The 115,026-nt window shown below is 66.6% G+C and carries 96 protein-coding genes, 3 tRNA genes and 1 riboswitch (2 of these 100 running past the window's edge); of the genes, 31 read left to right on the top strand and 68 right to left on the bottom strand.

Annotated elements, in window-relative coordinates:
* Nucleotides 1-1,644: the 5' portion of an acetyl/propionyl/methylcrotonyl-CoA carboxylase subunit alpha gene (locus AC5RUM_RS06085; protein WP_494034097.1), read on the bottom strand. The gene continues 573 nt to the left of window position 1, outside the view; 1,644 of the gene's 2,217 nt are visible here — the first part of the coding sequence; the start codon lies at nt 1,642-1,644; its stop codon lies beyond the left edge, outside the window.
* Nucleotides 1,645-1,651: 7 nt separating this feature from the next.
* Nucleotides 1,652-3,259: a carboxyl transferase domain-containing protein gene (locus tag AC5RUM_RS06080; protein WP_494034096.1), complete on the bottom strand. Its 1,608-nt coding sequence runs from the start codon at nt 3,257-3,259 to the stop codon at nt 1,652-1,654.
* Nucleotides 3,260-3,459: 200 nt separating this feature from the next.
* Here AC5RUM_RS06080 and AC5RUM_RS06075 point away from each other — a divergent pair, with 200 nt between their 5' ends.
* Nucleotides 3,460-4,098, top strand: coding sequence for an SACE_7040 family transcriptional regulator (locus AC5RUM_RS06075; protein ID WP_494034218.1), 639 nt, complete (start codon nt 3,460-3,462; stop codon nt 4,096-4,098).
* Nucleotides 4,099-4,249: 151 nt separating this feature from the next.
* Here the strand turns inward: AC5RUM_RS06075 and AC5RUM_RS06070 are convergent, their stop codons facing one another.
* The 3 genes from AC5RUM_RS06070 to pdhA are packed head-to-tail and all read right to left on the bottom strand — an operon-like array spanning nt 4,250 to nt 7,859.
* The gene (locus AC5RUM_RS06070; RefSeq protein WP_494034095.1) at nt 4,250-5,674 is read right to left on the bottom strand and encodes a dihydrolipoamide acetyltransferase family protein; all 1,425 of its coding nucleotides are present in this window, start codon (nt 5,672-5,674) and stop codon (nt 4,250-4,252) included.
* Nucleotides 5,671-6,681: an alpha-ketoacid dehydrogenase subunit beta gene (locus tag AC5RUM_RS06065; protein ID WP_494034094.1), complete on the bottom strand. Its 1,011-nt coding sequence runs from the start codon at nt 6,679-6,681 to the stop codon at nt 5,671-5,673. Before AC5RUM_RS06065 ends, AC5RUM_RS06070 begins: the two co-directional genes overlap by 4 nt.
* Entirely contained in the window at nt 6,681-7,859 is a 1,179-nt protein-coding gene (gene pdhA / locus AC5RUM_RS06060; protein ID WP_494034093.1) for a pyruvate dehydrogenase (acetyl-transferring) E1 component subunit alpha, read from the bottom strand. Before pdhA ends, AC5RUM_RS06065 begins: the two co-directional genes overlap by 1 nt.
* Nucleotides 7,860-8,055: 196 nt before the next feature.
* Here pdhA and AC5RUM_RS06055 point away from each other — a divergent pair, with 196 nt between their 5' ends.
* Nucleotides 8,056-8,529, top strand: a complete 474-nt coding sequence (locus AC5RUM_RS06055; protein ID WP_400577882.1) for an Lrp/AsnC family transcriptional regulator — start codon at nt 8,056-8,058, stop codon at nt 8,527-8,529.
* Between the two features lie 69 nt (nt 8,530-8,598).
* Complete coding sequence (locus AC5RUM_RS06050) at nt 8,599-9,093, top strand: hypothetical protein (RefSeq protein WP_494034092.1); 495 nt, start codon at nt 8,599-8,601, stop codon at nt 9,091-9,093.
* Between the two features lie 114 nt (nt 9,094-9,207).
* Here the strand turns inward: AC5RUM_RS06050 and AC5RUM_RS06045 are convergent, their stop codons facing one another.
* Nucleotides 9,208-10,824 carry a monocarboxylic acid transporter gene (locus AC5RUM_RS06045; protein ID WP_494034091.1) on the bottom strand — a complete coding sequence of 539 codons (1,617 nt, stop codon included), beginning with the start codon at nt 10,822-10,824 and terminating at the stop codon, nt 9,208-9,210.
* Nucleotides 10,821-11,234, bottom strand: coding sequence for a DUF485 domain-containing protein (locus tag AC5RUM_RS06040; protein WP_494034090.1), 414 nt, complete (start codon nt 11,232-11,234; stop codon nt 10,821-10,823). Before AC5RUM_RS06040 ends, AC5RUM_RS06045 begins: the two co-directional genes overlap by 4 nt.
* A 169-nt stretch (nt 11,235-11,403) precedes the next feature.
* On the opposite strand from AC5RUM_RS06040, the gene AC5RUM_RS06035 reads away from it, so the two are divergent.
* The 4 genes from AC5RUM_RS06035 (at nt 11,404) to AC5RUM_RS06020 (ending at nt 15,219) form a co-directional block, all read left to right on the top strand.
* Nucleotides 11,404-12,594: a sensor histidine kinase gene (locus tag AC5RUM_RS06035; RefSeq protein WP_494034089.1), complete on the top strand. Its 1,191-nt coding sequence runs from the start codon at nt 11,404-11,406 to the stop codon at nt 12,592-12,594.
* A gap of 75 nt (nt 12,595-12,669) precedes the next feature.
* The gene (locus AC5RUM_RS06030; RefSeq protein WP_494034088.1) at nt 12,670-13,389 is read left to right on the top strand and encodes a LytR/AlgR family response regulator transcription factor; all 720 of its coding nucleotides are present in this window, start codon (nt 12,670-12,672) and stop codon (nt 13,387-13,389) included.
* Nucleotides 13,386-13,733, top strand: a complete 348-nt coding sequence (locus AC5RUM_RS06025; RefSeq protein WP_494034087.1) for a DUF485 domain-containing protein — start codon at nt 13,386-13,388, stop codon at nt 13,731-13,733. Before AC5RUM_RS06030 ends, AC5RUM_RS06025 begins: the two co-directional genes overlap by 4 nt.
* A gap of 7 nt (nt 13,734-13,740) precedes the next feature.
* A complete protein-coding gene (locus tag AC5RUM_RS06020; RefSeq protein ID WP_494034086.1) occupies nt 13,741-15,219 on the top strand; it encodes a sodium/solute symporter in 1,479 nt (492 codons plus the stop codon).
* Between the two features lie 86 nt (nt 15,220-15,305).
* Here AC5RUM_RS06020 and AC5RUM_RS06015 read toward each other — a convergent pair whose 3' ends face one another.
* The 6 genes from AC5RUM_RS06015 to rpsB form a co-directional block, all read right to left on the bottom strand.
* The gene (locus tag AC5RUM_RS06015; RefSeq protein WP_494034217.1) at nt 15,306-15,893 is read right to left on the bottom strand and encodes a DivIVA domain-containing protein; all 588 of its coding nucleotides are present in this window, start codon (nt 15,891-15,893) and stop codon (nt 15,306-15,308) included.
* 58 nt (nt 15,894-15,951) lie between these two features.
* Entirely contained in the window at nt 15,952-16,875 is a 924-nt protein-coding gene (locus tag AC5RUM_RS06010) for a phosphatidate cytidylyltransferase (RefSeq protein WP_494034085.1), read from the bottom strand.
* The gene (gene frr / locus AC5RUM_RS06005; RefSeq protein ID WP_205654474.1) at nt 16,875-17,432 is read right to left on the bottom strand and encodes a ribosome recycling factor; all 558 of its coding nucleotides are present in this window, start codon (nt 17,430-17,432) and stop codon (nt 16,875-16,877) included. Before frr ends, AC5RUM_RS06010 begins: the two co-directional genes overlap by 1 nt.
* Before the next feature lie 99 nt (nt 17,433-17,531).
* Nucleotides 17,532-18,269 carry a UMP kinase gene (pyrH, locus tag AC5RUM_RS06000; protein ID WP_494034084.1) on the bottom strand — a complete coding sequence of 246 codons (738 nt, stop codon included), beginning with the start codon at nt 18,267-18,269 and terminating at the stop codon, nt 17,532-17,534.
* Nucleotides 18,270-18,394: 125 nt separating this feature from the next.
* Entirely contained in the window at nt 18,395-19,231 is an 837-nt protein-coding gene (tsf, locus tag AC5RUM_RS05995; RefSeq protein WP_400577898.1) for a translation elongation factor Ts, read from the bottom strand.
* 126 nt (nt 19,232-19,357) lie between these two features.
* Entirely contained in the window at nt 19,358-20,236 is an 879-nt protein-coding gene (gene rpsB / locus AC5RUM_RS05990) for a 30S ribosomal protein S2 (RefSeq protein WP_400577900.1), read from the bottom strand.
* 416 nt (nt 20,237-20,652) lie between these two features.
* On the opposite strand from rpsB, the gene AC5RUM_RS05985 reads away from it, so the two are divergent.
* Nucleotides 20,653-21,234: a M23 family metallopeptidase gene (locus AC5RUM_RS05985; protein WP_494034083.1), complete on the top strand. Its 582-nt coding sequence runs from the start codon at nt 20,653-20,655 to the stop codon at nt 21,232-21,234.
* 2 nt (nt 21,235-21,236) lie between these two features.
* Here AC5RUM_RS05985 and AC5RUM_RS05980 read toward each other — a convergent pair whose 3' ends face one another.
* The 6 genes from AC5RUM_RS05980 to AC5RUM_RS05955 form a co-directional block, all read right to left on the bottom strand.
* Nucleotides 21,237-22,427 (bottom strand): acyl-CoA dehydrogenase family protein, encoded by a 1,191-nt coding sequence (locus tag AC5RUM_RS05980; RefSeq protein ID WP_494034082.1) that lies wholly within the window; start codon nt 22,425-22,427, stop codon nt 21,237-21,239.
* 262 nt (nt 22,428-22,689) lie between these two features.
* A tRNA-Ile gene (locus AC5RUM_RS05975) sits at nt 22,690-22,763 on the bottom strand.
* A 157-nt stretch (nt 22,764-22,920) separates the two neighbouring features.
* Complete coding sequence (locus AC5RUM_RS05970) at nt 22,921-24,117, bottom strand: glycosyltransferase (protein ID WP_494034081.1); 1,197 nt, start codon at nt 24,115-24,117, stop codon at nt 22,921-22,923.
* Nucleotides 24,118-24,228: 111 nt separating this feature from the next.
* Nucleotides 24,229-25,137 carry a DMT family transporter gene (locus AC5RUM_RS05965; protein WP_494034080.1) on the bottom strand — a complete coding sequence of 303 codons (909 nt, stop codon included), beginning with the start codon at nt 25,135-25,137 and terminating at the stop codon, nt 24,229-24,231.
* Nucleotides 25,137-25,760, bottom strand: coding sequence for a CDP-alcohol phosphatidyltransferase family protein (locus AC5RUM_RS05960; protein WP_494034079.1), 624 nt, complete (start codon nt 25,758-25,760; stop codon nt 25,137-25,139). Before AC5RUM_RS05960 ends, AC5RUM_RS05965 begins: the two co-directional genes overlap by 1 nt.
* Before the next feature lie 55 nt (nt 25,761-25,815).
* Complete coding sequence (locus AC5RUM_RS05955; protein ID WP_494034078.1) at nt 25,816-26,697, bottom strand: phage holin family protein; 882 nt, start codon at nt 26,695-26,697, stop codon at nt 25,816-25,818.
* A 181-nt stretch (nt 26,698-26,878) separates the two neighbouring features.
* On the opposite strand from AC5RUM_RS05955, the gene AC5RUM_RS05950 reads away from it, so the two are divergent.
* The 3 genes from AC5RUM_RS05950 (at nt 26,879) to AC5RUM_RS05940 (ending at nt 28,787) form a co-directional block, all read left to right on the top strand.
* Nucleotides 26,879-28,099, top strand: a complete 1,221-nt coding sequence (locus tag AC5RUM_RS05950) for a multidrug effflux MFS transporter (RefSeq protein WP_494034077.1) — start codon at nt 26,879-26,881, stop codon at nt 28,097-28,099.
* A gap of 12 nt (nt 28,100-28,111) precedes the next feature.
* Nucleotides 28,112-28,291, top strand: coding sequence for a hypothetical protein (locus tag AC5RUM_RS05945; RefSeq protein WP_494034076.1), 180 nt, complete (start codon nt 28,112-28,114; stop codon nt 28,289-28,291).
* 88 nt (nt 28,292-28,379) lie between these two features.
* Entirely contained in the window at nt 28,380-28,787 is a 408-nt protein-coding gene (locus AC5RUM_RS05940) for a hypothetical protein (RefSeq protein WP_400577915.1), read from the top strand.
* A 105-nt stretch (nt 28,788-28,892) separates the two neighbouring features.
* Here AC5RUM_RS05940 and AC5RUM_RS05935 read toward each other — a convergent pair.
* The 6 genes from AC5RUM_RS05935 to AC5RUM_RS05910 all read right to left on the bottom strand — a co-directional run bounded on the left by AC5RUM_RS05935 (nt 28,893) and on the right by AC5RUM_RS05910 (nt 35,260).
* Nucleotides 28,893-28,965 (bottom strand) — tRNA-Asn (locus AC5RUM_RS05935).
* Between the two features lie 124 nt (nt 28,966-29,089).
* Nucleotides 29,090-29,162, bottom strand: a tRNA-Asn gene (locus tag AC5RUM_RS05930).
* Between the two features lie 112 nt (nt 29,163-29,274).
* The gene (gene dnaG / locus AC5RUM_RS05925) at nt 29,275-31,152 is read right to left on the bottom strand and encodes a DNA primase (RefSeq protein WP_494034075.1); all 1,878 of its coding nucleotides are present in this window, start codon (nt 31,150-31,152) and stop codon (nt 29,275-29,277) included.
* A gap of 52 nt (nt 31,153-31,204) precedes the next feature.
* Nucleotides 31,205-32,509: a deoxyguanosinetriphosphate triphosphohydrolase gene (locus tag AC5RUM_RS05920; protein WP_494034074.1), complete on the bottom strand. Its 1,305-nt coding sequence runs from the start codon at nt 32,507-32,509 to the stop codon at nt 31,205-31,207.
* Nucleotides 32,502-33,683, bottom strand: a complete 1,182-nt coding sequence (gene dusB, locus AC5RUM_RS05915; protein ID WP_494034073.1) for a tRNA dihydrouridine synthase DusB — start codon at nt 33,681-33,683, stop codon at nt 32,502-32,504. The genes AC5RUM_RS05920 and dusB overlap by 8 nt, the downstream gene beginning before the upstream one ends.
* Before the next feature lie 86 nt (nt 33,684-33,769).
* Nucleotides 33,770-35,260 (bottom strand): YibE/F family protein, encoded by a 1,491-nt coding sequence (locus AC5RUM_RS05910; protein ID WP_494034216.1) that lies wholly within the window; start codon nt 35,258-35,260, stop codon nt 33,770-33,772.
* Nucleotides 35,261-35,396: 136 nt separating this feature from the next.
* Between AC5RUM_RS05910 and AC5RUM_RS05905 the strand changes: the two genes are divergently transcribed.
* Genes AC5RUM_RS05905 through AC5RUM_RS05895 form a run of 3 tightly spaced genes read left to right on the top strand, consistent with a single transcriptional unit; the run spans nt 35,397 to nt 37,446 of the window.
* Entirely contained in the window at nt 35,397-36,098 is a 702-nt protein-coding gene (locus AC5RUM_RS05905) for an alpha/beta hydrolase (RefSeq protein WP_494034215.1), read from the top strand.
* On the top strand, nt 36,095-36,571 hold the full coding sequence (locus AC5RUM_RS05900) for a DUF1295 domain-containing protein (RefSeq protein ID WP_494034072.1): 477 nt from the start codon (nt 36,095-36,097) through the stop codon (nt 36,569-36,571). Before AC5RUM_RS05905 ends, AC5RUM_RS05900 begins: the two co-directional genes overlap by 4 nt.
* A gap of 2 nt (nt 36,572-36,573) precedes the next feature.
* A complete protein-coding gene (locus AC5RUM_RS05895; RefSeq protein ID WP_494034071.1) occupies nt 36,574-37,446 on the top strand; it encodes a lysophospholipid acyltransferase family protein in 873 nt (290 codons plus the stop codon).
* 26 nt (nt 37,447-37,472) lie between these two features.
* Here AC5RUM_RS05895 and AC5RUM_RS05890 read toward each other — a convergent pair whose 3' ends face one another.
* From AC5RUM_RS05890 to AC5RUM_RS05880, 3 genes are all read right to left on the bottom strand, one after another.
* The gene (locus tag AC5RUM_RS05890) at nt 37,473-38,450 is read right to left on the bottom strand and encodes a GNAT family N-acetyltransferase (RefSeq protein WP_494034070.1); all 978 of its coding nucleotides are present in this window, start codon (nt 38,448-38,450) and stop codon (nt 37,473-37,475) included.
* Between the two features lie 2 nt (nt 38,451-38,452).
* Entirely contained in the window at nt 38,453-39,838 is a 1,386-nt protein-coding gene (locus AC5RUM_RS05885; RefSeq protein WP_494034069.1) for a glycine--tRNA ligase, read from the bottom strand.
* Between the two features lie 133 nt (nt 39,839-39,971).
* A complete protein-coding gene (locus AC5RUM_RS05880; protein ID WP_494034068.1) occupies nt 39,972-40,973 on the bottom strand; it encodes a DMT family transporter in 1,002 nt (333 codons plus the stop codon).
* Nucleotides 40,974-41,006: 33 nt separating this feature from the next.
* Between AC5RUM_RS05880 and AC5RUM_RS05875 the strand changes: the two genes are divergently transcribed.
* Complete coding sequence (locus AC5RUM_RS05875) at nt 41,007-41,240, top strand: RNA-binding S4 domain-containing protein (protein ID WP_205654439.1); 234 nt, start codon at nt 41,007-41,009, stop codon at nt 41,238-41,240.
* 35 nt (nt 41,241-41,275) lie between these two features.
* On the opposite strand, the gene AC5RUM_RS05870 is transcribed toward AC5RUM_RS05875, so the two are convergent.
* On the bottom strand, nt 41,276-41,926 hold the full coding sequence (locus AC5RUM_RS05870) for an alpha/beta hydrolase (RefSeq protein ID WP_494034067.1): 651 nt from the start codon (nt 41,924-41,926) through the stop codon (nt 41,276-41,278).
* 75 nt (nt 41,927-42,001) lie between these two features.
* On the opposite strand from AC5RUM_RS05870, the gene AC5RUM_RS05865 reads away from it, so the two are divergent.
* Together AC5RUM_RS05865 and AC5RUM_RS05860 are read left to right on the top strand one after the other, a co-directional pair.
* A complete protein-coding gene (locus AC5RUM_RS05865; protein WP_494034066.1) occupies nt 42,002-43,138 on the top strand; it encodes a winged helix DNA-binding domain-containing protein in 1,137 nt (378 codons plus the stop codon).
* 62 nt (nt 43,139-43,200) lie between these two features.
* Nucleotides 43,201-43,767, top strand: a complete 567-nt coding sequence (locus tag AC5RUM_RS05860) for a hypothetical protein (protein ID WP_494034065.1) — start codon at nt 43,201-43,203, stop codon at nt 43,765-43,767.
* A gap of 13 nt (nt 43,768-43,780) precedes the next feature.
* Here AC5RUM_RS05860 and AC5RUM_RS05855 read toward each other — a convergent pair whose 3' ends face one another.
* The 3 genes from AC5RUM_RS05855 to mmsB all read right to left on the bottom strand — a co-directional run bounded on the left by AC5RUM_RS05855 (nt 43,781) and on the right by mmsB (nt 47,842).
* On the bottom strand, nt 43,781-45,235 hold the full coding sequence (locus AC5RUM_RS05855; protein ID WP_494034064.1) for an HNH endonuclease: 1,455 nt from the start codon (nt 45,233-45,235) through the stop codon (nt 43,781-43,783).
* Nucleotides 45,236-45,378: 143 nt separating this feature from the next.
* Nucleotides 45,379-46,863: a CoA-acylating methylmalonate-semialdehyde dehydrogenase gene (locus tag AC5RUM_RS05850; protein WP_494034063.1), complete on the bottom strand. Its 1,485-nt coding sequence runs from the start codon at nt 46,861-46,863 to the stop codon at nt 45,379-45,381.
* 76 nt (nt 46,864-46,939) lie between these two features.
* Complete coding sequence (gene mmsB, locus AC5RUM_RS05845) at nt 46,940-47,842, bottom strand: 3-hydroxyisobutyrate dehydrogenase (RefSeq protein WP_494034062.1); 903 nt, start codon at nt 47,840-47,842, stop codon at nt 46,940-46,942.
* A gap of 139 nt (nt 47,843-47,981) precedes the next feature.
* On the opposite strand from mmsB, the gene AC5RUM_RS05840 reads away from it, so the two are divergent.
* Nucleotides 47,982-48,881 carry a LysR family transcriptional regulator gene (locus AC5RUM_RS05840; RefSeq protein ID WP_494034061.1) on the top strand — a complete coding sequence of 300 codons (900 nt, stop codon included), beginning with the start codon at nt 47,982-47,984 and terminating at the stop codon, nt 48,879-48,881.
* A 55-nt stretch (nt 48,882-48,936) separates the two neighbouring features.
* On the opposite strand, the gene AC5RUM_RS05835 is transcribed toward AC5RUM_RS05840, so the two are convergent.
* From AC5RUM_RS05835 to metX, 3 genes are all read right to left on the bottom strand, one after another.
* Complete coding sequence (locus AC5RUM_RS05835) at nt 48,937-50,055, bottom strand: zinc-binding dehydrogenase (RefSeq protein WP_494034060.1); 1,119 nt, start codon at nt 50,053-50,055, stop codon at nt 48,937-48,939.
* Between the two features lie 102 nt (nt 50,056-50,157).
* Nucleotides 50,158-51,540: an MFS transporter gene (locus AC5RUM_RS05830; RefSeq protein ID WP_494034059.1), complete on the bottom strand. Its 1,383-nt coding sequence runs from the start codon at nt 51,538-51,540 to the stop codon at nt 50,158-50,160.
* Between the two features lie 227 nt (nt 51,541-51,767).
* The gene (gene metX, locus AC5RUM_RS05825) at nt 51,768-52,940 is read right to left on the bottom strand and encodes a homoserine O-acetyltransferase MetX (protein WP_494034058.1); all 1,173 of its coding nucleotides are present in this window, start codon (nt 52,938-52,940) and stop codon (nt 51,768-51,770) included.
* A 12-nt stretch (nt 52,941-52,952) separates the two neighbouring features.
* Nucleotides 52,953-53,068: riboswitch (SAM riboswitch) on the bottom strand.
* Between the two features lie 187 nt (nt 53,069-53,255).
* On the opposite strand from metX, the gene AC5RUM_RS05820 reads away from it, so the two are divergent.
* Nucleotides 53,256-53,894, top strand: a complete 639-nt coding sequence (locus AC5RUM_RS05820; protein ID WP_215050555.1) for a VOC family protein — start codon at nt 53,256-53,258, stop codon at nt 53,892-53,894.
* Nucleotides 53,895-53,995: 101 nt separating this feature from the next.
* Here AC5RUM_RS05820 and AC5RUM_RS05815 read toward each other — a convergent pair whose 3' ends face one another.
* Entirely contained in the window at nt 53,996-54,775 is a 780-nt protein-coding gene (locus tag AC5RUM_RS05815) for a CPBP family intramembrane glutamic endopeptidase (protein WP_494034057.1), read from the bottom strand.
* 120 nt (nt 54,776-54,895) lie between these two features.
* Between AC5RUM_RS05815 and AC5RUM_RS05810 the strand changes: the two genes are divergently transcribed.
* Complete coding sequence (locus AC5RUM_RS05810) at nt 54,896-55,552, top strand: histidine phosphatase family protein (protein ID WP_494034056.1); 657 nt, start codon at nt 54,896-54,898, stop codon at nt 55,550-55,552.
* A 43-nt stretch (nt 55,553-55,595) separates the two neighbouring features.
* On the opposite strand, the gene AC5RUM_RS05805 is transcribed toward AC5RUM_RS05810, so the two are convergent.
* From AC5RUM_RS05805 to tdh, 5 genes are all read right to left on the bottom strand, one after another.
* Nucleotides 55,596-56,405 (bottom strand): DeoR/GlpR family DNA-binding transcription regulator, encoded by an 810-nt coding sequence (locus AC5RUM_RS05805; RefSeq protein ID WP_400577951.1) that lies wholly within the window; start codon nt 56,403-56,405, stop codon nt 55,596-55,598.
* A gap of 103 nt (nt 56,406-56,508) precedes the next feature.
* Nucleotides 56,509-57,738, bottom strand: coding sequence for an amidohydrolase family protein (locus tag AC5RUM_RS05800; RefSeq protein WP_494034055.1), 1,230 nt, complete (start codon nt 57,736-57,738; stop codon nt 56,509-56,511).
* 11 nt (nt 57,739-57,749) lie between these two features.
* Nucleotides 57,750-58,853 carry an NAD(P)/FAD-dependent oxidoreductase gene (locus tag AC5RUM_RS05795; RefSeq protein ID WP_494034054.1) on the bottom strand — a complete coding sequence of 368 codons (1,104 nt, stop codon included), beginning with the start codon at nt 58,851-58,853 and terminating at the stop codon, nt 57,750-57,752.
* A gap of 27 nt (nt 58,854-58,880) precedes the next feature.
* Entirely contained in the window at nt 58,881-60,077 is a 1,197-nt protein-coding gene (locus AC5RUM_RS05790) for a glycine C-acetyltransferase (RefSeq protein WP_494034053.1), read from the bottom strand.
* A 57-nt stretch (nt 60,078-60,134) separates the two neighbouring features.
* Complete coding sequence (tdh, locus tag AC5RUM_RS05785) at nt 60,135-61,181, bottom strand: L-threonine 3-dehydrogenase (RefSeq protein WP_494034052.1); 1,047 nt, start codon at nt 61,179-61,181, stop codon at nt 60,135-60,137.
* A gap of 138 nt (nt 61,182-61,319) precedes the next feature.
* Between tdh and AC5RUM_RS05780 the strand changes: the two genes are divergently transcribed.
* The gene (locus AC5RUM_RS05780) at nt 61,320-62,228 is read left to right on the top strand and encodes a LysR family transcriptional regulator (RefSeq protein WP_494034051.1); all 909 of its coding nucleotides are present in this window, start codon (nt 61,320-61,322) and stop codon (nt 62,226-62,228) included.
* Here the strand turns inward: AC5RUM_RS05780 and AC5RUM_RS05775 are convergent.
* The 5 genes from AC5RUM_RS05775 to AC5RUM_RS05755 all read right to left on the bottom strand — a co-directional run bounded on the left by AC5RUM_RS05775 (nt 62,225) and on the right by AC5RUM_RS05755 (nt 68,033).
* Nucleotides 62,225-62,875 carry a hypothetical protein gene (locus AC5RUM_RS05775; RefSeq protein ID WP_494034050.1) on the bottom strand — a complete coding sequence of 217 codons (651 nt, stop codon included), beginning with the start codon at nt 62,873-62,875 and terminating at the stop codon, nt 62,225-62,227. The two genes, AC5RUM_RS05780 and AC5RUM_RS05775, sit on opposite strands and share 4 nt — an antisense overlap.
* A 173-nt stretch (nt 62,876-63,048) precedes the next feature.
* Nucleotides 63,049-64,557, bottom strand: coding sequence for an Asp-tRNA(Asn)/Glu-tRNA(Gln) amidotransferase subunit GatB (gatB, locus tag AC5RUM_RS05770; protein ID WP_400578311.1), 1,509 nt, complete (start codon nt 64,555-64,557; stop codon nt 63,049-63,051).
* Nucleotides 64,554-66,134, bottom strand: a complete 1,581-nt coding sequence (gene gatA, locus AC5RUM_RS05765) for an Asp-tRNA(Asn)/Glu-tRNA(Gln) amidotransferase subunit GatA (RefSeq protein WP_494034049.1) — start codon at nt 66,132-66,134, stop codon at nt 64,554-64,556. The genes gatB and gatA overlap by 4 nt, the downstream gene beginning before the upstream one ends.
* 6 nt (nt 66,135-66,140) lie before the next feature.
* Nucleotides 66,141-66,437 carry an Asp-tRNA(Asn)/Glu-tRNA(Gln) amidotransferase subunit GatC gene (gene gatC / locus AC5RUM_RS05760; protein ID WP_494034048.1) on the bottom strand — a complete coding sequence of 99 codons (297 nt, stop codon included), beginning with the start codon at nt 66,435-66,437 and terminating at the stop codon, nt 66,141-66,143.
* 132 nt (nt 66,438-66,569) lie between these two features.
* Complete coding sequence (locus AC5RUM_RS05755) at nt 66,570-68,033, bottom strand: CitMHS family transporter (protein WP_494034047.1); 1,464 nt, start codon at nt 68,031-68,033, stop codon at nt 66,570-66,572.
* 233 nt (nt 68,034-68,266) lie between these two features.
* Between AC5RUM_RS05755 and AC5RUM_RS05750 the strand changes: the two genes are divergently transcribed.
* On the top strand, nt 68,267-70,039 hold the full coding sequence (locus AC5RUM_RS05750) for a sensor histidine kinase (RefSeq protein WP_494034046.1): 1,773 nt from the start codon (nt 68,267-68,269) through the stop codon (nt 70,037-70,039).
* Nucleotides 70,040-70,092: 53 nt separating this feature from the next.
* Complete coding sequence (locus AC5RUM_RS05745) at nt 70,093-70,755, top strand: response regulator (protein ID WP_494034214.1); 663 nt, start codon at nt 70,093-70,095, stop codon at nt 70,753-70,755.
* A gap of 24 nt (nt 70,756-70,779) precedes the next feature.
* Here the strand turns inward: AC5RUM_RS05745 and AC5RUM_RS05740 are convergent, their stop codons facing one another.
* The 19 genes from AC5RUM_RS05740 to AC5RUM_RS05650 all read right to left on the bottom strand — a co-directional run bounded on the left by AC5RUM_RS05740 (nt 70,780) and on the right by AC5RUM_RS05650 (nt 101,639).
* Nucleotides 70,780-71,163: a RidA family protein gene (locus tag AC5RUM_RS05740; RefSeq protein ID WP_494034045.1), complete on the bottom strand. Its 384-nt coding sequence runs from the start codon at nt 71,161-71,163 to the stop codon at nt 70,780-70,782.
* 84 nt (nt 71,164-71,247) lie between these two features.
* Nucleotides 71,248-71,760, bottom strand: coding sequence for a GNAT family N-acetyltransferase (locus AC5RUM_RS05735; protein WP_494034044.1), 513 nt, complete (start codon nt 71,758-71,760; stop codon nt 71,248-71,250).
* Nucleotides 71,761-71,844: 84 nt separating this feature from the next.
* The gene (locus AC5RUM_RS05730; protein WP_494034043.1) at nt 71,845-72,660 is read right to left on the bottom strand and encodes an inositol monophosphatase family protein; all 816 of its coding nucleotides are present in this window, start codon (nt 72,658-72,660) and stop codon (nt 71,845-71,847) included.
* On the bottom strand, nt 72,657-74,924 hold the full coding sequence (ligA, locus tag AC5RUM_RS05725; protein ID WP_494034213.1) for an NAD-dependent DNA ligase LigA: 2,268 nt from the start codon (nt 74,922-74,924) through the stop codon (nt 72,657-72,659). Before ligA ends, AC5RUM_RS05730 begins: the two co-directional genes overlap by 4 nt.
* 108 nt (nt 74,925-75,032) lie before the next feature.
* On the bottom strand, nt 75,033-75,629 hold the full coding sequence (locus tag AC5RUM_RS05720; RefSeq protein ID WP_494034042.1) for a hypothetical protein: 597 nt from the start codon (nt 75,627-75,629) through the stop codon (nt 75,033-75,035).
* An 89-nt stretch (nt 75,630-75,718) separates the two neighbouring features.
* Nucleotides 75,719-80,179: a type VII secretion EssC family protein gene (locus AC5RUM_RS05715; protein ID WP_494034041.1), complete on the bottom strand. Its 4,461-nt coding sequence runs from the start codon at nt 80,177-80,179 to the stop codon at nt 75,719-75,721.
* On the bottom strand, nt 80,176-80,880 hold the full coding sequence (locus AC5RUM_RS05710) for an FHA domain-containing protein (protein WP_494034040.1): 705 nt from the start codon (nt 80,878-80,880) through the stop codon (nt 80,176-80,178). Before AC5RUM_RS05710 ends, AC5RUM_RS05715 begins: the two co-directional genes overlap by 4 nt.
* A gap of 72 nt (nt 80,881-80,952) precedes the next feature.
* A complete protein-coding gene (locus AC5RUM_RS05705) occupies nt 80,953-82,563 on the bottom strand; it encodes a serine/threonine-protein kinase (protein ID WP_494034039.1) in 1,611 nt (536 codons plus the stop codon).
* On the bottom strand, nt 82,560-84,410 hold the full coding sequence (locus tag AC5RUM_RS05700; RefSeq protein ID WP_494034038.1) for an FHA domain-containing protein: 1,851 nt from the start codon (nt 84,408-84,410) through the stop codon (nt 82,560-82,562). The genes AC5RUM_RS05705 and AC5RUM_RS05700 overlap by 4 nt, the downstream gene beginning before the upstream one ends.
* Complete coding sequence (locus tag AC5RUM_RS05695; protein ID WP_494034037.1) at nt 84,407-85,276, bottom strand: PP2C family protein-serine/threonine phosphatase; 870 nt, start codon at nt 85,274-85,276, stop codon at nt 84,407-84,409. Before AC5RUM_RS05695 ends, AC5RUM_RS05700 begins: the two co-directional genes overlap by 4 nt.
* Entirely contained in the window at nt 85,273-86,382 is a 1,110-nt protein-coding gene (locus tag AC5RUM_RS05690; RefSeq protein WP_494034036.1) for an RDD family protein, read from the bottom strand. The genes AC5RUM_RS05695 and AC5RUM_RS05690 overlap by 4 nt, the downstream gene beginning before the upstream one ends.
* A 187-nt stretch (nt 86,383-86,569) precedes the next feature.
* Nucleotides 86,570-89,089 carry a transglutaminase TgpA family protein gene (locus AC5RUM_RS05685; protein WP_494034035.1) on the bottom strand — a complete coding sequence of 840 codons (2,520 nt, stop codon included), beginning with the start codon at nt 89,087-89,089 and terminating at the stop codon, nt 86,570-86,572.
* On the bottom strand, nt 89,086-90,447 hold the full coding sequence (locus AC5RUM_RS05680) for a DUF58 domain-containing protein (RefSeq protein ID WP_494034034.1): 1,362 nt from the start codon (nt 90,445-90,447) through the stop codon (nt 89,086-89,088). Before AC5RUM_RS05680 ends, AC5RUM_RS05685 begins: the two co-directional genes overlap by 4 nt.
* Before the next feature lie 56 nt (nt 90,448-90,503).
* Nucleotides 90,504-91,475, bottom strand: coding sequence for an AAA family ATPase (locus AC5RUM_RS05675; RefSeq protein WP_494034033.1), 972 nt, complete (start codon nt 91,473-91,475; stop codon nt 90,504-90,506).
* A gap of 108 nt (nt 91,476-91,583) precedes the next feature.
* Nucleotides 91,584-97,706 carry an Ig-like domain-containing protein gene (locus tag AC5RUM_RS05670; protein ID WP_494034032.1) on the bottom strand — a complete coding sequence of 2,041 codons (6,123 nt, stop codon included), beginning with the start codon at nt 97,704-97,706 and terminating at the stop codon, nt 91,584-91,586.
* A gap of 302 nt (nt 97,707-98,008) precedes the next feature.
* The gene (locus AC5RUM_RS05665; RefSeq protein ID WP_494034031.1) at nt 98,009-99,139 is read right to left on the bottom strand and encodes an adenylate/guanylate cyclase domain-containing protein; all 1,131 of its coding nucleotides are present in this window, start codon (nt 99,137-99,139) and stop codon (nt 98,009-98,011) included.
* On the bottom strand, nt 99,129-99,728 hold the full coding sequence (locus tag AC5RUM_RS05660) for a PH domain-containing protein (protein WP_494034030.1): 600 nt from the start codon (nt 99,726-99,728) through the stop codon (nt 99,129-99,131). The genes AC5RUM_RS05665 and AC5RUM_RS05660 overlap by 11 nt, the downstream gene beginning before the upstream one ends.
* Entirely contained in the window at nt 99,721-100,692 is a 972-nt protein-coding gene (locus tag AC5RUM_RS05655; protein WP_494034029.1) for a biotin--[acetyl-CoA-carboxylase] ligase, read from the bottom strand. The genes AC5RUM_RS05660 and AC5RUM_RS05655 overlap by 8 nt, the downstream gene beginning before the upstream one ends.
* A 59-nt stretch (nt 100,693-100,751) precedes the next feature.
* Nucleotides 100,752-101,639 (bottom strand): SDR family oxidoreductase, encoded by an 888-nt coding sequence (locus tag AC5RUM_RS05650; protein WP_494034028.1) that lies wholly within the window; start codon nt 101,637-101,639, stop codon nt 100,752-100,754.
* 245 nt (nt 101,640-101,884) lie between these two features.
* Here AC5RUM_RS05650 and AC5RUM_RS05645 point away from each other — a divergent pair, with 245 nt between their 5' ends.
* The 5 genes from AC5RUM_RS05645 to AC5RUM_RS05625 all read left to right on the top strand — a co-directional run bounded on the left by AC5RUM_RS05645 (nt 101,885) and on the right by AC5RUM_RS05625 (nt 107,970).
* Entirely contained in the window at nt 101,885-103,468 is a 1,584-nt protein-coding gene (locus AC5RUM_RS05645) for an acyl-CoA carboxylase subunit beta (RefSeq protein ID WP_494034027.1), read from the top strand.
* Nucleotides 103,469-103,482: 14 nt separating this feature from the next.
* Nucleotides 103,483-103,722 (top strand): acyl-CoA carboxylase subunit epsilon, encoded by a 240-nt coding sequence (locus AC5RUM_RS05640; protein WP_494034212.1) that lies wholly within the window; start codon nt 103,483-103,485, stop codon nt 103,720-103,722.
* 129 nt (nt 103,723-103,851) lie between these two features.
* Complete coding sequence (locus tag AC5RUM_RS05635) at nt 103,852-105,537, top strand: DUF885 domain-containing protein (protein WP_494034026.1); 1,686 nt, start codon at nt 103,852-103,854, stop codon at nt 105,535-105,537.
* Between the two features lie 252 nt (nt 105,538-105,789).
* Nucleotides 105,790-107,232, top strand: coding sequence for a dicarboxylate/amino acid:cation symporter (locus AC5RUM_RS05630; RefSeq protein WP_494034025.1), 1,443 nt, complete (start codon nt 105,790-105,792; stop codon nt 107,230-107,232).
* A 33-nt stretch (nt 107,233-107,265) separates the two neighbouring features.
* Nucleotides 107,266-107,970, top strand: coding sequence for an alpha/beta fold hydrolase (locus tag AC5RUM_RS05625; RefSeq protein ID WP_494034024.1), 705 nt, complete (start codon nt 107,266-107,268; stop codon nt 107,968-107,970).
* Between the two features lie 21 nt (nt 107,971-107,991).
* On the opposite strand, the gene AC5RUM_RS05620 is transcribed toward AC5RUM_RS05625, so the two are convergent.
* A complete protein-coding gene (locus AC5RUM_RS05620) occupies nt 107,992-108,567 on the bottom strand; it encodes a hypothetical protein (RefSeq protein ID WP_494034023.1) in 576 nt (191 codons plus the stop codon).
* A gap of 228 nt (nt 108,568-108,795) precedes the next feature.
* Between AC5RUM_RS05620 and AC5RUM_RS05615 the strand changes: the two genes are divergently transcribed.
* Complete coding sequence (locus tag AC5RUM_RS05615) at nt 108,796-109,500, top strand: TetR/AcrR family transcriptional regulator (protein WP_494034211.1); 705 nt, start codon at nt 108,796-108,798, stop codon at nt 109,498-109,500.
* Between the two features lies 1 nt (nt 109,501).
* Entirely contained in the window at nt 109,502-112,045 is a 2,544-nt protein-coding gene (locus tag AC5RUM_RS05610; RefSeq protein WP_494034022.1) for an MMPL family transporter, read from the top strand.
* 143 nt (nt 112,046-112,188) lie between these two features.
* Here AC5RUM_RS05610 and AC5RUM_RS05605 read toward each other — a convergent pair whose 3' ends face one another.
* The gene (locus AC5RUM_RS05605; protein ID WP_494034021.1) at nt 112,189-113,193 is read right to left on the bottom strand and encodes an alcohol dehydrogenase catalytic domain-containing protein; all 1,005 of its coding nucleotides are present in this window, start codon (nt 113,191-113,193) and stop codon (nt 112,189-112,191) included.
* Nucleotides 113,190-114,653: an MFS transporter gene (locus tag AC5RUM_RS05600; RefSeq protein WP_494034020.1), complete on the bottom strand. Its 1,464-nt coding sequence runs from the start codon at nt 114,651-114,653 to the stop codon at nt 113,190-113,192. The genes AC5RUM_RS05605 and AC5RUM_RS05600 overlap by 4 nt, the downstream gene beginning before the upstream one ends.
* Before the next feature lie 111 nt (nt 114,654-114,764).
* On the opposite strand from AC5RUM_RS05600, the gene soxR reads away from it, so the two are divergent.
* Nucleotides 114,765-115,026: the 5' portion of a redox-sensitive transcriptional activator SoxR gene (soxR, locus tag AC5RUM_RS05595; RefSeq protein ID WP_494034019.1), read on the top strand. The gene runs 194 nt beyond the window's last position; 262 of the gene's 456 nt are visible here — the first part of the coding sequence; the start codon lies at nt 114,765-114,767; the stop codon falls past the right edge of the window.

The raw sequence follows: 115,026 nt of genomic DNA, 5'->3' as shown, positions 1-115,026 counted from the left end.
CGTGACGGCAGTGGTGGCAATGGCCCCGCCGGGGAGGCCGAAGCTGATCCTCCTGGGGGCGGGACGGCCCAGCCGCCATCCGCGGACACTGTCCCAGGGGGAGGCGATGCCGCGCGGGCCCTCATCGCGGACCCAGAACTGCATGGCTGCTGCAATGAGCTCCGCATCGCCGGCGGTCCGAAACGACATCCCTGGCATTTTTCTGTCGATCAGCGTGGTGTCCAGATGGCCGGCGCGGACGTCCTCGTCGTTGATCAGGAGCCTGAGGTATTCCACGTTCGTTCCAACCCCGAGGACGGTGTACCGGGCCAACGCCGCGTCCAGCCTGTCGAGCGCCGACTGGCGGTCCTGGCCCCAGGCGATGACCTTGGACAGCATGGGGTCATAGTCACTGGAGATATCCAGGCCCTGCAGCAGCGAGGAGTCGATGCGGACGTGCCGGTCCGCCGGAGCCCCGGCCTCTGCATCGGCGCCGGCGTCGGCACCGGCGTCGGCCAGCGCTGCAAAGACTGTGCCGTGTTCGTCGAGCAGGACCACTTCGCCGGACGACGGCAGGAAGTTCCGCTCCGGAACTTCGGCGTACACGCGCGCCTCAACAGCGTGGCCGTCAAGCACGACGGCGTCCTGTGCCACCGTGAGCTCCTCACCGGCGGCGATGCGCACCTGCCACTCCACGAGGTCCACTCCCGTGACCATTTCGGTGACGGGGTGCTCCACCTGCAGGCGGGTGTTCATCTCCATGAAGAAAAACTCGTCCGGGGCGTTGTCCGAGACGAGGAACTCGACCGTTCCCGCCCCGGTGTAGTGCACGCTGCGGGCCGCCTGGCAGGCGGCTTCACCGATGCGCGCACGCGTCGCGCCGCCGTCGTTCAGGGATTCCAGCAGCGGCGACGGTGCTTCCTCGATCACCTTCTGGTGCCGGCGCTGCAGGGAGCATTCGCGCTCGCCCAGATGGATGACGTTGCCGTGGGTGTCCGCCAGGACCTGGACCTCTATGTGTCGGGGAGCAGCGACCAGGCGTTCCAGGAAGAGCGTGTCGTCGCCAAATGCGCCGGCCGCAACGCGCCGGGCCGTGGCCAGGGTGGCGGGGAGGTCTTCCGGGCGCTCCACGATGTGCATCCCCTTGCCGCCGCCGCCGGCGGACGGCTTGATCAGCAGCGGAAAGCCGACGCCGGCGGCAGCTTCGATCAGTTGGCTGTCCGTCAGGCCGGGCTCGGCGATGCCGGGAACAACCGGGACCCCGTAGCCTGCAACGTGGTTCTTGGAGCGGATCTTGTCCCCCATGACATCCAGGGATTCGACGCCCGGGCCGATGAAGGCGATGCCGGCCGAGGCCAGCGCGCGGGCGAACTCGACGTTCTCGCTCAGGAATCCGTAGCCGGGGTGCACTGCCTCGGCTCCGCTGTCTTTGCAGGCACGGATGATCGCCTCGATGTTGAGGTAGCTCTCCGCCGCGGCTGCCGGCCCGATCCGCACGGCGGCATCTGCTTCCCGCACGTGCCGGGCACCGGCGTCGGCATCGCTGTACACGGCGACCGACCGGATACCCATGGCGCGCAGGGTTCCGATCACCCGGCAGGCGATCTCGCCGCGGTTGGCCACCAGCACGGTGTGGAACAGATTGGCATTAACTGGATTGGTCACGGCTGGCTCACATCCGGAAGAGGCCGAAGGAAGTCTCCGGCAGCGGGGCGCGGGAGACGACGTCGAGGGCCAGGCCCAGCACGGTGCGCGTGTCCGCGGGGTCGATCACGCCGTCGTCCCAGATGCGGGCGGTGGAGTAGTAAGGGCTGCCCTGGTCCTCGTACTGCTGCCTGATGGGGGCCTTGAACGCTTCCTCATCCTCGGCGGACCATTCCTGGCCGGCAGCCTCGTACTGGTCCCGTTTGACCGTGGCCAGGACGCTCGAGGCCTGGTTGCCGCCCATCACGGAGATGCGGCTCGCCGGCCACATCCACAGGAAACGCGGGGAGTAGGCACGGCCGCACATGGAGTAGTTGCCCGCGCCGAACGATCCGCCGATCACCACGGTCAGCTTGGGCACGCGTGCCGTGGCCACGGCGGTGACCATCTTCGCACCGTTCTTGGCGATGCCTCCCTGTTCCGAGTCCTTGCCCACCATGAACCCGGAGATGTTCTGCAGGAAGACCAAAGGGATGCCGCGCTGGTCGCACAACTCGATGAAGTGCGCGCCCTTGAGCGAGGATTCGCTGAAGAGCACGCCGTTGTTGGCCACGATGCCCACGGGGTGGCCGTGCAGCCTGGCGAAACCGGTGACGAGCGTGGTGCCATAGTTCTTCTTGAACTCGTGGAACCTGCTGCCGTCCACGAGCCGGGCGATGACCTCGCGGACGTCGTACTGCGCGTTGACATCGGTGGGGACGGCCCCGTAGAGCTCCCCCGGATCAACCACGGGTTCGACGGCGGTGTCCACGTCCCAGGCGGGGGCAGCTGGCCGGGGCAGCGTGGCGACGATGTCCCGGACAATCTGCAGGGCATGCTCGTCGTTTTCGGCGAGGTGGTCGGATACACCGGAGATTCTTGAGTGGACGTCCCCGCCGCCCAGTTCCTCCGCAGTGACGATCTCGCCAATGGCGGCCTTCACCAGCGGCGGCCCGCCCAGGAAGATGGTTCCCTGGTTCCGGACAATGACGGTTTCATCGCTCATGGCAGGCACATAGGCGCCTCCGGCTGTGCAGGAGCCCATGACGGAGGCAATCTGCGGAATCTTGGCCGCGGACATGCGGGCCTGGTTGAAGAAGATCCGGCCGAAGTGCTCCCTGTCCGGGAACACCTCGTCCTGCCTGGGGAGGAACGCTCCGCCGGAGTCCACGAGGTAGATGCACGGCAGCCGGTTTTCGAGGGCGATTTCCTGGGCCCGGAGGTGCTTCTTTACCGTCATGGGATAGTACGTGCCGCCCTTGACGGTGGCGTCGTTCGAGATGACCAGGACCTGGCGTCCGTGCACGAGCCCGATGCCCGCGATCACTCCGGCGCCCGGTGAGTCGTCGTTGTACATCCCGTTGGCGGCGAGCGGCGCGATCTCCAGGAAGGGGCTGCCGTTGTCCAGGAGCTGGTCGATGCGTTCGCGCGGAAGCAGCTTGCCGCGGGCCATGTGGCGCTCGCGGGACTTTGCCGGTCCGCCCAGCGCGGCCTCGGCGAGCCGCTTGCGCAGGTCACCTGCGAGCGCCTGCTGCGCAAGACTGTTGGCCTCGAAGGCCTCACTGGTGGGATCCAGCCTGCTGGCGAGTGTCTCCATTGACTGCTTTCCGTTCCCTGGCCTGCCCAAAGGACCGGGCCGCCTACTTTCGGTTAGTGCCATGTAACTGAAATTGAGGTTAGTCTCTATTAACTGTGATGTCCAACACACCGGAGGCTTGTTAGAGTTTGCTGGTTCGAGGAGGAAATGTGCCGATCACAGAGCAGGGCAGGCTTGCCGGGGGCGACCCGGCCGCACCACTGGAAGCCTTGGGCGACGACGCCCGTCCCATCGCCGCTACGCAGCGCAGCCGCGCCAAGGAAACCCGGCGTCAGGCGTTGCTGTCCGCCGCCGCATCCCTCTTTGCCGTCAACGGTTTCAACAAGGTGTCCCTTGAGGATCTGGGCGCCGCGGCCGGGGTCAGCGGACCCGCCGTGTACCGCCATTTCCCCGGCAAGCAGGCTGTGCTGGGCGCCCTGCTGCTGAGCGTCAGCCAGGACCTGCTGGACGGCGGGCAGAGCGTGGTGGCGGAGGCCCGCGACCCGGCTTCAGCCCTTGCGCGGCTGGTGCAGTTCCACGTGGACTTTGCCCTAAGCAACCCGGACGTCATCCTTGTCCAGGACAGGGATTTCAGCAACCTCTCCGCCGAAGACCAGGCGCAGGTCCGGGCGCTCCAGCGCAGTTATGTGGAGCTCTGGGTCGATGTGCTTGCCGGCATCCACAGCGGAACGGACATGGCTGATCTCCGGATGCGGGCCCATGCAACCTTCGGCCTGATCAACTCCACGCCCCACTCCGTTCGGAACCATGGCCGCCGGATGGCCATCAAGTCGGCCCGCCCGCTGCTGGAGAACATGGCGCTGGCGGCATTGACGGCACCGGACACGCCCCCGGAGTAGCCGCGGGCCGGGCAGGCCGCTCCCCCGTTCCGCCCCCGGCCGAACCCCGCCATAAGCGGCACCAGCCTGCAGGGGCGGCCCTGGCCCTCATAACCTTGCTGGGCAACAGCGGCTATGAGGGCCGGGGCCGCTTTTGTGCGGGGAATGCTGCTCAGGCCATTGCCAGCGCCATGCCGGGATCCGCCAGGAGTGCACCGACATCCGCAAGGAACCTCGAGCCCTGTTCCCCGTCAACCAGCCGGTGGTCGAAGGACAGGCTGAGGGTCATGACCTGCCTGAGAGCGATCTGGTCCTGGTATTCCCATGGCATCTTCCGCACGGCACCCATGGCCAGGATGGCTGCCTCGCCCGGGTTCAGGATGGGCGTGCCGGCGTCGATGCCGAAAACACCGATGTTGGTAATCGAGATGGTGCCTCCGGCAAGATCCGCCGGGCCCGTCTTTCCGGCCCGGGCGGTTTCGGTCAGCGCCGTCAGCGCAGTCGAGAGTTGGGCCAGGGTCATCCGGTCCGCGTCCTTGATGTTAGGGACCGTGAGGCCGCGCGGTGTGGCGGCCGCGATCCCGAGGTTGACGTAGTTGAACTGCACGATTTCCTGGTTGTCCTCGTCCCACCTGGAGTTCAGCGTCGGATTGCGGCGCAGGGCAAGCAGCGCCGCCTTGGCCACCAGCGTGAGGGGCGTGAGCTTGAGTCCGGCGAAGGCCTTGCCGGCCTTGAGCCGGGCCAGCAGTTCCATGGCCGCGGTGACGTCGACTGTGAGGAATTCCGTGACATGCGGTGCGGTGAAAGCACTTGAGACCATGGCTGCCGCCGTGAGTTTCCGGACGCCCTTGATGGGCGTGCGCACTTCGCGTTCGCCCTGTCCGGTCGCGGGAAATTCCTGTGCCGCCGGTTCCTGCGCTGCGGCTGGCACATCCCCGCCGCCCACGAAATTCCGCACATCATCCCGCGTTATCAGTCCGCCGGGACCAGTGCCCCTGACCTCCTCGAGGGACACACCCAGGTCTTTCGCCAGCTTCCGCACGGGCGGTGTGGAGCGGGGGCGCTCGTCCAGCATGGTTACGGCAGGCGCGGTTTCTGCAGGCGTCGTTTCGGCAGCGTCCACCAGCCGCCGTGCGGCAGACTCCCGCGGTGGCTCTGCGGCAGCGAAAGTGCGCTGCCTGCGTACCGGATGCCCGGAGCTTTCGACGACGGCGCCGTACCCCACGAGGTTCGGTTCCCTTTTGGCAGCGGGAGCCACCGCCTCTGCGGGAGCCACCGTCTCTGCTGGAACCGCCGCCTCTGCTGGCCCCGCCGCCTCTGCGGCATCGGGCTGTCCGCCGGCGTCGTTCTCCACCTCAAAGGAGACGATCGGTTTGCCGACCTCCACGACGGTGCCCGGCTGTTCATGCAGGGCGGTGATCACGCCTGCGAACGGGGAGGGAAGCTCCACCACGGCTTTCGCAGTCTCCACCTCGGCAATGATCTGGTTCAGGCTTACGGTGTCCCCAACGTTCACCTTCCAGCTGACGATTTCGGATTCGGTCAGGCCTTCGCCGAGATCGGGCAGCCGGAATTCCTTGATCATGGTGGCGGTCATCCTTCCAGCCCGCTCAGCGAATTCGGCCGGCCGAGCACCCGATCCACGCCGTCGAGAATGCGGTCCAGATTGGGGAGGTGGTGCATCTCCAACTTGGAAGACGGGTACGGCACGTCAAAACCTGTGATGCGGACGGGAGCCGCCTCCAGGTGGTAGAAACAGCGTTCGGTGATGCTGGCCGCCAACTCGGCGCCGAGCCCACCTGACTGCCCGGCCTCGTGCGTGATCACGAGCCTGCCGGTCTTGCGCACCGATGCCTCCACGGCGGCAAAATCCACCGGAGCAAGTGAGCGCAGATCAATGACTTCCACTGACAGGCCTTCATCGGCGGCGGCCAGCGCGGCGTCACGGGCTGTCTTCACGAGCGGCCCGTAGGCCACGAGCGTGACGTCGCGGCCATCCGCGACCACGCGGGCCTTTTCCATTGACAGCGCACCGGCGACGTCGGTGGACTCATCCACTTCGGCTTTGTCGTGATAGCGCCGTTTGGGCTCGAAGAAAAGCACCGGATCATCGCACAGGATGGCCTGCTGGATCATGACGTGGGCGTCCTGCGGGTTGGACGGGCTGATGACCCGCAGGCCGGAGGTGTGCGTGAAATATGCCTCCGGAGATTCGGAGTGGAATTCCGGGGAACCAATCCCGCCACCAAATGGGATGCGGACGGTGATGGGCATCTTGACCGCGCCTTGGGTGCGGTAATGCATCTTGGCCACCTGGCACACGATCTGGTCGAAGGCCGGGTACACGAACCCGTCGAACTGTATCTCCACCACGGGACGGTAGCCGCGGTAGGCAAGCCCCACCGCGGTGCCCATGATGCCGGACTCAGCCAGCGGGGTGTCAATGACGCGGTGGGTGCCGAAGTCTTTCTGCAGCCCGTCCGTTACCCGGAAAACGCCGCCAAGCGCTCCGATGTCCTCTCCCATGAGGATGACCTTCGGATCGTTCTCAAGGGATTTGCGCAGCCCGGAGTTTATGGCCCGGGCAAAGGTCAACTGGGTCATCAGCGTGCACCTTCTTCAGAGGCGGCTCCTGCGGGATCACCGAAGGATGCCAGATAGCGGGAGTAATGGTCCTGCTGGCGGTCCAGCCACGAGTTCGGCGTGTTGTAGACGTGCTTGAAGACGTCAAGCGGCGCCGGGTCCGGCATGTTGATGCAGCCGGAACGCAACTCGCGGGCCACGGCGTCAGCCTTTTGCTGTACCGCGGCTTCCAGCTCCTGCGTGAGCAGGCCCTTGCGGTCCAGCAGCGCCTTGACCCGGCGGATCGGATCCTTCGCGGCCCAGTCCTCAAGTTCATTGGCATCCCGGTACCTGGTGGGATCGTCCGCGGTCGTGTGCGGACCCATCCTGTACGTGACGGCTTCGATGAAAGTGGGTCCCCCGCCGCGGCGGGCGCGGTCCAGGGCAATCCGGGTGGCGGCCATTACGGCGAGGACGTCGTTGCCGTCCACGCGCATGCTTGGAATGCCGAAGCCCGCAGCACGGTCCGCAATGTGAATGTGGGACTGCAGCCTGACGGGTTCGGAAATGGCCCAGTGGTTGTTCTGGCAAAAGAATACGACCGGCGCCTGGAAGCTGGCCGCGAAGACCATGGCCTCGTTGACGTCGCCTTCGCTGGTTGCGCCATCGCCGAAGTACGTGATGGCCACCGAATCAGCGCCGTCGTTCTGGATGCCCATCGCGTAGCCCGTGGCGTGCAGCGTCTGCGAGCCAATGACGATCTGGGTGGTCGCCATGTTGACCGTGTAGGGATCCCACCCGCCGGCGGCATTGCCGCGCCAGACGCGGACGATGTCCGTCAGCTTGACTCCCCGGCAGTAGGCAACTCCGTTGTCGCGGTAGCTGGGGAAGACAAAATCGTCGTCACGGAGCGTCCTCGCCGAGCCGATCTGGGATGCTTCCTGGCCGAGCAGCGGCGGCCACAGTGCCAGCTCACCCTGCCTTTGGAGTGCCGTGGCCTCAGTGTCGATCCGCCGAATGATCACCAGGTCCTCGTACAGCGAACAGAGCTGCTCGTCTGTCACATCCTGGACCCAGGGATCGTACTCGGGGTGGCTGACGCGTTCCCCTGCGGGGGTGATCAGCTGGACCAGGTTCCGGCCAGTCCCGCTTTGATGTTCTGCCCTGTTGCCCGGACCTCCGGCGGGTGTACCGCCCTGGCCCGACTCGTCTGTCAACACAGTTGTGCAACCTTCTGACGTCGTGTGACCGCGCCGCGAAATGGACTCGTGATCCTTCCGCTTTACGGCCTTCCGGGCGCCGTTGCTCCGGATAATTGTGACCATACTCACAATGCTCAGGGGGTACAACCACCGCCGGGGAAACTGAGCATAATGCACCATCTGGCGGGCTCAGACCGTGCTAGCCTTGCGCATTATGCAAGCTTTGGATGGCACTGACACCCGCCTGCTTTCGGCATTGGCGAAGGACCCCCGCCGGACAGTCGTTGCCTTGGCCCAGAAGCTGGGCCTGTCCCGAAATACGGTCCAGGCCCGGATGGCGCAGCTTGAAAAGAAACATGTCTTCCTTTCCTTTGAGCGCCGGATTAATCCGGTCTCCTTGGGGTATCCGCTGATGGCCTTCATCTCCGTCCATGTCCAGCAGCGGAAGCTCGGCAGCCTGGCCGACGAGCTGGCCAGCGTCCCGGAGATCCTCGAAGGCTACGGGCTCACCGGGCCGGCTGACCTGCTGCTGCGGGTAGTGGCGCTGGACGCCGAGGACCTGTTCCGGATCAACGGAAAAATACTTGCCTGCGACGGTGTGGAGAGAACTGACACCGCGCTGGCTATGGGAGAGCTGATTCCGTTCCGGATCCAGCCGCTCCTGGACCGTGGTTCGGCAGAAGAATGACGGGTTCGGCAGAAGAGTGATCGTTCGGCAGATGAATGACCGGCTCCGCAGAAGAATGAAAGGCTCACCGTGAGCAACACCGAGAACCCTTTCCAGCAGCGTCGGCGCCTGCGGCCGCCAAGCCGGCTACCGGCAGAGAACCGCAAGGGACTCTGGATAGTCCTTGGCATCGTGGGTGGCGTCCTGTTGCTGGTGGCCGTGGGAGTCGCGCTCCTGATGAACCTGGTGGGCGGGGCAACCCGCCAGGCCTCGGATCTGGCGGACAGTTTCACCAGGCTTGTCATCTCGGGTGATACGGACAAGGCCTACGACGACTTCCTGGATCCGGCGCTGAAAGAGCAACTGCCGCGGGAGGACTTCACCTCCGGCGTTCAGAATCTGCATCTCGACCCGTCCTGCACCACAGCCTTCGACGACGTCAAGGCCAGCGGTGAGGGCGGCTCCAACATCGCGGACGTTTCCGGCGTCATCCAATGCAACGGCAGGGACGTGGAGCTCGTCTACCGCTTTTCCGGAGAAGACGAGCTGAAGATGGTCACCATCCGGCTCAAACCAAAAGGCTGAGCCCCCCGCCGCAGACGGGAGCCCCCGTCCTTCACGCTGAAGTGCGACTTCACGCTGAAGTGCGGGGGCTCCTGCCGTGCCTGCCGTAGTCGGCGGGTCAGTGCTCCGACGCGGTCAGTGGTCGACGGCCTTTTCCGCGCCCACGCCGGTCAGCGAGCGGACTTCCATCTCGGCCTGCTTGGCGGGGTCTTCCCCCCTCTTGTCCAGGACCGTACCGAGCCAGCCAAGGAAGAAGGCCAGCGGGATGGACACGATACCGGGGTTGCTGAGCGGGAAGACCGCAAAGTTGACGCCCGGCATCATGGACGTCGCGGCTCCGGAAACCACCGGGGAGAATGCGATCAGGAGGATGGCTGAGGCCAGACCGCCGTACATGCTCCAGATGGCGCCCTGCGTGGTGAACCTGCGCCAGAACAGCGAGTAGATGATCGTCGGGAGGTTGGCGGAGGCCGCCACGGCGAACGCGAGCGCCACGAGGAAGGCCACGTTCTGCCCGTTGGCGAAGATGCCGCCCACAATCGCCAAGACTCCGATGACTACAACGGTGCGGCGGGCCACCTTGACCTCGGTGTCGGCGTCGGCCTTGCCCTTGGCGATGACGCTGGCGTAGATGTCGTGGGCGAAGGACGCTGCTGCAGTGATGGTGAGTCCGGCCACGACGGCGAGGATGGTGGCGAAGGCCACCGCGGAGATGAAGCCCAGCAGCAGCGGACCGCCCAGGTGGAACGCCAGCAGCGGAGCGGCCGAGTTGACGCCGCCGGGAGCGGCCTTGATGGTGTCCGCCCCCACGAGGGCAGCGGCGCCGTAGCCGAGGACCAGGGTGAAGAGGTAGAACAGGCCGATCAGCCAGATGGACCAGACCACGGATTTCCGGGCTTCCTTGGCGGTGGGGACCGTGTAGAAACGCATGAGCACGTGCGGCAGGGCGGCCGTGCCGAGCACGAGGGCCAGGCCGAGGGACATGAAGTCCAGCTTGGAGGTTTCCGTCTTGCCGTACTGCAGGCCCGGGTTGAGCACCGCAGGATTGTTGGCGGTGTCCACCGCCGCGCCCAGCAGGCTGGAGAGATTGAAGCCGTAGATGGCCAGGACCCAGAGTGTCATGACGGCCGCACCGGCAATGAGCAGGATGGCCTTGATGATCTGCACCCAGGTGGTGCCCTTCATGCCGCCGATGAGGACGTACATGATCATGAGTGCGCCCACGACGATGATGACGAGCGCCTGGCCTCCCCAGTCGCTGATGCCCAGCAGCAGCGAGATGAGGCTGCCGGCGCCTGCCATCTGGGCCAGCAGGTAGAAGAAGCACACCGCCAGCGTGGAGATGGCGGCGGCGATGCGGACCGGACGCTGCCTGAGGCGGAAGGACAGGACATCGGCCATGGTGAACTTGCCGGTGTTCCGCAGCAGCTCGGCCACCAGGAGGAGTGCCACGAGCCACGCGACGAGGAATCCGATGGAGTACATGAACCCGTCGTAGCCGTTGATGGCGATGGCTCCGGTGATCCCCAGGAAGGAGGCTGCGGACAGGTAGTCCCCGGCGATGGCCGTGCCGTTCTGCGATCCGGTGAATGAACGGCCGGCGGCGTAGTAGTCAGCCGCGGTCTTGTTGTTCCGGCTTGCCCGCAGGACGATCACCATGGTGACCGCGACGAACAGGCCGAAGATGCCCATGTTGAGGAGGGTTGTTTCCTTGAGTGCGGCGACGTCCACCGCTGTTGGAATGCTGATCATTTACTTGCTCCGCCCGGTGTGCTGCCGGACATTCCCGTGTCCGCCCCGTCAAACCTGTCCGCCCTGTCGAAGTCGTGGCCTTCAATGCCTTGCCGGATGTCGGCGGCGATGGGGTCCAGCTTCCGGTTGCAGTAGCTGACGTACCAGCCGGTGATCGCAAACGTGGTGACGAACTGGAGCAGCCCCATGATCAGCCCGATGTTGATGTTGCCCCACACTTTGGTGGACATGAAGCCGACCGCATAGTCGGCCAGCAGGACATAAGCGAAGTACCACAGCAGGAACGCAACGGCCATGGGAAACACAAAGCTGCGGTGGCGCTTGCGCAGTTCCTTGAACTGCCCGGTGGTTTGGACTTCCTCGAAGTCCGCGGACGCCGCTGCGTCCGGAGTTCGGGCATCATTACCCATCTTTCCTCCTCGTTGAGAGTGTTTTCCACACCGGCTTTTGCACGCTTCCACGGCCAGTGTGACCCCCATCACTGTGCTCCACCCCGGGGCACGGTTCCAGTATTTGCGGGCCCCCGGGCGCCTAGCGGTGGCGATGCTGCGCCAAACGGCACGCGATACGCTGGGCAGCATGCCCGATTCTCCGCTCTACGCCGCAGCCGCCGTTGCGGTGATCGCCTTGGCGATTGCCGTCGTCGTGGGCGTTGGGCTCAAGGTTCTCCGGTCCTTCCGTGAGCTGGGCACCGATGCCGAGCGCGCCACCTACAACACCCTGCATGCGGCATCGAAAGCCGGCCAGCACCTGCGGACGGGGCTCAATCCCGCAGGCGCCGCCAAGGCAAGCCGGCAGCTGCGGGGACTTCTGGGATGCGACGCCCTGGCCATTACCGACATCTCGGGGGTGCTGGCGTGGGACGGCGCCGCCGAGGAGCTCAAACCACAGCTGATGCCGCTGGCCGCCGATGTCCTCGCCGGCGGGCGGACGCAGGTGATAAACGCCGGGGAGTTTCCGGAGCTGACCGCCGGGCGCGTCAGTTCCGCGGTCATCGCACCGATCCGCGCCGGGTCCCGGGTGGTGGGCGTGGTGGCGGCCTTTGCGCCGTCGGCCGGTGCCGGGCTGGTGCGGGCCACGAGCGAGGTGGCCGACTGGGTGGCGGCCCAGGTGGACCTTGCCGAACTTGATGCGTCGCGGACGCTGCTGATGGAGGCGGAGGTGCGGGCACTGCGTGCCCAGATCAGCCCCCACTTTATTTACAACTCCTTGAATGCGATCGCCTCCTTCATCAACACTGACCCGGCCCGGGCGCGTGAACTCGTCGTGGAGTTTGCGGACTTCACGCGCTACTCGTTCCGGCGGCACGGCGACTTCACCACGCTCGCTGAGGAATTGCGGTGCATCGACCGCTACCTCCTGCTCGAGCGCGCCCGCTTCGGTGAACGGGTCCAGGTCAGCCTGCGGATCGCTCCCGAGGTGCTGAGCACCGTCATTCCGTTCCTGAGCCTGCAGCCCCTGGTCGAGAATGCCGTCCGGCACGGCCTCGAAGCGAAGGAGGGACCCGGGCATATCACCATCACCGCTAATGATTCGGGCGCGTTCGCGGAGGTCACCATCGAGGACGACGGCGTGGGGATGGATCCGGTGCAGCTCCAGTCCATGCTCGCCGGACACACGGACGGGGAACACGTTGGCCTGCGGAACGTGGATGCACGCCTGCGCCAGGTCTACGGTGACGATCACGGCCTGGTGATTGAGACGGCGCCCGGCGAGGGGACGCTGATCACCATGCGGGTCCCGAAGTCCCAGCCCGGACACGACGCCTAAGGCGCCGGCATGACGTTGAGAAGGCACGACGGCGAGAAGCCCCGGCGGGCAGACTCCTGCAGATAACCTTGAATCATGATTAACGTCCTCGTCGCCGACGACGAGTTGCCAGCCATCGACGAACTCGCCTTCCTGCTGGGCAAGGATGACCGCATCGGCACTATCCTCCGCGCTTCGTCAGGCGCGGAAGCGCTGCGGGCGCTGGAAACCCAGGCGGTGGACGCCGTCTTCCTCGACATCCACATGCCGGCTGTCTCCGGGCTGGAGGTCGCGGCGGTGATTTCCCGCAGCAGCCGCCCGCCCGCCGTCGTTTTTGTCACCGCCGACGACGACTGCGCGCTTGAGGCGTTTGAGCTGGCGGCGGTGGACTACCTCCTGAAACCGGTCCGCGCCGAGCGTCTGGCCCGCTCCGTGGGGCGGATCAGCGAGCTGATCGGCGACGGCGGCCCCGCACCGGAGATGATCACCGTGGACCAGGGCGGCACCACGAAAATGATCAGGCGCGACGACGTCACCTACGTCCAGGCGCAGGGCGACTATGCGAGGCTCCACACCGCCGACGCCAGTTACCTGATCCGGGTTCCGCTGGCAGACCTGGAACAGCAGTGGGCGGACGCCGGGTTCATCCGCACGCACCGTTCCTATCTCATCTCCCTGTCCCACGTCTCGCACCTGAAGCTGGCAGCCGTGCGTCCCAGCGTCACGGTGGAAGCGGCCGAACTGCCGATCAGCCGCCGGCACCTGCCGTCCGTGCGGGAGAAACTGGAGGCCACCCGGATCAGGCCGCAGGCATGACACGGGTGAGGGTTACCGCTCCGCGCTCCGCGGCGCGGCCTGCCATGGAGTCCCGGGAAGCGGCAGAGGAATCCGCAGTGGGGCAGGTCTTCGTCCGGTCCCTGATCCGCTCCCAGCTCCGGCTTGCCATCGTGGTGGCAGGCGGTTTCCTGCTGGTCCTGGGGGCGTTTCCGCTCCTGGCTGCCATCCCGGGGCTGGCGGAGTCGCGGATCGCCGGCATTCCCCTCGACTGGCTGCTGCTCGGCGCCGGCATCTACCCCGTGATGGGGATCAGTGCCTGGCTGTACATCCGAAGTGCCGCGCGGAACGAGGCCCGCTACCGCGACCTCGCAGGGGACAGGTGAGGGGCCGGTGAACCCGGCCGTCGGGATCGCGGCTTTTGCGGCGGTAACGGTCGCCACCGCGGTCATCGGCTTCTACGGACTGAGGATTTCCCGAACCACCGGCGACTTCTATGTGGCCTCGCGCACGGTCCCGCCGTGGTGGAATGCATCGGCAATCGGCGGAGAGTACCTGTCCGCTGCGAGCTTCCTGGGCGTGGCCGGACTCATCCTGCTGTCCGGCACCGATGCGCTGTGGTTCCCTGTGGGCTACACCGCCGGATACCTGATGCTCCTGCTGTTCGTGGCCGCCCCGCTCCGCCGCTCGGGGGCCTACACCATTCCCGATTTCACCGAGTCCCGGCTGGATTCCCGTGCCGTCCGGCGGGTGACCAGCCTCGCGGTGGTCATTGTGGGCTGGTTGTACATCGTCCCCCAGCTGCACGGCGCGGCCCTCACAATCCGGACCACAACGGGCCTGCCCTCATGGGTGGGGTCCACCGCCGTCGTGGTGGTGGTGAGCCTGACCGTCGTGGCAGGCGGGATGCGCTCCATCACGTTCGTTCAGGCCTTCCAGTACTGGCTCAAGCTCACCGCACTGGCCGTGCCTTTCATTTTCATCGTCCTTGTCCTGGCGGAGAACAATTCCCCCGCCGTGGCCGCGGCTGCTGCGAACCCCACCGGGCTGGCACCCGCCGGCCCGTACCAGAACATCTCGCTGCTGGTTGCCCTGCTGTTCGGAACGCTCGGGCTGCCGCACGTGCTGGTCCGCTTCTACACGAATCCGGACGGGCAGTCGGCCCGGAGAACCACGCTCATAGTGCTGGGCCTGCTGTCCGTCTTCTACCTTTTCCCCACTGCCTACGGTCTCGCCGGGCGTATGTTTGCGCCGGGCCTTGCCCAGGCCGGGCAGGCCGACGCTCTCGTCCTGCTGCTGCCGGGACGGCTCATCGGCGGACCGGGCGGCGAACTGCTCTCCGCACTCGTGGTGGCCGGCGCCTTTGCTGCGTTCCTGTCCACGACCTCGGGGCTCGTGGTGTCGCTCGCCGGCGTGATCAGCCAGGATGTGCTGGGAGGCAGCGTCCGCGGCTTCCGGCTCGCTGCGCTCGTTTCCGCGGCGGTCCCGCTGGGCCTGGCGTTCATGACGGACTCACTGGCCCTGGCCGGCAGCGTCGGCCTGGTCTTCGCTTTTACAGCCTCCACCATCTGTCCGGTACTGCTGCTGGGCATCTGGTGGCGGGGACTGACCGACGCCGGCGCTATCGCGGGCATGACGACCGGCGGCCTGCTGTGCGGCGGCGCCATGGTGGCGGGCACCGTGCTCGGTGCCGGCACGCCCTTCTGGCTGGCCCAGCCGGCTGCTTGGACGGTGCCGGCCGCATTCGCCGTCATGGTGCTGACGTCACGGGCCACGAAGTCACGGGTCCCCCGCACGATCACGAAGGTGATGACCAGGCTCCACACGCCCGAAAGACCGCTGGCCACAGGCGCTGACATGACGCGGCGCTGAGGCGGCCGGCGGCCCTATCGGTGGTCCGCGTAGCCAGCCTGCGTGTGCGTGTCAGGCGAAGCCGTGCGCTTAGTCAGTCTGCGTGGTCAGTCGATGGCGGCCATCAGCTCGATCACGCGGTCCAGGAAGGCATCCACCTGGGTTTCCTCGTACCCGGCCTGGCCCACCGCCGGACGGAACACGGCGCGCCGGACGTTGTCCACGCTAAGCGGCTTGTCCTCCTCAAGGTAGCCAATGAGGTCCACGCACAGCCTGTCCACGTCCTTGGTGTTGTAGCTGCGGGTCTTCTTCCCGGCCGGGCGGCGGAACCGCTCCCCGTCGGGCCGGTGCAGGCGTCCCCGCAGGGTGGCCGACAGCTGCCCGATCTGCCGCAGCCACGCCTCCTCCCCCTGCTCGGCGATGAGTTCGTCCCGCTCACGGCGGGCAAAGGCATCTTCGAGACGGTCCAGTGCCGCGTCCACCGTCGTGGCGGAATAGCCGCCTTTAACCGGGTCAAAGGACACCGCGCGGACGTCGAAGCTTTTGATGGGGTGGGCGGCGGTGTCGGGTGATTCCAGGGAAACGCGCGCCCGTTGCAGGAACTGGTCCACCTGCTTGGCGTTGTAGCCGTATTCGTTGCGGGGCACGCGCTCGAAAGCGGCCGGAATGTGCCGCTGGTTGTCCACTCTCACTATGTATCCTTCGGTGCTTTTCAGCTGCGTTGTAACCGCAACATTCTATGGCGGGCGGTTGTCAGGCTCCGGAAACGAGGACGAAGAGGAGATAAGCCACCGGGGAGGCAAACACAATGGAGTCCAGCCGGTCCATGACCCCGCCATGCCCCGGAAGAATGCTGCTCATGTCCTTCACGCCGAGCTCGCGCTTGACCATGGATTCCGCGAGGTCACCCGCGGTGGCAGACGCCACCATCCCCACGGCAAGAACGACGCCCACCCACCACGGCTTTCCCAGCACGAACGTGCAGGCCAGGACGCCGATGAGCATCGCTCCGGCAATGGACCCCGCAAATCCCTCCCACGATTTCTTCGGGCTGATCTTTGGAGCCATGGGGTGCTTGCCCAATGAGGCCCCCACAATATAGCCGAAGGTATCGTTGGAAACCACGAGCAGCAGCAGGATGATCACCTGCCAGGCGCCCTCCGGCACCGTTCCTCCCGGCCACGGGCCGACAGGAGTCACACCGCCCGCGACATGGAGCGGCAGGGCCGAGAAGCTTATCAGGAAGGGCACCCAGGCGAGCGTGAAGACCCCCGCGAAGATGCTGCGGGCCGAGCCTGTGGCGCTTTCGATGGAACGCCACAGGAGAACGGCCACGCTGCTGGCCAGCATGGCGAACAGCAGGCTTTCCAGCCCGCCGAAGTAAGCCGCAAAGGGCATCGCCACGGTGCCCACCATGACCGGGACGATGGGCAGCCGTGTGCCGTTGCCTTCCAGGGCGCGGAAGATCTCCCACACGCCGAACACGGCGAAGGTTGTGGTGACGGCGACGAAGCCGAGCGGCAGGAACAGCAGTCCGCCCAGGACCGCGAACAGCATGGCAAGCCCGACGGCGATGGCCGCCGGAAGGTTGCGCCCCGCGCCGGGCGTGGGGTTAGGCCGCGGCTGGCGGGTCTGGGATCGGGCCCGCGCTCCGGGGGCCTGCTGTGCCTGACCCATCAGACTTCGAGCAGCTCTGCTTCCTTGCGCTTCAGCAGTTCATCGATGCCGTCGACGTGCTGCTTGGTGATGGCGTCCAGTTCCTTTTCACCACGGCTGCCTTCATCCTCGCCGGCCTCGCCGTCCTTGACCAGCCGGTCCAGGGTTTCCTTGGCCTTGCGGCGGATGTTGCGGATGGAGACCTTGGCGTCCTCACCTTTGGACTTCACGATCTTCACGTATTCCTTGCGGCGCTCCTGGGTGAGCTCCGGAATGGTGATGCGGATGACGTTTCCGTCGTTGGACGGGTTGGCGCCGACCTCGGAATCGCTCAGGGCACGTTCGATGTCACGCAGGGCGGTCTTGTCATACGGCGTGATGAGGATGGTGCGTGCATCGGGAACCGCGAAGGACGCCAGCTGCTGAAGGGGCGTCGGGGTGCCGTAGTACTCCACCATCACCTTGTTGTAGAGGCCCGGGGTTGCCCGGCCGGTCCGGATCGAGGCGAAGTCTTCCTTGGCTACCTCAACCGCCTTGTCCATCTTGTCCCCGGCTTCGAGCAAGGTTTCTTCGATCACGATCTCTCCTCAGCAATTGGTTCCCGGCAGAACCGGGGCATTTCACAATCCGGGTTCCGCCCGATGGACGGAACCTTCCTAGAAATATCCTAGCTGTAACTAGGGGGTGACCAGCGTTCCCAGCTGCTCGCCGAGGATGGCCCGGGTGACGTTGCCTTCGCCTTCCATGCCGAACACCACCATGGAAAGGTTGTTGTCCTTGCACATGGTCATGGCGGTCTGGTCCATGACCCTGATGTCCCGGCGGAGGGCTTCGTCGTAGCTGAGCTTTTCCAGCTTCTCGGCGGCCGGGTCCTTCTTCGGGTCGGCGGTGTACACGCCGTCGACGCCGCTCTTGGCCATCAGGACTACGTCTGCGTGGACTTCCAGGGCACGCTGGGCCGCAACCGTGTCTGTGGAGAAGTACGGCAGGCCGGCGCCGGCGCCGAAGATGACCACGCGGTTCTTCTCCATGTGGCGGATGGCGCGGCGGGGAATGTAGGCCTCGGCCACCTGCCCCATGGTGATGGCGCTCTGGACACGGGTCTCAACGCCCGCCTGCTCCAGGAAGTCCTGCAGGGCGAGGCAGTTCATGACAGTTCCGAGCATGCCCATGTAGTCAGCGCGTGAGCGGTCCATGCCGCTCTGGGACAGTTCGGCACCGCGGAAGAAGTTGCCTCCGCCCACCACAATGGCGACCTCGACCTCGGGTATGGCTGCGGCGATCTGCTTGGAGACTGCCCGGACGGTGTCCGGGTCGACTCCCAGCTTGCCGCCGCCGAAGACCTCACCGGACAGCTTAAGGAGGACCCGGCGCCTGCTCTTCTCTGACTGGACTGAAGTATTGTCGGCTTCCATGATGCCTTCCGGTTGGTGGTTCTGAGCAAAGATTATCGTGCTGAGCGGCCAAAGCTCATATTCCGCCCTGGCCGGTGCATGCAAAAGGGGCGGCCACCGAAGTGACCACCCCATTGCTTGTTTGACTAGGAACCGACGCGGAAACGCGTGAAAGCTGTTCCCTTGACGCCGGCCTCTTCGAGGACCTGGGCCACAGACTTCTTGGCATCCTTGGCGAAGGCCTGGTCAACGAGGACCTCACCCTTGTAGAAGCCCGTAACGCGGCCTTCCACGATCTTGGTCATGGCGGCTTCGGGCTTGCCCTCAGCCTTGGCGGTCTCCTCGGCGATGCGGCGCTCGGACTCGACCAGTTCAGCCGGAACGTCCTCGCGGGAGAGGTAGTTCGGGGCCATGGCGGCGATGTGCACAGCAACGTCGTGGGCTGCGGTGGCAGCAGCTTCGCCTTCGCCGTCAACAGCGAACAGGACACCGACCTGGGCCGGGAGGTCCTTGGAGGTCTTGTGCAGGTAGGCGTCGACCGTGGCGCCCTCGATGCGGGAGATGCGGCGGACCACTACCTTCTCGCCGAGGACCGCGCCCTCTTCGACAACAACCTCGGACAGCGGCTTGCCGTCCACGTCTGTGGCAAGCAGGGTCTCGAGGTCGGCGGCACCGGACTCGACTGCGACGGCCAGGACCTTGTCGGCGAGCTGGATGAACTTGTCAGCCTTGGCGACGAAGTCGGTCTCGCAGTTGACCTCGATCATTACGCCGACGTTGCCGTCGACCTTCGCAGCAACCAGGCCTTCGGCCGTGGAGCGGCCTTCACGCTTGGTGGCGCCCTTCAGGCCCTTGATGCGAATGATCTCGATCGCCTTCTCGGCGTCGCCGTTGGCTTCGTCGAGAGCCTTCTTGACATCCATCATGCCGGCGCCCGTGCGCTCGCGCAGAGCCTTGATATCAGCGGCAGTGTAGTTCGCCATGTGAACCCCTCTGTCTAGAAAATTTATGTGGTGTACGGACTGACAGGACGGCAGCCCACGTGGTGAGCCGCCATCCTGTCAGTTGCCCCGGCGCTCAAGAGCGCCGGGAAATCCCGGTGGAGTTGTTTACTTGTCGGCGTCGGTAGCCTCGGCAGCAGCCGGGGCTTCCTCTGCAGCCGGAGCAGCCTCAGCGGCGGGTGCCTCAGCAGCCGGAGCTTCAGCGGCAGCAGCCTCAGCCTTGCTGCCCTCGAGGAGTTCGCGCTCCCACTCGGCCAGCGGCTCTTCCGGAGTCTCGGTGGTACCGGTTGCGCGCTGGTTGCGGGCGATCAAACCCTCGGCAACGGCGTCGGCAACAACGCGGGTCAGGAGGTTCACGGAGCGGATGGCGTCGTCGTTGCCCGGGATCGGGAAGTCGACTTCGTCCGGGTCGCAGTTGGTGTCCAGGATGGCCACAACCGGGATGTTCAGCTTCTTGGCCTCGTCAACAGCCAGGTGCTCCTTCTTGGTGTCCACGATCCACAGCACGGACGGTGCCTTGGTGAGGTTGCGGATACCGCCGAGGTTGGACTCAAGCTTGGTGAGTTCGCGGCGGAGGAGCAGCAGTTCCTTCTTGGTGTAAGCGGAACCGGCGACGTCGTCGAAGTCGATCTCTTCGAGTTCCTTCATGCGCTGGATACGCTTGGCAACCGTCTGGAAGTTGGTCAGCATACCGCCGAGCCAACGCTGGTTGACGTACGGCTGGCCAACACGGGTTGCCTGCTCGGCAATTGCTTCCTGGGCCTGCTTCTTGGTGCCGACGAAGAGTACGGTGCCGCCGTGTGCAACAGTGGCCTTGACGAACTCGTAGGCGCGGTCGATGTAGGACAGCGACTGCTGGAGGTCAATGATGTAGATGCCGTTGCGCTCCGTGAAGATGAAGCGCTTCATCTTCGGGTTCCAACGGCGGGTCTGGTGTCCAAAGTGGACGCCGCTGTCAAGCAGCTGGCGCATGGTTACGACGGGCATGCCGACGCTCCTTCCGGCAGGTCATTCATGAGAGCACCCGGAGGCCACTCTTACCCTGCCAATAGTTGACGGTTATTAGCTTCGCCCACGGCGGGCGACGCTCCTGGCATCCATTGCACCTCTCATCCGGGCTGTTGGCCCGGACCGCAAGAGGCACAATCCTCCTCCGGGAACCTAAGGCTTCCGGTGGTGGAGGGCTGGATGCGCGTAGTCAGCTGCCGTTCCCCCGCACTCCTGAATGGGGCGTGCTGACGCTACCCAAGGGATTGGAATGCGTTGAGGGCACAGCAAACTGCTCCGTCAAGTGTACTACAGCGCTCCCCTGCTTCCGGACCATTCTTCCCGCCGATAACGGGTTTTCCACATAGCCACTGAGGCGGGTTCTCGTGGCACGGCCGCACCGCCAGGCTGGAGGGATGAAGACCCATGCGCTCCCGGCCGTTCTCTTGCTCGCCGCCATGGCCGCCGCCCCGTCGGCACCGCCGCCAGCAGTACCGACGGCGTCGTCATCAGCTGCGTCATCAGCTGCGCCATCAGCGCTGCAGGAAGAGCTGGGCGCGGCCTACGCTGCGCCTGCGGCGCCGTCGTGGAGCTGGCCGCTTGCCCCGAGACCGCCAGCCCTGCGGCCTTTCGACCCGCCGGACAAGCCGTGGATGAGCGGCCACCGCGGCGTGGACCTGAAGGCAGCGTCCGACGGCGCCCCGGTCACCTCGCCGGAGTCCGGCACCGTCAGCTTCGTCGGCGTGGTGGTGGACCGGCCGGTCATCACCATTGACCATGGCAATGGCCTGCGCAGCAGCTTCGAACCCGTGCGCAGCAGCCTGGCAAAAGGCGACGCCGTAGCCAAGGGAGACGTCCTGGGTGCAGTGGTCATGGGACACTGCGGAGCCACACCATGTGTTCACTGGGGCGTGCGCCGCGGTGACGAATACCTGAATCCGCTCGAATTTGTTCTGGATCTCAGGCCATCCGTCCTGCTGCCGCTGTACGGCGATTGAGCCTAGACGATGGCAGAGACGCCGGTGACTGCGCGTCCTGTGACCAGGGTGTTCACCTCGTGCGTGCCTTCGTAGGAGTAAATGGCCTCGGCATCGGCGAAGATCTTGGCCATCTCGAAGTCGGTCACGATCCCGTTTCCGCCCAGCAGGCTTCGGCCGATCGCCACGCTCTCGCGCATCCGCGCGGTGGTGAAGGCCTTGGCCAGCGCCGATTGTTCGTCCTTGGCGTCTCCGGCATCTTCCAGCTGGGAAAGGCGGACCATCATGCCCATTGAGCTCACGGCATTTCCCAGTATCTGTACTAGCTGGCTTTGGACCAGCTGGAAGGACGCGAGCGGGCGTCCGAACTGGTGGCGCTCAACGGCGTAGCGGCGGGCCACGTCGAACGCGGCCAACTGCTGGCCCACAGCCTGCCAGGCCACGGCGAGGCGCGTGACTTTGAGGACTTTGTTCGTGTCCCGGAAGCTATTGGCATGGGCCAGCTTGAAGAAGTCCGGAACGGCCACATCCTGGAGGGTGATGTCCGCGTTCTGGACCGTACGCAGTGAGATCTTGTTCTCAATCTTGGTGGCACTGAACCCGGGGAGGGTCGTGTCTACGAGGAACCCCTTCACCTGGTTGTCGGCGAGATCCCGTGCATAGATGACCACCCAATCCGAAAACGTGGCATTGCCAATCCAGCGCTTGGCGCCGTTGAGAATCCACTGGTCGCCCTCGCGCCTGGCCGTGGTGCGCGTGCCGCCGGCGACGTCAGAGCCGCCCAGCGGCTCCGTCAGGCCGAAGGCGCCGATCTTCCTAAGGGAGTAGATATCGGGCAGCCAGGCGTCCTGCTGCTCGCGCGATGCGAGTGCTTCGATGGACCCGGTGAACAGACCGTCGTGAACGCCCATGAAGGTGGCAATCGAGGTGTCGGCACGGGTGACTTCAGCATGGACAATGCCGGCGAAGAGGTTCGAATGGCCCTGGCGCCGCACCGGGCTGACGAGATCGATCTCAGCCAGCTTGGGAATCAGCTCCATCGGGAACTCGCCCCGGTTCCAGCAGTCCACGGCGATCGGCTTCACCTCGCGGGCGAGGAAGTGCCGGATCTCAGCCAGCCGGTCCTGTTCCTTGCTGCCGAGCAGCTCTTCGAAAGCGAAGAAGTCGCCGTCGGCGTAGGGAAGGTTGTTGATGTCGATTGCGGTTTTGGACATGGGATTCCTTCACGGTGATCGGCAGTGACCCGACAGGTTCAGGCCTTGCGCACAAGTATGTTACTGACGAGTAACATACTCCACTTGCCGCGCTAAATAAAGCCGTCGCCCTGACCGCCGTTTCGACGGTTCCCTGCAGGCTCGACGTCACGCACCATCGAGTGGTGCAGGAACCGTCTAAATGGCCACAAATTTCGTCCGAAAAACACAAGGAGCCGCGGCCGACGTCGAAACGTCGGCCGCGGCTCCTGTGCAGAACAGGTAGGGCTACTCGGACTTGAACCGAGGACCTTAGGATTATGAGTCCCGCGCTCTAACCAGCTGAGCTATAGCCCCTTGTACCTGGGAGGTGTCCCGCATGCCTGGCGCCGGGACACCGGGGCCATCTCTGCGGGGCAAAAACACTCTAGCAAACTGGCGAACGGCTTTTGGACCACCCCCGGTTGAGCGGCACTTTCCTAAACTGCCCTCTCCCCCAAAACGACCCCCTCCCCTAGACGACCTTGTCCTCGTAGTTCGCGCCGCGGTACAGATCCTCAAAGGTCTGCAGGGTTCCCTGGATGCTGTGCGGCTCCACCATGCAGCGGCTCGCCTCGCCCATGGCCTTCCGTTCCGCTTCCGGCAACCGCAGAATCCGGGTGATTTTCTGGGCGAGGTCGTTGCTGTCATTGGGTGTGAACAGGTAGCCATTCTCCCCGTCCCGCACCAGGTGCGGAAGCGCCATCGCGTCAGCCAGCAGCACCGGCGTCGACGCGGACATCGCCTCCAGCGTCACGAGAGACTGCAGCTCGGCCGTCCCCGGCATGCAGAAGATGTCTGCCCTGATGTACGCCTTGCGCAGATCCTCGTCGCTGGCGAGGCCCAGGAACTTCACGCGCTCCTGCAGCCCGAGCCGCTCCACGAGCGAATCCAGCTCCGGACGTACCTCCCCGCCGCCCACGATCTCCAGATGGACGTTCAGATCCGCCGGGGTGGCCGCCACCGCCTTGATCAGCACGTCCACGTGCTTCTCCTCAGCCAGGCGGCCGGCGAAGAGCACCGTAGGGTTGGCATGGGGCTCGATAACTTCGTCCGGCTGGACTTCATAGGCTGCAGAGTCAATGCCGTTGGACAGCGGCAGGACCTTCCGCAGGAAGGCGTGCTGGTGCATGGCCTTGGCAGCCAGCGGCGTGGGCGTCGTAACGACGTCGGCCTTGCCCATCACCTTGCCCATGTCCTTCCAGGAAATTTTCCCGATGATGTCCTTGAACCACTGCGGGAAGGGCAGGAACGGGTTGAGGTTTTCCGGCATGAAGTGGTTGGTGGCAACGATCCGGACACCACGCTTCAGTGCCTCGTACAGCACATGCTCGCCAATCATGTAGTGGCTTTGGATGTGCACCACGTCCGGCTGGACCTTGTCGAAGAGGAGGCTGATTTCCTTCTTGATCTCCCAGGGAAAGCAGATCCGGAAATACTCGTGCGTGAAGACGCCGTGTGAGCGAAGGCGGTGGACGGTGGCTTCCGCGCGGAACTCGGTGAAGCTCTTGCCTTTGTCCTGACGGCAGGCCAGGACGTGGACGTTGTGGCCGCGGCCGGTCATGCCCTTCGCCAGCCGGTAGCCGAACTGGGCGGCCCCGTTGACATGCGGCGGATAGGTGTCGGCGGCAATCAGGACGGTCAGTGGGCGCTGGGCATCGGGCATGGTCACGTGGAGAGCTCCTGGGGGTCACGGCGCGGTCAGCTGTAGCTGTCCACACCGGCTGGCACTGGCACATATAGCGCTGGCACGTTCGCGCCTGGCCCGCTTTGGAAAAGTCGGCTAGTGGGACGCCCTGCCCGCGGCTTTCCGAGCGTCTTTCTTCCGTTTGGTCACCTCGGGGTGGTGCCGGGAGAGGGCGATTACCCCCACGATAGCAAGCGTTGCGGCTGTACCCATGGCTATCGCCATCACGGCGTGGACGTCAGGCCGCAACTCACCGAGGATAGCGATGCCGATCGCAATGCCCACAATCGGGTCGATCACAGTCAGCCCTGCGATGACCAGATCCGGCGGCCCCGTGGAGTACGCACTCTGCACGAACCAGGATCCGAGCCCTCCGGCCGCCACAATGGCGACCACGGAATACCACGGGACATTCAGGAAGGCCAGGCCGTTGGGATCGAGCAGGTGCTTGCCGATGATGCGGGTCAGGACCGCCACGAAGCCGAACAGCACCCCGGCCCCAAGAATGTAGATGAAGGCACTCATGCGGTGCTTGAACATGGCCGCCAGCGTGCCGAAGAGACCCACCGCCAATCCAAGCAGCAGCACAATGGTGAGTTCGTCGTCGGAATTAACATGGTGGGTTTCCTGCGTGACAAAGACGGCGAGCAGGACGAACAGCGCAGAACCGGTGACGCAGGCTGAGATGGCCACCACCGTGGCCCGGTTGATGCTCAACCCCTGGTCCTTGGCATTGACCACGGTAGTGATCACCAGCGCGATGGCACCGATCGGCTGCACCACCGTCAGCGGGGCGGTCACGAGCGCAACAGCGTTCAGGCCCATACCCATGCACAGCAGCAGGAGCCCGAACACCCACCGGGGATTCCGCAGGAGGCGCAGGAATCCGTTGGAACTCAGGGCCAGCCCGCCTGTATCTGCCTTGACGGCGCTCCCCTGGCGCTGGGCGCCGAAGGCCAGGCAAAATGCGCCCAGGACGGCCAGGAAAACCGCAAGCCACACCATCAGCTGCCCCCGTCGTCGCCGGTGGCCAGCAGTTTGCCCTTGCGGCGGATGGCCCAGAAATAGTTGTAGGCCGCCACCCAATGGCCGATCAGCCCCAGCCCGAGCACGATCCACGCAGCAACGAAACAGGCACCGGCCAACGGAAAGTCCAGTTTCGAGAGCACCAGGAGCGGCGTGCCCAGCAGCAGCAGGCCGGTGCGTACCTTCCCGATCAGGCTGACCGGAAGACCCGGATGGCTGTGGAAGTAGAAGAGCGACATCGCAAGCAGCACGGCGTCCGGAATGACGAGCGCCGCAAGGTACCACCAGTGGACCACTCCCGCGATGACAAGCGTCACGGCAACGGCGAGCAGGGCGATCCTGTCGGCGATGGGGTCCATGACCCTGCCAAGCTTGGACGCCTGATTGAACCGGCGGGCAACGTAGCCGTCCACCCAGTCCGTACTTCCCATGATTGCCAGCACCAGCACGGCGTACCCATATTCTTTTTGCGCCAGCACCAGCCAGATGAAGATCGGCACGCCCATGAAGCGCAATACCGTGAGGAAATTGGGGACAGTGAAGATCAGGTCACGATCGACGTGCGGCTGGCCCGGGCGGGAACCAGCGCCGATGAACCTCATCCGGTCCCCCTCTCCTCCGCCGGGGGCGTCTTCCTGTCAGAGTTCAGGACAACGCTCAGCTCTTGAACAATTTCCGTAGTAAGGCAAGCAGCACCGCAGTGGACGCGGCGAACGCCAGAAGGGGCTTCCACCGGGCTTCCAGCAGTTCCGGCAGTGACCCCGTGCCGGCGTCCCCGGAGGATGAAGCGGACCGTGCCGCCAGCCTTTCACCGATCCGCTCCTTGCTGTCGTTGAGCTTGTCCTTGCCCTCGTCCAGCCGCTGCCTGGCCACGCCAAGCAGTGCCTGCGTCTGAGTCTTGACGTCGATTTCTTCGCCGAGGTCGTCACGCACGCTCGTGAGGTGTTCACGCCGCTGCTTCAGGCGGCGATGGACTTCGGGCTCCGACACAGGCGGGACCTCGACGGCTTCTGCCGCTTTCTTGGACTCTTTCTCAGCCTTGGCCCTGGCCTTGGCCGCTGCCTGGGCTTCCTTGGCGGCCTTGGCCTGCGGCGAGTTGGGGTCCAGCACCGCAGCGTCGAAGTCCGAACCTTCTTTGGCAATACCGAGGTCATGCTTCAGGCCCCGGATAGTGTCCTCCGGCATCAGTGGCATGGCTTGCTTGAACTTCCGGAGACCTATGAGCCCGCCGATCAGGGCGATCAGCAGGAAGACGGCGCAGACGAGCAGCGCCGCGAGCCATGCGGGCATGATGGTGGCGAGTCCCATGATGGCGGCGACGATCAGTCCGGTGACCAGGAAAGCCAGGAACACCGCGGCCACTCCGAAGAACGCTCCGGCCACGCCGAGCTGCTTGCCCTTGCGCTTGACCTCAAACTTGGCCAGGGCAATCTCGTCATTGAGCTGCCGCGGCGCCAGTTGGAAGATGAGCCTCAACGTTTTTGGCAGCGCAGTAAAGCGCAATCCCTGGTTGGCCCGCCCGCTGTGACGCCCGCTCATAGGTTCCGCCTAACTGGTTCCATAGTCGATTCTTCTTCGGTTGCGCAGGGCCTTATCCCGGCTCGGCGCGCCCACGCTGACAAAACTATCATTCAGGGTCGGCACCAACTTCTGGATATACGCCACGGCGTGCCCTCCAACGCTGTAAAAGTATGATCTTTGCCCCCTAGGATTGATCCCTGTGACCATCACCAACCCGGGCGATGCCCTGAGCCGACGCCAAAAATTCCTCTACATCCTCCTCCTTGGCGCCCTCACCGCCCTGGGCCCCTTCACCGTGGACCTCTACCTGCCGGCCTTCCCTGCATTGGAGACCAGCCTGAACGTGTCGGAGGCCGCGGTTCAGCTGACACTTACCGGCACTACTGTCGGCTTCGCCCTCGGGCAGCTGGTGGTTGGCCCGTTCAGCGACAAGTTCGGCCGGCGGGTGCCCCTCATCCTGGCCACCGCTGTGCATATCGGCGCCTCGGTGGGGGCCTCGCTGTCCACTGACATCGGCACCCTGGGCCTGTTCCGTGTCCTGATGGGCATCGGCGCCGCAGGCGGGGGCGTCGTGGCCATGGCCATGGTGCGTGATCTCTTCAGCGGCTATGCCATGGTGCGGATGTTCTCGCGCATGGCCCTCGTCAATGGACTGGCCCCCATTTTGGCGCCGGTGATTGGATCGCAACTGCTCCTGGTGATGGAGTGGCCGGGGATCTTCGTTTTCCTCGCCTGTTACGGGACCACCGTGATCGTCGCGGCCATGTTCCTCGTCCGGGAAACCTTGCCGCGCGGGCAGCGGGGGCAGTCCGGGATGACTGCCCGCCAGCGTTACAGGACGCTCTTCTCCGACCGGATCTTCGTTGGCCTTTTGCTGGTGGGCGGCATGAACTTCGGGGGCTTGTTCACTTACCTCTCGGCCTCCCCGTTCCTCTTCCAGGACATCTTCGGCTTCACGCCCCAGCAGTACGGCCTCCTTTTCGGCGTCAACTCACTGGGCATCGTGGCCGGCGTCCAGACGAGTTCGCGGCTGATCAAAAAGGTGCCGCCGCAGTGGATCCTGGCCTGTTCCACTGCCTGGATGTTCCTGATGGCACTGCTTATTGTCCTCTTCGACCAGCTGGGGTTCGGGCTCTGGGGCGTCCTGGTTCCCCTCTGGTTCTACATCCTCGGAACGGGCTTTACCTTCCCGTGCGTCCAGGTCCTGGCCCTGGCCAGCCACGGCGCCCAGGCCGGCACGGCCGCTTCACTGCTGGGAGCCTCCACGTTCCTGATGGCCGGCATCATCTCACCTGTGGTTGGCTGGGTCGGCGGGAGTTCCGCCACTCCGATGGGCGCCGTCCAGGCCTGCTGCATCTTCCTGGCGGCTGCTGCCCTCTGGCTCGTGGTCCGTCCCAAGACCGTGCCGTCCATCCACTAGTACGCTGGCCGCATGACGCGAAAACCGCACCGCAATGGCCGTGGGCTCTTCCTCGGCGCGATCCTTGGGGCCGTGGCCGGCTTCTTTGTCGGCCGGGCTGCCGGCAACGCAGCGGTGGGCATCATGCTGGGCGCCGTGGTGGGTTCGGCGCTGCTGTACCGGGTCAATCCGGGACCCTGGAACCGCGGTTGAAGACAGTAGACCGTGGTTGAAAACGCTGAAGCGCGGCCGCGAAAGCGGCATCTGTTCCGCACAGCCCGCTGAGAGTTAAAGTTGTTACGTGCCCCACTGGCAGGATCATCCTCCACTTCCGGCCACGTGGCAGCGGTGCGACACCGGCATACTGCCGTTGTGGTGGGACCGGCTGTGCACCCAGACCAGTGCGCAGTCGGCAGCTCTCTATGCCGCCGGACTCTTCACGGAGGACCGCCGGCGCCCGATAGCCCAGTGGTACAACCCGGCGTCCAACGCAGCCCTCCTGGTGGCCCCGGAGACCTCTCCGGAATGGCCTGTGCAGCGGTTCGGCATCTTCTACGCCCCGCCCGACGGCGGCTTCACCCGCGTGCACTCCTCACCCCATGAGTGGCATCCGCGCCAGCCGCGCACGTCTCCCACCGAAAGCGAGGCCTTCGCGGCGGCCGTCGCTGAGGCCGAGCGGTTCCTCCAGGTTGAGATGGACTTCGTCTGACGCGGACCGTCGCCCGGCAGAACGAACTGGGAAGTCGTTCCCGACACAAACACGACACAAAAAAGGTCCCGCAGCCGGCTGGAAGACGGCTGCGGGACCTGTGCGCTCCTCCTGCTGGACTTGAACCAGCAACCCTTCGATTAACAGTCGAATGCTCTGCCAATTGAGCTAAGGAGGAATGAAGCAGGTATGACATTAGCAAAGGTTTTGCCGGTATGGGAAATCGATGCGGCAGCAGCGGGAAATACCCCGGCTGGGTATAAAAAAGTCCCCGTTCCGGAGGCCGGAACGGGGACTGCGCGCTCCTCCTGCTGGACTTGAACCAGCAACCCTTCGATTAACAGTCGAATGCTCTGCCAATTGAGCTAAGGAGGAATGAAGCGGATATAAGCCTAGCAAACACACCGCCGGGAAACGAAATCGGGCGTTCCAACGGGCCTGCCTGCGGGACGCCGTCAGCCGTCCAACCCGTCAGCCCTCGGAACCGTCAGCTATCCGAACGCAGCGAGCGTCGTTCCATTTCCAGCATCATCAGTTCGCGGTTGAGCCGCTGGAACTCCTCCGGGTGGGCTGCCGCGTCCAGGCGCTGCAGCTGCCCCATCTTGTCTGCCTTCACGCGCGTGATCTGCAGTTCGAAAAGCCTGGCCAGGATATCCCGGCAGTACTTCTGTACGGCCTCCGCGGTGTGTGCCGGCAAGGGAACAACCGCGAGTTCCGAAACAAGCGGCTGCAGCGGTTCGGGCACCTCCTGGCGCAGCTTCTCGACCCACATCACGGGGTCAGCGGCATAGGCCAGCCCGGTGGCGCGGATCGCATCATGGATGGCCTGGTAGGCGGGGGTGGCGAACTGCACCGCGGCGAACCGTTCCCAGATGCCGCCGCCCAGCATCCCCGGCTCCTGCAATGCCACTTCCAGCGCTTGCCGCTCCATGGACGCCACAGGATCGCGGGGATCAGGGCGGTTATAGGACGGCATAACGCCCGACGCCGGCAGCGGGGCAACGCCGGGAGCCGAGTTCTGCGGGGGGCTCTGGGGGCCCCGTTTGGCAGCAGCGGCCACGGCGCGGCCCACCTCCTCAATGGGCATGCCCAGCCAGCCTGCGAGCTCGCGGGCGTAGCCGGGTCGGATGCCGGCGTCCTTGATCTGTGCCACCACGGGCGCCGACTCGCGCAGGGCTGCGATGCGGCCTTCCACGGTATCCAGGTTGTGTTTCCTCAGCGCCGCCCGGATCGCGAACTCGAACAGGGGACGCCGCGTGCTGATCAGCTCCCGGACAGCCGCGTCCCCCCTCGTCTGCCGCAGGTCGCAGGGGTCCGCGCCGGTGGGCTCCACGGCGACGTAGGTCTGGGCCACGAAGCGCTGGTCTTCCTCGAACGCCCGCAGCGCGGCCTTCTGGCCGGCAGCATCGCCGTCGAAGGTGAAGATGACTTCTCCCCCGGTGCCGTCGTCGGACAGCAGCCGGCGGGCGATCTTGATGTGGTCGGCGCCGAACGCGGTACCGCAGGTGGCTACCGCCGTCGGGATTCCCGCCAGGTGGCAGGCCATGACATCCGTGTAGCCCTCCACAACCACCAGCTGGCGGTCCTTGGCGATGTTCCGCTTGGCCAGGTCGATGCCGTACAGCACCTGGGACTTCTTGTAGAGCGTGGTTTCCGGGGTGTTGAGGTACTTCGGACCCTGGTCCTCCTCGTAGAGCTTGCGGGCCCCGAAGCCGATGGTGTCGCCGGCGATGTCGCGGATGGGCCAGATGAGACGGCCCCGGAAGCGGTCGTAGATGCCCCGGTTGCCTTCTGAAAACATCCCCGTGAGCTTCAGCTCAGCATCGGTAAACCCCCGGCCCCGCAGGTGCTTGAGGAGGGCGTCCCAGCCCTGCGGCGCGTACCCGACGCCGAAATGCTCGGCGGCGCCGCGGTCGAACCCCCGCAGCTGCAGGAACCGGCGGCCTTCGGCTGCGCCGGCGGTCAGCAACTGGGAGCGGAAGAACTCATCCGCCACCTTGTGGGCGTCCAGGAGCCGCTGGCGCTTGCCCACTTCCTCACGGTTGGGGCCCGTGCCGCCGTCCTCGTAGCGGAGTTCGTAACCGATCCGTCCTGCCAGCTTTTCCACGGCCTCATGGAATGACGTGTGATCCAGCTTCTGCACGAAGGAGATGACGTCGCCGTCTTCCCCGCAGCCAAAGCAGTGGTAGCGGCCCACCTGTGGGCGGACGGTGAACGACGGCGAGCGCTCGTCGTGAAAGGGGCACAGGCCTTTGAAGGAACCCAGGCCCGCGCCCTTGAGCGTGACGTAGCCGTCAACGACTTCCTTGATGTCCGTGCGCTGGCGGACTTCATCGATGTCTTCGCGTTTGATCAGGCCGGCCACGAAGCCATCCTAATGGCGCGCACCGACAGGAACGCGCGGCCTATGGCCCGCATCACCACAGGGACGGCAGGCTTCCCACGAGCCGTTCGTACATGGCCAGGGCCGAGCCGTCGGTCAGCGAAGCCACCTGGTCGATGACCACCCGCAGCCGGGCGCCGTCGTCGGCCGCATCCCGCCAGTCGGCCGCGAACATCGGTTCGAGGTGGCGGTCCCCCGAGGCGTTCAGCGACGTGACCAGGGCATGCAGGACTTCGCGCTGCCGCTCGTAGATGGGCTGCCGGTGGTCCGTGGTCATCACGAAGGTGGTGGCCAGGCCCTTCATCACTGCAATCTCCATGATGGTCTCATCCGGGACCATCAGCTCCGCGTTGTAGCGGGTCAGCTTTTCCGGCCCGTAAACAGCCCGGGTGGTCTCCAGCGCGCTCTGGCAGAACCTGCCGATCAGCTGGCTGGTCATGTTCTTCAGGGCGGCCATCGACTTGCGGCTGCCATCAGCCTCGCGGACCCACACGTCCGTCGCTTCGAGCCGGGCCAGGGCGGCGTCAATGGCCGCCGGGTCGTTGTGCGGCAGGTACCACTGCTTGGCGTAGCCCACCACCCGGGCACGGTGGTCAGGGTTGTCCATCCAGCGCAGCTGGAAATGGCCGGCCACGATGGCGTCCTCGACGTCGTGCACGGAATAGGAAATATCGTCCGCGAGGTCCATGACCTGGGCTTCGAGGCAGGACCGCCGCGCGGGCGCGCCCTGGCGGATCCAGTTGAAGATGGGCAGGTCGTCCTCGTAGGCGCCGAACTTGCTGGTCCGCTGCCCGTGGATCACCGGGGCGTCCAAGGCGGACCACGGGTACTTCGCCGCAGCGTCGAGGCTCGCCCGGGTCAGGTTCAGTCCGGCGGGACGGCCTTCAGGATCCAGGACCTTCGGCTCGAGCCGGGTCAGCAGCCGCAGCGTCTGCGCGTTGCCTTCGAAGCCGCCGATCGCGTGCGCCATCTCGTTCAGGGCGGACTCGCCGTTGTGGCCGAACGGCGGGTGCCCGAGATCGTGGCTGAGGCAGGCGGTGTCCACCACATCAGGGTCGCAGCCCAGGGCACGCCCGAGTTCGCGGCCCACCTGCGCCACCTCGAGGCTGTGCGTCAGCCGGGTACGGACAAAGTCGTCCGTATCCGGCGCCACCACCTGTGTCTTGGCGCCGAGCCGGCGGAGCGCCGAGGAGTGCAGGACCCGGGCACGGTCGCGCTCGAAGTCGGAGCGGTAGGTGCTTTTGGGGGGTTCCTCCACCCAGCGGGCGGAGTCGTGGGGTCCGTAGCCCGGCAGGCTGTGGGGCGTGGTGCGGGGCTCTGCGAGCCTGCTTTCACCCACCGGACACGTCCAGTTCCGCGGCGGAAATGTCCCGGGTCTGGTCCGCGTTCAGCTGCCGGCTGAGCAGCCAGTCCTTGGGCAGGGCTGGCTTCTTGGGCGAGCCTGCGCGGCCGCGGGGTCCTTCCGAATCGGTGCCCGGGTACGGCAGGTCCATGTCCAGCTGCTCCAGCAGTTCGCGGAGCACCTCAAGGGTGGGCACAGTGGCCAGTTTGGCGCGGAGTTCCCCGCCCACCACGTAGCCCTTGAAGTACCAGGCCATGTGCTTGCGGATTTCGCGCAGGGCCTTATATTCGTCGTTGCCGAAGGTCTCGACCATGAGCTCGGCATGGCGGTAGACGCCTTCGGCGACCTGGCGCAGGCCAGGCCGGTGCCGGTGGTCGCTTCCTTCGAAGGCGGCCTGCAGGTCGCCGAAAAGCCAGGGCCGTCCCTGGCAGCCGCGGCCCACCACGACGCCGTCCACGCCGGTTTCACGGACCATGCGCACGGCATCCTCCGCGGACCAGATGTCGCCGTTGCCAAGGACAGGGATGTCCGGGAGCGCCTCGCGGAGGCGGGCGATGGCTGACCAGTCTGCCTGGCCGGAGTAGAACTGCGCGGCCGTGCGGCCGTGGAGCGCGACGGCGGCGACGCCGGCATCCCGGGCGATCCGTCCGGCGTCGAGATACGTCAGGTGGTCATCATCGATGCCCTTGCGCATCTTGATGGTGAGCGGGATGCCGCCCTTCGAGGCCTCTTTCACCGCAGTCTGCACAATCGAGGTGAAGAGGTCGATCTTCCAAGGCAGGGCAGAGCCGCCGCCGCGCCGGGTGACCTTGGGCACCGGGCAGCCGAAGTTGAGATCGATGTGGTCGGCACGGTCTTCCTCCACCAGCATGCGGACAGCCTGGCCCACCGTGACCGGGTCCACGCCGTACAACTGGACGGACCGGACCTTTTCGTCCTCGTCGTGGGAGATGATCCGCAGCGACTCCGGGGTGCGTTCCACGAGGGCGCGGGAGGTGACCATCTCCGCCACGTACATGCCGCCGCCGTATTCACGGCAGAGCCTGCGGAAGGCGGTGTTGGTGATACCGGCCATGGGCGCCAGCACCACCGGGGTGTCCACGGTGATGGGGCCGAGCTTCAGCGGCGGAAGCTCCAGCTTGGGGGCAGGAGGCGTTGCTACAGCAGTCACCCGTCCATTGTCTCAAAGCCGGGCAAATCGGGCAGGAAGGGCCGAAGGCCGGGGGTTCAGCCGGGCGGCGTTCAGCCAGACGGCGCTCACTCGCGCTCGGCGGCGCGGCGGCCGCGCCGGGTGCCGGCTTGCGGGCCGGCGTTAGGACCGGCCGGTGATCGGCCTGCGGGCCGTTCCGTCGCCGTCGTCCGTTCCGCCGCCGTCGTCCGTTCCCCGGCGACGGCGGCTGCCGCCGCTAGCGCGCCGGTGTCCTCGACGTCGTCGGGCGTTATGGGGGTCTGGCGGCCGGCGCGGATCCCGGTGGCCTTCACCACGAGGACCGCGATCAGCGTAGTGACGGGGATCGCCAGCACCAGACCGATGGAGCCGACCAGGGTGCGGATGACTTCCTCGGACAGTTCGGCGCTGGTGAGCGCCTCCCCCAGCGGACGGTCGTAGAGCATCACGATGATGAGGATCGGCAGCGCGGCGCCGGCGTACGCGAAGGCAATCGTGTACACGGTCGAGGCGATGTGGTCCCGGCCGATCCTCATGGCGGATGTGAACAGCTTGCGGGCGCTCGTGGCGGGCGCCAGTTCGTACAGTTCCCACACCGCCGAGGACTGCGTGATGGTGACGTCGTTGAGAACGCCCAGCCCCGAGATGATGAGGCCGCACAGGATGATGCCCGAGATGGAGATGTTGCCCGAAATGTTTGCGAGCGTGGCAGCGTCGTGGCTTCCCACTCCGGCGAGGTTGGCGGAATCAGTGGCCCAGGCCGCCAGCAGTGCGGTGATGCCCAGGCCGAAGATTGTGCCGAGCAGCGCTGTTGAGGTCCGGGCCGAGAAGCCGTGGGCGAAGTACAGCACCCCGATCATGATCACCGTGGAACCCACCAAAGCCAGCAGCAGCGGCGGCTTTCCCTCCACAAGGCCGGGCAGCATGAAGCTCACCAGGACGAAATAGGCGCCGACAAGGCCGATCAGGGCGCGCAGCCCCCGCCAGCGCGCCACTGCCACCACGACGAAGGCGTACAGGACCGCCAACAGAATGATGGGCATGGTCCGGACGAAGTCCACGAAGATGTATGCCGGACCATTGGCGGCGGGGGCGTTCGGGCCCGCCTCCGCAGCACCCTGCGCGTTGGTGAGGTTGAGGTAGCGGATATTGTCCCCCACGTCCACGCCATGGGATTTGGCGATGTCCGGGTTGATCACCACTTTGACGGGGTTGCCGCCCTTGTCCGGCTCGGTGAAGGCGAAGGTGCACTGTGATCCGCCGTCGGACTGCCCGCCCGGCTGGGTTCCGGGGGTCCCCTGCTGCGGCGCCTGGCTGGCCGCCGCCGTGCAGCTCTCGGTGACCACCCGCTGGATCTTCCCCGTGTCGAATGTCACGCCGGGTGCGGCGTTGTAAGGGTTCGCCAGTGTGAGGCCTTCTCTGCTGCCCGAGGGCCAGAGCGCCGCCATGGCGGCCAGCGTCAGGAGGGTCAGCGGAATCAGCACGGCAGCCAGGATCCGGTTGGCCTTCCGCCGGGCAGCCATCGCTTGGGGCGTTGGCTCCGAATGACCCGTATGACCGTGGGAGTGACCGGCGCCCATCAGCAGCAAAACCTCATGCTTGAACTCTACGGCGGTCACCTTAATGTTGATAAATGAACGACAGGAAGTCGGAGGAACCGGAGTGAGCTACCGCAGGTCTGCCAAACGCGAGGCGTCAGGAGCCGCGCAGGAAGCCATGCTGACCGTCCTGGCCCCGGCAGGCGTGACGCGCGGTGTAGCCCTGGTCCTCCACGGCGGACGGTCACACTCGTTCGAACCCGTCCAGGCCCGCCATCTCAGCCCCGCCCGGATGGTGCCCTTTGCGCGGCACCTGCACCGGGCAGGCAAAGAGTACGGCCTGGAAGTCTGGATCCTGCGGAACCGGGTCCGCGGCTGGAACGGCGAGGAAATGTCCCCGCTGAAGGACGCCCGGTGGGCCCTGGCCAAGATCCGCGAACAGCATCCCGGCGTGCCGGTATACCTGCTGGGGCACTCTATGGGTGGCCTCACCGCCATCTGCGCGGCCGACGATCCGCAGGTGGACGCCGTGGTGGCACTTGCCCCGTGGCTCGATAATGCAACACCGGCCACCCCTCTCGCGGGGCGGAAGGTCCTGATCGTGCACGGCAACCAGGACCGCTGGACAAGCCCGACGGCGTCCCTGCGGTTTGCGCGGCGGGCGGCGCCTGCCGCCGAGGTGCTGCAGTACGTGTCGCTCAGGGGTACCGGCCACTTCATGTTCCGGCGGGTGGGCCTGTGGCACACCCTGGCCACCGGGTTCCTGCTGAAGGCCTTCGGCGAACGGGTTGGAATCCCCGATGGCCGCACTGTCCGGCCTGCGGTTGCCTTTGACCGGCTGGTTCCGCCGGCCGCCGGGACGATGCCGGCCGTGCTGTGACCCCCTTCCCCCTGGACCGCTTCCTGGCCTGCCTGCCGTGGACGGCGCTCGCCGTCCTCGTCGTGCTCGCCGTGACCTTTGCAATAGCGGTGGCCCAGCGCAGGCATTCGGTGATGGACGTGGCGTGGGGTCCGGGCTTCGTTGCCGTGGCGGCCGTCTCCTTTTGGCTGTCGTCCGGTGCCGGCGACGATGCGCGGCGCCTGTTGCTGCAGGCACTGGCCGGAATCTGGGGTCTGCGGCTCGCCGACTCCTGGCCGGGGGTGCTCACGGTCCTCCCCCCTGCGCTGATGATCTGGACGCTGGCGGGCAAGACCGGCAAGCCGCTGACGGAGAAGGCCATGTCCGGACGCCCGGGCTACCGTGAATATGTGGGGTCCACGAGCGGGTTCATCCCTTGGCCGCCGCGGAACGCGCGGAACGCGCCGCACGCGCTGGATCAGCGGAACCCGCGGGATCAGCGGAACGGGGACTAGCCGTGGCGCGAGGCTCAGTGGTGCGGGGTTCAGTGGCGCGGACGCGCCAATCGAACGACCGCCTCTACCGGCTGTTCGTCCGGACGGGACTGTTCCTGCGGTGCCTCTTCCGGATCCGTGTCATCGTCACAGGCGTCGAAAACCTGCCCGCGCCAGATCCGCGGCAGGGCGAGTCGCGGCAAGTGCGGCCCGGACGCGGGGCTGTCCTGGCGGTCACGCATTTCGGCTACCTGGACTTTGCCATCGCCGAACTCGTGGTCTGGAAGCATGCCCGCGCCCAGCTCCGGTTCCTCATCCACCAGGGCGCGGCCGAGCACCCGGTGGCGGGACCTGCCATCAGGGGCACCGGACACGTGGTGGTGGGGTACGGTTCCGGCCGGGCAGCCTATGATGCGGCCGTGGCGAAACTCCGTGCCGGGGAATACCTTGCCGTGTTCCCGGAGGCGGGTGTCAGCCGCAGCTTCAAGGTCCGCGAATGCAAAACCGGCGCAGTGCGGATGGCAGCCGAGGCCGGGGTGCCGGTGATTCCCGTGTCGATCTGGGGTGCACACCGCTTCCTGACGCGCGGCCACGGCTTCTCGCCGCGGCTGGCGTGGGGGGCACCTGTGCGCGTCCACATCGGCCCGCAGGTCAGGCCGCCGCCCCAGGCCAATGTGGATGCGGAAACGGCAGCCCTCCGGCAGGCGCTGCAATCCGGAATCGATGCGTGCATGGCCAGCTTCCCGCTCGTTCCCAAACCGGGAAGCTGGTGGATGCCGGCAGACCAGGGCGGCGGCGCCATGTCAGAGGCGGAACGCCAGAGGCTGGACGCCGAGGACCTGGCGAGGGGCCGCCGCCGGGGACCGGACCTGTCCGGTCCCCGGTACGGGAGCTAACCCAGCTGACGGGGACTGTCCGCCAGCTAGTCCGAGACGACGAACGTCTCGGCCCCCTGGCGGCGTGCCTTGCCTTCTTCCAGAAGGGGCTCGACGACGGCGCGCAGCGCCGTCATGGAGTCGTCCAGTTCCATGAGGACCGGGTGCTGGTACGCGATCAGGGCCAGGAGGTCACGGACGGCGGCCTGTGCCTCGTCGGCGGCGAGTTCCGGCTCATGGCCGAGGAACACATCGGACGGCTGGCTGTTCTGTCCCTGCTCCGCGCCGGGCTGTGCATAGCTGATGGCGAATGCCTGCAGCTTGCCCTTCTTCGACGCGGGCACGCCCTGGCCGAAAGCACTGGCCTTTGGCGCGCGCAGCACGATCGCCCCGTGGGCGCCGCTGAGCTCGTCCAGGAACAGCCGCTGGACTGTGGGAATGCCCAGTTCGCCCGGGCTATCCCAGTCGTGGACTGACGTGTAGTAGCGGCCCACCACATCGGACAGCTCAACGGAACCCGTGGCCAGGTCCTCGATGCGTTCCGAGGCCGCTTCCTCGGAGCCGTCGCCGAACACCGGAAGCTTCAGGGCACCGGGTTCCACCACCACCAGCTGGGAGCGCTGGATCGGTGTGAGGCCTGCAGCCTCGGCGAACGCCGCGCCGGGGGTGCCCGGCTCCACCTTGCAGCGCAGCCGGGTGATTCCCGACGGCGACCCTTCGGCTTCGCGGCGCAGCATCATGAGCAACGTGGAGCCTATGCCGGAGCGGCGGTGGTCCCGGGCCACCTCCACATACACCCACAGGCGTTCCGGATGCAGCGTCGCCTCGTGGACCACGCCGGCTGCCACCGGGATCCCGACGCCGTCAACGACGTCCTCGGCCACGATGCAGCGCCGCCAGGGTGTGTTGCTGGATGGCGCCAGAGTCCCGCGGAACTGTCCGGCCTGGACGGTTTCCGGATCTCCCCAGATTTGCAGGAGCGTGAGGTCATCGCCCTCGCGCCATTCGCGATATTCGATCGCCACGGTCAGGCGCCGATCAGCCGTGCGGCCAGGTAGCCCTCCACCTTGTCCAGGGAGACGCGCTCCTGGCTCATGGTGTCGCGCTCACGGATCGTGACAGCCTGGTCATCAAGCGTGTCGAAGTCCACGGTGATGCAGAACGGCGTGCCGATCTCGTCCTGGCGGCGGTAACGGCGGCCGATCGCGCCCGCGTCGTCGAAGTCGATGTTCCAGTTCTTGCGGAGCTGCGCGCCGAGGTCCTTGGCCTTCGGCGAGAGGTCCTCGTTACGGCTCAGCGGCAGCACGGCCGCCTTGACCGGCGCAAGGCGCGGATCGAGTTTGAGCACGGTGCGCACGTCCACGCCGCCCTTGGCGTTCGGCGCCTCGTCCTCGGTGTAGGCATCGATGAGGAAGGCCATGAACGAGCGGGTCAGGCCGGCGGCGGGCTCGATCACGTACGGCGTATAGCGCTCGTTGGTGGCCTGGTTGAAGTAGCTCAGGTCGGTGCCGGAGGCCTTGGCATGCGTGGAAAGGTCGAAGTCGGTGCGGTTGGCGATGCCTTCGAGCTCACCCCATTCGGAGCCCTGGAAACCGAAGCGGTACTCGATGTCCGTGGTGCCCTTGGAGTAGTGGCTGAGCTTGTCCAGCGGGTGCTCGAAGAAGCGCAGGTTCTCTTCGCGGATGCCCAGGTCCGTGTACCAGGACATGCGTTCCTTCATCCAGTACTGGTGCCATTCCTCGTCCGTCCCCGGCTCAACGAAGAATTCCATTTCCATCTGCTCGAACTCACGGGTGCGGAAGATGAAGTTGCCCGGCGTGATCTCGTTGCGGAAGGACTTGCCGATCTGGCCGATGCCGAACGGCGGCTTCTTCCGGGACGTGGTCAGCACGTTATTGAAGTTCACGAAGATGCCCTGGGCGGTTTCGGGGCGCAGGTAGTGCAGGCCCTCATCGCTGGCAACTGGGCCAAGGAAGGTCTTCAGCAGTCCGGAGAACTCCTGCGGCTCGGTCCACTCACCGCGGGTGCCGCAGTTGGCGCAGGCGATGTCCTTGAGGCCGTTTTCGGCCGGGCGGCCCTTCTTCTCCTCGTATTCTTCCTCGAGGTGGTCCGCACGGTAACGCTTGTGGCAGGAGAGGCACTCAACCAGGGGGTCGGAGAAGACCTCGACGTGGCCGGAGGCTTCCCAGACCTGGCGGGGCAGGATCACCGAGGAGTCCAGGCCCACAACGTCCTCGCGGCCACGCACTACGGACTGCCACCACTGGCGTTTGATGTTCTCCTTCAGCTCCGCACCCAGGGGTCCGTAATCCCAGGCGGAACGCGAACCACCGTAGATCTCGCCGGCCTGGAAAACGAAACCCCTCCGCTTGGAAAGGGAAATGACCTGGTCGAGGACGGATTTTGGTGCCATGGGAACTCCAATTTCTACAGGGCCGCTGGGTGCGGTCCGCGGTTTGTGGCCCCGAAACCCCGGCTGGTTGCCGGGCGGGGGTATGCGAAGGGGAAAACAGCGCAGGAAGCTGCGTGTCCTAGCCTACCGGGCACTACCTGCGGAACGCTCCCCGCGGCCACGGAAGGGTGGCGATTACGATGGCCGCAAGGGTAAGAACAGTGCCGAGGACCGTGGGTACCTCCACGACGCTGCCCGGCGCTGGCACCAGCAGGTCAAGCCCGAGCGAGCCAAGGAGCTGTCCCGCAATCATCCCCAGCCCGGTCACCAGCACACCCAGGCTGCGGACCAGCAGGGCTCCGAGACCGATGAACACGCAGCCCATGGGGCCGCCGAGGTAGTACCACCACTCGCCCGGCAGCGGATTGCCCGTACCGGCCACAGCCACCTTGACGAGCCAGGCCACCCACAGCACGCACGTGCCGGCGACGAAGTTCACCAGGGTTGCGGCGATCGGGGTGCCGTAGTGCATGGTGGCGGTACCGTTCATCGCCTGCTGGAAACTCATCAGGAAGCCGGCCAGGACAGGCAGCATGACCGGCAGGATGAGCTGGGCGGGGTCGCCTCCTGCGGTGGCCGCTCCGCCGTCGGACGCTCCGGAACCTCCACCGAAACGCGGCGACACCGCCCACGCGACGGCTGCGATGGTGAGGATGCAGCCGATGACGCGGATGCCGGTCACCGCTTTCTTGCCGCCCGGGCCTATGCCCAGCCGGTCCACCAGCAGCCCGCTGACCGTCTGTCCGGTGACTGTGGACACGGTGAACAGCGCAACCCCCAGCAGGCCGACGGTGAACGACTGGGCAAACACGAAGAAGGCGCCAATGCCGCCGGCCAGGACGTAGTAGGGCGGGAACCGCCGTTCGCGTACGGCGGGAAGGATCCGGGCCAGGCCGGCCCTGCCGCGCGGCAGGACGAGCGAGACGAGAATCATCAGCACCAGGCCGGTGCTGAAACTGACCACGGCGGCGGCAATTCCGTCTCCGAGGCGGGCGCCGAGCGCGCCGTTGATCCGCCCCTGGGCGGGGATGGCGAGGCCGGCGGCCACGGCCAACGGAAGACCTGCGGCAAGGGGCAGCCGCGGTGCGTGGGTCATTGCGTTTACCTAACGTCAGGCATCATTGCTTGTATGAGCAACCAGGAAATCGAAGACATCCCCATCCGCGACGACATGATCCGCCTCGGTCAGCTCCTGAAGCTCGCGAATCTGGTGGAGGACGGCGTCGAGGCCACCGAACTGATCAAGAACGGCCTGGTCAAGGTGAACGGAGAAATCGACGACAGGCGCGGGCGGCAGCTCCATCACGGGGACACGGTCACGCTCAACAACCGCACCGTCCGGATCAGCGCGCCCGGCGCCTGACCGCCGGGGACGTCGGAAACAGTTACCGCGAACGGCTACTTGTTCAGCACTTCGTGCGTCAGGAACTCTGACACATGGCCGATCTCCTGGGCATTGATCCCGTGCCACATTCCGGTGTACAGGACCTTCGTCAGCTTCACGTGGCTGCGGACCCAGCCCATCGTGTATTCGATCTTGTCCTCCGTGATCACCGGATCCTGCTGGTCACGGCCCCAGAAGAACGGCACCGTACCGTCGAGTTCGGCGTCGCGGAACTCGCCGTCGGACCCGGCATCGACGACAAAACCGGAAAGTCCGACGACGGCGGCAAAGTCAGCGGGACGCTTCCGCAGCAGCGTGGTGGCCATGGCCATGCCCATGGAAAACCCGAGGAGCGTGATGGACGGGTGGTTGGCTTTCACCGCGTCGAGCCAGTCGAGGACGTATCCTGCCGCGGACTTCACCGCCTCCAAGGAGTAATCGACGGCGCCGGTCAGCGGGAACCATGAAAAGCCGGATCCCATGGCGAGGGGCGCACGTACGGAGGCTACTGCAAAGTCGTCCGGGAGCATGTCCGCCAGGCTGAGCAGATCCTGCTCGTTGGCGCCGTAGCCGTGCAGCAGGACGAGCAGGGGCTTGCCGGCCCGATCTTCCTCAGGCTTGGACCACAGGACAACGGGAGCGGGAAATGAGTCGGCTAAAGTCATGGCTCCATTCTTACAGTTACCCGCTGGCAACTGCCTACGCTGGCGCGGCCGGCCCGGGAAAGGCAGGATGTGAACGTGGACTCGGAGGCCGTTGTACGCACCCGGTTGGCAAGCCAGCAGCTGCGCGACCCCGTGGCAGCCTCGGCGGAGGATGCCCTGAAGAACCTGCTGGCCGTCCAGGCCCAGGAGTTTCCCTATGCCCGCTGGTCGCTTGCCCAGCGAACCGCCGGCGCAACCGCGAACGACATCGAGCAGGCAGTCGCTGACGGACAGATCCTCCGGACGCACATCCTGCGGCCCACCTGGCATTTTGTACACCGCGATGACCTGCCGTGGCTTCGGGCGCTCTCCGCCCCGCGCCTGCACCAGGCCAATGCCGCCACCTACCGCCAGACAGGGATTGATGCCGCGGCAGCAGCCCGGAGCGCGGACGTGCTCGCTGCCGCAGTGGCGGGCGGCCGGCACCTGACACGTGAGCAGCTCGCGGTTGAGTTGGACCATGCTGGATTCGCCGCCCGCGGCCTGGCCCTCGCGTACCTGATCATGCACGCGGAGATCAACGGTGTGGTCGTCAGCGGAGCACCGGTCCGCAGCGCCTCGGGCGCGCTCCGGCAGACATACGCCGCGTTCGACGAACGGGTCGGATTGGCCGCGGCCAAGGTGCTGTCCAGGGACGAGTCCCTCGCTGCCTTGGCGCTGCGCTACTTCCGGAGCCGCGGCCCTGCCACCGTCAAGGACTGCGCAGACTGGTCCGGGATGACCATGGCTGACGTCCGACTCGGATTGGCACTGGCCTTGGAAGACAACCCTTCCGCCCTCGAGAGTGTGGAGATCGACGGCGTCGCGTTCCACTTCAATGCGGAGCTCGCCCGGCCCTTCAGCCACGCCTTCCCCGCCCAAGATGATGATGGCTCCATGGGGCGCATTGATCTGATCCAGTGCTACGACGAATACGTCATGGGGTACTCCGCCTCGCGCGGCTACCTGGGCGGCAAGGGACCTGCCTTTCCGTATAACGGCGATCCGATGCATGTAATCCTTCTGGACGGCCGCATGGCCGGTGCATGGAGGCATCGCATACTCCGGCCCGGATCACCCAGTCAGAGATGCGAACTTGATGTCCGGATATGGCCGGACAAGGCCCCGAGTGCGGGGCTGGACAACGCCGTGGAAAGATACGGAGCGTTCCTCCGGATGCCGACAACGCGCTGACCGTCCACCCAGGGCTTCGGGGACTAAGCTGGATTGACACCCATGAGAGGCCCGGCACCGCTATGAACAATCTGTTTTTCTGGATCATTATTCTGTCGCTCCTGATTCCCATTGGATTGCGCATGTACCGGAGGTCGGTCCAACGGCGGGAGCAGGACGGGAACTTCCACGGGCAGAATCCGGGCGGGTTTCCCGGCCAAGGCAGGCCAAAGAACACACCCCGGGACGGCTACACCCAGCAGGACTATATGAGCGGCGGCTTTGGCCTTCCGCCGACCCGTGACCGGGAACAGCTTCCGCCCTTGGACCAGCCGTACTCGAACACGCCGTACCCCCAGTTCCCGCAGGCTGGCCAGGTCCCGGCGCCCGGCCAGTACCCTCAGCCCGGAACCCCGTACGGGCAGCCCGGCAGCGTTCCCTATGAGGACAGCCCTGATTACCGCGCGAACCCGCCACAGCCCCAGCAGGCACGCCCGCAGCCAGAAACCGGCCCGGCGACTCCCCCGCCGCCATCCGCACCGCAGGGCTACCGCGCGCGCAAACTGGCAGAACTCGATCAGCAATACAGCAACGGGGAAATCTCCATGGAGGAGTACATGTCCCGTCGCAACGACATCATGAACGGCTAGACGGGGACTGGCTTCAGGCCGCTCGCGCCGTTTCCGCCCGCACGCGTCTGAGCGATTTAGCCCGCCGGCGTTGTTCACGTCGTTGCCGGGTTTCTTCCCTGCTCACGTCAAACTGCGTTCCCGGCACCAGCAGTGTTCCCGGCAGCGGTGGCGCGGTGGAATGGTAGCTGTGCCCGGTGGGAGTTCTGACCTGGAGTGTATGTCTCGATCTGCCGGTGCCCGCTGCCCCAGCTCCGGCTCCGGCATCCCCACGCAGGGGCTTCACTGACCATCCAGGAGCTTGCTTGGTGTAGTTGCAGGCCTCGCAGAGTCCGGCGCCGTTGCCCGAGCTGGTGGTCCCGCCGTCATGCCACGGGATGACGTGGTCGTGGTGGCGGATCGGAGCATTGCAGTAGGGGGTGCGGCAGGTGTCATCACGAGCCTGAATGAAGCGCCGCAGCCCGGCCGGAAAGAGCCTGGCCCTCGAATCCATGGCGACCAGCTCGCCGCTGCCCGGGGCGGTGTACAGCCGCCGCAGCCACAGACGGAAGGCCGGATCATCGGCGGCAGTGCCGCCGGCATGCTGCAGGGTCTCCCTTGCCCAGGCTGCCGGGACCACGCCGTAGCCGGAAAGGCGGGCCGGTTCACTGTCACCTTGGAAGAGGGTCCGGTCGGTCATGATCACCTGAATCTCGACGCCGGTGACTCCGCCGGGCGTGCCGGTGGCCCGCTCGACCAGGGCATCGGCCATGATCTGGCTCCGGGAGCGCTCATCTCCACCAGAATGTGCTGTGTCGGCATAGCGGCTCAGCGCCGCATACACTGCCACTCCTGCCTTTACGGGCAGCAGGGCGGTCAAGTAGGTCATCGTGTCTGGCGCTGGCCGCAGGCTGACTCGCCGCTCGGTCACGGCATGACTGGCCCGCTTCACCACCGAGTGTGGCTCCAGCCGGTAGGCGGCAGCCCGCACCGCCGCAATTAGGGCCCGGTCGCCCACGCCCGCAAGTGCCCCGGTGTCCGGGGCGAGCTCTTCATCCACAGCACACCGGTCCGCCGCGGACAGGCACGCCGTCTCGCGCACCAGCAACGTAGCCCGCCACTCATTCAACTCCCCGGTCTCGAGGGCTCCGAGAGTACGCGGCATTTCCGTCACCAACGCCTTCGCGAGGCCCAGGAGGCGGCCGCCGCGGGTCGGAGACTCCCGCCTGGCCAGCGCGATCTGCGCCCCGACACCCTGACCCAGCTCATCCGCCGGCAGCCCGGCCCCGGCCTGCTCCCGGCGCTGCAGCACATCAAACGCCACCGCAACGCGGGCCTGCAACGCGGCTGCAGCCGACTTCAGATCCTCCAGGTCCCGCAACTGGTCAATCAGGGCAGTGCTGTCGGCGCACGGCTGGACAGCGGCGAGGAACACGGCCAGATCCCTGACCGTGACCCCACCACCCGCTGCTGCCGCCAGAGCCTTATCCGGCCCGCCGTTGCCTTCCATGAGGACAGTCTTTCAGTGGGCACCGACATTATTAGCGGCCGTGAAGCAGCGACAGCCCGCGTCCCGCCGCTGTCAGCGGCGGGACGCGGGCTGTCCTGCTGCGGGCTGTCCTGCTCCAGGCCAGGTGGTGTTCGGTCTGGCGGCTAGTCGACCTGCGGGAACCCGAGATCGATGACGGACGTGGACGGATCGGGCCAGCGGGTGGTGACCACCTTGCCACGCGTGTAGAAGCGGATGCTGTCCGGGCCGTACATGTGCGTGTCGCCGAACAGGGAGTTCTTCCATCCTCCGAAGGAGAAGGTGCCTACCGGGACGGGAATCGGCACGTTGACGCCCACCATGCCGGCCTCGACGTCGAATTCGAACTGCCGGGCGGCGCCGCCGTCGCGGGTGAAGATGGCCACCCCGTTGCCAAACTCGTTCTCGTTGACCAGACGGACGGCGTCGCTGTACGTGTCCACGCGCACCACGGAAAGGACCGGGCCGAAGATTTCGTCGTCGTACACCTTCATGCCGGGCTTGACGTGATCCACCAGGCTGACGCCGATGAAGAAGCCGTTCGAATCGAACTGCTGCGAGCGCCCGTCGACGACGACCGTTGCGCCTTCGTCTTCCGCGCCGGCCACATACGATGCCACGCGCTCCCGGTGCTCCGCCGTAATCAGCGGCCCCATCTGCGACGACGGGTCGGTGCCGGGACCGATCTTAAGGTCGGCCATCCGGCTCGTGATGGCCTTCACCAGGTCATCGGCAATGTTGCCGACAGCCACGAGCACGCTGACCGCCATGCAGCGCTCCCCCGCCGAACCGTAGGCTGCGGAGATGGCCGCATCGGCCGCCATGTCCAGGTCGGCGTCGGGAAGAACTACCATGTGGTTCTTGGCGCCGCCCAGCGCCTGGACGCGCTTGCCATGATCTGCCGCGCGCTTGTAGATCGACTGGGCAATGGGCGTTGAACCCACGAAGCTGACGGCCTTCACGTCCGGATGTTCAAGCAGCACATCGACGGCCTCCTTGTCGCCCTGCACCACGTTCAGCACCCCGGCCGGCAATCCGGCCTCGGCAAAGACCTCTGCGATAAAGACGGCTGAGGACGGGTCCTTCTCGCTGGGCTTCAGCAGCACGGTGTTCCCGCAGGCCAGTGCACTGCCGATCATCCAGAGCGGCACCATGGCCGGAAAGTTGAAGGGCGTGATGCACGCCACGACGCCGACGGGCTGCCGGACCGAGTGAACGTCGACGCCGCTGGAGACCTGCTCTGACCGCTCACCTTTGAGCATGTGGGACAGTCCGGTGGCGAACTCGATGTTCTCGAGGCCGCGGGAGATCTCACCTTCGGCGTCGGAGAGCACCTTGCCGTGCTCGCTTGTCAGAATGGCCGCGAGCTCGGATTTGCGCTGCGTCAGGATTTCGCGGACCCGGAAGAAGATATTGGTGCGCTTCGCGAGGCTCGTGGCCCGCCACGCGGGCAGCGCAGCCTTGGCGGCCGCGATGGCCTCCTCGACCCTGGCGGCCGAGGCCAGCGCCACTTCCTTCTCCTGCTCTCCGGTGGCGGGGTTGAAGACGGGGCCGAACCGGTCGGCGTCACTGACACGGCTGCCGTTGATGAAATGGGGAATGGTTTCCATGGGGTGTCTCTTTCTTACGCAGATTCTTGGGGGCACGGTAATGGTGCGTGCCTGGTAAATACGGGGTGCCGGGCGGCTACTTGGCGGGCTGCAGGGAACCGTCCACGAGCTTGATGATCATGGAGCAGTCCTTGCCCGACTCCCCCGCGTCAATGAGCTGCTGGAACAGCTGCTGGACGTGCTTGCCGATTTCCAACGGCGTTCCGGTGTCCTCCGCCGCGCTGATGGCCAGGCCGATGTCCTTGTTGGCAAGCTCGGTGGTGAACGTCGGCGCGAAATCGTTGTTGGAGGCGGCGGTGGAGACCACGCCGGGCACGGGATACCAGGTGCGCAGGGCCCAGCTGTCCCCCGAGGAGACCGATGCGATGTCCCAGAACACCTGCTTGTCGAGACCAAGCCGGTCCGCCAGTACGGCACCTTCAGCCGTGGACGCCAGGTTGATGAAGAGCATCAGGTTGTTGCAGATCTTGGCTGCCTGGCCGGTGGTGGCACCGCCGGTGGGAATGATGTTGGAGGCCATCGGCCCGATGTAGCCGGTGGCGTCAGCCACCGCGCCCTCTTCCCCGCCCACCATGAACGTGAGGGTTCCGGCCTTCGCGCCGCTCATGCCGCCCGAGACGGGGGCATCCACGAAGCGGAAGCCCGCGGCAGCGGCGGCGTCGTGCAGTTCCTGGGCGGACGCGATATCGATGGTGGACGAATCCACCAGGAGCGTGCGGGTATCGGCATGGGCCAGGACCCCGTCTGCGCCAAGGTAGACGGCCTTGGCGTGCTCGCCCTTGGGGAGCATGGTGAAGACGACGTCGGCGCCGTCCACCGCTTCGGCGATGCTCTGCACGGGCTTCACTCCGCCTGCCTGTGCGGCGGCGACAGCAGCCGGGTTGAGGTCGAATCCGCGCACGTCGTGCCCGGCCTTCGCCAGATTTGCTGACATGGAGCCGCCCATGTTCCCCAGACCGATCCAACCGACTACTGCCATGGCGCAAGCTCCTTTGCTTTGGGTCCGGCCGCCGGGGCCGGAAGATCTCTGTCAACCATCACACCCTGCTAGAGTGCAATCAAGGGGAAAAATTACAGATGGTATGTGCACTGATGCACATTGGCTGAAAGGACGCCACGTGCGTCGGCTTCCAAGTCCGGACGATTTGCTGATTTTGCTGACCGTCGCCCGCCTGGGGCGGTTCAACGCCGTCGCGGAGACGCTGGGCACAACTCACACCACGATTTCCCGCAGGATCATGGCGCTCGACAAGCAGTTGGGCGGGCGGACCCTCGAACGAAGCCCGCATGGCTGGGAACTGACAGAGCTCGGAGCCTCGGCGGTAGCGGCGGCCGAAGCCATTGAAGAAACCCTTGGTTCACTCTCGGGCCTCACCGGCCAGGACAAGAACGCGCTCTCCGGCCTGGTGCGGATCAGCACGTCGGACGGGTTCGGCGCCGAGTTCGTGGCCCCCGCGCTGGTCCGCCTCCAGCGCCGGAATCCGCAGCTGAATGTGGAGATGCTCAGCGCCACCCGGAAGGTCAGCCAGAACAGGTCCGGCGTGGATCTTGAAATCGTGGTGGGCCGGACCGATGTCAGCAACGCCCAGCCGATCTTCCTGTCCAACTACTTCCTGCGGCTCTATGCCAGCCCCGCCTATGCCGCAGAGCGCGGCCTGCCTGAAACGCTCGACGCCGTTGGGCAGCACGGCTTTGTGTCTTACGTTGAATCGGCGCTCCAGGTGGCCGAGCTCGGCCACCGGGCTTCACAGCTGCCCATGCCGAAGTCCAGCTTCCAGGCAACGAGCATCTTTGCCCAGGTGGAGGCGGTGCGCCGGGGTGCGGGCATCGGCCTGCTGCCGAATTTCATGGTGGCAGGCAGGCCCGACTTCGTGCCGGTGCTTCCGGACGACTTCCAGCGCCAGCTCGCCGTCTGGGCGGTGGCGCGGCCCGAATCGCTGAGGTCCGGCAGGGTGCAGGCCGTCCTCGCGGCCCTCAAGGACGAGGTGCAGGAACGCCAGGACGTGCTCACGGCCTGACGCCGTCTGCCTGAAGCGGCCAGCCTGCAAAAAGGTGACAGGCGTGTGACAGCCGTCAGGCGCGGAACAGCCGCCTGACCACCTCTCCCGCGGTGAGCGCATCTAGGCCCTCGTTGATCTCTTCCAGCGGCTTGGTATCCGTATGCAGCAGCTCAACGGGCAGCCGGCCCTCACGCCAGTACCCCAGGTAGAGGGGGATGTCCCGCTCGGGCACGGCATCGCCCATGTAGGAGCCCAGCAGACGCTTGCCCGCACCGGCGAACTGCAGGGCCGGCACCGTCAGTTCTGCGGAGGGGTGCGGCAGCCCCACGGAGACCACGGCACCGCCGCGCGTCACGTGCTCCAGGCAGGAGGCAATCACGCGGGCGGAACCCACTGCTTCGATGGCGGTATCCACTCCGTCACCGGTGGCCTCCGCGATCAGCCGCGCGGCCTCCTCAGGCGTGCCGACGGCGGTGGCACCGCAGTCCAGGGCGAGCTGGTGCTTGCTGGCGTTCGGGTCAATCGCAATCACGGCCGCGGCGCCGGCGAGCGCCGCCGCCATTACTGCGGAGAGACCGACGGCACCGAGGCCGAAAACGGCCACCGACTGGCCGTCGTCGACAGCTGCCGTGTTAAGGACCGCCCCCATTCCGGTGAGCACGGCGCAACCGAACATCGCGGCAACCGTGTCCGGGACGTCGTCGTCAATGACCACCACCGATTCACGGGCCACGACGGCATAGTCTGCAAACGCGGAGACGCCCAGGTGGTGGTTGATCCGTTCGCCGGAAGGGGCCCGGAGCACCGCCTCACCATGCAGGAGGTCACCTGACCCGTTGACGTCGGCGGCACGGTGGCACAGGGCGGGACGCCCGGCCTTGCAGGCCCGGCAGGCGCCGCAGCTGGGGACGAAGACCAGCACAACGTGGTCCCCCACCGAAACGTCCGTGACGCCGTCGCCCACGGCTTCGACCCGCCCGACTGCTTCATGCCCGAGTGCCATGGGAAGCGGCCTGACCCGGGAACCGTCAACCACGGACAGGTCAGAGTGGCACAGGCTCGAATAGGTGATGGCGACGCCGAGTTCCCCCGCCCGGGGTGCGGGCCGGTCCAATTCCTGCACGAGGAGTGGACGGGCTTCGGCGTAGCGGGTTCCGGAGGGAACGGTGGCATAGAGGACAGCTGCTCGCATGGAAATTCCTGCCTTCGGTGGATTGCCGGCACGCAGCTGCCCGGGCCTGCGTGGTCGCGGGTCCGGGCAGCTGGGCTGGCTGTTGTGCTTGCTTACTGGTGGCTACTTTTTGCCGGCGGCCAGAAGGTCGGCGGTGCCCTGGGCGTCGGCGGCGTCGACGTCGTGCAGTGAAATGCCGCGGGTTTCCTTGAGGAAGTACACCGAGATCAGGGTTACGATGCAGGCCCCGAGGAGGTACAGCGCCACCGGGGTGGAGGACTTGAAGCTGCCCAGCAGGGAGGTGGCGATGATCGGGGCCATGGAACCGGCCACGATGGACGTCACCTGGTAGCCCAGGGAAACGCCGGAGTAGCGCATCCGGGTCGGGAACATCTCGGCCATGATGGACGGCTGGCCGGCGTACATGAGGGCGTGGAACATCAGGCCGATGGTGATCGCGGCGAGGATGATGAGGTCATTGGCGGTATCCATCATGGGGAAGGCGAAGAAGCCCCAGGTTCCGCCCAGGATGGCGCCGGCCATGTAGACGGGACGCCGGCCGAAGGCGTCGGACAGCTTGCCGACCAGCGGGACCGTGCAGAAGTGGATGAAGTGCGCCACCAGCAGGAGCAGCAGGATCCGGGACGTGTCGGTCTGCACGACGACCTTCAGGTAGGTGATGGAGAACGTCACCACGAGGTAGTACAGGATGTTCTCGGCAAAGCGCAGGCCCATGGCGGTGAAGACGCCGCGCGGGTAGCGGCGGAAGACCTCGGCGACGCCGTAGCCCTTCTTCTCGACGGTGACTTCCTTGCGGGCCTCGAGGAAGATCGGTGCGTCCTGGACCTTGGTGCGGATGTAGTAGCCGATGATGACGATCACGGCAGACAGCCAGAAGGCCACGCGCCAGCCCCAGCCGAGGAATGCTTCCTGGGAGAGCGTGGAAGAAAGGGTGAAGAGCACGCCAGTGGCCAGCAGGTTCCCCATCGGAACGGCCGACTGCGGCCAGCTGGACCAGAATCCGCGGGACTTGTTGGGGCTGTGCTCGGCAACGAGCAGCACGGCGCCGCCCCATTCGCCGCCGACGGCGAAGCCCTGGACGAAGCGGAGGAACACCAGCATCGCCGGGGCCCAGTAACCGATCTGGGCGAAGGTGGGCAGGCAGCCCATGAGGAACGTGGAGACACCGACCAGGATGATGCTCAGCTGCAGCAGTTGCTTGCGGCCGAACTTGTCACCGAAGTGGCCGAACACGATGCCGCCGATCGGCCGGGCCACGAAGCCCACGGCGTAGGTGACGAACGCCGCGATGATGCCGTCCAGCTCCGTCCCTGAATTGGGGAAGAACATCTTGCCGAACACCAGGGTGGCCGCGGAGGCATAGAGGAAGAACTCATACCACTCAACCACCGTGCCGGCCATGGACGCCGTAACGACTTTCTTCAGGCCCGACGCCTTGACATCGGTTTCCTCTACGCGGCTTGCGGCCGGGTTTTCCGTACTCATTTTGTGAACTCCTTCGGCGTCTTCGTCGACACCACATGGGACCAGGCTCTGACGGACCTGTGATGTGTGCCACTGGCCGCCGTTTCCAACGAGTATGGTCTGCCCCTGCTGCAAGCTCAACGACAAATAGTGCAGGGCGCATCTGCATAAATGCACAGTCAACTGGCCCTAGAGCCATTCCCTGCGGCGTCGGAGCCGGTCCCGGGAGCGGGAGTTCAGGTTGGTGATCAGGCTGAGAAATGCCCGCGGAGCTGGGCGCTGAGCTGCCCGATCTCGGTGAGGAAGCCGTCGTGGCCGATCGGCGCTTCGATGACATGGACGTCCACGTCACCGGGGAGGGCGTCGGCGAGTTCACGTGACTGGGACGGGAAATACAGCCGGTCCGAGTCGACGGCGGCGACAAAGAAGTCCGCCGTGGTCCGCGCCAGCGCATCCTTCAGGGTTCCGCGCCCGCGGCAGATGTCGTGGCTCATGAGGGCTTCGGTAATGGCGATGTAGCTGTTGGCGTCGAAGCGCTGGACGAGCTTGCTCCCCTGGTGGTCCAGGTAGCTTTCCACCTGGTACCGGCCGCGGTCCGCGAGGGCATCCGCCTGCAGTGGAGCTTCGCTGTCCTGGGCGTTCCGGCCGAACCGGAAGTCCAGCTCGTGCGCCGAGCGGTAAGTAATGTGGGCGATCCGGCGGGCGAGGGCCAGCCCGGCTTCGGGGATCGGGCCCCCGTAGTAGTCGCCGCCGTTGAAGTTGGGGTCCTGGCGGATCGCGAGGGTCTGCGCCTGCGCAAAGGCGATCTGTTCGGCAGTGCTGCTCGCGCCCGCGGAGATCACGCCGCAGCGGCGCACCCGGTCGGGGAAGGTGACCGCCCACTCCAGTGCGCGGGCGCCGCCCATGGAACCTCCCACAACGGCAAACCAGCTGCTGATGCCGAGCTGGTCAGCCAGGCGCGCTTCGGCAACGGTGGAGTCCCGGAGGGTCACCAGCGGGAAGCGCGAGCCCCACGGCTTGCCGTCGGGGGCGGCCGACGCCGGGCCCGTGGATCCGTAACAACCGCCCAGGATGTTAATGGAGACGACAAAGAACCTGTCCGTATCCGCCGGCGCGCCCGGTCCGGCAAGCTGCTCCCACCAGCCTTCCTCGTCCCCGCCGCCCCGCGTCACATGGGTGCTGCCGGTGAGTGCGTGCTCCACCAGGATGGCGTTGGAGCCGTCCGCGTTGAGCGTCCCCCATGTTTCGTAGGCAAGGGTGACGTCGGGGAGGAATCCGCCGGCCTCGAGCTCGATGCCGCCGATGTTGGCATACTGCACAGTGCCGTCGGGAACCCGGCCGTCCAGAGTGCGGTTGTCCAGCACTGTGCCGTGGGGAAGTCGGCCCTCCGGCACATCGGTGCGGGTAACGGAAATCGTCATCGGTATACCTCTTCTACGCGCTTGCCCGCCGCCAACTGGCCGGCAGGCCAGGTCTTCACCCGGGGCACCCCACCGCGGAAGGAGGGTTGCCGGCCAGCAAGCCGGGGCTGTCGCTGGCACTCATGACCTGGACCAAGCTTACGAAAGGGCCCACGCTCCGCGCGAAGATTGTGACGGCTATGTGACTCCAGCGGGCCCTGAACGCTGGCGGCGGGCACCAGGGCAGATCTCGGAAATCTGCTCTTCCGCACATAGCCCAAACGGGTTAGGCAACCCTTAGCTGAGAGCCGCGTCACAAGATGCCAAGATGAGGGCATGCGCATGGATCACGTCTCTTACGCCTGTGAACACGATGGCCTGGCGGCCACCACTGAACGAATTTCGTCCGCCCTCGGCGTTGAAGCCGTGAAGGGCGGGGTACACCCCCGTTTCGGAACGCGAAACATGATTATCCCGCTCGCGGGACACAAATACCTTGAGGTCGTGGAGGTCCTGGACCACCCGGCGTCGGACAAAGCCCCGTTCGGACAGGCCGTGCGCGCACGCTCTGCCGCCGGCGGCGGCTGGATGGGCTGGTGCGTCGAAGTGGACGACCTCGCCCCGTTCGAGGAGCGTCTGGGACGCGCCGCAGTCAACGGCAACCGCAAGTTCCCGGATGGCCGCGAACTCGTGTGGAAGCAGATCGGCATCCTGGGCCTCATTGCGGACCCGCAGGTCCCGTACATGCTGAAGTGGGAGGGCGATCCTTCCCTGCACCCGTCCAACGCCTATGACAGCAATGTCAAGATGTCCAGCCTCACCATCGCAGGCTCCGCCGAACGGGTCACCGAGTGGCTCGGCGAGCCTGTCGAACGGCCGCTGGAGGATGTTGCCGTCAACTGGGTGGCTCCGCACGGCACGCCGGGCATTCTGTCCGTCACGTTTGAAACCGCAGCAGGCGCCGTCACCATCTGACGCGCCCGGCAGCAGGCTTCAACTGCACGCTGCCACTACACTTCGGCCGCCATCAGCGGGTGCCAACGACGCCACCCACCGATGGCGGCCGAATTATTTCCCTACCCCAGGCCGATGCTCTTTCCGAACAGGCTGAAGCCGACGAAGGCCACTATGTCCAGCAGCGCATGGGCGATGACCAGCGGCATCACCCGCCGGGTTTTGGTATAGATCCAAGCGAACACCACGCCCATGATCGCATTGCCGATGAACGGCCCGAAGCCCTGATACAGGTGGTAGCTGCCGCGGAGCATGGAGCTGACGAAGATCGCCACCGGCACCGACCAGCCGAGCTTCCCGAGGCGGTCCAGCAAATACCCCACCACAATCACTTCCTCCACGATGCCGTGGCGCACCGCGGAAAGAATCAGGACGGGAATCGTCCACCAGTACGCGTCCAGGGCACTGGGGATGATCGCCGTCGTAATACCCAGCGCCCGGCCCGCGGCATAGAGGCCCAGTGAGGGAATGCCGATCAGCGCCGCCAGCCCCAGTCCCTGGAGCAGGTCACGCCCGGGGCGGGCGAAGTTGAAGCCGAGCTTCCGGAATGCCGAGCCGCTGTCACTGCCTGTCCCGGCCTTGGGCTGCCGCTGCTCCGTCATGAAGTACAGGACCAGCAGAACGGGCACCAGCGCGAAGATGATGTCCAGGAGCTGGTAGGTCAGATCGAAATACTCGCGCGTGCTTTGCGAACGGTTCAGTGTGGACGTGCCCTGGGCGAGCGGCGCCTGGCTCATCTTATCCAGGAGCTGCACCACCGAGTAGGCGGCCGACTGCCCCAGGGACAGCCCCAGGACGATCCAGATTTCGATCCGCAGACGACGGCGGGAAGGAACCAACATGTTCCTATCTTGCCTGCAGTTGCTGGTACTTGCCTGATGGGCTTCCGGACGTATCTGCCGCTGTTGGGTACGAGGCTGGCCCTATGCTGGGAAACTATGAGTGCGCCCGGGAAAATTATCATGATCCGGCACGGCCAGTCCGCCGCCAATGCCGACACGTCCATTTACAACCGGGTGCCCGACTACCGCATTCCGCTGACACCTCTGGGTGTGGACCAGGCCAGGGCCGCCGGAGAACGCATCCGGCGCGAGCTGGACGGCCAGCAGGTGAGCGTGTACGTCTCGCCCTACCTGCGCGCCTACCAGACGCTGGAAGCACTCGATCTGGGCCCGCTCACGGAGCGGGTGATCGAGGAACCCCGGCTCCGTGAGCAGGACTGGGCCAATTTCCAGATCTCCGGCGACATCGAGGACCAAAAAGAGCTGCGCAATGCGTACGGCCACTTCTTCTATCGGTTCCGCGAGGGCGAGTCCGGTTCGGATGTCTATGACCGCATTTCGTCATTCATGGAGACGCTCTACCGGCACTGGGCCAAGCCGGACTACTCCCCCAACGCCCTGCTGGTCACGCACGGCCTGACGATGCGCCTGTTCTGCATGCGCTGGTTCCACTGGTCCGTGGAGTACTTCGAGTCGCTGAACAACCCGGACAACGCGGAGATCCGGATGCTGGTGCGCACCGGAGACGGCAAGTACGAACTCGACCAGCCGTTCACGCAATGGGTGGAGCGCCGGGTGGACGAGACCGTCCTCGACGCCCCGCCGGTGGTGTTCTAAGCCCGTGGTGCTCTGAGGCGCGGTGTTCTGGGACCCCGGCTTCCTAGGCCTGCCGTGTCCGCGGCGTTTCCGGCGCCACGATGACTTCCGTGCCAATCGCTTCAAAGGCGGCCTTGTCCTTGGCGGAGATGCCGGAATCGGTGATCAGCCGCGTGAACGCGTAGCCGTCCATGGTGGCGAAGGCGCGGCGGCCCACCTTGGACGAGTCCGCAATCACGTAGGACACGCTGGCGCGGCTGGCCAGCAGCGCGTTGACGGATGCCTCGCCTTCCCCGGTGTTGGTGGGGCCCACCTCCGGATCGATGCCGTTGACGCCGATGAAAGCGATGTCCAGCACCACCTTCTGCATGATGATGTCTGTGTACGGCCCCACGAGTTCGTACGAGCGCGGATTGAGGATGCCGCCGGTCACCATGACCTTGATGTTGGGCCGCACCGCCAGCTGGCCGGCGATGTTGATGGCGTTGGTGACCACCGTCAGGGTGGGCTGGTTGGACGGCGAGTTGAGGTCCTCACGGGTTGCCAGGATCTGGGCCAGGGCGGTGCTGGTGGTGCCGCCGCAGAGCCCGATCACCATGCCCGGCGAGATGAGGGCGGAGGCAGCGAGGGCGATCTCCTGCTTGGCTGCCGCATGGTCGTCGCGGTTGTACCGTCCGGGGAGATCGTAGGCCAGCGCGCCCGTGGTGGCGCCGCCCCGGGTCCGGGTCAGCAGCCGCCGCTTGGCCAGGCTGTCCAGGTCCCGCCTTGCCGTGGCCGGCGAAACTCCGAGCCGGGTGACGATTTCGTCCACCTCCACCTGCCCGGTTTTGGCAAGGAGATCCAGGATCGCCGTCAGTCGGTCGGTGCGGGTCATGCTAGCCTCTCGGTGATCAAACTGCCGTCAGAATTGACGTTTTCTGATTGTAACAGACGGCAAACGATCACCTAACGTCACCCGGGCGGCTGGACTCGCGGTCCTACCGGGCCCGCACTCCGGCCCGCCACACGGCGTGCGTCAGCGGCATTCCCGGGCGGTAGGCCAGGTGCGTCGCGGCCGGCGCGTTGAGCACATGCAGGTCCGCCCGGTGCCCGACGGCGATCGACCCCACCGCGCGTTCGCCGTCGGCGTCGTTCCCGGACTCACGCCCCAGCGCCAGGGCGCCGCCGTACGTCGCGGCGCGGACGGCTTCGTGCACGCTGAGTCCCATCTGCAGCACAGCGGTGGTCACACAGTATGCCATGGAACTTGTGTAGGACGTCCCGGGGTTGCAGTTCGAAGCCAGCGCCACGGGCACTCCGGCGTCCAGGAGCCGCCGCGCGGGCGCGAGCGGCTGGCGGGTGGACAGGTCGCAGGCCGGCAGGCAGGTTGCCACCGTGCCACGTGAACCAGCGCCGCGGGAACCAGTGCCGCGGGAACCAGTGCCCGCGCCGGACCAGCTGGCGGCCAGCGCGTCGACGTCGTCGTCGGACAGGTAGTTCACATGGTCCACGCTGGCTGCGCCGAACTCGACGGCGAGCCGGACGCCCGCTCCGGGGCCCAGCTGGTTGCCGTGAACGCGCAGCCCGAGGCCGGCGGCGCGGCAGGCCTGCAGGACGCGGCGCGACTGCTCCTCGGTGAAGGCGCCCCGTTCGCAGAACACGTCGGCCCACTGCGCGTACGGGCGGACTGCTTCCAGCATCGCCCCGCAGACAAGGTCCGTGTACTCGTCGGCATCCATCCCCGCGGGTACCAGGTGCGCCCCGAGGTAGGTGACTTCGTCGGCCACCGTGGACGCAATCCGTGCACTCCGTGCCTCCTGCTCCACATCCAGGCCGTACCCCGTCTTCGTCTCCAGATACGTGGTGCCCTGCGAGACCGCCTCCGCCACCCGGCCGAGTGCAAGCCGCGTGAGGTCATAGTCCCCGGTGCCGCGGGTGGCTCCGGTGGTGACTGCGATGCCGCCGGCGCTGTAGCTCTCCCCGGCCATCCGGGCCTCGAATTCCGCGGTTCGGTCACCGGCGAATATCAGATGCGTATGCGAGTCCACCCAGCCGGGAAGCACGGCGCGGCCGCCGGCATCGTAAGAGTCATCCGCCGCCGGCGCTTCCGCCGCGGCTCCGAGCCAGGCGATCCGTTCCCCCTCGATCACCATGGCCGCGTTCCGTAATACACGCTGTTCGCGGTCCTGGGTCATCAGTTCGCCGATATTGGTAAGTAGGGTGCTCATGAATCCATTCTTCAGCGCCGGATGGACCACCGCGTCGCTGCCAGCGCCTCTGCTGTCCGGGATTCCGGACCCGGGCCCCCGCCGGTGCTGTGTCCAAGTATCTGGGCAGCGGCGATTTCGGCAATCGCGGACGACGTCTGGAACCCGTACCCGCCCTGGCCGGCGAGCCAGTAGAAGCCCGCCGCTTCGGCGTCGAAGCCCGCCACGGGGACGCCGTCGGCCGCTTCGGTGCGCAGGCCGGTCCATGCGGTCCGTACGGCGCTGATGCCCAGCGTCGTCAGGGAATTGAGCCGGGCGATCAGGCGCTCCACGTCGCCGGGGAACGGCCGAGCGTCCTCCGCTGCGCTGGCAACGTGTTCCGACGGCGAGATCAGGACGTCCTCCCCCTCCCTGCGGAAGTAGAAGGAGTCGTCCGCTGCCGCCACCATGGGGGTTCCCTCAGGGAGGGAATGCCCGACGGCGGCAATCGCCGCGGTGCGCCGGTACGGCTGGAGGCCGAGCTTTTCCACCCCGCTGATGACCGCTACCTCGTCCGCCCACGCCCCCGCCGCGTTGACGAGCACGCCGGCCTGGAACGCCTCCTGCCCTGCACCGATCTCCCACCCGCTGCCGAGGCGCTGGGCAGAATGGAGCTGGGCACCCGTGATGATGTCCGCGCCCGCCGCCTCGGCCCGCGCCCGGTGGTCCTCCAGGAGGACCGGCGCGTTGCAGGCGAAGGAGCCATTATCCAGGCCTGCCGCGGAGAAGCTTCCGGGCTTCAGGACCGGGCACAGCTCCAGCGCTTCGGCCTGGCTGATCATTCTCATTCGGCTGCTGGATCCTGACCTGACGGTTTCCTCGTCGCCGACCAGCATGAAGCTCCGCGCGGCCAGCACGGGCACGGGAAGGGCGGCGTCCCGCGCCGAGATCAGTTCCAGCGTGCGCACCGTCAGCTCCTGGACAACAGGCGGGCCAAAACTGGGTATCAGCTGCCGGGCCGAGCGGGAGGACGTGTGGTACGCCAACTGCTGCTCGGCCTCGACCAGCGCCACGCTGCAGCTGCCTGCCAGGGTGGACGCCAAGGACAGGCCGGCGATCCCGCCGCCGACAATGACCACGTCATAGGTTGCTGTCATGGCTCCATCCTTGCAGACGGACGGGAACTATCCGGCTACCGCGTTCCGGCTCTTGACGAACGCCCGGACGCACGTTTCGACGTCGTCGGAGCTGTGCGCCGCTGACAGCTGCACTCGGATGCGGGCTGCCCCGCGCGGCACCACAGGGAAGCTAAAGGCCGTGACAAAGACCCCGTTTCGGAGCATCTCGTCTGCCACTTTCGCTGCCTGGACGGCGTCGCCGAACATCACCGGAACAATGGCGTGTTCGCCGTCGAGCAGCTCAAAGCCCTCCTCTGTCATACGGCGGCGGAACAGCCCTGCATTCTCAAACAGGCGGGCCCTCAGCTCGCCGGAGGTCTCCACGAGATCGAGTGCCTTGATCGTGGCAGCCACGATGGCCGGGGCCACGGAATTGGAGAACAGGTAGGGGCGGGCCTTCTGCCGGAGCATCGCCACCACTTCACGGCGGCCGGAGACATAGCCGCCCGACGCCCCTCCGAGTGCCTTGCCGAAGGTGCCGGTGTAGATGTCCACGCGGTCAGAGACGCCGGCGTGTTCGGGGGTTCCCGCCCCGGTGGCACCCATAAAGCCCACAGCGTGGGAGTCATCCACCATGACGAGGGCATCGTGCTTTTCGGCGAGGTCGCAGATAGCCTCCAGCGGCGCAAGGTAGCCGTCCATGGAGAAAACACCGTCCGTGACGATGATCTTGCGGCGGGCTCCCCCGGCCTCCAGGAGCTTGGCTTCGAGGTCGGCCATGTCCTGGTTGGCGTAGCGGAACCGCTGCGCCTTGCAGAGCCGGATGCCGTCGATGATCGACGCGTGGTTCAGGGCGTCGGAGATGACGGCGTCCTCCGGACCGAACAGGGACTCGAAGACTCCGCCGTTCGCATCGAAGCAGCTGGAAAACAGGATGGTGTCCTCCGTGCCGAGGAACTTGGACACGCGGGCTTCAAGCTGCAGGTGGAGGTCCTGGGTGCCGCAGATGAACCGGACGCTGGCCATGCCGAAGCCGCGTTCGTCCATGGCGGACTTGGCCGCGGCGATGATGTCCGGGTGGTCGGCCAGGCCGAGGTAGTTGTTGGCGCAGAAGTTCAGGACCGGCGAGGCCTCCTGCCCGATCTGGCCTGCGTCGATGCGGTTGGCCTGGGGGGAATCGATGTGCCGCTCGGTCTTGTAGAGGCCGGCAGTCCGGATCTCATCCAGTTCGCTGCGCAGCTGGTCCTTGATTGCTGAATACATAGTGGGCTCCTCGGCTCGTCGAAAGTCTCGTGGGGTGATGATGGGATCAGGGGCTGCTCAGAATTGTGACCAGTCGAGCACAACCTTGCCGCCGACGCCTGCACGGGCAATGTCGAAGCCCTTCTCCCACTGCGCGGCCGGCAGCACGTCCGTGACCACCGCGGAGATGTTGGCGTGCAGGCTGGGATTGGAGGACAGCATGGCGCTCATGGCGTACCAGGTCTCGAACATTTCGCGGCCGTAGATGCCCTTCAGGGTCAGCATATGGGTGACCACCTTGCCCCAGTCGATGTCGATCGGCTGGCTAGGCAGGCCCAGCATCGCGATGCGGCCGCCGTGGTTCATGTTGTCGATCATTTCCGGCAGTGCCGTGGGGTGGCCGGACATTTCGAGTCCGATGTCGAAGCCCTCACGCAGGCCCAGTTCGCTCTGCGCCTCCCGGACACGCGTCGTCGAGACGTCGATGGCCAGGTCGACGCCGAGCTGCCGGGCCAGCTCCAGGCGCGGCGCCGAGACGTCCGTGATGGCGATCTTGCGGGCTCCGGCGTGGCGGGCCACGGCGATGGCCATGAGGCCGATGGGTCCGGCGCCGGTGATGAGTACATCCTCGCCTACGAGCGGAAAGCTCAGGGCCGTGTGCACCGCGTTGCCGAAGGGGTCGAAGATTGCCCCGAGTTCCGGGGTCACGGAGGAATCGTGGTGGACCCACACGTTGGTTTCCGGGATGACCACGTACTCGGCGAAGGCGCCGTCCCGCTGCACGCCCACGCTCACCGTGTGGATGCACATCTGCCGCCGGCCGGCCCGGCAGTTCCGGCAGATGCCGCAGACGATGTGCCCCTCGCCGGAAACCCGGTCCCCTACCTTGACGTCCCGAACGTCTTCCCCGATTTCAACGACTTCGCCGTAGAACTCATGCCCGGCGATGAGGGGCGCCTGGATGATGCTCTGTGCCCAGGCGTCCCACGACTGGATGTGCAGGTCCGTGCCGCAGATGCCGGTGGTCAGAACCCGGATCTTGACGTCGTCGGAGCCGGCTTCAGGCTCCGGACGGTCAACGAGCTCGAACCCGGCTTGCGCGCCGGCCTTGTACAGAGCCTTCATTGGCTTCCTTACGTTTGGCATGCACCCAAGCTGCATGCGGGGCGGAATCTCCCTTCATTAGAGCCATTCCAACGCGTTAGCACAAGGGGATTTTTCTCAATCGACGATTTAGGAAAAGCTAAGGCATAAGATGGGGCCATGGAAATCCACCAGCTGGAAATGCTGCGCGAGCTCGGTGCGCTCGGAAGCGTCAAGGCCGTAGCGGACACGCTGCTGGTCACGCCATCGGCTGTCTCCCAGCAGCTGGCACAGCTGCAGAAGAGCGTGGACGTTCCGCTCACGCGCAAGGAGGGCAGGAATCTGGTCCTCACGGAGGCCGGGCAGGTGCTTGCCGACGCCGGCGCCGCCGTCGTCAGCGCGATGGCCGATGCCCGCATGGCGATCGGCGCCTACCACGGCTCCACGGTGGCCCCGGTGACTGTCAGCGGGTTCCACAGCGCCGGGCAGGCACTGTTCGCGCCGCTCGCGCGGCTGCTGGACGGGCCAGACAAACCGAAAGTCCAGCTGTTCGATGAGGACGTGGCACAGCAGGATTTCCCCGCCCTCACGGCACGGTACGACCTGGTGCTGGCCCACCGCATGGACCACAGTCCGCGCTGGCCCACTGAGCGGGTGGCGGTTATACCCCTCGCGCATGAGCCCCTCGACGTGGCGCTTCCGGCGGGACACCGGCTCGCCGCCCAGCAGTCGCTGGAACCGGAGGACGTCGTGGGCGAATCCTGGGTGACCAGCCGCACGGGCTACTCACCCGCGGACGTGCTGTCCGCCGTGGCCGCCGTTTCCAGCCGGGAACTGAACATTGTGCACCGCATCAACGACTACTCCACGGTGGCGGCGCTGGTGGCCGCGGGCGGCGTGATCGGTCTGCTGCCGAGGCATACGGCACGGCCGGTGCTGAGTCCGGACATTGTGTTGCGCCCGCTCAGGGGCATCAGCACCCGCCGCAGGATCGATATCCTGGCCCGGCCTGAGAACCTGAAGCGGGCATCCGTGATGATGGTGTGCGAAGCGTTGGAGGACATCATGGCCCGCCTCGTCCACGATTAGGGCACGTCGTCGGCCTGGCCCCGGTCCTCGGCTTTGGCCTTGCCGTGGCCAAGCCCCTTGCCCTGGCCAAGCCCCTTGCCTTGGCCGAGTCCTTGTCCCTTGCCGCCGGCGCCTTCGACGATCATCCTCGCGGTGATGGACGCGCCGTTCTTGACGCCCCGGATGCGCACGGTGTCCCCCTGCTTGAGGTCCGCTGCGGTGGCGGCCGAGGGCTTGACCCGTTTGCCGGCGTCGTCCCTGGGTGCGGTGCCGTCAGGAGCGGCTGCGCCCTGCTTGCGGATCCTGGTCTCGGCACCGATGGCATAGGCCAGGGTGAAGCCGTCCTCGCTCTTGACCGTGATGGACGTCTCGCTCACGGACTCCACGGTGCCGAACTGGGTGATCCGCGTTTCAAGGGTTCCGTCACCCTTTTTGACAACGCTCTCGCTGTGAAGCTCACGCCCCTTGCCCTTGCCTTTGGCTTCCTCCGCATTGCCCTGGCCGCCCGGCGCCGGTGGCGCGGGCTGTGAGGAAACCAAGGCGGCGTCCTCGCTTCCGGCGGTCTCGCCGGCGGCCCGGACCACCGCTGCTCCGGCACCGCTCAGGGCGAGTACTACGGCGCCGGCCAACAGGGCGCGACCCAAGATGTTCGGTTGTAAAGCCGGCATGGCATGTCCTTCCTCCGCGCCGGCGGGACTCCGGCGCCCTCAGTCCACACTTTAGGGCCGGGACCTTATGGAGAGCATGGAGCCAAATGCCTGTTAACCCCCAACTGGGCCGCAGCCGCGTGGTTCTGAGCGCTCAGAACGGCGTACTGCGACCCAGCGTGGAGAGGAAGGGGTCAGGCGCTGACGCCCAGCTTTTCCAGGATCAGTTCGCGGACGCGGCCGGCATCGGCCTGTCCCCGGGTGGCCTTCATGACGCCGCCGACGATGGCACCGATGGCCTGTACCTTGCCGCCGCGGATCTTGTCCGCGACGTCGGGCTGTGCGGCCAGGGCTGCGTCGATGGCTTCCAGCAGGGGACCGTCGTCGGACACGACGGCGAGGCCGCGCTTCTCAACGATCTCGGCCGGGGTGCCTTCACCGGCGAGCACGCCGTCCAGCACCTCGGTGGCCATCTTGTTGTTGATCTTGCCGTCTTCCACCATCTTGCTCAGTTCGACAATGGTGGCAGGCTGGACGCCGAGCTGGCCGGGATCGACGTCGGCGTTCTTGGCACGGCCCACGATCTCACCCATCCACCACTTGCGTGCCACGGAGGCCGTGGCACCGGCGGCGATGGTTTCCTCGATTTCATCCATCACACCGGCGTTGACGACGTCACGGAATTCGAGGTCCGAGTAGCCCCAGTCCGCCTGGAGCCGCTTGCGGCGGGCCGCCGGAGGCTCGGGCAGGGTGGCGCGCAGCTCCTCGACCCATTCGCGCGAAGCGACCACCGGAACGAGGTCGGGCTCCGGGAAGTAGCGGTAGTCGTCGGCGTCGGACTTTTCCCGGCCGGACGTCGTGGTGCGCGTGTCCTCGTGCCAGTGGCGGGTTTCCTGGATCACTGGCTCGCCGGATTCCAGCACGGCGGCGTGCCGCTGGATCTCGTAGCGGACGGCGTGTTCGACGGCGCGCAGCGAGTTGACGTTCTTGGTTTCGGAGCGGATGCCGAAGCGTTCGCGGCCGTGCGGGCGCAGTGACACGTTGGCGTCGCAGCGGACGTTGCCGCGTTCCATCCGGGCGTCGGACACGCCGAGGTTCTTGACGATTTCGCGGACCGCGGCCACGTAGGCCTTGGCCAGCTCCGGGGCGCGGGAACCGGCGCCCTCGATGGGCTTGGTCACGATTTCCACCAGCGGGACGCCAGCGCGGTTGTAGTCCACGAGCGAGTAGTCCGCGCCTTGGATGCGGCCTGCCGAGCCGCCGAGGTGGGTCAGCTTGCCGGCGTCCTCCTCCATGTGCGCGCGCTCGATTTCAACGCGGAACACGGTGCCGTCGGAGAGCTCGATGTCCAGGTGGCCGTCATACGCGATCGGTTCGTCGTACTGGGACGTCTGGAAGTTCTTCGGGGTGTCCGGGTAGAAGTAGTTCTTCCGGGCGAAGCGGCAGTAATCGGCGATCTTGCAGTTCAGCGCCAGCCCGATCTTGATCGACGACTCCACCGCGGTCTTGTTCAGCACGGGGAGCACGCCCGGCATGCCGAGGTCCACCTCGTTGACGTTGGTGTTGGGCTCATCGCCAAAGACGTTGGGTGCGGAGGAGAACATCTTGGTCTTGGTGTTGAGCTCCACGTGGACCTCGAACCCCAGGACGGGATCATACTTCTCCATGGCCTCGTCGAAGCTCAGGATTGCATCGGACATCAGTGTGAACCTCCGTGGCTCGTAACAGTCTCGGCGAGGGAAGGAGCCGGTAGTTCGGGAGCTTTGTCCAGCAGCGGACCGCCCCATTTCTCCTCGAGCAGGGATTCCAGCACGGCGCCCACGCGGTACAGGCGCGCGTCCTCGCGGGCAGGAGCCAGGAGCTGGATGCCGACGGGCAGCCCGTCCTCATCGGCGAGGCCGCCGGGCAGGGACAGGCCGGGAACGCCGGCCATGTTGGCCGGAATGGTGGCGACGTCATTCAGGTACATGGCCAGGGGGTCGTCCAGCTTTTCGCCCAGCTTGAAGGCCGTGGTGGGGGCCGTCGGGGAAATCAGGACATCGGCCTTGGCGAAGGCAGCCTCGAAGTCGCGCTGGATCAGGGTGCGGACCTTCTGCGCCGACCCGTAGTAGGCGTCGTAGTAGCCGGCGGAGAGGGCGTAGGTGCCCAGGATGACGCGGCGCTTGACCTCGTCGCCGAAGCCGGCGGCGCGGGTGGCCCCCATGACGCGCTCAATGGTCATGGGCGGCTGCTCGGGGAGCACACGCAGGCCGTACCGGACGCCGTCGAACTTGGCCAGGTTGGAGGAGGCCTCAGACGGCATGATGAGGTAGTACGCACCGAGGGCGTACTTGAAGTTGGGGCAGGAGACCTCAACGATTTCCGCGCCCGCCTGCCTGAGCAGCTCGAGGGACTCGTTGAACCGGTTCTCGACGCCGGCCTGGTAGCCCTCGCCGTGGAGTTCCTTGATGATGCCGATCTTCATGCCCTCAACGTTGCCGGTCCGGGCGGCGGCGACGAGGTCGGCCAACGGGTCGGGAAGCGAGGTGGAGTCGTGCGGGTCGTGGCCGCCGATGACCTGGTGCAGCAGCGCCGAGTCCAGGACGGTGCGGGACACGGGGCCGATCTGGTCCAGTGAGGACGCCATGGCGATGGCGCCGTAGCGGGACACGCCGCCGTAGGTGGGCTTCACGCCCACGGTTCCGGTAACGGCACCCGGCTGGCGGATGGATCCGCCGGTATCGGTGCCCAGTGCGAGCGGTGCTTCGAAAGCGGCGACGGCGGCTGCCGAGCCGCCGCCGGAGCCGCCGGGGATGCGGTCCAGGTCCCAGGGGTTGCGGGTGGGGCCGTACGCGGAGTGCTCCGTGGAGGAACCCATGGCGAATTCGTCCAGGTTGGTCTTGCCCAGGATGGGCATCTTCGCGGCCCGGAGCTTCTGCACGACCGTGGCATCGTACGGGCTGTGCCACCCTTCCAGGATCTTGGATCCCGCCGTGGTGGGCTGGCCCACCGTGACAATGAGGTCCTTGACGGCGATGGGAACGCCGGCAAGCTCGTGCAGTTCGTCGGCGGCAGCGCCGCCGGCGGCGCGGATGGCATCCACTTCGGCGGCGACGGCCAGCGCCTCTTCGGTGTTGACGTGCAGGAACGCGTGGACGCCGCGGTCTCCGCCATCGACGGCGGCGATGCGGTCCAGGTGGGCCTGGACAACCTCGACGGCGGTGACTTCACGGGCGGCAAGCTTGGCGGCCAGCTGGGCTGCGGAGAGGCGGATCAGCTCGGTGCTGTTGTTTTCAGTCATCTGTTTTTATGCCTCATCCAGGATTGCCGGGACCTTGAAACGGTTCTCATCGGAATCCGGAGCTCCGGAGAGTGCCTGCTCGGCGGTGAAGGTGTGCCCCACCACATCCTCGCGGAACACGTTGTTCAGCGGAATCGGGTGTGAGGTGGCCGGAACGTCTTCCCCGGCGGCTTCGCTGACGGACTTCACCGCATCTACGATGACGGCCAGCTCGCCGGCCATCCTGTCCAGCTCTTCAGCACTCATCTCAATGTGCGCGAGCCGCGCGAGGTGCGCGACGTCGTCACGGTTGATCGCAGCCATGGATCTCCCCTGCAAAGTTCGAATTGTTTTCCGATCCAGTCTAGTGGGCAAACGTCAGTGCCCGCCTGACGACCCCCAGCGGGCTCCAGGCGGGCACATCCGGCCGCGCGGCGTGCCGCGGGCAGCTACAGGTTAGCCGATGCCGATGGCTCCGGTCAGCATCCCGACGGCAAGCATCACCAGGGAGACCACGGCGCTGCGCCACAGCACCTTCTTGTGGTGGTCGCCGAGGTCAACCTTGGCGAGCGAAACCAGCAGCAGGATTGCCGGAACCAGGGGGCTCTGCATGTGGAACGGCTGTCCGGTGATGGAGGCGCGGGCCATCTCGGCGGCGCTGATGCCGTAGTGCGCGGCGGTCTCGCTGAGGACGGGCAGCACGCCGAAGTAGAAGGCGTCGTTGCTCATGAAGAACGTCATGGGGATGCTGAGGACGCCGGTGATGACGGCCATGAGCGGGCCCATGTCCGAAGGGATGATCTGCACGAGCCAGGCGGACATGGCCTCGACCATGCCGGTGCCGGTGAGGACTCCGGTCAGCACCGCGGCGGCCATGACCATGCTCACCACGGCAACGATGGACGGGGCGTGGGCGATGAGCTGGTTGGCCTGGTCCTTGACGTGCGGGAAGTTCACCAGCAGGGCGATGGCCGAGCCCACCATGAAGACGTACGGCAGGGGCACGAGGTCGGCGATGAGCATGCCCATGACGGCGACCGTAAGGCCCAGGTTGAACCACTGCAGCTTGGGACGGAGGGTCTTGCGGTTCGGGTCCAGGGCCGTGTCCGCCATGGCGGTGTCGCTGTCATCCACGAGCGTTTCGGTGCGTTCCAGGACGGCCACCGGCGAACCCACAGGAGAAAGGCCTGCGGGAGCCCCGCCGGACGGGCCGGAGACCTTGACGCCGCGGCCGGTTCCGCCGTCGAACGCTTCGCCGTCGAACGCTTCAGCGGTTTCAGGGACACCCCAGATTTCCGGCTGGGTGGCGCGGAGGCGGTTGCGCTCCTGGATGCCAAGCAGCCAGGCGAAGGCCAGGACGACGGCGATGCCGGCGAGCAGCGACGGGAGCATGGGGACGAAGACGTCGTTGACATCGATTTTCAGGGCGGTGGCGGCGCGGGCCGTGGGGCCACCCCACGGCACGATGTTCATTGTGCCGTTGGCCAGGCCGGCCACGCAGGTGAGGACCACCGGGCTCATCTTCAGGCGGAGGTAGATCGGCAGCATCGCCGCGGTGGTGAGGATGAACGTGGTGGAGCCGTCGCCGTCCAAGGACACGGCGGCAGCCAGCAGGGCGGTGCCCAGGACAACCTTGGCGGGGTCATTGCCCAGCTTGCGCAGGATGAACCGGACCAGCGGGTCGAACAGCCCGACGTCGATCATCAGGCCGAAGTAGATGATGGCGAACATCAGCAGGGCGGCGGTGGAGGTCATGGACTTCATCGAGTCCATGACCATGTCGCCGATGCCGAGGCCGGCGCCTGCAAACAGCCCGAAAACGGTGGGGACAATTATGAGCGCCAGCACTGGCGTCAACTTTTTCGTCATGATCAGCACCATGAATACCGCGATCATGGCGAATCCAAGTAATACCAGCACGGCCGGCTCCTTCTTGATGAACGGCATCACCTCGATGTGATGCGCACTACAGACGTTAGAGTGGCCCGGGTCACGGCAGTGCCTTTGGCTCAATTGATTGGCATACTGCTTATTGGGAGCATTTTGCGCATTCTGCTCACGGCCCCGCCCGGACCGTCTGCGCACAAGCCGGTAATGTCTACCCACGTCCTTGGCAGCCCTGCCTGCCTTGTCTTGCCTCGAGGAGGAGCGCCATGACCGCACCGTCCCGGCGCCTGCCGCTGCGGTTCTCCACGCAGACCCTGCTGCTGCAGCTGGGCGTGGTGCTCCTCGTCGTACTCCTCAGCGCAGCCGTCCACGCCTGGCTGACCTACGAACGCCTGGGGCGCGAGGCGGAAAACCAGGCGCTCACGCTTGCCCGGACCGTGGCCTCGGACCCTTCAGTGCGCGCCGACGTTGCCCGCATCAGCCGGCAGGAAGGCACTCCCCCGCGGGACCAGCTGCTTGCCGGTCCGCTCATGGCGGCGGCGGAGGGTGCCCGCAGCCGGACCGGTGCCCTGTTCGTGGTGATCACGGATGAAACGGGACTCCGGCTGGCCCACCCCGAGGCCGACCGGCTTGGCGAACGCGTCAGCACGGACCCCTCGGAGGCGCTGGCCGGACACGAGGTCACCACGCGCAACACCGGGACGCTGGGCCCGTCGGCCGGTGCCAAGGTGCCGGTTTTCGCACCGGGTGCGGAGCCCGGCACCGGCGGCGCTGGTGCCGGCGCCGGTGCCGGTGCCGCCGGCACGGTGGTGGGCGAAGTCAGCGTGGGCTACTCCACCGAGACAATTGGCCAGAGCCTCCGGCGCGACATCGTGCCCATCGCCGTGACGGCGGCGGGATCGCTCGTGGCAGGTGTACTGGCCTCGTTCCTGCTCCGGCGCCGGCTGCAGCGGCTCACGCTCGGCCTGGAACCGGAGGAGATCAGCACGCTGGTGCATGACCAGGTTGCCGTGCTGGAGGGTGTGGACGAGGGCGTGGTGGGCGTCTCGGCCGACGGCCGCATCAGCGTCTTCAACGCCGCCGCCCAGCGGCTCCTGGGGCAGCCCGACCTGACCGGCACGCTGTGGTCCGGGGCGCCGGTTCCCCCGCAGCTCAGGGCGCTGACCGAAGCCGACGCCAGGGAGGGCGAAGCCGTTGAGCTGATCGCCGGCGGCAGGGTCCTGGTGGCGAGCGCCCGCAAGGCCCTGCACCGCCAGGAGGACCTCGGCTGGGTGGTCATGCTCCGGGACCGCACCGAACTGCAGCAGCTGACACGCCAGCTGGACGCCGTCGGGACCATGTCCACAGCGCTCCGGGCCCAGCGGCACGAGTTCGCCAACCAGCTGCACACCATCGCCGGCTTCATGAGCATCGGCCAGCACCAGCAGGCACGTCAATATCTGGAGAAGCTTGCCGCCACCGGGCCGCTGAAATTCCCGGTGGACCAGGCCGAGCTCCTGCAGGACCCGTACCTGCAGGCGTTCGTCGGCGCCAAGGGCGTGGAGGCGGACGAGCGCGGCGTGGCGCTCCGGATCGGGCCCGAGACCCTGGTGCGCGGGCAGGTCACGGAACCGCAGGACGTGACAACTGTCCTGGGCAACCTGATCGACAACGCGGTGAACGCCGCCGTCGCCGGCTCGGCGGACGAGCGGTGGGTGGAACTTGAACTCCTCGACGAACCGTCGGACGACGGCGGGACCCTGCACATCGTCGTCGCGGATTCAGGCGACGGGCTGCCGGGCGGAACTGATCCGGATGCCGTGTTTGCCGAGGGATTCACGACGGCGGCCGGCCCGGTCAGCCCGGCGGGGGGACCCGCCCGCTCCGGAGGGGGACCCGTCCGCTCCGCGGGGGGCCAGGGCCTGGGTCTGGCTCTCGCCCGGCAGCTGGCGCGGCGCCGCGGCGGCGACGTCAGGGTGTTGGAGCCCGGCGGCGCGGGCGGACCCGGCGCCGTGTTCATGGCGACGCTCCCCGGCACCACCAATTCCGGCAAGGACTGACGGGCCGCATGACAGGTAAGCCTCCACATGAGAGACACGACGATAGGACGATGATGTCTGAGGATTTCCGGGTGCTGATCGTGGATGACGACTTCCACGTCGCAAAGCTCCATGCCGCCTACGTGGATTCCGTGGCGGGATTTCTCGCCCTGCCGCCGGCCGGTTCAGCCTCACTGGCGCTGCAATCCATCCACAGCCTGCGGCCGGACCTGGTGCTGCTGGATGTGTATCTGCCCGACGCCTCGGGTCTGGATCTCCTGCACCAGCTGGACGTTGACACGATGATCCTGAGCGCGGCCTCCGATGCCGCATCGCTGCGGACGGCGTTCCGCCGGGGCGCCCTCGGATACCTGCTGAAGCCGTTCACCGCGGAGTCTCTGTCCCAGCAGCTTCGGTCCTATGCCCGGTACCGGCGGATCCTCGGCCAGCCCGGGGCGTTGGACCAGGAGACGGTGGAACGGGCCAAACGCGCCCTGATTCCGGGCGACGTTTCGCCGTCGGCCAGACCCCGCTCGGCCACTGAAGCGGCGGTGCTGGAGTCCCTGGTGCCGGGCGAACAGTATTCCGCAGCCGACGTCGCCGGGCGCGTGGGGGTGTCCCGGGCCACCGCCCAGCGGTACCTCTCATCGCTGGCGGATGACGGCGCCGTCGAAATCCAGCTCAGGTACGGGACCACAGGCCGGCCGGAACACCGCTACGGCCTCCCCGCGTCCTAACCAAGCAGCGCGGGGGTGTAGGTGCTAGCTGGCGCTCTTCTGTGCGACCAGTTCGATTTCCACGAGCATCTCGGGATCGAGGAACGGCAGCACGTGAACCAGGGACAGCGCGGGGCGGATCTCGCCGAAGACCTCGCCGTGGGCACGTCCGGCGTCTTCCCACTTGCTGATGTCCGTCAGGTAGAGCTTGGACTGCACGACGTCGGCGAGGCCGAAGCCGGCGTCGGCAAGGACCTTTTCCAGCTTCTGCAGGATGTACTTGGTCTGCTCATAGAAGTCGCTACCGACGATGCCGTCCTCGCCGCTTGACGACGTGGCAGAGATGTACAGCGTGTTGTCCACCTGGACCGCGCGGGAATAGCCGAGGGTCTGCTCCCAGACGGAGCCGGTACCGAAGGTCTTGCGCATGGTGCGCCTTTCGCTGGGGCCGCATGCCCGCCGGCCGCGTTCGCAGCGGTGGGAAATGGGCCGGAGGAATGAGTCGGCACCACTCTAGGTCGGCTGGACGTCCAGCCGGAAAACCAGCAGCTTTATGTCGGTGTCCGGCACAAACCAGTCCCGCTCGGGAACACGACGGAATCCGGTCTTCCGATACAGCCCGTGGGCGCTCTCCCAGGTCCTGCCCGTGGTCAGGGCCACGGCGCGGATGCCGTCCAGGGACCTGGCGTGCTCGATGATGGCTTCGACCATGGCCAGGCCCGCGCCGCTGCGCTGCACGGCAGGGTCCACCACTAGCATCCGGAATTCGAGTTCGTCGTCGAGGGCGATGTCCGCATACGGCTCGCCGGCAACCGCCAGCGTCACCGAGCCCACGACCTGCCCGTCCCGCTCGGCGACCCAGATGGTTGCCTGCGCCGCGCGGCGGGCCACATCCTGGATCTGCCTCATGTACGGGTGGTCTGCGCTGTCAAAGTATCCCGCCGCCAGGTAGGAGTCGCGGGTAATGCGCGCTATCGCCTCGTAGTCGGCGGGGACGGCTGGACGGACAATGATCTGCGGCTGCACCTGTCAATGCTAGTTCCGCCTGCCGGATACCCCGCGCGAAACAGGCGTTTCCGTGACTGAACTATCACGCCATGTGCCGTCGTGTCAGAGCGGGAATTTGCCCGAAAGCTCCAGCGTGCCCGCGCACGTCCACGCCGCAAGCCGCTCCTCGTCGGACGGTCCGCCGTCCAGCGGGCTGGTCAGCCGGGGCCTGCGGACCCAGCAACCCGCTTCCTCGGCAATCAGCGCCCCCGCCGAAAAGTCGTGCTCGTTGAGGCCACGCTCACCAAAGGCATCATGGGTGCCGTCTGCCACCAGGCACAGATCCAAGGCTGCGGAGCCGAGCCTCCGGATGTCCGCAAAGCCCTCCATGAGACCGCCGAGGAGGCTGGCTTGGTCCTCCCGCGTGGCGGGGTCGTAGCTGAAGCCCGTGGCAAGGATCTGCCCTTGGCGCCCAATCACGGGTCCGGTGAGCTGGGTCCGGCTGCCGTTGTGTTCGAGCCAGGCACCGTGGCCGCGGGAGGCGTAATACACGCGGCCCAGCGCCGGGGCGTTGACGACGCCGGCCAGCCACACGCCGTCGGCGTCGGCAACCGCCACGGACGTGGCGTAGTAGACGATGTTGCGGATGAAGTTGGTGGTCCCGTCCAGCGGATCTATGGACCAGCGCAGACCGCTCGGATCCTCGGGGCGCGTGGTGCCCTGTTCCTCGCCGGTGATGGTGTCCTGCGGACGGGCGGAGCGAATGGCGTCCCGGACCGCTTTCTCGGCCGCCACGTCGAAGGCGGTGACCCAGTCGCCGGCCGCGCTCTTATTGCTGACGTCGGCCAGGGCTGAGTCCTGGCGCGTAGAGAGGACCGCGGCGCCGGCGGCAGCCGCCGCCTTTGCCACCTCAAGCAACTCGTTCACGTCTGGGCTCATTCGGCGCCGTTCCCGTCCAGGCCGGCGGATGCTTCCTCGAAATCACCGGCGGCACCGTCATTGTCATCGTCACCGTGAGCGTCGCCGTTGGCACCGGCGCCGTTCTGCCCGTTTGCCAGCAGTTCCCGGAATCCGTCCTCGTCGAGCACGGGCACGCCCAGCTGTTCCGCCTTGTCCATCTTGGTCCCGGCGTTGTCTCCGGCGACGAGGTAGCTGGTGTTCTTGGACACCGAACCGGCCGCCTTGCCGCCGCGGACCAGGATGGCTTCCTTGGCCTCGTCGCGGCTGAAGTGTTCCAACGTCCCCGTGACCACGATGGTCAGCCCTTCGAGGGTACGCGGCGTGGATTCATCCCGTTCGTCCTCCATGCGCACGCCGGCAGCGGCCCAGCGGTCGACGATTTCGACGTGCCAGTCCTCGGCAAACCATTCCTTGAGCGCGGCGGCGATCGTGGGGCCCACACCGTCAACGCCGGCCAGTTCTTCTTCCGAGGCCTGCCGGATGGCGTCCATGGAGCCGAAGTGGTTGGCCAGGGCACGGGATGCCCGGGGGCCGACGTGCCTGATGGACAGGGCGACCAGCACGCGCCACAGCGGCTGGGTCTTGGCCTTTTCGAGTTCCTTGAAGAGTTTCTCGGTGGTTGCGGTGGGCTTGGACGGGGACTTGGCCGTGCCCTTGCTGTAGAAGTAGGGCACGAGTTCGTACTCCCCCGTGCCGACACCCTTGGACCGCTTTTCGCGCCGGATCTTCACCGGGGCGAGATCCTCACGGGTCAGGTCGAAAAGGGCGGCCTCGGTGGTGAGCGGCGGGACTTCCGGCTCCGCCGGCTGGGTGAGGGCGATGGCGGCCTCCCAGCCCAGCGCTTCAATGTCGAACCCTCCCCTGCCTGCGAGGTGGAAAACCCGCTCGCGGAGCTGGGACGGGCAGGACCGCGCATTGGGGCAGCGGATATCGACGTCGCCCTCCTTCGCCGGGGCGAGCGGGGTGCCGCAGGACGGGCACTCGGTGGGCATGACGAAGTCGCGCACCGGCGGATGCTGCTGGTCACGCAGGGCGAGCACCGGACCCACGATCTCGGGAATGACGTCCCCGGCCTTGCGGAGGATCACGATGTCGCCGATCTTCACGCCCTTGGCCTTGACCACGTCCTGGTTGTGGAGCGTGGCCATTTCAACGGTGGATCCTGCCACCTTCACCGGCACCATGATGCCGAACGGCGTGACGCGCCCGGTGCGCCCGACGTTCACCGCGATGTCCAGGAGCTTGGTGTGCACTTCTTCGGGCGGGTACTTGTAGGCCACCGCCCAGCGCGGAACACGCGTGGTGAAGCCCAGGGCACGCTGCGTGGCGAAGTCATCCACCTTCACCACAATGCCGTCGATCTCATGCAGCAGGCTGTGGCGCTTGTCCCCGTACTTGGCGATGAATTCCAGGACTTCTGCCAGGCTGCCGAGCACCTCGAAGTACGGGCTGACGGGCAGCCCCCACTCCGCCAGCAGCTTGTACGTCTCGGACTGGCTGGCGCTCGGAAGGCCGTCGCGGGCGCCGATCCCGTGGACGAACATCTTCAGCGGCCGCTTGGCGGTCTCGGCGGGGTCCTTCTGCCGGATTGAGCCGGCGGCCGCGTTGCGCGGATTGGCCAAGGGCGCTTTTCCTGCCTCGATGAGTGCCTCGTTGAACTCAGCGAAAGCCTTGGAGGGAATGAACACCTCGCCGCGGACTTCCATTTCTGCCGGAAATCCGCTGCCGCTGAGCTGCTGCGGAATTTCCTTGATGGTGAGCACATTGTGGGTGATGTCCTCACCGGTGGTGCCGTCCCCGCGGGTGGCAGCCCGGACCAGCTTGCCGTCCCGGTACAGCAGATTGACCGCCAGGCCGTCGATTTTCAGTTCCGTCAGCCACGCCGCCGCGGGGCTTCCAATTTTGGCGATGCCCGCCTCCGCCTTGGCAATCCAGGCTTCCAGCTCCTCAAGGGAAAACACGTCCTCCAGGCTGTACATCCGCTGCAGGTGTTCGACGGCGGCAAACGCCGCGGACACTTCGCCGCCCACTTCCTGGGTGGGTGAATCGTTGGATACCAGTTCGGGATGGAGCGCCTCCAGCTCCTCCAGCCGCCGGAACAGGGTATCGAACTCCGCATCGGATACGAGAGGTTCGTCCTCCTGGTAGTAGGCGAAGCGGTACTTCCGGACGAGGTCCACCAATTTTTGGTATTCGTCGCGGACCGACTCAGACGGAATCGCTTCCGGCTCGAGCTGGTCAATTCCGGATGCCTGGTCAGTTCCGGATGCTGCCGTTTCTGCGGGACCTGATGCTGTGCTCACAGACCTATCTTGCCTTACCCCCCGGACATTATGCCTGAACCGTCAGTCTCACCAGTGGCCCGCGAGGCGGTTTCTGGTCCACAGGGCGAGCACGAGTACGCCGAAGCCCACCAGCAGGACCCCTCCGGTGATGATGAAGACACTCAGGGTTCCGGCGTCGGGGCCTTGATCGTCCGTGCTGACGGCAGCAGCGTGGCTCGCCTTCGTGGGGGATTCAATCGGCTTGTTCCAATTGGACTCGGCCGTCGGGCTGGAATCCGAACGGCTCGGCGCGGCGCTGGCCGTGGTGGGGACCGCCGTCGTGGGGACGGAACTGGTGGACGGTGCCGCAGTCGCCGTCGTTCGCCCCGTGGCCTGCGCGGTCGGAGCGGGCGCTGCGGTGGGGGCAGCCGGAGCGGGAGGCACGGAAGGCTGGGCCGGAGCCACCGGCTGTTTCGGTCCGGGCACCGGCGGCTTCTTTGAACGCGGCGGTGCCGGCGAAGGCTCGGCTGTCGGCGTCGGAGAACCGGTCGCGCATGGTTGTGTGGGCAGGCACAGCAGACCGGCCTGAGCGGCCCCCGCACCGCCTGCCAGCGCGACGAAGGCCAGCACTGTGGCAGCGAGTCCGAGCACGAGCGCGGTCGGCAGGAAATGAGTTCTAGTCATGGTCACCTTTGCTGCCGCGCGCAGGACTCCCCGCACCGAGTGTCTGTCCTGGGTATCTTCCTACAGGCCTTTTGGGACAACCAAATCCCTCACTGCCGGTTTTCCGGTGGCAGTGCGATCTGAAGCTTGCGCACCTTGCCCCTGCCCACGATGTAGCCCCTGCCGGGAATGAAGTCAGAGCTGACCCGCCCGAGCGATGTGTTGAGCAGGCTGTCGCCGTCAATGTCACCCGGGTTAATCAGGAGGCCGCGCCGTCCGGACTTGAAGGGCTGGGCCAGCGACCATGCCGAGGACCAGGTGGAGGTCTCGGATTCACCCACCACCCACTGGTCGGCCTTGATCGAAGCCGTGACGAGCCGCTCCACGCCCGATTCGGCGAGGGTGCCCGTGAACTCCGTAAGCCCCTCGATGAAGATGGCCAGCTTCCCCGGGTTGGCCGAGGAATGGTCGGTCAGTGCCTCGACCGCCTCCTCGACGTCGTCGGCCCCCACCATCGAACGGTTCCAGACGGGCAGTGATGCCACGGCGGATCTACGCGAGGCGATGTACACGAGCTCGGTGTCGGGGTTTGAACGCCGCAGCGCATAGGCCAGCGTCACGAGCGCCACGGTCCGCCCGGAGCCCGGCGGCCCGGCAAGCAGCAGCGGGCCCTTGGCCAGGAGGACTGCGGGCTGAAGCGTCTCGTCGTCGACGCCGACCACGGGCTGGTCCGCCCGCCCGGCGGGCAGGATATCCAGGTCCACCTGCTCCGGCAGCCGTTCGATCCGCGGGGCCGGCTCCACGCCCTGGCGAAGCATGGCCTCGCTGAGCTTGTGGACCTCGCGGGCCTGCAGGGCCAGGTTGGAGTTGCCGCCCAGAACGGCCAGCTGCACTTCGTGGTTGCCGAGGAGGCCGCGACCGGGCGGCGAGGCCTTGCCGAGGACGTCCTTCGGGACGTCCATGCTCATGTAGTCGTCCTCTGAGGACAGCCGCAGCACCAGCCGCCGCTGGATGGAGGCAAGCAACGACGGCGGGACCGAGTTGGGCCGGTCACCGGCAACAACGAGATGGATGCCCAGGGGACGGCCGTCGGTGGCCAGCTGCAGGAAGATGTCCCACAGCCCGGACAGCCGCGTGTACTCGTAGGCTTCCCGGAATGCGGACATGCCGTCCACGAGCACGAAGATGCGCTTCTCATCCGGCATGCCGGCCAGCTTCCTGTATTCCACGATGGTGGATGCCCGGACCTCGGCGAAGCGGGAGGCACGGTCCTCGGCGAGGTCGCGGAGCCAGCGCAGGAGACGGCCTACCCGCTCGGCGTCATCGCCGTCGATGATCTCGCCCACGTGAGGGAGTTCCTCGAGCATCGTCAGGCCCGCGGAACCGCTGTCGATGCCGTACACGTGCACGGGGCCGCCGCGCGGCGTCACCGCGGCCGCGATGGCGATGCCCCGCAGGGCCGCGGACTTGCCCGAGCCGCCCGTACCGTAAATGGCCATGTTGCCGTCCCGGTCCGGCTCGTAGAAGACCGTGGGCTGATCCTGGCGGGCAGGATCGTCGGCGACGCCCAGCAGGAGCCGCTCGTCGGTGCGCGGGTTGGGCAGCAGGGAGAAGTCGTAGGTCATGGCCAGTTCGTTCAGCCACGGCTTGCGTGGCGGTTCGATGGCCAGCATGTCCGCGGCGCGGATGACGTTGGCCGTCATCCGCGCGATGTCGTTGGGCCCTGCGGGTTCTTCCCTGAGGGCTGTCTCCGGCGCCGGGGTTTCCCAGGCGGGGCCGGAGCCAAAGGCCATCTCCACAATGTCGATCTGCGGACGCTGGGGACGTTCCGTGGTCCAGCCGCCGGCATAGCCGGTCTGGAAACCCTGGATCCGGCCCGGACCTGTCTTCGCCGCGCCGCGCCCCGGAATGGAGGGATCGAAGTAGGCGGCGTCCGGTACGCCCAGGATGTCCGTGGCATCGTCCTCATCGGCCATGCGCAGCGCCACCCGGAGGTTGGTGTTGGCGCGCAGGCTCTCCTTGATGACACCGGCCGGGCGCTGGGTCGCGAGGATCAGATGCAGTCCGAGCGACCGGCCCCTGGCGGCGACGTCAACAACTCCGTCCACGAACTCCGGCACCTCGGTGGCCAGGGCAGCGAACTCGTCCACCACAATCACCAGGTACGGCGGCGCGTCCGGATCGGCGTCGCGCTGCAGGGCCAGCAGGTCCTTGGCCTTTTTTCGGTTCAGCAGGCGTTCGCGGTAGTGGAGTTCAGCCCGGAGGGACGTCAGCGCCCGCCGCACCAGGTGCGGGGAAAGGTCGGTGACCAGGCCCACGGTGTGCGGCAGGTGCAGGCAGTCAGCAAAGGCGGCGCCGCCCTTGTAGTCCACGAACAGGAAACTGACCCGGTCGGGGCTGTACGCCGTGGCCATGCCCAGTACCCAGGACTGCAGGAACTCGGACTTGCCGGCACCGGTAGTGCCGCCCACCAGCGCGTGCGGGCCTTCGTTCTTGAGGTCCAGGTACAGCGGCTCGACGCCCTTGGAGCCCACGAGGGCGCGCAACGAGCCGTTGTCCTTGCGGTTCGCGACGGCGGTGGACCGGACGGAGTTGTTCTCCTGCCAGCGTTCAACCACCGCGTCGGGATTATCCAGGAAGTCCTTGCCGATCAGCGCCGCGTAGGACACGGCCCGAGGCAGGTTGGAGTCGTCCTCCAAGGGTTTCCCGGCGTCGACGACCGGCGAAAGCATGCGGGCCAGCTGGGCGGCGAGGTCGGCATCGAGGCTCTCGCAGCTGACGGGGTAGGTATGGCGCCCCAGCCTCACCTGCCCGGTGGTGGTGCCGTGTTCGCCGTCGACCTCCATGAAGTCGCGGCATGCGGCGGGAATCGCCTCCACGCCGGTGGCAACCCACAGAACGTGCACACCCGCGTCGGGCCCGCGCTCCACCAGGCGGGTCAGCCGTCCACGGTCCACGGGGGCGTCGTCCTCGATGATGACCAGGACAGAGGGCAGCACCGGGGCGGGAACATCGCCGTCGTCGCCGTGGACGCCCGGCCGGAGTGCGGGGCCGTGCGACTGCAGCGCGGCTTCGCGGGATTCCACCAGATCCTCGAGGCGTGCCAGCAGGCTCGCCCCGCTGGCCGAGCCCGTGGCCAGATGGTCGCCGGGGAGCGGGCTGTGGCTCGAGCCAACGTGCGGAAGCCACTGCAGCCAGTTCCAGCGTTCCCGGGAACGGGTGGAGGTGATGGCCGCCACTGCGACCTCGGCGGGCGAATGGAGGCCCACCAGCTGCAGCACCATGCCGCGTGCCACATCGTCCACCAGTCCCCGGGGCCCGGCCAGGCCGAACGCACCGGAGGAGCGCAGCTGCGACACTACGGGCACGCCCTCGATCTCCCGGAACTGCTGGAGGCATTCCTGGATTTCGAGCCGGAACCCGGCCTCGGTCTCCGCGGTGTTCGGTTCTTCGAGCGGGATCCGCGACGGCGCCGTCCCCAGCCCGAAGCGAAGGCCGAGGAAGCCCGGGTGCTCAGGACGGTGGGTCCAGAGCAGCGGGCCGAGTTTGTAGATGGAGTCCACGGTGTCGCTGACCGACGGAGCCTCCTGCAGCCGGACAGCCCGTTCCACCTGCTGCAGGGCGGTGAGCTCCTGCCGGAACGCGGCCATGGACTCCCGGTACTCCTTGAGCTGTTCCTTTCGTTCCCGCTTACTCTGCAGTTTCTGGTCCACGTAGTGCCCGACGACGAACAGCGGCATCATCAGCACGAAGAGCATCGAGAGCAGGCTCTGCGTCACGGCGAACAGGACGGCCCCCATCATCAGCGGGGCAATCAGCATGATGTAGGGGAACGCGTGGTGATCCGGGCGTTTTGGTCCGGCCGGCGGGATCCGCCGCGCGGGTGCGAACCGGGGCACCACCCGCGGCGAACGGTTGAAATCAACCAGGGGCGACGTCGGTGCTGCCGCGCCGCTGCGGGCCAGCGGCACCACCGTGATCTCTGTGTCCCCGAGCGTCACCGTGTCCGAGGAGCTGAGCGTGGCCCGGGTGATGGGCAGCCCGCCCATCTGCAGTCCGTTGGCAGAATTCGTGTCGACGATCTCGACGCTCTCGCCCACGCTGATGCGTGCGTGCCGCTTCGAGGTGAGAGGGTCCGTGAGCCGGATATCGGCGTCCCGGTCCCGGCCGATGTAGCTGGCGCCCGACGGCAACGAAAACTCGCGCCCGACGTCGGGCCCTGACAGTACGCGGAGGGTGGCGGCGGCGGGGCCGCGGCCCGCCCCCTGGCCGCCGGCCCCCGGGATGCCGAACTGGTCGCTGACCTGCGTCAGGGACACCACCGATCCGGGCCGCAGTCCCGATTCCAGCAGGTGGTCCCCGCGGTTGAGCACCAGGCCGCGCATGCCGCCGGCCACGAACGCCTCGTCGATGCGGAGGGAGAGGTTCGGCGGGGCCGGGTCGTTCCGCCGCCCCGGATCGGCGGTCCAGAGTTCCCGCGCGATGTCGGCCACCGTGGCCAGACCATCCACCGTGACGGCGAGGTCTTTGGCTTCGGCGGGATCACGGCGCAGCGTCAGGCGGATTTTCATCCTTCGTCGACCCCTCTCATCTTTTCAATCAGGTACAGGTCATCGGGGGTCACCAGGTGCGAGGTAACGGCGTGCTCCACAAGGCGGGCCCGCCGGTTGGTGGCCAGTTTGCCGCCCCCTCCCCTGAGGCCGGCCACGCCGACGCGGTCCAGCTTGTCGCACACGTTGTCCAGCTTCCGGTTGAACCGGGTAAGTGCCCAGCCGAGGGTCTTTGCGGCGGCCGCGGACGACGGTATGGCGCTGAATCCGGTGCCTTCCCTGCGCAGCATGGGCTCGGCGAGCGCGACGATGAGTGCCTTCTGGGAGTCGGTGAACACCACCGGGCCGATGGTCGTGTCGCCGGCCGTGTCGTCCCCGCGGGTTTCCTGCCGGAACGCGGGCGTTTTCACGTGGACGCTGAATTCGTAGGTGGTGGGGCCGGCCGTAAAGATGATGTTGGTGTGGCTGAAGACCAGGGGCAGCCGGGCACCCGGCGACAGCCAGGCCTGCATGCCGCCGGAGGCGTCGGCCACCGTGGCCGAGAGCATGCTCCCGACGTTGCTGAGCCACCAGATGCCGTCGTACCTGGCAATCTCGAGGAAGCGGCGGTGGAGGTATGGGTTGTCGTCCACCTCCAGGTCCCCTTCACGGCCGATGCTGAAGACGTCGTCGTCCGATGGCTCGTACCACTCGCCGCAGAAATCTACCGCAAGATCTCCCATTTTTCCGTGTCTCCTCATTAGCTGTTCGGGCCCATTAGCTGTTCGGGGGCTGTGGTAGTCCGGGGCCCGGCGTCAGACGCACGCAATGGAGTCCTCGCCCGCGGGCGATGCCGAGCCGTCATTGCGCACGATGATCACCTGCACGCATGTGGGTTCACCGGGATTGGCGCTGACGTCGACGCTCCGCGCGGCGGTTGACAGGTAGTTCCCGCCGCCTTTGACGGTCTTGATCCGCCACTTGTACATGTCACCCTGTTTCGGCTGCGGATTGGTCCAGGTGAACCGCACCTTGCCGCCGGCTCTGGCGCTGCCCGTGAGCTTGGCGACGTCCGGCACGGAGCCGTCGTCCAGGGCGTCGGCCGGCGGCTTGCTGGGCTGCTCACTCGGCAGGGCCTGGGGCGGCGGCGCGGCTGACGCGACAATAATGCCCACCACAATGGCCAGCACCAGGAGCGTTCCGCCGGCGATGGCCAGCCAGAGGTTCCGTTTCCCGTGGTCCTCTGAGGGTTCCGGGTTTTCCGGTCCTTCTGCCTGCCCGGTCCGGCTGCTCCGGAGGACAGTGGCCCCCGCCCAGTCGCCCTGGTCCGGTTCCGCAGGCGGAAACGCCGCGGTCTGTGGGACCGCCTGTGGTGCCGGAGCCGCCGCCTGCTGCCCCTGCGGCACACCATTCAGCGGAGTGACGCCGGTCAGCGGCCAGGTCCGCGACGGAAAAGTCGGGCCGCTCCCGGTTTTCTCGGGGTCGATGGAGGCAACGTTCCGGACCCTGGTCTCCTCCACGCCGTCGTCGGAATGGTCGTCCTCCGGGTGCCGCTCCTCCAGGACTTCGAACGGTGTTACCGAGAGGTTCAGCTCCGCCTGGATGCGCTGCAGCGCGAGGGCGAAGGCGTGGGCCGACGAATAGCGGGACGTCGCTGATTTTGCCATAGCCGTTGCCAGTGCGAGCTCAAGTGATTCGGGCACGTCGGCCCTGCCAAGGCGCGGCACGGGCATGCTGGTGATCCGCGAGATCAGTTCGCGCTGGGAGTTGTCAGCGCCGGGCAGGACAAACGGGGACCGTCCGGCCAGCAGCGTGTAGAGGGTGGCGCCGAGCGCCCACACATCCACCAGGACGCCGTCGACGTTTCCGTCGCGGAACTGTTCGGGCGGGGACCACGGAATGGACATCCCCGCGTCGTCGTCCGCGTCGCCGCCGAGCGTGCCGGAGATGCCGAAGTCCGTCAGTGCAGGACGGTTGTAGTCGGTGACCAGGATGTTGGCGGGCTTGATGTCGCGGTGCGCAATGCCGGCCCGGTGGGCGGTCTCCACGGCGGAGGCCACCTGGATGCCGATGGCCAGGACCTCGTCGACGCTGAAGCGCTGCCGCCGGTACCGGACGTCCAGGCTGGGCCGCGAGCAGTATTCCATGGCGAGGTAGGAGTGCCCGTCCCCGGTGACCTCGGCTTCGAAGATGGTCACGATGAAAGGGTGCGAGGACAGCTGGGCCATGAGGTTGGCCTCGGACTCGAACCTGCGCCGGGCGCCCTCCGTCTTGAGGCCGGACAGCAGGACCTTCACCGCCACCTTGCGGCGTGGACGGTCCTGTTCATAAAGGTAGACGTCGGAGAACCCGCCCGAACCGAGCAGGCTGACGTACGTGAAACCGGGAATGTGGGGCGGCGGGGCTGGCGGCCGCTTGGAACTCAAAGAATCTCCTCAAAACGCAACGAGACGTCGTCGCCAAGTTCTGCGATGTCCCCGTCCAGGACGATCGCCATTTCATTCTGGGCCAGGCGGCGCGGCGGCTGGCCCTCGCGGACCAGCACAGTGCCGTTAGTCGCCTTGAGGTCGCACAGCATCACATGCCAGCCCTCGAGCCGGACCTCGATGTGGGACCGTGAGATGTCGCCGCCGGGGCTGGCCACCTGGACCAGCCGCGGCATGGCACCGCCCTGCACCCTGGAAACGGACGGCTGCCGGCCAATGACAAGTGACTCATCGAGTCCGATCACTTCACCGGTGGAGAGCCGCACCTGCCCCAACCGGGGACGTGGCACCTGCACAGCGACGTCGGGAAGCGGCACACCGCACGTGGAACACTGCCCGTTGGTGGGAGGGTTCGCGTGACCTGCCGCGCACACCCTGGCCAGAACCAGCGGACCGGCGCCTAGCGGACCGCCGCCCGGCGCTGCTCCCGACGCAGTTTGTGGCTGGGCCGGCGCAGCCCTGAGCTCACTCTTGAGAACCGTCTGGCCGTCGTGGTCGCCGTCGCCGGATGCTGCCGGCGCCTCCGGATGGACCTGTTCGGGCTGCAGCTTGTCCGCGGCCGTTTCCGGGCGGGCGAACATTGGGGAGAACGACGGCGGCGCAGGAGGACGCTGCCCGCTGTCACTGCGGGTGGCCCACGGCACGGAATCGATCAGCCCTCCCGCCGCTGCGCCTGCCGCCGGGCCCGTCTCCGCATATCCGGTACTGGGCGACTGGTTCGGTGACAGGCTTTCCTGTGACTGAGTTTCCGCTGACGGGATTTCTTCCGCGTGGATTTCTACCGTCCCGGTTTCCGAGGCACCTGCATCCGGAGCCTCAGCGGCATCCGGAATGTCAGGAGCACCAGGTGATGCGGCTGCAGCCTCCGGAAGGTCTTCATCGGAGTCTTCACCGGTGCGCACAGCCGCGCCCTCGATGCTGCGCACCACGGTCTTGTCCCACAGATGGTCATATGAACTGGTGAGTTCGCTGGCCGGCGGCAGCACCTCACCGGAACTGCCGTCTTCTTCCAACGCCAGCTCGTCCGGCTGCGGCTCGTCCGGCACCACAGCATCCACGCGCGTCTGATCGAATACAGTCTCATCAGACACCGTCTCATCAGACTCTGCCTGTTCGAACACCGCCTCACCAGACTCTTGCTCGGTCTCATCAGACACCGCCTCACCGGCCACGGCCGGTTCCGGGCCCGCGGCCGCTTCGACGGTTGCCACCGGCAGTGCCGCCATGGTTTCCGACGAGGCTTCCACCGCCGCCAACGTCACTGCCGCGGCTCCGCCACCGGCTCCGGCTCCGGCTCCTGTTCCGTCCCCGGCCATAGCCAGCCGCAGGGCTTGGAGAAGGAACACGCCCTCTCCAACTGGCAGTTCGAGTGCGGGCAGCTCAGGGGCCGTGGATGACGGCAGGACAGCCTGACCGCCTGACGCGCCGGGAATGGTCAGAGTAAACCACTCCGGAGAGTCCAGCCACCGCTCCGTCCACGTGGTGACATTTCGGCCGTCGAGCGCCACGGTGCCGCTCTCAAGGTGAACCGTCAGATCGAGGTCACCGCGGAGGAAGACCCGCAGTGACTCGCGGAAGCCGATGATGCCGAACTGGGGACAGCGGGACAGCGGCACCCCCAGACCACCCGTCACAGCGTGCAATACCTCGTGTACCTCCGGCTGGCCTTGCAGCAGGTCCCAGACCTTCCGGACGAGGGCAGGTTCCGACTCCGGGCCCAAAATGACTGCCGTCCCCGACCGGAGGATCCCGAACCAGCTGCCTGGAGCGTAGCTAGCTGCGGTCATTCACTTTCCCCGTTTCCCGGGTTGCGCGGCAGCGTGTCCTCGTCCTCCGCTTCGGCCGCGGTCCTCGGTGCGGTGGTGGAGACGCCGTCCTCGTTCAGGACATTCCGGGCATCGACGACAATCACCGTGACGTTGTCGCGGCCGCCGCTCCTCAGCGCAGCCTGGATCAGCTGGTCCACGGCTTCCTGGGGGTCCGGAAACATGGTGAGGATCTCAAACATCTGGTCGTCCGTGAGTTCGCCGTTGAGGCCGTCGGAGCAGACCATGATGCGGTCGCCCTCCTCGATGGGAAGGAGCCAGTAGTCAGCTTCCGTCTCGTCGCCCGTGCCCAACGCCCGGGTGACGACGTGGCGGCGGGGATGGACGGTGGCCTGTTCCGCGGTGATTTCTCCGGTGTCCACCATCTCCTGTACTTCCGAGTGGTCCACGCTAACCTGCTCGAGCCTGCCTTGGCTCAGCCGGTATGTACGGGAGTCACCGATGTTCATGACAAGCCAGTACGGGATGCCCATCTGTTCCACCACCACCACGCCGGTCAGCGTGGTGCCCGCCCGGGATCCTGTGGCGGTGCGGATGGAGTCGTCCGCGATGGCCAGGTACTGCTGCACCACCGAGGCGGTGGCTGTCCGCTCTCCGGTGGCCAGCTGCGGAAGTGTTGCCAGGGCACGAACGCACATGCCGCTGGCGACTTCGCCGGCCTCATGGCCTCCCATTCCGTCCGCGACGGCGAATACAGGGTCGGACGCAATGAAGGAGTCCTCGTTGAGCTCGCGGCGAAGGCCGCGGTCCGTTCCGTAGCCGTAGCTCAGGTGGAGGCCTGGCTTGCTGCCGGCCGATTCGGTGCGGGCCGCCTGCTGTGAGTTCATGCCTGTCCTACGTTGAAGGTGCGGTCCCCGAAATGAACGGTGGTTCCGGGGCTGACAAATGATGGGACGCCGGGCACTAGCGCGGTGCGTACGCCGTCCGGTGTGGTGATAGCGCTGCCGTTGGTCGAGTTGCGGTCGGTGACCCATACACCGGCGCCGTCGGTGAGCAGGTGCAGATGCGTCTTCGAAATGGTCCGTCCTGGATCCGGGACGGCCAGCAGCTGCGCCTGGGACTCTCCGGCACCGGCGGCGGGATTGCGCCCAATCAGCACGCTGCGCTCCAACCGGAAGTCGCGGCCGTCGTCGAGCCTTATCCGAAGTACCGCCACAGGCGGTGCCTCCTGCCGGGAACCGCGCAACTGCGTGCTGTCGAGGGCATCGTCAGGGTGGCCGGCATCCCCCGGGCCGGAGTCCGGCTGGCCGGGCCAGGGCCGGTGTGCGGCGCCGGCCGCCACGGCCACGGGTGAAGTGACCTGCTGGACAGGAGGGAGGTCCAGCGGGGCGAAGCTGTACGGCCCCTGGATGCCGCCAGTCGTCACTGGGTTGCGTCCGGCATTTACGTCAAACACGAGGGTTTTGGCCGCCCGGTCCTGCCAACCCTGGAGCCCGCCGTCCCTGTCCCAGGAGTTGGAGACGACGACCAGGACGGCCCATGCGGCTCCCGCCAGGGCGAGCGGGCCGAGGATCAACGGGGCGGCATCGAACCACTTGAAAATCACCACGACGACGGCGGCCGCAACGGCCAGCAGCACACCGGAGCCGGTGACGGCTCCGCGCAGGATGACGGCGCCCGTCCCCGGGGCGTATCCGTCCTTGTCTGTAGTGCGGATACCCATGGCCCGGCTGCCAATGGTGCTGCCGGAACGGCCCTCAACGCCGGCGAGGACAGCAATATAGATGAGGGTCAGGCCCACCGCGATGCCTCCCAGCAGGGCCAGCGTTCCGGTGTCGTAGACGATGAATCCGCCGCTGCGGGAACTTGTCACGCTGGCGAAGCCGAGGGAAAAAAGGACCACGAGGACCACGGCCGGTGCAAGCCAGTCAAGCACCGCGGCGCCGAGGCGCTTTCCGGGTGCCGCCGGGACCAGTTCCAGTTTCGTTCCCATGTCCGTTCCTTCCCCCTGCAGCTCCCCCTGCCGCTCCCCCTGCCCGCTGGGGTTGATGCTACCGGGAATCCTTACGGGCTGCGTTGCCGCCCCGCAGGCGCCACAGTAGCTCGCCCCGGCACGGAGCGGCTGTCCGCAGTGGCTGCAGGGCCTCGTCTGCGCGGGCTTCATGCCGCCAGTCTTCGGGTCAGTCATGATCGGCCCGGCCCTCGCCATCCTTGGGTGCGGTCCCATCCTTTAGTGCGCTCCCATCCTTGGGTGCGCTCCGGCGCAGCGTCACAGGCAGGCGCAGCCCCCGGACGAGGCCGGCCCCTGGGGCGCTTCGGCGGCTGAGCGCGGCGCGGGCGTCGGCCAGCAGCGACCGCGGCGAGAACCGCGCCTGCTGGCGCCGCCAGAAGCCGACCGTCGCCGTCATTTCATTGAGCGAACCGTCCACAATGGTCCAGTACTCCCGGACCTCTTCTTCACTGGGCTGGCCGGCTCCGAAAATGGAGGCATCCGCCCTGTGGGCCAGCAGTGTGGTGGCAGTACCCGTGGCGGGAAAAGCCCTCGCGACGACGGCGGCCGATTCCCTCCGGGTGGCGCGGCTGTCGACGGCCGCACCCATGTCGGTTGCGAGGCTGAGGACCTCGTTCCATCCGCCGCCCACGCGCTGCGCGGGGTGTCCTTCCGTGAAACGGGACTTGCGCCGCCGCGACTTCAGGAGCGCGATGAGCAGCAGCGGCAGCGCCAGGATTCCGAGCGGGATCATGGCGATGCCGACGGCGCTGAGGATGGGACCCCAGAACAGCCACGGGTTGTTCTTCTTCTCATCGGCGTCCAGCGCGTCCGGAGACGAGTCCGGCGGAAGGTCCGCGGGCTCCTGCGGCGGGGGCGGGGGCTGCAGCACCTGCGGCTTGGGCTTCGACTTGTTTTCGGGATCCGGCGGAATGGGAACGTTGTCCTTGGGCGGGGTCGGGTCGAAGGCCACCCAGCCGACACGGTCGAAGGCCACCTCGACCCACGCGTGGACGTCCTTGCCCAGGATCTTTATTTCCCCGGCGCCGTTTTCGGGGCTCTTCGGATCGGGATAGAAGCCCATGACCACTCTCGATGGGATGCCCAGATGGCGCAGCATAAGGGACATGGCCACGGCGTACTGTTCGTCGTCGCCGAGCATCTGCTTGGCTGTCAGCATGTCGCGGATGCGGGCAGCACTGTGGCCGGACACGCTCGGCAGCTGGCCGTCGGCGATGAGCCCGTTGCTGAAGGCGCCCTTCTTTTGGAAATGGGCTTCGATTTGCCGCACCTGGTCCACGGCGGTGGGGGCGTCCGCCGTCAGGTCGTTGGCTTGCGCACCGACAACGGGCGGGATGTCCGCGACGTCCGGGAGAGTCATCTTGGCAAAGTCGTATTGTGTCAGCTGCCCGTGTTCGAGCTTCACCGGCTCCGAGACCTGGACGCTGTACGAGTCACCCCTGGACAGGCCGTGCGTGGTGACGGCCGTGTCCGTTCCGGAGTTGAAGTACAGTCCCGAGGCCGGCGTGGAGGAACCGGGCGTGAAGCTGAGGCCGGTGGTCTTCCTGCCGCCGGGAACGAAGTAGCCCTGGTAGTCCTCGACCGTGATGTCCAGGGTGTATTCGTTCGTCGGGACCCGTCCGGCGGAATCCGCCAGCGTGTTGATGGATTTGGCGTCACCCACCTTGCTGAAGTTGCCGGACCCGTTTGGATCCATGGTGTAGTTCGTCCCGTTGAAGGCATCCAGCGCCCCGAGCCGCACGCGTGCGTCCTTGGGAAGGCCCTTGACCGCAAACAGCGCGTCATCCTTCTTGTCCTTGACGAAGTTGCGGAAGCTTGCCAGGGGCGTGACGTAGTCCTTGGGGTCGAACGGCGGCACGACGACGTTGCGCAATACCCGCCGCTCGTCCCCCGCGGAGATCAGGGGCGAGATGGCGGCCGTGATACCGACGGTGACGGCGATGACCGCGGCCGCGGCGGCCAGCCGCCGCATTCTGGCGCGGCGGGCGGTGTCGGCGTCGTGCTGTGGACGGTTGACGGAAACCTTCAGGGTGTTGCTTCGCCGCAGGCAGTCCCGGCGGAAGGTCGCCCACGCGATGCCCACCACGGTCAGGCCAACGCCCCGCTCCACCGTCAGGAACCCCGCGTTCGTGCTGAAGGCGATGCCGGTGACGAACAGAGCCAGTACAGGCAGCAACGGCCAGTAGGGGCTCCTGGTCCGCCATGTCAGGATTCCGCCAATGAGTGCGGCGATGAGCGAGCTGAGGAAGGGGACGATGAGCACTCCCCCGGCGGTGCCCACGGGAACCCCGACGGTGAGCATGTCCTTCCATGCGAACACGACGCCGAGCAGGAGCGTACGCAACGACTCAAGGCTCGGGATCACCCCGGCGATGGCCGCGCCTGGCACGGCGAGCGCGGTGCCGAGGACCAGATATGCCCCGAGCGCCAGGGCGGTGGTGATCAGGAGCCCCAGTCGGAAGTGCGCGTTGCACGCGGCAATGGCCAGGCCCAGGAGGATTCCTCCCAACCCGGCGGCCAGGTAGTACGGGTCGCCGCCGAAGCTGAGGCTGAAGCCCAGGACCCCCAGCCCCAGCAGCACGGTGAGCGCTCCGGCGTCGAGCACAAAGTGCCACGGCGGCTGGCCGCTGGTGAAGGCCGACGGCGGCGGAGCCTGCCGGCGCGGGCGGAGACCTGTTGCCTGGCTCATGCGGCTGCCTTTCGGAGGACAGCGGGAAGGTCGGAGAGTTCACCGAGGGTGAGCACTGTGAGGTCTCCGATGTTCGCGCGGGCAGGTGCAGCACCGGCATCGACCCGGACTGCGAGGCTGCGGACCCCCGGTGCCACGGAAGCACCTGCTGAGCGCAGCTGGGTGGGCGTCACCTGGCTGCCCACCACGAAGAAGACCACCGAGGCGTTGGGGACGGTGTCGGCCAGCGTCCGGGCGAGGTCGACGGCGGTCTTCCGCAGAGGGGTGCCGGTGATCCGGGTCATGCCGTCCAGCATGGTGCGGCCGGTCTCGCAGCGCAGCGGCCCCGATTGGGTGAGGACGTCCAGCTCGCGCTGTTCACGGATGGCCTGGCGTCCGATGGAGGCGGCGGCGGAGATGGCCATTTCGAATTCGTGCTCGGACCCGTACTCATCGGTGTTGACGGACAGCGATATGGCGAGGTGGGCGCGGCGGGTCTCTTCGAACTGGCGCACCATGAGCTTGTTGGTCCGGGCCGTGGTCTTCCAGTGGATATGGCGCCGGTCATCGCCCGGCACATAGTCACGCAGCGCGTGGAATGAGACGTCTGCACTGGAGAGGTCGGTGGTGGGCATGCCCTCGAGGTCACGGATAAAGCCGGCGGCGGATCCTGCCAGTGCCACCGTCTTCGGGTGGACGTAAAGGTCCTGGGCCTTCGTCCAGAGCACCTGGCGGCGCAGGAGGTGCAGCGGATCGGCCCGGACGGAACGCACAGGTCCGACGACGATCACCGCACGGCGTGCGGTGGGAATGGTGAAGAGGTCCTCATGCACCTGCTGCGGTCTCATGCGCGGCAGGTGGAAGACAGCCGTGGAAGCCCCCACGGGCAGTTCAAGGTCCGCGGGCAGCAGCGGACGCGCCGAGGTGTTGGACACCGCGATGCTGCCCACCGTGTCGTCCCCCACCGCAACCCGGGTCCGGGCCAGGTCCAGCAGGACGCCGTAGGAGGATCGGCCGAGGATAAAGCCGACGGCGATGAGGAACAGCACCAGCGCTGCGAGGGCAGCGGCTTTGGCCTCCTGCCAGCCGTAGGCTTCCCCGGCTGCCCACAGCACCACGGCCGCCACCAGGACGGACCAGCCCAGGACGCTCACCACGCCCAGCACAGGCTGGACGTGTCGTGACCAGCGGCCGCGGACGGCGTCCCAGGCCGGAGCAATGGCCTGCCCGGCGGTGTTGGCGGCCTCGGTCCATACCGCCGACGGGCGGAGCCGCACGTTCCTGCCGGTGGGGAGTCCGCGGTTGCGGAAGGGCCCGTCCGCGGAAAATTGCCGGCGAAGGCGGCCAGCAAGCCGGGTGAAGGGAGAGCCGGTGGACATGTATGGAACCTTTTTGTTAGCGCTGGAAACGTAAATTCCGGGCCGAAGCCCGCGGTCTAGACAGCTGCGCGCTGCTGGGGAGCGGCGACATCGGCCAGGACGCGTGTCAGGACCGCTTCCGCCGTGGCTCCGGAAAACTCCGCCTCGGGGTCCATGACGAAGCGGTGTGTCCAGACGACCCCGGCCAGTTCCTTGACGTCGTCCGGCAGGACAAAATTCCGTCCCTGGGCGGCTGCCCAGACCTTGGCTGCCCGGACCATGGCCAGGGCCCCGCGGACGGATACGCCGAGCCGGGTCTCGGGGGCGTTCCGGGTCTCCTCGCACAGCCGTGAGATGTACTCGAGCACCGCGGTGTCCACGTGGGTGGTGGCTGCGAGGTCGGCCATGTCCGCCACGGCCTGGGTGGTGATGACGGGCCGCAGGTCTTTGGAGCGGTCCCTGAGGTTGGTGCCGCCCAGCAGTTGCACGGTGGAGGCGTGGTCCGGGTACCCGATGGAGGTTTTGATGAGGAAGCGGTCCAGCTGCGCCTCGGGGAGCCTGTACGTGCCCGCCTGCTCGATCGGGTTCTGGGTGGCCATCACCATGAACGGGCGGCCCGCCTCGTAGGTGGTGCCGTCCACCGTGACACGGGATTCCTCCATGACCTCGAGCAGGGCGGACTGCGTCTTGGGCGAGGCACGGTTGATTTCGTCGGCGAGGACAATGTTGCTGAAGATCGGCCCCTTGTGGAACTCGAATTTCTGCGTTTTCTGGTCGTAGATGGTCACGCCGGTGACATCCGAGGGCAGCAGGTCCGGCGTGAACTGGATGCGGTTGTTGGATCCCTGCACCGTAGCGGCCAGGGCACGCGCCAGCGACGTCTTACCGGTTCCGGGCGCATCCTCGAAGAGGACGTGGCCTTCGGCAAGCATGGCAGTGAACGTCAGCCGGATGACGTGGGACTTGCCCAGCACCGCCTGGCCCACGTTGGCGACGAGTTTCTCGAACGTGCCCGCAAACCAGGCGGCTTGCTCGGTTGTCATGGTCATGGGAGGTTCCTCTTCCGTTTCGTGCAGTCTGTTGTTGTGCCCAAGGCGTTGTGCTCAGTTGTTGTGCCCTAGGCGGTGTGCTCAAGGCGTGCGGAGAACACGCGATCGTTACCGTCGAGGCATTCCCGCCGGCGGGTTTCCGCCGAGCGACGTGGTGTCGCTCCGCACGTAATTGCCCCCGGCAGGACCGGACGTCAGGTGGTACCACACGCCCGTGGGATTGTCGGTGGACCTGCTCCACACCACGTAGTGGTCGCTCTGTGCGGTGATGCCGGTATCAAACCACCTTCCGGGACTGACGCACTGGTCGGGGTTGGAGTTCCGGTAGCTGTCGGTGGTCCTGTTGGGCTCCGTGCAGGAGCGGACCGGAGTGGCCTGGATGCTCCAGGACGTGGGCGGCGGAGGGGTCGGGTCAGCACCCGAGGTTGCGACAGCAGAATCCGCTTGTCCGCAGTCCTTGTCGCCGTCCGTTCCGTTGCAGGCACGGACCGCAAGCGTATGCCTCTCGTTCCAGCCACCGACATTGCGGCTGAACTGCCGGTCCAGGCCCACCGACCGGAAGCCGCTGCCGTCGAAGTTGACCTCATAGCGGTTAATGACGCGGCCATTGTCGTTCGGCTTGCTCCACGTCCAGTGCACCTGGGAATCACCCTTGGCGGACGTGCCGCCGGTCACGACGGGAGTACCCGGCGGACCGTAGGGAACTGCTGAACCAATGGCCTTCGCATCCCCGGAAACGTTGTTCTTCGTGGAGTAGGCGATGATGTTCACCGTCACGTTCTGGCCGTTCGGCTGCCCGTAGATGGTGCCGCCCGGGGCGTTGATCGGTCCGGAGCCGTAGGCCGTGGACCAGCGGTAGCCAATCTCCGAGGCCTGCGACCCGTTCCGCTGCGCCTGCGTCAGCGGTGTGAACGTGACCTTCAGCTGGCCGCTGTTTCCCGGCGCCGCCACCGTGCCGCCGCTGACAGTCCCGGGCTTTCCCGCGGCCCGGATGGGCGCGGACTGCGCGCTGGTTCCGGATGTGCCGGCTTTGTTGGTGGCTGAGACGGTGAAGGCGTAGTCGGCCTCGGAGTTGGACACCGTGACATTCTGGGAGGTCCCCGAGACCTGCTGGCTCTTCACCACCGAGCCTCCGCGAAGCGTGGTCAGCGTGTAGGCGGAAACGGCGTCGCCGTTATTGTTGGGCGCGGTCCAGTTCACCTGCAGCTGGCTCTGGGTTCCCACCGAGCCGGCTCCGGCAACGCTCGGCGCGGCAGGAGTCACCGGTGCACCCGCGGGGATCTCCGCGGCCGAGTACTGGCTCCATTCGGAAGGGTCCTTGGCATCATTGCGCGCCAGGACGCGCACCTTGTACGCCACGCCGTTCGTGAGGCCCTTCCAAACGTAGCTGGTGGCCGTCAGGTTCTGGATCTGCGCATTCTGGCCGCTCGGCGCCGGCGAGATTTCCAGGTCGTAGGACTTGACCGGTGACCCCTTGCTGGCGGGCGCCTTCCAGGTGATGGAGAGCTGCTTGTCGCCGAACCTCAGCGCCGGAGCCAGTGGGGTGTCCGGCTTGACGTCGGGCCGCACCTCTGCCGAGGCGGGCGACCGCCCGGATTCGCCGAATTCATTCGTGGCCGTCACCTGGAAGTGGTACTTGGTGTTGTTCACCAGGTTGTTCAGGGTGCACGAGTTGGCGGGGCAATCCTGTTCAAATCCGCCTTCGCCGTAGACCGTGTAGTGGGTGATGGGCGACCCCCGGTCCGCCGGTGCGGTCCAGTTCAGCAGCGCAGTGCTGTCACCCACGCTTTGGGCCTGCGGCGTAGTGGGGGCGAGCGGCTCGTCCTTCACCGTCAGCCGGATCCTGGCCGTCGCCTGCCGTGAAGCTTCCCCGGTCTTATCCGCGATGGTGTAGGCAACAACCATGGTTCCGGAGAAGCCGGAGGCGGGCGTGACCACAACGTTGTCCCCGTCAACGGCCACGTTCCCGGTTCCGGTCTCGGCCGTCGCGGCCACGATCTTCAGCGGCGTCTCCGGGAACGGGTTGGCGTCGTTCGCCAGGACCGGCACGGTCACAGGCTTTCCGGCCGCGGCGCTGGGCTCCAGGTCGTCGTTGGCCACAGGCGTGGGGCGGTTGGAGGCTGTGACGGAGAGCCGGTACGTGGCGGTCGCCTCGAGCCCCCGGGGATCCCTGGCCTTCACCTGCACGGCCCCGTCTTCGCCCGGCCGCACGCCGTCCTTGGCGGAGACCTTGAGCGAGGCGCCCTCGATCCTGGCATCGAAGCCGGCCGGAGCACCGCCGACGAGCTCGTACTTCATGTTCTCTGCATCGTCGCCGTCGGGGTCGGAAGCCAACTTGGCGAGGTCGGTCTGGGCGGACTCCCCCTGCGGCACGTCGACGGCGGCACCCAGCAGTGTGGGCGGGTTGTTGCGGTTCGGATCCGGCAGGACCTTGGTCCGGATGCTTAGCGTGGACTTCAGGCCTGCGGGGTCGTCCGGGCCGGTGCCGTCGGTCACTTCGAAGGTGATGGAGCCGGGCCCCACGTAGTCCTTGCCGGCCGTGTACTTAATCGCAGTGCCGTTGCCGGCCACGGGGTCGCCGCCATCCGCACCGATGAGCTTGATCCGGTCGGTCTGTGTCAGCCTGGGTGAGCGCCCTTCCCGGACCTTTACCCATTCGCCCAGGTTGGCCGTGACGGACTGGCCCGCCACGAGTTCCAGGACATCGTCCTTGGCGAGGGTGGGGACCTGCTGCCCGAGGCCGGGCACCCAGATGATCGCGGTGGACTTCTTCCCGTCCACGTCTTCCACGGTGTACGGCACCAGCTGCGGCTGCCCGGTCAGTTCGACGACCACGTTGCCGTCGGGGCCAGGGCGCGCGGTTTCGCTTCCGCTGGTGACCTTCAGGTTCTCGCCGACGCCGTCGGGGTCCTCGTCGTTCTTGAGAACGGGAACGTCGACGGCTGTCTTGCCGAGGGTCTGGGCTGACGTCACACGGTCGTCCCGGGCAATGGGAGCCAGCAGCGGGACCTGGCTGTCGACGACCATTTTGATGGTGGCCTGGGCGGAGGCGCCCCGCTCATCGGCGACGGCGTAGCGGACGTTGACGGTGCCCTCAGCCGCCGGGGCCTGCAGGAGGATGCGGCCGCTTTGCTTGCTGACTTCCGCCTTCAGGGCGGCGTCCGCCTCGATTCCGTCGGTGAGGATGCGGATCGGGTCGCCGTCGGGATCGGAGTCATTGCCGGCGGCATCGACGGCGATCTGGCGGCCGGGGCGGACCTTGACCTCATCGTCCACGGGCGTGGGCTTCTGGTTGGTGTCGCCGCGGGGCGCGATCCCCACGGTGACCGTGCCGGTGTTCACGGCGCCCTGCCGGTCCACCACTTTGTAGCGGAAGGAATCCGTTCCGGCGCCGTCTCCGGCGGCGACAAAGTCGATGAAGTTGCTTCCGGGCGTCGCGGTTCCCATGGCGGGAGAGCTGTCGATGCCGGTCAACTGGACGGAGTCGCCGTCGGGGTCTATGCCGTCCAGCGGAACCGGGATCCGCACCGTGCCGGCGGCCACCACCCGGGCCGTCAGGTTCCTGGGCTGCGGACGGGAATTCTCGGCGCCTTCGAGGGGCAGGATGTGGATGGTGACGGCCGCGGCGCTCTTCTGCCCCTGCGGATCCACGGCGTTGTAAATGGCACGGACGGTTTTAGGCTCACTGCCGGCGATGAAGCGGAGCGTGTTCTCCGATACAAAGCTTGTCCCGTTCGCGGCCTCGACGGGCTGGGGAAGGACCGGATCAACGGTGAGCTTTTCGCCCTGCGGATGTGTGTCGTTGTCCAGCACGGGGATGGTGACCACGTCATTGACGCGGACGTTGACCTCGTCGGGTTTCGGCTGCGGCGCCTCCACGACGGGCGGGGCCGGGACCGGCACCACCGAAACACTGCCCGTGGCGGAATCCTTGCCGTTGGACATGGTGTACCGGAAGAGGAACGGATCCTTCGTCCCGGCGATGTCCGTGATCCGCAGGACGCTGTGGTTGAGGACGCTGACCGAGGCCGTGGCGTTTTCCGGCAGGGAAACGGACTGAAGCACCAGCACGCCGCCGGAAGGATCCGAGTCGTTGGCCAGGGGGTCCAGGAGGACGCTGCCGCCGACCGGCAGGAGTGCAACGTCGTGGACGGCAACGGGTTTGCCCGCGTCCTTGCCCGATTCGACATCAACGCGGATCAGGCCCTGACTGCTCTGGGGGCCATTGCTGGCGATATACGTCAGGTACACCGGCCCCGGCGTGCGGCTGCGGAAGGTGAAGGTGCCGCCGTCGGTGACGGGACCGAGCTCGGCAGGCCCGCTGGCCTCCACCTGGGCGAGCCGGAGGGCGCCGCCGTTCGGATCGACGTCGTTCTTCAGCGGTGCGATAACGAGGTCCTGGCCGGCGACGGCGGTCACGTGGTCCGCGTTGACGACGGGAGCCAGGGCGCCGGGGGGCTGGACGTTCACCACCACTTTTCTTGTGGTGGTGGCGCGTCCGTCCCAGACGGTGACGGTCACGGTTTTCTTGCCTGCCGTGGCGCCGGAATCCTGGAAGGTCAGGAGTCCGTCACGGCGGATTTTCACCTGGTCCTGCTGGTTGTCGGCCGTCGCCGACATGAGGACGAGGTCGTCGCCGTCCGGGTCCACCCAGTCGGTCAGGATGTTCTGGCTGACTGTTTTCCCCTGCTCCACGAGCAGCGTGGTGGGATCGCCCCGCTTGAAGGCGGGCGGCCGGTTCTCGTCCGGCCCAACGACATTCAGCGTGACCTTTCCGCTTGCGGACAGCCCGCGGCCATCGGCAGCGCTGTAATCGAAAGACTCCGTGCCCGGCGTGGCGTCGGCCGGAACCGTGATTTGGAAGGCTGATCCGCCGTGGATGCTCTCGAGGCCTCCTGACCGGAGGCCTTCACTGCCGGTGGAGGCGGTGAGGACGTCCCCGTCGGGGTCGGAATCGTTGTCCAGCACGCTCAGGACCGTGGTGCGGCCGGGCCGGACGCCGACGACGTCGGGCTTGGTTTCCGGCGGACGGTTCGGTTTGGTGCGGTCCGGCAGGACGTTGATGGTGTTGTCGTCCGCGGATTCCTCGTCCTGGTCATCAGCTTGGTTCTTCGGCGGCACCACATCGTCCCAGTTGTTGACCAGCTGCATGTTCTGGTTGACGAGCCACACATTTCCGGAATTCACGTCGTTGAGCACCACGAGGTCGCGGTTGACGCGGAACACGTAGCTGGGCGAGGCGCTGGCTTTCGGAACGGCCACGTTTTTGTCGTCGCCATCGTTGGCGCAGTCGCGGACGTACTTGTTCACGCCCGACCATGCCGCGTGAATGCACCCGCCCAGCTGGACAGGTGCGGCGGGAACACCCTGGCCGCCAGGGGTGACCTGCCGCGCCGTCGAACCGTCCAGCGGCTGCTTCAGCAGCGCCTTGGGCGTGGCCACAGCGACAGCGTCCGACGCCGGACCCGACTGCTGAAGCTTGGCATCCCGTGCGTCCGGCACAGGCACTTCCCGGCCGCCGGGCAGGAACAGGCTGCCCCCGGCAGGGTCAAGGACCACAGGCTGGTCCCCCACCACGGCCAGCTGGAGGTCGCCGGCTCCCTTCAGCCCGTCCCATGTGCTGGATTCCGTCTCGGTGGGCTCACCGTTGGCGTCCACGGAGGTGACGGTCACCTCGCCTGTCTTGGGATCCGCCGAGTAGATCCGGTCATCGGCGCCGACGGCGGATACCAGGCCCTCCGAACCGTCAACGGCCGGCTCGCTTGATTCCTCATCGAAGGCGTTCACGGTCGACGGCGACATCGCCCACATCTTGCCGGCGGCGGGGTCCGTGACGGAGATGACCTCGGAGCCGAAGCTGACCTGGGCGGCTCCCGGGAGCTGCTTGTCCCCGCCCAGCCGCATGTTGGCGGCGGAGACCTGGTTCAGGGTTGAGCCGGATTCGTCGTCGACGAACACCTTGCCGGCGTTCTGCAGCACATCGAAGGCGGTGCTGGCCGGGGTCACGGCTCCGTCCAGTACGCGCGAGGGGTAATTCAACCGGCCCACTGCGTTCCGGGACTTGCTGACCACCCATACGCCGCCGTCGTTGAGGTCCACTTCGGTGGTCTTGAACCCCGGGTAGATGATCGCTCCGGCAACGAGTGCGAGGGCCGCCGCTGAAAAGGCGGTGCCCGTGATGAGCTTGTTGCGTCGGTTCCTTGGCCCCAGCCTGCCGAACAAAGTTGACACAGCGTTATTATTCCCTTGACATCACAGCCGCCTGAGCGCAGCTTACGGGCCCCTGGTGAGCACCAAGAGCCGTGACATTCCGCCACTCCCCCATAGAGACGCCGGAACAATTCTGAGTTCTGACTATTACATGGGCGCGGACGGCTTGTCCAAGAAGGGTCCGCAGAGGACCCTCCGTTACCCGGGCAAGACTACCCACCCGCCATCCGATCGGCGATGGGGAGGAGTCCCCCACCCGTGGCGGGACCAGTCCCCAGTCGGCGGGACCAGTCCACTCGGCGGAACTAGTCCAGTCGGCGGAACTAGTCCAGGACGAGGCCCTTGCCCTGGCCCCGGGCCAGCACCACCGGCAGGATCTCGCCGAAGCCGCGCACGTTTTCCGCGTCCTTCGGAATCAGGACAAAGCGCTCGTCCTGGTCAAGGGCTGCGGCGGTCATGGAGTCGATCAGCACGGTGCCGGGGTCTGCCAGCGTGGTCAGACGGGCGGCCAGGTTGACGGTGGGTCCGTAAATGTCCCCGAGGCGGGACAGAATCCGGCCCCACACCATGGCCACGCGTGCCTCCGGAAGGATCTCATCCCGGGAAAAGGCCTCGGCCAGAGCCAGCGAGATCTCCGCTCCTGCGGCGGGTGTCTCGGCGATGTACAGGACTTCGTCGCCCACCGTCTTCACCAGCCGGCCCCCGCCCACAGAGATGATCTCCGCGCACTTGTTCTCGAATCTCTGCACCAGCTTGGCCAGCGTCTTTTCGTTCATCCGCCGGGAAAGGCTCGTGTAGGACACAAGGTCGGCGAAACCCACGGCCCGGGCCAGTGGCAGCGGCGCGTCGTCCTCGTCGCCTTCCCGGCCTTCCTCGCTGGCCTGGAGTCCCGCCTCTGCCCGGACGGCAAGGCGCTGCACGGCCGCGTTCAGCTGGCGCCGCCACGAGTAGACGAGCATCTCCTCGAGCGGGTCAACGAGTGCGGGCAGTTCATTCACCAGCCGCTTTCGGGCCACGGCGTCCGTGACCCCCTGCTCATGGACCATGTCCTCCACGAGCGCCTCGATCTGCCAGACAACCATGCGGTCGGTCATTTGCCCGATGGCGCGGGTGACGGAAATTGCGGCCTCTTCGGTGAGCTTGCCGGTACGGACCATGTCCACCGCGGTGCTCAGCGCAGCCTGGTCGCGCTCGGTGAAGGCGACGTCGTCGTCTCCGAGGTTGGGGAACCCCAGGGCACGCCACAGCTTCCGGGCCGAGAGCAGCGACAGACCCGCACCGGCGGCTACCTCGCGCCGGCGCAGCTTTCGCTCGCCGCCGAGGAGCCTGGCCTCAAGGGCCTTCATGGCGATCCGCTCGACAGACATCGTGCCGGTGGAAGGAGCCTCTGCGGCGGCGTCGGCCACCTCGTCAGTGCCCTCGCCCTGGCTCACGCGGTGATCCTCATCGTTCATCTCTCCCACCTTCTCTCACATCCCGCGGAAATCCGGAGTCGGACCCGTCCTGCACATGACCCCATTCAAAAAACTCATCCTTCGGCAGCTCGTCCAGCGCATCCAGCACAAACCTGTGGAAGGTGGCGACTTCGGGCACATCCCGTAGTACGGCGCTGAATTGGTGCCCGGCATCCAAGGATATAGTCCCTGAGCGCAACATCCGTTGGAGCACCGTCTGGGTGACCGTGACGTTGCGCACCGACGCCAGGAAGACCTGCTGGTCCCGCCGCCGGAGCATGCCGTAGCGGGCCATAATCCTGCGGCTCGTCAGAAAGTACCGCGTTCCGTGCCATCGCAGCAGCCGCGGCAGGCAGTATCCGCAGAGCGCCCAAAGGGCAGCAAGCACACATCCCCCGACCAGCCAGATCGTCCAGTCGGCGGTATATGCAGGGTATAGGTCACGGGGCCCGCCGCGGATGATCCACGCGCTGGCAAAGGCGGCCAGCGCAGGTGCCACAACGAACACCGCCGCCGGAATGAACAGCATCCTGGGCTGTGGGCGGGTCATCACAATGACCTGCTCCCCCGGCAGGAGGTCTTTACGCATTGCCGCTTTCCGCAGACTCCCCAGGCGGAGTCCAGGGGCGCAGGTGGATGACGTCCCCGGCCGTCACCACATGCTCGCGCGCCGAGGAATCCACCACCAGGAGGGAGCCTGAGTCGTCCAGCCTGGACGCGTGCCCGATGATTTCGTGGTCGCCGGGAAGGTGGGCACGCACCTGCTGCCCCAGCGTAACCATGACGGCTTCCACGCGCTTGTGCAGCGATGGGCCGCCAGCCAAGCCCGCTGTCGGGTCGCCGTCGGCGTTGCAGAAGCTGCGGTACAGGGTGCAAAACCGGGACAGGTAGCTCTTCAGGAGGGCCGTGCGGTCCACGGTTTCGGCGCCTTCGAGCTGCACCGAGGTGGCCGTCGGAACGGGGAGCTCGGCCTCGGTCAGGGTGACGTTCAGCCCGGTGCCGAGGATCACGGGCGGCACGGAGCCGTCCCCCATCGTGCCGAGCTGGGCCAGGATGCCGGCGATCTTCCTGCCGCGGACCAGGACGTCGTTGGGCCATTTGACCTCCGCGCGCAACCCGGCCGTTTCCAGCAGCGCGTCGCGGAGCGCGAGGGCGGCCAGGAGCGAAAGCCAGGAGTAGGTCTGGGTGGGAAGCGGCCGGCCGTCGGCGTTGACGGGGCGCAGGACAATGGAGACCAGGACGGAGCTGCGCTCGGGCGCCTCCCAGGTGCGGTCCAGCCTGCCGCGGGCAGCGGTCTGGTGCTCGGCGGTAATGACGGCGAGGTCCTGCCATGCCTGGGGTTCGACGGTGACGGCGCGCAGGAGATCGGCGTTGGTGGAGCCGGTGGCGTCAACCACCTTCAGCTGCGAAATGCCGTGGGCCGACAGGAATTCGGCACTGCAGAGCGCTTCCCGGTCCAGAGCGGGCCGCTCCGGCAGTCCCCCCGATCCGGACAGATTTTCCTGCGCGTTTTCCTGTGCTTCGGGGCCTTCATCAGGGCGTGCGGCATCCATGCTTGCATCCTACCGAGTTGCCGGCCCTCGCAGCCGGTCCGGGCAGGGGCCCGGGAAACTCAGAGGAAGATATCAGGTACCAGCTGGTCCTCGTCGGCGCCCAGGCTGTAGGGCCGGAAGTCCTTCACACCTGCGGCGGCGAGCACTTGCTCGTCCGTGTAGAAGTTCCCGGACGGCACATCGGAGTCCGTGAGGTTGCCGCCGGTGAGCACGGCGTGGGCTGCATCCGCCATGATCTGCGGGCCGCGGGCAGCCAGGACCATCGACTCGCCGCCCGGCATGTTCCGGATGGCAGCGGTATCGATCAGCGTGCATGGCCAGAGTGAGTTGACGCGGATGCCGTCCGCTTTGAGCTCCTCGGCCAGGCCCAGGGTGGTCAGGCTCATGCCGTATTTGGCCAGAGTGTAGGCGAGGTGTCTGCCGGCCCACTTCGGGTCCAGGTTCAGCGGCGGCGAAAGGGTGAGGATGTGGCCCCCGGCCGATTTGCGGAGCGCGGGCAGGGCGAGTTTGGACAGCAGGAAAGTCCCCCGGACGTTGATGTCCTGCATCAGGTCGTACCGCTTCATGTCGACGTCGTCGGTACGGGACAGGTCGATTGCGGAGGCGTTGTTGATGACGACGTCGATCCCGCCAAAATGTTCGACGGCGGCACCCACCGCATGGGCGACGTCGTCGTCGTTGCGGACGTCCCCCACCAGGGGAAGCGCCCTTCCGCCGGCGGCCTCCAGCTCATCGGCGGCGCTGAACACGGTGCCCGCGAGCTTGGCGTGCGGCTGGCCGGTCTTGGCCAGCAGCACGATGTTGGCGCCGTCGCGGGCAGCACGCAGGGCAATGGCCAGGCCGATGCCGCGGCTGCCGCCGGACATCAGAATGGTCCGGCCGCGGAGCGATCCGGTGGCCCGGTAGGGGGTCTCTGGGAGTGCGAAAGCGTCGTTGCCTGAAGTCATAGGGACACTCTAGCCGCTTGATGTTACCGATGAGTAACATAGACGACCCTGCCGACACGTTCGACGAAAATTGTAGGATCCCTACAGCAGCTCCCGGAATATGCGTCACTAGACTAGCCATCAGGGCCTTTGATTTGTGTGGAAGCTACTTAAAGTGGCTCTCCATGCCAAGACGGACGCCCCGGATTACGCTGCTACAGCATGCATCAGCTGCAGCACAACAGCTACAGAGCCGGAGACACTTCATGAGCCATGACCTGACCACGACGGCGGGAAAGATTGCCGATTTCCGCGACCGCCAGGCCAGGGCAGAGCAGCCCTCCGGCCCGGAAGCGATCGAGAAGCAGCACGCGCGCGGCAAGAACACCGCCCGGGAGCGCATCGACCTTCTCGTGGACGCCGACTCCTTCGTCGAGTTCGACGCGCTCGCGGTGCACCGGTCCACGGCCTTCGGCATGGAAAAGAAAAAGCCCCTCGGCGACGGCGTCGTGTCCGGCTACGGCACCGTGGACGGCCGCCTCGTGGCGCTGTACAGCCAGGACTTCAGTGTTTACGGCGGCTCGCTGAGCCAGGTCAACGGTGAAAAGATCGTCAAGGTCCAGGAATTCGCGCTGCGCAACGGCTGCCCGGTGGTGGGCATCAACGACGGCGGCGGCGCCCGCATCCAGGAAGGCGTGGCCTCGCTGGCCATGTTCGCGGACATCTTCCGCAACAACGTTCACGCCTCCGGCGTCGTCCCCCAGATCTCCCTCATCATGGGCCCCTGCGCCGGCGGTGCCGCCTACTCCCCCGCCCTCACCGACTACGTGGTGATGGTGGACAAAACCTCCCACATGTTCATCACCGGCCCCGACGTCATCAAGACCGTCACGGGCGAGGACGTGGACATGGAAACCCTCGGCGGCGCCCGGCAGCACAATGCAACCACCGGCACCTCCACCTACCTCGCCTCCGATGAAGCGGACGCCATCGAGTTCGTCCGGGAGCTCTTGGACTTCCTGCCCTCCAACAACCTCTCGGAGGCTCCCGTGCTGGATCACCAGCAGGAGCTCGAGCTCGACGACGACGACCTTGCCCTGGACACCCTCATCCCGGACTCCGCCAACCAGCCGTACGACATGCGCAAGGTCATCGAGCAGGTCGTCGACGACGCCCACTTCCTCGAAATGCAGACCCTGTACGCGCCGAACGTGATCATCGGCTACGGCCGGGTCGAAGGCCACACCGTCGGCATCGTGGCCAACCAGCCGATGCAGTTCGCCGGAACGCTGGACATCTCTGCATCGGAAAAGGCAGCCCGCTTCGTGCGGCACTGCGATGCCTTCAACATTCCCATCATCACCCTGGTGGACGTTCCGGGCTTCCTGCCCGGCAAGGACCAGGAATTCCAGGGCATCATCCGCCGCGGTGCAAAACTTCTGTACGCCTACGCGGAGGCAACGGTGCCCAAGCTGACCGTGATCACCCGGAAGGCCTACGGCGGCGCCTACATCGTGATGGGCTCCAAGAAGCTTGGCGCGGACCTCAACCTTGCCTGGCCCACGGCCCAGATCGGCGTTATGGGCGCGCAGGGCGCCGTCAACATCCTCTACCGCCGCGACCTCGCTGCCGTGGCGGAGAACGGGGGCGACGTCGAGGCCAAGCGCGCCGAGGTCATCCGCCAGTACGAGGAGGAGCTGCTCAACCCTTACCAGGCCGCCGAGCTTGGCTACGTTGACGCGGTCATCGCCCCGTCGGACACCCGCCTCCAGATCATCAAGGGACTGCGGGCGCTGCGTGACAAGCGCGCCAGCCTTCCCACCAAGAAGCACGGAAACATTCCGCTGTGAACGCGCAGGATCCCATGGTCGAGTCCGGCGAAACGAAGCCGCTGGTTGAGCCTGTCGAATCGCCGCTGTTCTCCGTCGTCAAGGGAGACCCGACGCCGGAAGAGCTGGCGGCGCTGACCGCCGTCGTGCTTTCGCTCGGGACAGCCGAAACGGCTGAACGCGGGAAGCCCACCGTCCGCCACTGGGTGCGGCGGCAGCAGCTGCGGCTCGCGCCGACGCCGGGTCCCGGTGCCTGGAAGCGCAGCCGGGGCTAGATCCCACCGCCTCCCCAATCTCGCAAGCTCGACTGGGGCCCCTCGGCAGCGTGGGCCCTGGCGGCGGAGGCCCCTGCCGAAAACTCAGTGAGTCTTTCATAACTGGAGCAGCGCCGTTAGTCTCGTGGGGTGACTAGTGAACCTGCCGCCACAGCGCGCCCCCGGACCGCAATCGACGCCGTCGCCGACGCCCACACCGACACACTTGTTGCGTTGGATCCGAGCCTGGCCACCACGCTCGGCATCCCGGGGCACGACACCGAGTTTCAGGACTTTTCCCCTGCCGGGATCGCCAAATTCGCCGAGGCGGCCCGGACAACGCTTGCCTCCCTCGAGGGACTGGAACCTGTTGATGACGTCGACGCCGTCACCATGGATGCCTTGCGTGAACGCCTTGGCCTCGAACTGGAGATCCACGAATCGGGCTGGGATGTGGCAGAGCTGAACAACATCGAATCGCCTGCGCAGAATATCCGTTCCATCTTCGACCTCATGCCCACGGACACCGAGGAACACTGGGCCAACATCGCCGGCCGCATGCACAGTGTGCCAGGAGCCATCGACGGCTACATCGAGTCCCTGCGCACGGCGCGGGACAGTGGCCGTGTCTCGGCCCGGCGCCAGGTGTCGATCGTCATCGAGCAGACCACCAAGTACGCGGCAGCGGACGGCTTCTTCGCGAAGCTCGCCGCCGGTGCCAAGACGGGCGACGGCCCGCTCCCCGCCGGACTTCAGGAAAAGCTCGACGCCGGCGCTGCCGCTGCCAGGAGCGGCTACTCCGACCTTGCTGCCTTCCTGAGCGACGAGCTGCTGCCTGTGGCACCGGAGAAGGATGCCGTGGGACGGGACCGGTATGCCCTCGCATCGCGGCTGTTCCTTGGCGCCGCCGTCGACCTCGAGGAGACCTACGCCTGGGGCGTCGAAGAACTCGGGCGGATTATTGCCGCCCAGGAACAAGTCGCCGGGGAAATCAAACCAGGCGCCTCCATCGCGGAGGCCAAGGAGATCCTCAACAGCGATCCTGCGCGCCAGCTCAAGGGAACCGACGCCCTGAAGGCGTGGATGCAGGAGCTCTCAGACCGGGCCGTGTCTGATTTGGCCGGCGTGCACTTTGACATCCCGGACGTCATGAGGACACTCGAGTGCCTGATCGCGCCGACCGACGAGGGCGGCATCTACTACACGGGTCCGTCGGATGACTTCAGTCGTCCCGGACGCATGTGGTGGTCCGTGCCGGCGGGCGAGGACACGTTCACCACCTGGGCGGAAACCACCACCGTCTTCCACGAGGGCGTGCCCGGGCACCACCTGCAGATCGCCACGGCCGTCTACCGGCGCGAACTCCTGAACAGCTGGCGCCGGAATGTCTGCTGGACCTCGGGCCACGGCGAAGGCTGGGCGCTCTACGCGGAAAAGCTCATGGAGGAGCTCGGCTACCTCAAGGATCCGGGCGACCACATGGGCATGCTGGACATGCAGCGGATGCGGGCTGCGCGGGTGGTCTTCGACATCGGCATCCACCTTGAGCTGGAGATGCCGGCCCGGTGGGGGTCGGGCACCTGGACGCCGGACAAGGGCTTCGGCTTCCTCAAGGAAAACCTCGCCATCAGCGAGGGGCAGCTGCAGTTCGAGTTCGCACGCTACCTCGGCTGGCCCGGCCAGGCGCCGTCCTACAAGGTGGGCCAGCGGCTGTGGGAGCAGATTCGGGCAGAGCTCGAGGCCAGGCCCGGCTTTGACCTCAAGGCGTTCCACACCAAGGCATTGAACATCGGCTCCGTGGGGCTCGACACCCTCAAGCGCGCCATGCTCGGGTAGTCTCTTCCTGCTTTCGCGGCATGGCCGCCTTCCTCCGCGTGCCGCTCCTTTGTCGCTTTGACGCACGCTTCCGGAAGACAGCCAGGCCGCCCAGTTGGAGATCTTTGCCACACGCAGTGCGGGAATAACTTCATAAAGGGCCGGTTCTTCGCTGGATTTCCGGGCATGTGGACGGCCGCCTCGTGCTACTGCCGCGTAATATTTCTCAACCTCGGGTGGTAGCTGTATTTTATGCGGCCTAGCTTTGTTGGCGTGAGCACTCAAACCACTTCCTCTCCGGCCGCGCGTTCCGGCTTCCAGCTGCCCCGGTGGGCAGGCTCCTTCGGCTTCCAGATCATCGCCGCCCTCGTGGTGGGGCTCGGGCTGGGCCTGCTGGCCAAGTACACGGGCAGCACCAAGGCCAGCCCGAATGGACTTGGCGCGACGCTGCAGACCATCGGCTCCAGCTATGTCTCGCTGCTGCAGACCGCCGTCGTGCCCCTGATCTTCACCGCCGTGGTGAGTTCCATCTCCAACCTCCGCGAGGTCTCCAACGCGGCCAGGCTGGCCTGGAACACCCTGCTCTGGTTCGCCATCACGTCCCTCGTGGCCGTGCTGATTGGCATCGGACTCGGCGTGCTGCTGCAGCCCGGCGCCAACACCGGCATTTCCGGCGAAACCAAGGAATTCGCCGGAAAGTCCGGCGACTGGTGGGCGTTCCTGACCGGCCTGTTCCCCAAGAACTTCCTGGGCCTGGGCGCAAGCTCCACCGTGGCGGAATCCGGTGCCGTGACCACCGCCGTCAGCTTCAACGTGCTCCAGATCCTGGTGATCGCGATCGCCGTCGGAATCGCCGCCCTCAAGGTGGGCAAGCAGGCAGAGCCGTTCCTGGCACTCAACGCCTCGGCGCTTGCCGTCATCCAGAAAGTTCTGTGGTGGATCATCCGGATCGCGCCGATCGGCACGGTCGGACTCATCGGCAACGCTGTGGCCGTCTACGGCTGGGACACCATTGGTTCGCTGGGCAAGTTCACCGTTGCCATCTACGCCGGCCTGGCCCTGGTCCTCTTCGGCGTATACCCCGCGCTGATCCGCTCCCACGGCCTCTCCGTCAAGCAGTACTTCTCGGGCGTGTGGCCGGCCGTGCAGCTTGCCTTCGTGTCCCGGTCATCCATCGGCACGCTGCCGCTGACCCAACGTGTCGCCGAACGGAACCTGGGTGTTCCCCGCGCGTATGCCTCCTTCGCTGTTCCGCTGGGGGCGACCACCAAGATGGACGGCTGCGCCGCCATCTACCCGGCCATCGCCGCCATTTTCGTTGCCCAGTTCTTCGGCATCCAGCTCGACGTCAGCCAGTACCTGCTGATCGCCCTCGTGTCGGTCCTTGGTTCCGCGGCGACGGCCGGCACCACGGGCGCCGTGGTCATGCTGACTCTGACCCTGTCCACGCTGGGCCTCCCGCTGGCCGGCGTCGGTCTGCTGCTCGCCATCGACCCCATCCTGGACATGGGCCGCACCGCGGTCAACGTGGCCGGGCAGGCGCTGGTCCCCGCCATCGTGGCCAAGCGCCAGGGCATCCTGGACGAGGCGCTTTACAACGCGCCGCGCTCCGGGGACCCCTTCACGGATGATTCCCCGGCGGAAGAGGCCGCCGAGGGGTCGTCCGAAACGGACGGCGCTTCGACGGACCGGGAGCTGGCCGACGCCAAGGCGTAGCCGCACGCCCAGGTTTCCGGTTAGGGTACCGTCATGGACGTCATTCTGGTTCCCGGATTCTGGCTCGATGCTTCTTCGTGGTCGGAGGTGACTCCCCCCCTGGTGGCGGCGGGGCACCGCGTCCATCCGCTCACGCTTCCTGGGCTGGAGGCGCCGGATGCCCGGCGCTCCGGCATCGGGCTGCGCGACCACATCGATGCCGTAGTCTCCGCCGTGGACGCCGTCGACGGCCCTGTAGTGCTCGTGGGCCACTCCGGCGGCGGGGCCATCATTCACGGCGCAGTCGATGCGCGGCCGGAGCGTGTGGCCCGGGCGGTTTACGTCGACAGCGGTCCGCTCGGTGAGGGCGGCGTCATCAATGACGAACTGCCCGCCGACGGCGACGAGGTGCCCCTGCCGCCGTGGGACGGCTTCGGCGAGGAGGACCTCGTGGACCTGAACGACGAACTGCGGGCGATGTTCAGGGCGCGCGCCATACCGCAGCCAAAGGGAGTGGCGTACGACCGGCAGCACCTCCACGATGAGCGCCGTTATGAGGTGCCCGCCACCGTCATCGCGTGCGAATTCCCGACCAGCCTGCTCACCGAATGGATGGATGCCGGCCACCCGTACGTTGAGGAACTCGCGCGCATCCGCGACCTCGACCTGGTAGACCTTCCCACCGGACACTGGCCGCAATTCACCAAGCCGGCCGAATTGGGTGCGGCCGTACTCGCGGCCGTGAACCGTTCGGCCTGAGCCCGTACCGGCACTGGAGTGCTAGTGCCGGCCGCCGCCAATCACACCCTGCTCCACTGCCTTGGTCACGGCGTCCGCTTCCGCCTGGGTGAGGGTGCCGTCTGCAACCGCCCGATCCAGACGCGGCTTCAGCGCTGCCGCCCGGCGCTTCTGTGCTTCGCTACGCAGTTCTTCGAGGGCGGTCTTCACCTTGGCTTCATCCACGCCGAGGGATTTAGCCAGGGACGCGGCCAGTGCAGCCTCCTTCGCCGCGCGGTCCGGCTTCTGTCCGTCGGTCCCCTGGCCGTCCCCTCTCGGACCCGAAGGGCTGTTCGCCTCGCGGAATGCCCTGAGAGCGTCAACCAGCTTGGCCTCATCCACGCCCAGTTTGGCTGCAAGTTCCGCAGCCTGCACGCCGCGATCGCCGTGGCCGTGCCCGTGCTTTCCCCAGCCGAACCGGTGGCCGTCCGGAGCGGGCGTCCCTGAAGGGCTGCTGGACGTGGACTGCGGCGTTGGAGTCGCCGTCGTCGCCGCGGCCATTTCCGTCACACCAAAACCAGCACCGAGCGCCACCGCCCCCGCGCTCAGGCTGAGGGCCACCTTCTTCATGCGATTCATGGTCTTCTCCTGGATCTGCCGGACGGGACGGCGCCCTCGCCGCCGGCCGTACCGGCCATGGGATCAGGATGCGCTACCCCCATTGCCTGGGGCTATGAAGAGGCTGTGAAGTACATGTGAATATGGCGCCGAAGCTGTGAACGGAGAGGAATATTGCGCAGAGTGCAAACATGCACGTAGTGTAAGTGGGTGTCCACTTCCAGTTCTGCCTCGCCTCCACCGCCTCCACTGCATTCTCCCGGTCCGGTCCCGTCCCCGACCCGCCGGGAACTGAACAAAGCCGCAACCCGCCAGGCCATCTCGGATTCAACCCTTGAGCTTTTGCGCAGCAAGGGGCCCGGCAAGTTCACGGTGGAGGATATTGCCGAAGCTGCGGGCATCTCCCGCCGCACGTTCTTCAACTACTTCAGCAGCACCGAAGCGGCCATCGCCTCTGTGACCCATGGCTTCCTCGATATTGCGCTGCAGCAGTTCCGGCTGCGGCCCGCGGATGAACCCATCCTCGAGTCGGCGCGGGCGGCCCTCGTTGAACTGGCCGACCCGATGACGGTCGCGCCGATGGCTGAGCTCTTTAGCCTGACGCAGGCCAGCCCGCTGCTGGCGCGTTCCGAGCTGGAGGCGTGGGACCACTGCACGGAGCAGATCATTGCCGCCGCCCGCGAGCGCACCGCCCACAGCCCGTCCAGTGACATGGACGAGCTTTACCTCCGTGCCCTGGCCGGTTCCGTCATCTCCTGCGGCAGAGCCGCCATGGAGGTGTGGTTCCGCCGCTGCGGGACGGACCTCTCGGCGGAATCCCTCGCAATCCTCCGGCAGTTGCTGATCGATTCGATGGGACTGCTGGGTGCCGGCTTCGCGGCACCGGCACCTGCCGCCTCGGAGACCCAACTCCCAGCCCCTTCCGCCGCCCCACACTCTCCAGAACGGTCCTGACATGGCACTTCTCCTCTATCGCCTCGGCAAGTTTTCCTACCGCCACCGCTGGCTTGTCATCTCACTATGGCTTGCGGTCCTCGTGGCCGTCGGCGGGTCGGCAGCGGCGTTCCACGGAACAATGTCCAACAACTTCCAGATCCCGGGCACAGAAACCCAGCAGATGGCGGACAAGCTCAAGAAGGAACTGCCCTCAGCCTCGGGTGGTTCCGCCGGAATCGTCTTCGAAGCCAACGATGCCCAGTTCAGCCAGGCCGGCAAAGACGCGGTGTCCACCGCTCTGACAAGGCTTCAGAACCTCCCGGACGTCCGGGGAACGGTGGACCCGTTCGCCACCCAGGCCCGTCTGGACAAGGCTGCGGCCGACCTTGCCGCCGGCGAACAGAAGGCAGCCGCAGGCAAGTCCCAGCTGGACAAGGCCGCCGCCGAACTCGCCGCGGGCAAGGCCCAGCTGAAGAATGCCGAACAGCAAATGGCCGCTGCCGGCCTGCCGCCGGCGGCCGTCGAAGCGCAGCTTGGCCAGCAAAGGGCGGCCCTCGCCGCAGGGCAGGAAAAGCTCGACGCCGGCACAAAGGAACTGGACGCGGCCAACCAAGAACTCGCCCTCGGCAAGCGCGAACTGGCTGCCTCCCAGGGGATGCGCTTCGTCTCCGAGGACAGCAAAGCCGCCATCGCCCAGGTTCAGTTCAGGACCTCCATCAACGGCCTTGAGCCCCAAGTCCGCCAGGAAGTCCAGGACATCGTCAACGAAGTCTCCTCTGCCGGTGTCACCGCCCTGCCCAGCAAGGAAATCACAGAGGACGTCTCCGAGATCTTTGGCGTTGCCGAGATCGTCGGCATCGCCGTGGCGGCGCTTGTCCTGGTCATCATGCTCGGCACGCTGATCGCTGCGGGCCTGCCCCTGGTCATGGCACTGGTGGGTGTAGCCGGAGGCGTCGGCGGCACGTTTGCCCTGAGCGGCGCTATCGACATGAGCTCCATCTCCCCGATGCTGGCCCTCATGCTCGGCCTCGCTGTCGGCATCGACTACTGCCTGTTCATCGTCAACCGGCACCGCAGCCAGCTGCTGTCAGGAATGGATGGCGAAGAATCCGTGGCCCTTGCCACCGGAACCGCCGGCAACGCCGTGCTCTTTGCCGGTCTGACGGTCATCATCGCGCTCGCAGCCCTCGTGGTCCCGGGACTGCCGTTCCTTGCTGTGATGGGCCTGTCGGCGGCCGCCACGGTGGCCGTCGCCGTCGTCGTCGCCCTGACCCTGACCCCCGCTGTGCTCTCGCTGGCGGGCAGGAGGCTGATCTCACAGCGTGCCTGGGCTAAGGCTGAAAAGCACAACGCCAGCCCCGGCCACGAGGCCGAAGACCGGGCCAAGGACGAACACCGCAGCAGCCACGGCTGGGGCGGCCTTGTCACCAGGCACCCGGTGATGGCCACGCTGGCCGGCGTCCTGCTCCTCGGCATCGTGGCCCTGCCGGCCAGCCAGTTGAGGCTCGCCCTGCCGGATGGCGGTTCCGAACCCGTCGATTCCCAGGCCTTTAAGGCTTACGACGTGACCAGCCGCAGCTTTGGCGAAGGCACCACCGGCCCGATCGTCGTTGTCGGCGACTTCCCCGAAGGCCTCAGCGAAGCGGATGCCAAGGCCAAGCAGCTGGACGTTGCCGATGTCCTTCGCACCACGGAGAACGTCATTGCGGCCATCCCCGTCGCACTTAGCGAGGACCGCCGAACCGCGGTGTTCCAGGTCATTCCCAGGGAGGGACCGGCCAGCGCCAGCACCGTCGAGGTGGTCTCCGCGCTGCGCGCCGAGAAGGCGGCGATCAAGGACTCCCTCGGCGTGGGCATCGGACTCACTGGCCAGACCGCAGGCAACATCGACGTGTCCACCAAGCTCGGCGACGCCCTGCCCCCGTACCTGGCCATCGTGGTGGGACTATCGCTGGTCCTATTGCTGCTGGTGTTCCGCTCGATCGTCGTGCCGCTGCTGGCCACCGGCGGCTTCCTGCTGTCCCTGGCTGCTGCCTTCGGCGCTGTTGTAGCCGTCTATCAGTGGGGTTGGCTGGGGAGCGTGTTTGGCGTCGACAACCCCGGGGCCGTGCTGAGCTTCCTGCCCATCATCCTGATTGGTGTGCTGTTCGGGCTGGCCATGGACTACCAGGTCTTCATTGCCTCAGGCATGCGCGAATCCTTCATGCACGGGGAAACGGCCAAGCATGCGGTTCGCTCCGGCTTCAGTCACGCGTCCGCAGTGGTTACCGCCGCCGCCATCATCATGGTCAGCGTGTTCTCCGGCTTCATCTTCTCGCACCTGAACATGGTCCGGCCGCTGGGCTTCGCCATGGCATTCGGTGTCCTGGTGGACGCGTTCGTGGTGCGCATGACGATTGTCCCGGCCGTGATGTACCTGCTCGGCGAGAAAGCCTGGTGGCTGCCGCGCTGGCTGGAACGCATCCTGCCGGACGTTGATGTGGAGGGCGCCAGGCTGCGCAAGCCGGGAACGACGGCGCTGGGCGCCTCCGCGCCCGAGCCCGCAGGGGTCCCGGCCGGCTAGCGCGGCAGACAGCACCGGTCGTCGCAGCAAGGTCATCACAGGCGCCTCCTGCTACTGCCACTTCGGCTCCCCGATTGCCGTCCATGCCCATAGTGTTTCAGGGACCTGTGACATTAACTGGCGGATGCAGTGAGCAGTCCAGGCTAGGGAATCAGGACCACCTTTCCCAGGGAGCGGCGCCCTTCTATCGCCTCATGGGCGGCGGCCGCGGCCGCGAGTGGGAACTCATGGAACTGCGGCCTGACATGACCTTCAGCGACGGCGGCGAGCGCGGCCGATTCCAGGGAACGAAGGTCAGTGATCGGCGCCCCTAATGCACTGCTGACGGTCAGTCCACGGGCCAATATGTCTGCGGTGTCGACCCGCAGCGGCGATTTGCTGGACCACCCCACGAGCACGACCCGGCCGCCCGCACAAAGCGCTTCGAGCGCTGACCGTCCGATATCACCGCCCACGCCGTCCAGCAGCACCGTGGGCTCACCACTGTCGGTGTGGGCGGACAGGGCTTCCCGCATCGCACCCGTCCAGCCGGGCTTCAGTGAATCAACAGCGAGCAGCCGCCCAGGCGAGGATGGATGCTCGGCCTGCAGGGCTTCAATGACCGGCCGCTTTGACGGTCCGCCATAAAGGGCGACGACAGTGCAGCCGGCAGCCAGCGCCAGCTCCACCAGTTGGCTGCCGAGCCCGCCTGAGGCGCCCGTGACGATCACGACGTCGTGGGGTGTCAGCCCCGCCCGGCCCATGACCAGCTGCGCAGTCCGCCCCGTACCGATTGCCGCAACCGCGGCGGCGAAAGAGACGTGATCGGGAATGTGATGCAGCGAGGCGGCGGCAGCAAGGGCAAACTCCGCATAGCCGCCGCTGGCAAACCCCAGATGCACCACCATCCGCGAGCCAAGCGGGTCTTCCCCGACTCCGCGGCCCAGGGCCGCGACAATGCCGGCCACTTCCCTCCCCGGGGTCATGGGCAATCGGGGGCGCGGCATTGAGGGCGGACCGTCACCCCGCCGTATGTCCGTATCCACGGCGTGAACTCCGGCAGCCTCCACCCGGATGAGCACCTGGTGCTCGCCGGGTTCAGGCAACTGCACATCGGCGAGCTTCAGTTCCTCCACGCCTCCGAACTTCTCCTGGACGATCGCCTTCATGCCCCTGCCCTTTCCGATTGTGTGGTAGTTGATTGCATCTGTTTGGCCCCAGTGGAAACCCGCGGTGCGATGATCACTGCGGCAGCGGCGATCGCGGCGGCAACTGTAAAGACGCCCTCAAAGGATGCGGACACCGACGTAAAAGCCGTGAACACGATTCCCGTGACCGCGAGAGCCAGCGCGCCACCCAGGGAATCTGAAATGGACATGGCCGAACTGTTGAAGCCTTCGGTGTCCTTCGTGGACAGTGCCAGCGTCATGACGCTCAGCCGCGGATACATCAGTCCCATGCCGGCGCCGGCAAAGACCCAACCGGAGATCGCGACGGCGGACGGCCAGTTAAGCGCGGTGGTAACCAGGGCCAGGACCACGGCGCCGAGCACCAGTGCCGCACCTGTCAGCACCGCAAGACGGTGGTCCAGAAGGGTCCCCAGCCTCCCCTGAATGGCCGAGGCTCCTGCCCAGGCGAGGGCACCGCCAGTGAGCGTAAGCCCGGCAAATGTGGGCGAAAAGGCGTACCGCTCGACCAGGAGATACGGCAAATACACCTCGGCTCCAAAAAACGCAGCCGACACCAGGCCGCGGACCAGAATGACGCTCGGGAGGCCTGGCCGGGCGGTCAGGGTGCCCCGTGGCACAAGCGGGCGAACCGCCACGAGGGCAATCACGACGGCGGCAGCCGCCAGCACTCCCCCGATCATGGGAACGCCGGCTGAGAGGTTCAGTCCGAGCACCGCCAGCGCGGCGAGTCCAGCCCACGCCAGGCGACCATAGGCCCAAGGCACCGGCCCAGCAGCAGGATCACCGGCGGCAGGATCACCTGCGTCAGCATCTCCATGCAGCCCGCGTAAAGCCGGAGCGATCATGAAGACGGCAGGCAACACCAGCCCGATGACGCCGAGGAACACCCAGTGCCAGCTGGCCAGCTGCGCCACAAGGCCAGCCGCAAAAGGTCCCACGAGCGAGGGAATCACCCATGCAGCTGCAAAGCCGGCGAAGACCTTCGCGTGCAATTGCGGCGGATAGACCCGTGCCACCACCACATACAACGCAACGGTCATGGCTCCACCGCCCAGGCCCTGGACCAGGCGCCCTGCTACGAGCAGCGGCATGGCACCTGCAGTTCCGGCCATCAGCAGGCCTGCCGTGAACAGTGCCACGGAGAGGTAAAGCGGAGCTACCGGCCCCCGGCGGTCCGACCAGTTGCCGGCCGCCACCATTCCAATGACGCCGGTGGCGAGCGGCCCTGCAAACGCCATGGCATAAAGGCTGGCCCCGTTCAGCTCACTGCTGACAATCGGCATGATGGTGGTCACGGCCAGCGATTCGAAGGCGGCCAGGAACACCAGGGCGCAGGCGCCCACGGTGGTCAGCAGGTAGGGGCCGCGGAGAATCCCCCGGTTGTCGGGGGCTGGGGATGGGACGAGGTCTTGTACGGGCGTGCCCCGGTCAGCAGTCATGGACGCAACCGTAGAACCTCAACTAAGGTTGAGGTCAAGCTTCCGCCCAGGATGCGGAACCTTTGTCTGGGATCAGACCGGCCAGGCCGGGACCGAAGGGGGACCCGAAGGATGCCACAGCTGTCCGGCGGAGCGCACCACGCATTGAGCATCGGCGAGCTTTCGGAGCGCAGCGGCGTGTCGCCGTCGGCCCTTCACTTCTATGAACGCAACGGACTGATCGCCTCGGAGCGGACCCCGGGCAACCAGCGTCGGTACCAGCGGGAGGTCCTGCGGCGTGTGGCGTTTATCAGGGTTTCCCAGCGTGTCGGGATTCCGCTGAAGGAAATCCGCGCGGCACTGGACTCGCTGCCAGAGGGCCGCACGCCCACCA

The sequence above is a fragment of the Arthrobacter sp. B2060 genome (assembly GCF_059090445.1).
This window is presented reverse-complemented; position numbering and strand designations above follow the sequence as displayed.

What these genes read in the sequence shown, in the direction of transcription:
- AC5RUM_RS05620 (WP_494034023.1), bottom strand. Translation starts at nt 108,567, where the DNA reads ATGAATCGCATGAAGAAGGTGGCCCTCAGCCTGAGCGCGGGGGCGGTG.
- AC5RUM_RS05960 (WP_494034079.1), bottom strand. Translation starts at nt 25,760, where the DNA reads ATGAGGTTCATCGGCGCTGGTTCCCGCCCGGGCCAGCCGCACGTCGAT.
- AC5RUM_RS05610 (WP_494034022.1), top strand. Translation starts at nt 109,502, where the DNA reads ATGGCACTTCTCCTCTATCGCCTCGGCAAGTTTTCCTACCGCCACCGC.
- AC5RUM_RS06065 (WP_494034094.1), bottom strand. Translation starts at nt 6,681, where the DNA reads ATGACCCAGTTGACCTTTGCCCGGGCCATAAACTCCGGGCTGCGCAAA.
- AC5RUM_RS05980 (WP_494034082.1), bottom strand. Translation starts at nt 22,427, where the DNA reads ATGTCCAAAACCGCAATCGACATCAACAACCTTCCCTACGCCGACGGC.
- AC5RUM_RS05695 (WP_494034037.1), bottom strand. Translation starts at nt 85,276, where the DNA reads ATGAACTCACAGCAGGCGGCCCGCACCGAATCGGCCGGCAGCAAGCCA.
- AC5RUM_RS05965 (WP_494034080.1), bottom strand. Translation starts at nt 25,137, where the DNA reads ATGGTGTGGCTTGCGGTTTTCCTGGCCGTCCTGGGCGCATTTTGCCTG.
- AC5RUM_RS05700 (WP_494034038.1), bottom strand. Translation starts at nt 84,410, where the DNA reads ATGACCGCAGCTAGCTACGCTCCAGGCAGCTGGTTCGGGATCCTCCGG.
- AC5RUM_RS05830 (WP_494034059.1), bottom strand. Translation starts at nt 51,540, where the DNA reads ATGAGTACGGAAAACCCGGCCGCAAGCCGCGTAGAGGAAACCGATGTC.
- AC5RUM_RS05820 (WP_215050555.1), top strand. Translation starts at nt 53,256, where the DNA reads ATGCGCATGGATCACGTCTCTTACGCCTGTGAACACGATGGCCTGGCG.
- AC5RUM_RS06010 (WP_494034085.1), bottom strand. Translation starts at nt 16,875, where the DNA reads ATGGGTCAGGCACAGCAGGCCCCCGGAGCGCGGGCCCGATCCCAGACC.
- AC5RUM_RS05855 (WP_494034064.1), bottom strand. Translation starts at nt 45,235, where the DNA reads ATGGAAGGCAACGGCGGGCCGGATAAGGCTCTGGCGGCAGCAGCGGGT.
- gatC (WP_494034048.1), bottom strand. Translation starts at nt 66,437, where the DNA reads ATGGCTGCGATCAACCGTGACGACGTCGCGCACCTCGCGCGGCTCGCG.
- AC5RUM_RS06055 (WP_400577882.1), top strand. Translation starts at nt 8,056, where the DNA reads ATGCAAGCTTTGGATGGCACTGACACCCGCCTGCTTTCGGCATTGGCG.
- AC5RUM_RS05835 (WP_494034060.1), bottom strand. Translation starts at nt 50,055, where the DNA reads ATGCGAGCAGCTGTCCTCTATGCCACCGTTCCCTCCGGAACCCGCTAC.
- rpsB (WP_400577900.1), bottom strand. Translation starts at nt 20,236, where the DNA reads ATGCCCGTCGTAACCATGCGCCAGCTGCTTGACAGCGGCGTCCACTTT.
- AC5RUM_RS05645 (WP_494034027.1), top strand. Translation starts at nt 101,885, where the DNA reads ATGAGCCATGACCTGACCACGACGGCGGGAAAGATTGCCGATTTCCGC.
- AC5RUM_RS05730 (WP_494034043.1), bottom strand. Translation starts at nt 72,660, where the DNA reads ATGAGCCCAGACGTGAACGAGTTGCTTGAGGTGGCAAAGGCGGCGGCT.
- AC5RUM_RS05800 (WP_494034055.1), bottom strand. Translation starts at nt 57,738, where the DNA reads ATGAGCACCCTACTTACCAATATCGGCGAACTGATGACCCAGGACCGC.
- tsf (WP_400577898.1), bottom strand. Translation starts at nt 19,231, where the DNA reads ATGGCGAACTACACTGCCGCTGATATCAAGGCTCTGCGCGAGCGCACG.
- AC5RUM_RS05680 (WP_494034034.1), bottom strand. Translation starts at nt 90,447, where the DNA reads ATGTCCACCGGCTCTCCCTTCACCCGGCTTGCTGGCCGCCTTCGCCGG.
- metX (WP_494034058.1), bottom strand. Translation starts at nt 52,940, where the DNA reads ATGACGATTTCCGTTACCCGCACCGATGTGCCGGAGGGCCGACTTCCC.
- AC5RUM_RS05790 (WP_494034053.1), bottom strand. Translation starts at nt 60,077, where the DNA reads ATGTATTCAGCAATCAAGGACCAGCTGCGCAGCGAACTGGATGAGATC.
- AC5RUM_RS06070 (WP_494034095.1), bottom strand. Translation starts at nt 5,674, where the DNA reads ATGACCGCCACCATGATCAAGGAATTCCGGCTGCCCGATCTCGGCGAA.
- AC5RUM_RS06030 (WP_494034088.1), top strand. Translation starts at nt 12,670, where the DNA reads ATGATTAACGTCCTCGTCGCCGACGACGAGTTGCCAGCCATCGACGAA.
- AC5RUM_RS05985 (WP_494034083.1), top strand. Translation starts at nt 20,653, where the DNA reads ATGAAGACCCATGCGCTCCCGGCCGTTCTCTTGCTCGCCGCCATGGCC.
- AC5RUM_RS05740 (WP_494034045.1), bottom strand. Translation starts at nt 71,163, where the DNA reads ATGCGCAAGACCTTCGGTACCGGCTCCGTCTGGGAGCAGACCCTCGGC.
- mmsB (WP_494034062.1), bottom strand. Translation starts at nt 47,842, where the DNA reads ATGGCAGTAGTCGGTTGGATCGGTCTGGGGAACATGGGCGGCTCCATG.
- AC5RUM_RS05710 (WP_494034040.1), bottom strand. Translation starts at nt 80,880, where the DNA reads ATGGGAGATCTTGCGGTAGATTTCTGCGGCGAGTGGTACGAGCCATCG.
- AC5RUM_RS05660 (WP_494034030.1), bottom strand. Translation starts at nt 99,728, where the DNA reads ATGCGTAAAGACCTCCTGCCGGGGGAGCAGGTCATTGTGATGACCCGC.
- AC5RUM_RS05625 (WP_494034024.1), top strand. Translation starts at nt 107,266, where the DNA reads ATGGACGTCATTCTGGTTCCCGGATTCTGGCTCGATGCTTCTTCGTGG.
- AC5RUM_RS05875 (WP_205654439.1), top strand. Translation starts at nt 41,007, where the DNA reads ATGAGCAACCAGGAAATCGAAGACATCCCCATCCGCGACGACATGATC.
- AC5RUM_RS06040 (WP_494034090.1), bottom strand. Translation starts at nt 11,234, where the DNA reads ATGGGTAATGATGCCCGAACTCCGGACGCAGCGGCGTCCGCGGACTTC.
- AC5RUM_RS05780 (WP_494034051.1), top strand. Translation starts at nt 61,320, where the DNA reads ATGGAAATCCACCAGCTGGAAATGCTGCGCGAGCTCGGTGCGCTCGGA.
- AC5RUM_RS05885 (WP_494034069.1), bottom strand. Translation starts at nt 39,838, where the DNA reads ATGGCACCAAAATCCGTCCTCGACCAGGTCATTTCCCTTTCCAAGCGG.
- AC5RUM_RS05955 (WP_494034078.1), bottom strand. Translation starts at nt 26,697, where the DNA reads ATGAGCGGGCGTCACAGCGGGCGGGCCAACCAGGGATTGCGCTTTACT.
- AC5RUM_RS05870 (WP_494034067.1), bottom strand. Translation starts at nt 41,926, where the DNA reads ATGACTTTAGCCGACTCATTTCCCGCTCCCGTTGTCCTGTGGTCCAAG.
- AC5RUM_RS05745 (WP_494034214.1), top strand. Translation starts at nt 70,093, where the DNA reads ATGTCTGAGGATTTCCGGGTGCTGATCGTGGATGACGACTTCCACGTC.
- pyrH (WP_494034084.1), bottom strand. Translation starts at nt 18,269, where the DNA reads ATGGAAGCCGACAATACTTCAGTCCAGTCAGAGAAGAGCAGGCGCCGG.
- AC5RUM_RS05665 (WP_494034031.1), bottom strand. Translation starts at nt 99,139, where the DNA reads ATGAACGATGAGGATCACCGCGTGAGCCAGGGCGAGGGCACTGACGAG.
- tdh (WP_494034052.1), bottom strand. Translation starts at nt 61,181, where the DNA reads ATGAAGGCTCTGTACAAGGCCGGCGCGCAAGCCGGGTTCGAGCTCGTT.
- AC5RUM_RS06045 (WP_494034091.1), bottom strand. Translation starts at nt 10,824, where the DNA reads ATGATCAGCATTCCAACAGCGGTGGACGTCGCCGCACTCAAGGAAACA.
- AC5RUM_RS05860 (WP_494034065.1), top strand. Translation starts at nt 43,201, where the DNA reads ATGAACAATCTGTTTTTCTGGATCATTATTCTGTCGCTCCTGATTCCC.
- AC5RUM_RS05905 (WP_494034215.1), top strand. Translation starts at nt 35,397, where the DNA reads ATGCTGACCGTCCTGGCCCCGGCAGGCGTGACGCGCGGTGTAGCCCTG.
- AC5RUM_RS05655 (WP_494034029.1), bottom strand. Translation starts at nt 100,692, where the DNA reads ATGGATGCCGCACGCCCTGATGAAGGCCCCGAAGCACAGGAAAACGCG.
- AC5RUM_RS05775 (WP_494034050.1), bottom strand. Translation starts at nt 62,875, where the DNA reads ATGCCGGCTTTACAACCGAACATCTTGGGTCGCGCCCTGTTGGCCGGC.
- AC5RUM_RS05675 (WP_494034033.1), bottom strand. Translation starts at nt 91,475, where the DNA reads ATGACCATGACAACCGAGCAAGCCGCCTGGTTTGCGGGCACGTTCGAG.
- AC5RUM_RS05910 (WP_494034216.1), bottom strand. Translation starts at nt 35,260, where the DNA reads ATGGGCGCCGGTCACTCCCACGGTCATACGGGTCATTCGGAGCCAACG.
- AC5RUM_RS05650 (WP_494034028.1), bottom strand. Translation starts at nt 101,639, where the DNA reads ATGACTTCAGGCAACGACGCTTTCGCACTCCCAGAGACCCCCTACCGG.
- gatA (WP_494034049.1), bottom strand. Translation starts at nt 66,134, where the DNA reads ATGACTGAAAACAACAGCACCGAGCTGATCCGCCTCTCCGCAGCCCAG.
- AC5RUM_RS05805 (WP_400577951.1), bottom strand. Translation starts at nt 56,405, where the DNA reads ATGACCCGCACCGACCGACTGACGGCGATCCTGGATCTCCTTGCCAAA.
- AC5RUM_RS05810 (WP_494034056.1), top strand. Translation starts at nt 54,896, where the DNA reads ATGATCCGGCACGGCCAGTCCGCCGCCAATGCCGACACGTCCATTTAC.
- AC5RUM_RS05945 (WP_494034076.1), top strand. Translation starts at nt 28,112, where the DNA reads ATGACGCGAAAACCGCACCGCAATGGCCGTGGGCTCTTCCTCGGCGCG.
- AC5RUM_RS06025 (WP_494034087.1), top strand. Translation starts at nt 13,386, where the DNA reads ATGACACGGGTGAGGGTTACCGCTCCGCGCTCCGCGGCGCGGCCTGCC.
- AC5RUM_RS06080 (WP_494034096.1), bottom strand. Translation starts at nt 3,259, where the DNA reads ATGGAGACACTCGCCAGCAGGCTGGATCCCACCAGTGAGGCCTTCGAG.
- AC5RUM_RS05815 (WP_494034057.1), bottom strand. Translation starts at nt 54,775, where the DNA reads ATGTTGGTTCCTTCCCGCCGTCGTCTGCGGATCGAAATCTGGATCGTC.
- AC5RUM_RS05715 (WP_494034041.1), bottom strand. Translation starts at nt 80,179, where the DNA reads ATGAAAATCCGCCTGACGCTGCGCCGTGATCCCGCCGAAGCCAAAGAC.
- AC5RUM_RS05640 (WP_494034212.1), top strand. Translation starts at nt 103,483, where the DNA reads ATGGTCGAGTCCGGCGAAACGAAGCCGCTGGTTGAGCCTGTCGAATCG.
- AC5RUM_RS05850 (WP_494034063.1), bottom strand. Translation starts at nt 46,863, where the DNA reads ATGGAAACCATTCCCCATTTCATCAACGGCAGCCGTGTCAGTGACGCC.
- AC5RUM_RS05720 (WP_494034042.1), bottom strand. Translation starts at nt 75,629, where the DNA reads ATGACTAGAACTCATTTCCTGCCGACCGCGCTCGTGCTCGGACTCGCT.
- AC5RUM_RS05685 (WP_494034035.1), bottom strand. Translation starts at nt 89,089, where the DNA reads ATGAGCCAGGCAACAGGTCTCCGCCCGCGCCGGCAGGCTCCGCCGCCG.
- AC5RUM_RS05750 (WP_494034046.1), top strand. Translation starts at nt 68,267, where the DNA reads ATGACCGCACCGTCCCGGCGCCTGCCGCTGCGGTTCTCCACGCAGACC.
- AC5RUM_RS05605 (WP_494034021.1), bottom strand. Translation starts at nt 113,193, where the DNA reads ATGAAGGCGATCGTCCAGGAGAAGTTCGGAGGCGTGGAGGAACTGAAG.
- AC5RUM_RS05600 (WP_494034020.1), bottom strand. Translation starts at nt 114,653, where the DNA reads ATGACTGCTGACCGGGGCACGCCCGTACAAGACCTCGTCCCATCCCCA.
- AC5RUM_RS05880 (WP_494034068.1), bottom strand. Translation starts at nt 40,973, where the DNA reads ATGACCCACGCACCGCGGCTGCCCCTTGCCGCAGGTCTTCCGTTGGCC.
- AC5RUM_RS05690 (WP_494034036.1), bottom strand. Translation starts at nt 86,382, where the DNA reads ATGGGAACGAAACTGGAACTGGTCCCGGCGGCACCCGGAAAGCGCCTC.
- AC5RUM_RS06035 (WP_494034089.1), top strand. Translation starts at nt 11,404, where the DNA reads ATGCCCGATTCTCCGCTCTACGCCGCAGCCGCCGTTGCGGTGATCGCC.
- AC5RUM_RS05795 (WP_494034054.1), bottom strand. Translation starts at nt 58,853, where the DNA reads ATGACAGCAACCTATGACGTGGTCATTGTCGGCGGCGGGATCGCCGGC.